This window comes from Methyloradius palustris (genome assembly GCF_019703875.1).
Classification (GTDB): Bacteria; Pseudomonadota; Gammaproteobacteria; order Burkholderiales; family Methylophilaceae; genus Methyloradius; species Methyloradius palustris.
In genome coordinates, this window is sequence record NZ_AP024110.1 from 115343 (window position 1) to 228985 (window position 113643).

A 113643-nucleotide genomic window follows, 5' to 3' on the forward strand; every position below is an offset into this window, starting at 1 on the left:
TCAACGTAATGCTACACAGACTCAGAAGACGTTGACTGAGATTAAAGAGTCATTACTAGGATATACCGCAATAAATGGACGTCTGCCTTGCCCAGCAGATAATACTTCAGCGGGTCTGGAGAATCCTCTTGGAGGTGGTGCTTGTGTAACCCCTTATGCTGGTTTTGTGCCAGGTGTTACGCTTGGCATCACTCCAACTGATACTCAAGGTTTTGCAATAGATGGCTGGGGAAACCGTATACATTACGCAGTTACTACTTCAAATTCTAATGCTTATACGACAGTGAATGGCTTGAAAGCTATAGGTTTTACGATAGCCTCCCCCAACCTTTATGTATGTAGTGCTAATGGAGGCTCATCTAATTGTGGGTCAGCAAATTCACTTACCACTTCTGCACCAGCGGTTATCTACTCTATTGGTAAAAATGGTCTTACGGGGGGTACAGGTATAGACGAATCACAAAACCCAAATCCAAATAGTGCGGATAACAATGCCGTATTTGTTAGTCATGATATAACGGCAAGCGGAGCACCCAACGGGGAATTCGATGATATGGTCGTTTGGTTATCAAATAGTGTATTAATTAATCGCATGCTTTCTGCTGGTCAGTTACCTTAATAAACCTCACATGAACGACAATCAACTTCTGCGTTACAGCCGTCATATCCTTTTGCCGCAAGTTGGGTATGAAGGGCAAGATAAGCTCGTTAACAGTCATGCATTGGTTGTTGGCGCTGGTGGTTTGGGTGCGCCAGTGGCCTTGTATATGGCGGCTGGCGGTGTAGGCACATTGACCATCTGTGATTTTGATACGGTTGATCTGACTAACCTGCAACGCCAGATTATTCATACAACTCAAACAGTCGGCATCAATAAGGCGCTTTCAGCGCAGAAAACACTGCATGCCATTAACCCAGAAGTGCTGGTCAATACGGTGACTGAAAAATCTACTGAGGCTTCAATGATGGCGTTGGTTGCGCAGGCTGATGTTGTGATTGATTGTTCCGATAATTTTAAAACTCGCTATACACTCAATAAGCTGTGCGTGGAGTTGAAAAAGCCACTCGTATCTGGCGCCGCGATTGGTTTTGAAGGCCAAGTGACAGTGTTCGATATGCGCCATGGCGATAGCCCTTGCTATCACTGTTTATTCCCCGATACAGGCTCAGACCAAGAGATGCGCTGTGCAGATAATGGCGTATTTGCGCCGCTGGTCGGCATGATAGGCACCACCCAGGCCGCAGAGGCAATGAAATTACTGATGGATATTGGCGAAAGCTTGCAGGGGCGTTTGCTGTTGCTGGATGTATTGGCAATGGAGTGGCGCACTATCAGGCTGAGTAAAGACCCAGCCTGCACGGTTTGTTCTAACTAACTACTTGCCACCAACCAGCGCCTTCACCGCACTCACTACATCTCCTGGCAGCAATATAATCTTGGCGTTGTTCGAGTCAGATACTTTTTGCAGCGCTTGAATATAGCGGTCGCCCAGTAAAAAAGTGGCTGAACTGTTGTTTTCTTTCACGGCTTCGGCAATTAGGCGGATAGATTCTGCTGAGGCTTTTGCCGCAATCTCTTGCGCTTCAGCGTCTTTGCGGGCGGCTTCCAGTCGGGCTTCAGCATTCAGAATCAGCGATTGTTTTTCACCTTCGGCACATGTGACTACGGCTACACGTTCGCGCTCGGCCGAGGCTTGTTGTTCCATGGCATGTTGCATGTTTTGCGAAGGTTTGATGTCTTGAATCTCGACTGATTTAACGGTCAAGCCCCAGTCCAGCGCTTCATCGGCGATGGCTACTTTCAACTCGGCCTTGATGCGGTCGCGCGAGGTGAGCGCCTGGTTCAGATCCATGCCGCCAATAATCGAGCGCAGGCTGGTTTGCACCATGTTACGCATGGCGACTTGAAAATTCTCAATGCCATACACCGAGCGCTCAATATTGCTGACCTTGATGAACGCAATGGCATTGGCCAATATCACGGCGTTATCTCGGGTAATGACTTCTTGTTGCGGCACATCCAGGATAATGTCTTTAGTGGTCACGCGGTAACTTACGCGATCTATCCATGGGAAAATCAGGTTAAGCCCGGGCCTGAGTACCGAGTGGAATTTGCCAAGCCGCTCAACGACCCATTCTTCACCTTGCGGCACGATACGTATACCCAGCCAGATGGCAACAACAACGGGGATGAGTAAAACAATCATAAATTCGGTCATGGTTTTTCCTTATTAAATGCGTAACTTAATTGGCGCGCTTTACGCGCAGGCTATTGCCTTCAATGGCAGTGATTAGGGCTTCTGCACCGGGCTCAATTTCTTCATCAGACACTACAGGCCAGCTACGGCTACCCATCACGCCTTGTGCAAACTCAATCTGCCCAGACTGTTTGGCACTGACTTTTTGCGTGATTGTTCCCACGCGACCAATTTCTTCACCCTGCGATTGACCTATGCGAGAATCCGTTGATGTTTTTTTGTAGTTGAGCTTCCATACAGTGAGAGAAGCCAACGAGATCAGCGCAAACAAAAAGAACTGCAACGCAACTGGCGTAGAAGGAAAGATAGCCATCATCAAAGCAATGACCAGCGCAGCCACGCCAAACCATAAAATGTAAAAAGTACCAGTGGCCATCTCAATGGCGAGCAAGATCAACCCTAATATGCCCCATGTCCATAACGTATTCATTCGGCTTTGCCCCTTGTTGCTTCTTATTAATACAGTATTCAGATAATACCTAAGTTGATGGGGAACCGATACCCAAATGCCTGCTCATAAAAACACATAACCCGATATTTTCTGATGACCGCACCTGTTCAAATTGTATGGTTCAAACGTGATCTGCGTGTGACAGATCATGCGCCACTGGCACAAGCTTGCTTAGCTGGGCCAGTGCTGCCGATATTCGCCTGGGAGCCAACTGTGTGGGTTGGCGATGATTATGTGGCACAGCATCAGGCGTTTGCGCGTGAGTGTTTACAAGAGCTACGTCAACAATTAGCAACCTTGGGTTTAACCCTGATTGAATGGCCACTGGGCATTATCGATGCCTTGCAGGACATCCGCCAACGTCAGCAAATTGCTGGGCTTTGGAGCCATGAAGAAACAGGCAATGGTGCTACGTTTGACATAGATCGCTTAGTGGCTAGCTGGTGTAAAGCTCACCAAGTGAATTGGCATGAAATCCCCCAGCATGGCGTGGTGCGTAGGCTAAAAAATCGGAATGTGTGGAATGCCAATTGGGAGCGCCAGATGCAGCAAGCTGTAGCTATGCTGCCAACGAATATCAATGCTGGCCCCGTCATACAAATCTCGCAAATAGGACAGCCAATAGCGGCAGGAACAGATAAACCAAACAGGCAACACGGCGGCACAGTTGCTGCGTCAAAGTTATTTGAAGGCTTTTTACAAGGCCGCGCTGCGAATTATCGGCGTGGTATGTCCAGCCCGCTTACTGCCACCAAAAACTGCTCACGCTTATCACCTTATCTCGCTTGGGGCGTGCTTAGTATGCGGGAGGTGGTGCAAGCAACAAGGGCTAGGCGAGTTGAACTAAAAGAAATGAACGATCCCGAAACCAAAGGTCTGGCAGCAGGGCTGGTAGGCTTTGAAAGTCGCCTGCACTGGCATTGCCACTTTATTCAAAAGCTGGAAAGTGAGCCTGAAATGGAGTTTCAGCATCTGCACCCTGCCTATGCAGGCCTGCGTGATGAAGCGATGGCGGATGTTGAATCACAACGCAGGCTGCAGGCGTGGGTGAGCGGCGAAACAGGTTGGCCATTGGTCGATGCCTGCATGGCTATGCTACGAAAAACAGGCTGGCTTAATTTCCGTATGCGCGCCATGCTGATGAGCACTGCATCGTATTTGCTATGGTTGCACTGGCGTGAGCCAGGCTTGCATCTGGCGCGGGAGTTTTTGGATTACGAACCAGGCATTCATTGGACGCAAACCCAGATGCAGTCTGGCACCACGGGCATCAATACTTTACGTATGTATAACCCGATTAAACAGGCGATGGATCAAGACCCCACTGGCCGTTTTGTGCGGCAGTGGTTACCACAATTAGCCAACGTACCTGATACCTGGATATTTCAGCCTTGGCTTATGCCACCTGCGCTGCAACTCAAAACTGGCTGTGTGATTGATCGCGATTATCCATCGCCAGTCGTTGATATTGAAACTGCCATGCGCGAGGCGCGTGCAAGATTATCCGTAGTGCGCCGCTCACCTGAAGCACAAAGCCAGATTAAACAAATCGTCAAAAAACATGCGTCGCGCAAAGGCATGCCCGGCAGTACCCGTGATGCAAAAGGTAAAGAGCAAACCAAGAAAAAAACGAAAACTCCACAACTGTCACTTTTTTGATGCAGACATTATTAAGCGTTATGAACTCAAACAAACCAGCAGAGAAACTTAACTTAGCTTGTGACCTTACTGATCGCTATCAGCGTATCCGTGAGTATTTCCCCAAAGTTGCAGGTGCAGAGTTATCAACAGAATGGCGCGGTGGCCGTGTAGAAGCCATGCGACGCCTAGCGACGGTCAATGGTGATAACTATGGCAAAACCCGTAATTTTTTAGAGGGTGATGTCACCAGGCTCTCACCCTATTTACGCCATGGCTGCATCACATTGAAAGAGGCGTTTGAATCGGTAAGAGCGCGCTTTGGCAAGCGAGCAGAAAAACTATTATTTGAATTTGCCTGGCGCGATTATTGGCATCAGGTTTGGTATCTCAAAGGCGATGCAATCTTGTCCGATATGGAGCCTGCCAAGGTTGCACTAGGCCGTGGCGCATTGCCAGAAGACATTAAAAATGCACAAACTGGCTTGCCATGTATGGATGGTTTTATCAATGATTTACTAGATACGGGTTACGTGCATAACCATGCCCGCATGTGGTTTGCCGCCTATGCCGTGCACTGGCGCAAGGTAGATTGGCGTGCCGCGGCAGATTGGTATTACGCGCATTTGCTTGATGGTGATAAAGCCTCTAACAGCCTTTCGTGGCAGTGGGTGGCTTGTACTTTCGGTTCAAAACCGTATTTTTTCAATAAAGAAAACTTGGCTAAATACAGCAATGAGAGCTACTGCAAAAGCTGTACAGCCAAGTGCCCTTTTGATAACACTTACGAAGTACTGAGCGAAGAGCTATTTGATAGCACCAACACGCCACCCGCTAAAACTTACAAAATAGCGCCATTGGCAAAAGTTGAAACGATGCAAGGCGTTAATACTATTGTGCTGGTACATGACGAGATGCTTTCTCCAGCCCATCCATTACTGCGCCGCATGGATAAAAAGATATTCGTATTTGATCCCGCTTTGCACGGCGACTGGGCGCTGCACAGATTGCAGTTTGTGGCCGATTGCTTGATTGAGATGGAAGATGTCGAAGTCTGGTTTGGCGATACACGTCAGGTTTTAAATCAGTTGGGCGCTGGTCAAGTCATCACACAAGCTACACCTAACCCAACTATTCATGTGCTTTTAGGGGCATATAAAGTGGACTATTTAGCAGAAGAGCCACTGACCGACATCAAACTTACATCCAGTGACTTGCGACGTTTCTCAAAATACTGGCAAAAAATGGGGCCTGCCATTCTTAATCCATGATGCCAAACTGATGACGCCCAGCGACTAAAAAACGGCTTACTAAAAACAGCATGTAGTCAGTGCGTGATTGTATCGGCAGCCTTGTGCTATTACACTGGCTGTTCTTCTCGGGGGAGGTGGTTCATGAATATCATATTCTGGTTAGTGCTGTTGGTCGCTGTGGTCTATATCATCATGCTCTATAACGGCTTGGTCAGCCTTAAAAACAATGTCTCAAAAGCCTGGGCCAATATTGATGTGCTGCTAAAACAGCGGCATGACGAACTGCCAAAACTAGTCGATACCTGCAAGCAATACATGAAGTATGAGCAGGAAACTCTGGATAAAGTCATCAAGGCGCGTTCACAAGTTTCTTCCGCCCGCGAATCGCAAGATGTAAGAGCCTTGGGTGCTGCAGAAGGCGCTTTACGCAGTGGTTTGGGCAGTTTGTTTGCCTTGGCAGAATCGTATCCTGATCTCAAAGCCAACGAGCAGTTTGTGCAATTGCAGTCACGTATTAGCAGCCTTGAGAATGCGCTGGCGGATCGCCGCGAGTTCTATAACGAGAGCGTGAACGTCAATAATGTGCGTGTAGAGCAGTTTCCAGACTTAGTGGTTGCGCGCATGTTCAACTTCAAAACTTTTGACCTTTTGAGTTTTGATGCCAGTGAATTGACCGACGTTGATATCGGTCAGCGTTTTAGCAGCTAGCAATCACTTCGGCTTGCAAGATGTTTAGCGGCATACGTGGATATTACGTTGAAGGGCTGACTGCGAGCAGTCATTTTGGCCTGTTTTATATTGCGATACATTCCAAAGAGCGCATGGTCTGGGTTGGTTGCTTGGCTTTAATGGCAGTCATCAGTTTTTTTGCTTGGGTTTCTAACTATCGTCGTTCTCGTCTGGTTTCTGATACTCCTATTTCTCGCATCGCAAGTGCAGCGCAAGGCTATGTTGAGTTGTCAGGTCGTGCCAGTGTCGATAGAGATAACCTGATTGCCAGTCCGCTCAGCGGTACTTCTTGCATCTGGTACCGCTATTGGGTCTATACCAAAAATAGTAAAGACGGGTGGGTACAATCAGATCATGGTGTGAGCTCCAGTACCTTTGAAATCAATGATGGTTCGGGTAAGTGCCAGATTGACCCAGACAATGCTGAAGTCATCGGGCCTGACCGCAAGACTACCTATGATGGCGGCTATAAAAACGTTGAAGAGCTGTTATACGGCGGGGGCATTATTTACGCGCTGGGCGAATTCACGACAGTGGGCGGTGCCAATTCCACGCTGGATTTAAAGCAGGATGTCAGCGAGTTATTAGCGAGCTGGAAACAAAATCCTGTTGCGCTCAAACAGCGTTTTGATCTCGATAAGAATGGCGAAATTGATATGCGTGAGTGGGAGTTAGCACGCAGGGAAGCCGTGAAAGAAGTCACCATGCAACATCGCGAAATCCGCAGCCAAAGTGGCGTAAACGTCATACGTGCGCCACGTGATGGCCGTGTATTCATACTTTCCAGTCTCTCACCAGATAAACTCAAGTCACGTTTCCTGCTCTGGGGTGCGTTGCATTTATCTATTTTGATTGCTGCCGCAACGGCTTCTTTCTGGCTTTGGCAGGGGCATTATGTGCAAGGTTTGTTGAATTAGTTAGTCTTAATAAATAAGCCGTTTACGCAGCATGCTCAAATGCTTAGCAATGCTGGCTGTGATAAAATCTTGCTCCTATGAGCACAGACCAAACTACCGAAAACACGTCAGCCAATTCAGCGCTGGCGAAATCTTTTGACCCTAAAGAAATTGAAAACCGCTGGTATCAATTTTGGGAAAGCCAAGGCTATTACGCCGCTGGTTTAGATACCCAAAAGCAAGATAACTTCTGCATTCTGCTACCCCCGCCCAATGTCACTGGCACGCTACACATGGGGCACGGTTTCAACCAGACCCTAATGGATGCGCTGACGCGTTACCACCGTATGCGTGGGGATAACACACTGTGGCAACCTGGTACAGACCATGCAGGTATTGCAACGCAGATTGTTGTTGAGCGCCAGTTGGATGCACAAGGTGTTTCAAGACATGACCTTGGTCGCGAGAAATTCCTGGAAAAAGTTTGGGAATGGAAAGAATACTCTGGCGGCACTATCACCAAGCAGATGCGCCGCCTCGGCACCTCGCCTGACTGGTCACGTGAGCGCTTCACGATGGATCCTGCGCTAAACAAAACTGTTACCGAAACCTTTGTACGTTTATATAACGAAGGCCTGATCTATCGCGGCAAGCGTCTGGTGAACTGGGACGTGAAATTGGGTACAGCCGTTTCTGATCTCGAAGTGGTGCAGGAAGAAGAAGATGGCTTTATGTGGCACATCAACTATCCATTAGCGGATGGTTCAGGCCACCTGACTGTTGCCACGACTCGCCCAGAAACCATGCTGGGTGACGTGGCTGTGATGGTGCACCCTGAAGATGAGCGTTATGCACATCTAATTGGCAAGAACGTAAAACTGCCGCTTTGCGACCGCGAAATCCCGATTATTGCCGATGATTATGTAGATCGTGAATTTGGTACTGGTGTGGTTAAGGTAACACCAGCACATGACTTTAATGACTATGCGGTAGGACAAAGACACAAGCTGCCATTGATTAGTGTGTTAACGCTAGCGGGCAATGTTGTCGGCGGCACGAACGCAGATGTATTGCAGCGCGAGATGGAACTTGCAAAGTATGAAGCGGATGGAGATATTGGCCGCCTAATTGAAGAGCCACTTCCCGGTAAAGAAGCTTGGGAGCTTGTTCCCGCAAAGTATTGGGGTTTGGATCGCTTCGATGCGCGCAAACAAATTGTTATTGACCTCGAAGCCCAAGGCTATTTAGTCAAAACCGATAAACACAAACTCAAGGTTCCACGCGGTGATCGCACAGGTGTGGTTATCGAGCCCATGCTCACAGACCAGTGGTTTGTTGCTATGAGCAAGCCTGATGCTGATGGCAAGAGCATCACGCAAAAAGCGCTGGATGTAGTGGCTGATGGCCAAATCAAATTCTATCCAGAAAATTGGGTGAACACTTACAACCAATGGCTGAACAATATTCAGGATTGGTGTATCTCTCGTCAGCTTTGGTGGGGGCATCAAATCCCTGCTTGGTATGGCGATGCTGGCCAAATTTATGTTGCGCACGATGAAGCTGAAGCCAAAGCTTTGGCCGCTAAAGATGGCTATACAGGTAATCTCAAACGCGATGATGACGTACTGGATACTTGGTATTCATCTGCACTATGGCCATTCTCTACGCTCGATTGGACTGGCGATGAAGCCAAAGATGCAGCTAATGTTGCCCTGCAGCAGTACCTTCCTTCCAGCGTGCTGGTGACTGGTTTTGACATCATTTTCTTCTGGGTGGCGCGTATGGTGATGATGACCACGCACATCACTGGCAAGATTCCGTTCAAGCATGTGTATGTGCACGGTCTGATTCGTGATGCTGAAGGCCAGAAGATGAGCAAATCCAAGGGCAATGTCTTGGACCCGATTGATTTGATCGACGGCATCGGCCTGGATGAACTGATCAAGAAACGCACGACTGGCTTGATGAACCCCAAGCAGGCCGAACAGATTGAGAAGCGTACGCGCAAGGAATTCCCGGAAGGTATTTCTGCATTTGGTACTGATGCTCTGCGTTTTACTTTTGCCTCTTTAGCTTCGCCTGGCCGCGATATCAAGTTTGATCTGCAGCGCTGCGAAGGCTACCGTAACTTCTGCAATAAGCTGTGGAATGCCACACGCTTTGTGCTGATGAATTGCGAAGGTGATGATAATGGCTTCAAGGATTGCGCTACCGAGCCAGAAGGATTTTTGACCTTCTCGCAGGCAGATCGTTGGATCGTCAGCATCTTGCAAAAAGCAGAAGCAGACATTGAGAAAGCCTTTGCCGATTATCGCTTTGATATCGTCGCGCAGGTCATCTACAAATTCGTTTGGGATGAATATTGCGATTGGTATCTTGAGCTAGCCAAGGTACAGATGCAAACGGGCTCTGATGGCGAAAAACGCGCCACACGCCGTACCTTGTTGCGTGTGCTTGAAACCATCTTGCGCCTGGCTCACCCCGTAATGCCATTTATTACGGAAGAAATCTGGCAGACCATTGCGCCTATGGCTGACAAGTCAGGGCCAAGCATTATGTTGCAGCCTTACCCGAAAGCCGAACCTAAAAAAATCGATGAGAATGCAGAGGCGTGGGTTGCGTTGCTTAAGCAATCAGTTGATGCATGCCGTAGCCTGCGTGGCGAAATGAATGTTTCGCCTGCGACCAGAGTGCCATTGATTGCGGCAGGAGAGGCAGAAAAACTAAAGGTCTATGCCCCTTATATCAAGGCTCTGGCCAAGTTGGCAGAGGTCGAGATTGTGGCTGAATTGCCAGATGCTGATGCGCCTGTAGCGCTGGCAGGTGATTTCAAGCTCATGCTCAAGATCGAGATTGATGTGGCAGCAGAAAAAGAGCGTTTGGGTAAAGAGATCACGCGTTTGCAAGGTGAAATTGCCAAGGCGCAGGCCAAGCTTGGTAACGAAGGGTTTGTTGCCCGCGCACCAGCCGCCGTGGTGGAGCAGGAAAAACAGCGTCTTTCTGAATTCAGCGCCATTTTAATGAAGTTGCAACATCAATTTAATAAACTAACTTAATTATTATTAGAGATTAATTAATGAGTAGCTCAACTTCAATTTACTTGCTTCGTACCATGCAGCAACATCATGTGGCACTGAGTCGAATGGCAGATCAGAAGGCAAATATTGTCATTGCTGGCAGTGTGGCAGTGCTACTTTTTTCCATGGGGCGTATTGATGCTGGTGAGTACTCAGCATGGATATTCGCATTAGCAACCACAGCACTAGCCTCTGCTACATTGGCGATTATTGCCGTTAAGCCCAGTATTAGCCTAATTAAAAAACCAGTCCAACAAACAAATCCATTGTTTTTTGGCCATTTTGCGCAAATGCCTGAAGATGAATACGTGGCTGAGATAATGGGCTTGCTGGAAAAGGACGAATCTATTTATAAAGCGATGATTCAAGATACCTATCAGCTAGGCCATACACTTTATTACAAGAAATATAACTATATTGGTTACAGTTACAATGTTTTTCTATTCGGCATTACTCTCACTGCAGGCCTAGCTTTACTTCGATTCTTGTAACTGGAGTGAATCAGTAGCGCCTTATCCTAGTTAGCTAATCCGTTTGCGAATGTGGAATACAAACTCTTTTTTCGGGGTGGCTTCTACTTCGGCAAACTCTACGATTTCGTGTCCAGTCTGGCGGCAGAAAGCCTGAAAATCCTTTACTGAGCCAGGGTCAGTCGCAGTTACTTTTAGCACCTGCCCACCTTCAATTTCGGCTAAGCTTTTTTTGCAGCGCAATATCGGCAACGGGCAATTCAAGCCGCGTGCATCCAGTTCTTTATTAAATTCCATGCTTCAGTGATTATTTTTCAGGTTGTTATTTTGGTACGAAAGAATAGCCTGCGCGACCCCAAGCCAGAATGCCGCCTTGCAAGTTGTACACGTTTTTGTAGCCTTTGCTGGCGAGAAATGCAGAAGCTTGGCCAGAGCGAATGCCGCTATGACAGTAAAAAACCAAGGATTTTTGTTTATCCAGCACATCGTGTTTGACAGGAATCATCGCGAGTTGAATATGCAGGGCACCTGGGATAATGCCTCTAGCGACTTCATCATCGTTACGGACATCCACCAGCGTGAGTGGCTCGTTGGCCATCATTTCAAACAAGGTAGTAGTGTCAATTTCTTTGTAGCCAGTCATAAGTCGTGCCTATCAGGATAAATTTTGTGCATTAGCCAATAAATATACTTTGAATACATCGTGGTTTCAACGCAATAATTGATTTAACGTTCAAGCTCCGTAAAGGATGACGTTAAGATAAGAGTAGTGCAGATAAGCGGGAATTTGAATGGTGGCCAGGGGCAGAATCGAACTGCCGACACGCGGATTTTCAATCCGCTGCTCTACCGACTGAGCTACCTGGCCGTTTGCTAAACTTTACTTAAATGTGCTGAAGGGTTATCAGACCAGTATTGTTTGTGCGGCTACCGCTAAATTAGCACTTGGTAGCCAACGCAAGAGCGGTATTATATCAAACTTTGTTCTCCCGTGTCATGGCTTAATCGCTTATGTATTCAAGCGATTGCTGCAGATGCGGCTAATTAATCCATTTTAGATTAAAGAAATCCTGATGATACAAACCCAAATACAACCGATATCCACAGCGCTAGCATCGGCGTTGCTGAACAAAATTAACAATAAAACCAAACCATTAGGTTCACTTGGCCGCCTGGAGAAATTGGCTTTACAGGTTGGCCTGATTCAAGACACTTTAACCCCTGAACTGAATAAACCAGTGATGATGGTATTTGCGGGTGACCACGGCATTGTGCAGGCTGGCGTTAGCCCTTTTCCACAAGAAGTCACGCAGCAGATGGTATTCAATTTTCTGTCTGGCGGCGCAGCGATCAATATATTTTCCCAGACCAATGCCATGCAAGTTCGGGTGATTGATGCAGGCGTTAACCATCATTTTGGAATGGTGCCAGGTTTGATTGATGCCAAGATTGGCATGGGTACGCAAAACTTTTTGACCACACCAGCCATGACACAAGCGCAATGCGAGCAAGCGCTCACAGTGGGTATCAGCCTTGCCCACAAAGAGTTTGAATCATGTAGTAACGTGATGGGCTTCGGTGAAATGGGCATCGGTAACACCTCTTCAGCATCCGCATTGATGGCGGTGTTGTGTGAGTTGCCTCCAGAGCAATGTGTGGGGCGTGGTACAGGCTTGGATGACGCTGGCTTGCAGAAAAAGATTGACGTGATTAAAGCAGCAGTCGCCCAGCACAAGTTGGATGCCAAAGATGCATGCCAAGTGTTAGCGACTTTTGGCGGCTTTGAAATCGCGATGATGGTAGGGGCAATGCTTGGTGCAGCTGAGAAAAAATGCGTGTTACTGATTGATGGATTTATTGCCACATCTGCCTTGCTGGTAGCCTCAAAAATGCAACCAGAAGTTCTGGAATACTGTGTTTTTGCACATTGCTCTAATGAATCTGGCCACAGATTATTACTGCACTACCTGAAGGCGGAACCTTTGCTTGACCTAGGTTTGCGTTTGGGTGAGGGTACAGGCGCGGCTTTGGCTTACCCCTTGGTGAAAGCTGCAGTGAATTTCTTGAATGAGATGGCTTCATTTGAGTCCGCCAATGTGAGCCAAGCTGAATAAATATAGATGATAAAAGAGTGGCGATTATTGTTGCTGGCGATTGGGTTTTTCACCCGTATTCCCATGCCCGCGCATCCAGATTTTAAAGAGACAGACCTCAATGCCTCAGTGAAATATTTTCCACTGATCGGCTGGCTGGTGGGTGGTTTTGGAGCATTGATTTACTGGCTTGCTTTGCATATATTCCCGCTAGAAATTGCCATCTTGTTAAGCATGATTGCCACTATTTACCTGACAGGATCATTTCATGAAGATGGCCTGACGGACGCAGTAGATGGCTTAGGTGGAGGTTGGGAGAAAGAGCAAGTACTCACCATAATGCAGGATTCACGCATAGGCACATACGGCGCAGTGGCATTGATACTCGCCTTGTTTTTAAAGTTTGAAACGTTGATTCACTTACCAGTCTTGGTGCTACCTTGCGTGATGGTTGCGGCGCAGAGCATCAGCCGTTTGGCAGGTGTGTTCGTGATTGCAACGCAGCAATATGTGCGCACTAACGGAAAATCCAAGCCATTGGCGACCAAGCTGAATGGCTTGGAATTATGCATTGCGATTCTGTTCGGCTTATTGCCTCTGCTGCTTTTAACTTGGCAAGCGGTAGTATGCGGAGTATTTGCCGTGTTTTTGATCTGGTGTTGGTTTAGCCTCAAGCTCAAAAAACGTCTCGGCGGATATACGGGCGATTGTTTAGGCGCCATGCAGCAATTGACGGAAATCGCTTTTTATCTGGCAGTATTAGCCTGGAGTGGCCAATCGTGGAAATTTATCTAGTTCGTCATACCACGCCTGAGGTCGCCACTGGTATCTGCTACGGACAAACTGACCTCGATGTAGCTGCAAGCTTTGAAGAAGAGAGCAAGCGCTTGCATGAGAAGTTACAGCATATTGCTAACCCAATGATTTACAGCAGCCCATTGCAACGCTGTTTAAAACTTGCAACTGTCACTGCTAAAGCGCTGGGCCATAACACAATCAATCAGGATGACCGCCTCAAAGAGCTGCATTTTGGAGACTGGGAAATGCAGGCCTGGAATGATATCCCGCAAGGGTTGATTGATGTATGGGCCGAAGACCATGTGATGCAAACACCGCCCAATGGCGAGTCGTTTCATCAACTATTTTTACGCGTAAAAGCCTTTCTTGAAGAAATCTCTGCAGGCAAGGCTGGCTCTGGCGAGCCAGTGATTTTGTTCACCCATGCAGGCGTTATCCGCGCATTCACGGGATATGCGCTAGGTTTACCCCTCATCAATGCCTTTAGGCTGCACATCGATTATGCTAGTGTTACCAAAATCATCATTGATGACAAAGTCATGCGTATTGGCTTTGTTAACAGGTAAATGAGCGAAACCACCCAAAGTAAAACAGCGTCGTACTCTAAAACACCCAGCAAACACGCTAAGCCTGCTGCAGGGCTTGTTGTCGCCAAAACAAACGCCAAATCAATTCAACAACACAACGCACTTGGTGCAGAGCTGCTGGCAACTGGCGATTTTAAATCAGCACTTACCAGCTTTAACCAAGCCATTGCCATCGATGCGAATGATCTGGAAGCCTACATAGGCGCTGGCCGCGCACTGACTGTACTTAAAAATTATGACTACGCGATTGCGCATCTTCAATACGCAGTTGAACTGAAGCCAGATGACGCTGCAGCGCATCACTTTCTAGCCGTCGCCTTACAAAAGGCCAGACAGTTTGATGCCGCTATATTGAGTTATCAGCGATCCATAGAACTCAAGCCTGAAGACATAGCTTCTTACCTGAACTTGGCTAACACCTTGGCTGAGGCTGATCGCCATCAAGATGCGTTGGACATCTATGATGGCGTGATTGCGCATAAGCCCGACGATGCAATGGCCTACAACAATCGTGGCAATTTGTACCTCGACTGCAAATACGTCGATGAAGCGCTGGCGGACTATGACAAAGCCTTGGCAATTGCGCCCAATGAGATGAAATTCATCTGGAACAAGGCGCTATTGAAGCTGTTGATGGGCGATTTTGAAACGGGCTGGCAGCTATATGAATATGGCTTTAAGACTGAGGGATTTGCCCGTGGCGTGAGAAAGCAATGTCCCCAGCCAGCGTGGTTGGGCGATTTCTCAATTGAAGGAAAACGCATCGTGCTTTATGCGGAGCAGGGTTATGGCGATGTGATGCAGTTCGTGCGTTATGCGCCTATGGTGGCGGCACTGGGTGCTGAAGTGATTTTGGAAGTGCCTAAGCCATTGGTCAAACTGATTGAGGCTATGAAGGGTGATTTTAAGGTGATTGCGCAAAGCTCAGTTTTTACTGAATTTGATGCGCATTGCCCACTCATGAGCTTGCCCTTGGTATTCAAAACACGCCTTGAAACAGTGCCTGCGGATGTGCCTTACCTGTTTGCAGATCAAGAGAAAACAGCTGATTTTGCGTTGGCAGATAAGCAGAAATTACAAGTAGGCTTAGTCTGGTCTGGCTCTACCACGCACAATAACGACCATAGACGCAGTATTCCCTTGGCGACTTTGCGGCCCTTGCTGGATTTGCCTGTGAGTTTTCATAACCTGCAAAAAGAGATTAGAGCGAATGATCAAGTTGTACTTAACCTACTGCCCCAAATCAAATCCTACACTGAGCGCTTGCAAGACTTCACTGATACGGCTGCACTGATTGCGCAACTAGACTTGGTGATTACGGTAGATACCTCAGTGGCTCATCTGGCAGGTGCCATGGGCAAGCCTGTATGGATATTATTGCCGTATGTGCCAGATTATCGTTGGTTGCTGAATACTGAAAGTTCCCCTTGGTATCCAACTGCAAGATTGTTCAGGCAAAAAACTGTCGGTGATTGGGGTACTGTATTGACCGAGTTAATTGCTGCCCTGCAAGTCTTTGATAATAAAACCTCATTCATATAAAGAATGCACTATGAAAAATAAATCAGCTAAACGCAGTGCTAATAAAACGCCAGCCTCATCATCTTTGTTAGGGAAAATGCTGGGCACGCAAGGCCTTGCTGCTAGCTCACAAAGACAGATAGATGCAAATACTGCAGCACAACTACTGCAGCAGGCGATTGATTTTCAGCAGGCAAACAAATTTGATCAGGCACTGGCCATTTATCATGAATTATTAGCAGCACACCCTAACGATTACCGTGTATTGACGCTGGTTTCTACTGTGCATTTGCACTTGAAAGCTTTTGAGCAATGCCTGACATACACCACAAAATCCATCGCTATCAACCCGAACCAGGCAGATGCACACGATATCGCCGGTGATGCTTATACCTATCTCAACCGGTTTGAGGAATCTGCAGCGAGTTATGAAAAGTCCATTGCCCTCAAGCCAGATAATGCCGAAGCTCACTACAATTGCGCCAATGCTTTAAAGCTGGCAAAGCTTGATGATCAGGCATTAGTCCATTACCAGCTAGTGATTGCCTTAAAGCCTGACTATGCAGAAGCGCATCACAACCTAGGCGTCATACTTTGGCAAAAGAAACAGTTAAATGAGGCATTGTTATGCTTCAACAAAGCCATTGAATTGATGCCTAAATACGCGAATGCGTACATGAATTGCGGCAACGTGCTGGCCGATTTGAACAAGCATGAGTTTGCCGTTGCCCATTACAACTATGCGATAGAGCTGAACCCTAACCATGCGATTACCTATAACAATCGGGGCGCTGCTCATAACAAACTGAAAGCGTATGATTTTGCGATGGAGGATTATGCGCGGGCCATTGAATTAGACCCCAACTATGGAGCGGCCTACATTAATCAAGGTAATACTTTGCTTGCCCTTGGCCGTCGTGATGATGCCTTAGCCTCTTACAACAAGGCCATGCAAATCGATCCAAATAATTCACAAAGTTATACCAACCGCGGCAATCTCTACCTTGATAGCCAACAATTTGATCTAGCAATCGCCGATTACGATCATGCCAGCGAATTAGCTCCCGACAATGCTACTTGTTTATGGAACAAGGCCATTATCAAGATATTACTTGGCGAATATGAGGAAGGCTGGCACTTGTATGAATATGGTTGGGATGCTGAAGGCCCACCACGTGGCCACAGAAAACCCTATAGCCAACCTAGTCTGGTAGGGAATGATCCCAAAGCGGCGCATATAGCCAAAGAAGCCTTAGCAGGTAAGCGCGTGATGCTCCACGCTGAACAAGGTCTGGGTGATGCAATTCAGTTTGCCCGCTATGCCCCAATGGTAGAAGCGCTGGGCGCCAAGATCATTCTTAACGTGCACAAGCCCTTACTTGGCTTGATGCGTACCTTGTCACCAGATTATCAGCTCATTGAAAAAGAGCAGGAGTATGCCGAATTTGACTATCACTGCGCGCTGATGAGCTTACCTTTTTATTTCAAGACAACTGTGGATACCGTGCCTGCGGCAGTGCCTTATCTGGCAGTAGATCAATCTAAAAAAGCAGGCCTGAAACTGGCTGAAAAGAAAGGGCTGCGTGTCGGCCTCGTCTGGTCAGGTTCAACCACTCATACCAAAGACTATAAACGCAGCGTACCGCTTGCCAAACTAGCCCCCTTGATGGAATTGCCGATTGAATTCCACAGCATGCAAAAAGAAATTCGGCCAAATGACCAAGCAACGCTGGATGCAGGGATGCCAATACAACTGCATATCAGCGAGTTGAATGATTTTACTGATACAGCAGCGCTGATTGATGAAATGGATGTGGTGATTTCAGTCGATACTTCAGTAGCCCACTTGGCAGGTGCAATCGGTAAGCCAGTTTGGATTTTATTGCCAGTCGTACCAGATTATCGATGGCTGCTAGATCGTGAGGATACCCCTTGGTATCCCACTGCTAAACTCTTCAGGCAAAAAACAATTGGAGATTGGGATAGCGTGATTGCTGAGCTTGTAGATGCTTTGAAGACATTTCATGTTCAATGAAAGTCATCTTCGCGCTGATGTCTGATAGATAAAATCGTCACAGTTTCTTTATCTTCAATTTCAAACATTGCAACGTAGCCATTAGCGCCAAATGGGATGATCAGCTCTCGTAAGAAAGGGTTGCTAGGCTCGGCTTTGCGACAAGATAAGGCGAATGTTTTTAGTAGGTGCATCGCTTGTTCAATCGTTAATATTGCGCGCTCTGCTGTTGCTGTATCTTGATCCAGCCAAAAATCGAATAATCGCTCGATATCATCTTTGGCCTGCTGGGTGTAACGAACCGCGTAACTCATTTAGGTGTTATCAGTGAGTTTAGCAGCCAGTTTTGACTTCAATTCTGTGATGACTTCATCATCGCTGTAGTAAATCCCCGTTTTTTTAGCTTCATCGCTTGAAGCTAAACCACGAGCAATGAATTCTTGCTGGAATTTTCTGCGCTCTATATTGGTTTTGAGAGACTGTTCAACAAAGCTGGAAAGCGTCTCGCCTTGCTGCAATACGTTTTCTGCTGCATGCCTGAGTTCTGGCGAAACTCTTAATGATGGGATTGTGGCTGTTTTCATAAACACTCCTTTGCATTACATATGCGATGCATTATGGATGGTTTCTGTTGAATCAGCAAATTTGTCTATTTAAGCTTCAAGGGCAACCCTGCCGCCACAAAAATCACTTCCTCGCATAATGCTGCAATCGCCTGATTCAGCCTGCCAGCTTCATCCTGAAATTGACGATTGATTTCTCCCAGTGGCACAATGCCCATCCCAACTTCATTGCTGACGAATATGATTTTTCCAGGCAGTGTGGGTAATACTGTTAGCAACGCGGCACGTTCAGCTTGCCAATCTACGCCTTCTGGAGGGGCGCATTCAGGGCAGATACATTGTGCAAGCCACAAAGTCAGGCAATCTACAATCAGGCAATGGTCTGGCGAGGCTTCAGCCTGTAAAGTGGTCGCGAGTTGATGCGGTACTTCCACAGTCTTCCAATGCTTAGCACGGCGGCTCTTGTGATGCGCTACCCGTTCGCCGAATTCGCTATCATAGACTTGTGCTGTGGCGATATAAGTCACTGTCAGGTCACTCTCGCTCGCTATTTTCTCGGCATAAGCACTTTTGCCAGAGCGCGCGCCACCTAATATCAAGCTTGTCGTCATATGAAGCTCTTCATTTAAATTCCAGTCGGGGTTTAGCCCCAGTGTTTGCCATGGGCTTGCTTGACGCCCCATTGTTGAATAATGGTTTGCAACTGTTTAAGTCCATGTGTGATTATAGAAGGCCCAGGTTGCAGAATATCTGCCGATTTTATTTCTCGTACAAAACCGTTTTTTACCGCTGGTATCACATTCCAGCCAGGCCTTGCCATTACTTGCTCAGGCTGGAATTTTTTGCCACACCAAGAGCCTATAATGATGTCTGGCATGTGCTCAATTACTTGGTCTGAGTCAGCAATAATGCGTTCTTTGGCCGATGTTTGCATTGATAAATCGGCAAAGCAATCTTCGCCACCAGCAATTTTGATGAGGTCAGCCACCCAACGGATGCCGCTGATTAATGGGTCATTCCATTCTTCAAAATATACTTTTGGCTTAGCCGGCAGGTACAGCGCAGTTTCTTCAACACGTTCGATAGTTATTTGCAGTTCTTTGACTAATGCGGAAGCTTTTTCTGGCACGCCGATTAGCCCTCCAAGCGTAGTGACCATGCGTAAAATATCATCGACTGAGCGCTGGTTAAACACATGTACTTCAACACCAGCTTTAATCAGGGCGGCGGCTATATCGGCTTGTAAGTCAGAAAAGCCTAATACCAAGTCTGGTTTTAAATCGAGAATCTTATCAATCTTGGCGCTGGTAAACGCGGATACTTTGGGCTTCTCGCGTCGAGCTATTGCTGGCCTTGTTGTAAAGCCAGAAATGCCGACAATGCGCGCTTGCTCGCCCAAGAGATACAAAACCTCTGTGGTCTCGGTCGTCATGCAGACGATGCGTTGCGCATATTGATGAGTGCTAGTCAAAATACTTCCTCAACTTATTTCAGGGCGAATCATTACCAATAAAAAAGCCGCACAACATGGCTGTGCGGCTTTTTTGGTCTTAATTTAGGTTAAGCCTGAACAGATTTTCCAACCTGAATCAAGCGGAAAGCCTTAACTGCCAGCCAGAAAGCTGCCATGTACATCAGGGTGAAACCAACATAGGTCGGCAGATAGTTCCAACCATACTGCAAGGTTTCTAGTACGCCGTTGTTAGGGAAGCGGCCAGAGAACAAGTAGTAAGCCTGGGTTGAAATAACGAATGCAACTACGGTAGTGATCACGCTAGTCAATACATATGGCTTAACAGCAAAAGCATCTGCCCTTGAGGCTAGCCACAGACCACCCAGCCACATCGCACCATAAGCTGGAATCAAACCCCAGTAACCGTTAGTCAGGCAAAAGCCTTGCATTGGGTCAAGCGCAGCAGCACCAAAATCAATCACGGTCGCCAACACAAAAAATGCCGCAAACCACCATGCACGCTTGAGATAAAGCCCGCCTAGCAGAAACAAGGCAAGACTGGCGTCAGGCAACGATACTGCTGTTAGCACATGGCTACCACGCGTTAGCAGCATGAAAAACGCAATTAATGCAGCGATTGCGATTGGTTTATAGCTAATCATTAGATTTTTTTGTGTTGAGTTCACTTAGATTTCCTTCTGTCTTGCTGAATATTAAACAATGATAACATCTTGCGACCTGATTTTTCAGGCCGCAATCCTTAAAAGTCCGCTTTCATGCCAACTCTCCAAGTGCGCACAAAATCAATAGGGTAGATAAAATTATCAGCGACTTGTATTGAGTTTTCATGCTCAAACAGATTATTTATTGCAGTGAAAAAATTAACATTTTTATATTGATAATTTAAAGCAATATTTGTTGTTTGATAGCTATTTTGTTTTTGGCTTAAATTATTCTGGAAGTCATTATATGCATAAGCATCTGAACGCCATGTTTGATTTAGATTTAAGCTAGCGTGATCAAGAAATTTATAGTTCAAATTTGCAACTACGCTATGTTTTGGCACTCCTGGTAAATTCTTATTACTAATATTTGTGCCGTCTGTTTCAACTTCGCTGTCAATAATTGCACGCGTATAATTGTAAATAATTGAGGCACCTAGATTCTCGGAGATTTTAAGGCTGTCTTGTAGTTCAATGCCATATTTGTGTGATTTATCAATATTAGTGTTGACCCCAAAAGGACCTACACTATGATCAAGATAAATTTCATCATGCAACCAACTATAGAAAGCTGTAGCCTTAAATTTATTGTTTGATAGGACTTGATTTAAGCCAATATTAAATGTTTTAGCCTCTTGAGGTTTTATGAATCCACTGAATATCGTTTTGGATGTAGCGGTATCAAAAACGAAAGATCGATCAATGTCAGGGCTTTCAAAGCTTTTATTGTAGTTAGAAAAAATACTTAACGTAGAACCAAGTCGATAATTTGCGCCAATATCCCATGCATTTAGATTATTGTCTCCACTGGCTGAAGTGTCGCCAACTGGATTATTTGCATATGTAACGTCTTCTCTTCTTGCGCCAGCAGATAAGGTAAGTGCATCTATTTTGTAATCACCTTGTGCAAAAAAAGCCTGATTCTCTTTAGTGGTTACATCGGTTGTCGAAGAACGTTTACCATCAAAATTCTGGAAACCAACAATCAAGCTCTTGAAGTCATCACAATAGTTGATGGAGATATCGTTTGATTGATAGCGATAGTTGCTGGTGGAAGGAAAGTCAGAAATATAGGAAGACAATTTTGTTTCGTCATAATGAGTAGCATTAATTCTGATGTTATTCGTAATGTCATATTCAACGCCTACTCGCCACTGGTCACTATTCAAGTTTTGGTGTGTATATGGATTAACACCACCGTTTTGTGAGGGGTCTGTTTTAAATTGCGCCAAACTTAAGGCATTTACATATCGAATATCGTTCCGTGAACTGGTACCTTCAACATTGAAACGTAGATTGTCTAATGGCTTAATTTTAAGTTTTACATTCTGCGTATCGCTAGTGAACTCATCTTTATTACCAGTCACATCTTTTTGACTAAATCCATCATAGGAGTCATGGGCCGCATTTGCAGATAGATCAAAATACTTTTCTGAAATGCCAGCATTGATGTAATGATTCTGTTGACCATAGTTTCCACCAGAAACACTCGCTGTGACGCCAGTTTTATTTTTTGTATAGATTTGAATAGCGCCAGCCGTTGCCCCATCGCCGTAGATAACAGAACCACTACCTTTACTGATCTCAATACGATCAATATTACCAAGTGGGATAGCAGCAAGCAGTTGCGGTATTCCATCAATATTATTTAAGCGTTGACCATCTACGGTAATAACAACATTCTGGGATCCATTCTCACCGCCATAACCGCGAAGATTGATTGATGGAGTCGCTTTATTACCAAAACTTGACAGTACATTGAGTGATGTTTGCTGGGCTAAATAGTCATAAAGTGTTGCTGCGCCAGAAGCTTGAATATCTTTAGCTGTATGAATCTCTGAAGCGTAAGTTGTCTCAGTATCTCTGCGCTCAAAACGATTGGCGCTGACCAATACATCATCCGAAGTAAGATCAACATCTGCAGCAAAGGTATTGGACGTAAAGAGGAGGCCGACAAGGCCTGCAATGGTGGTTTTTTTCATTATATTCCCTTAATAACATGCGACCCCGCATGTTTTAATGATTGATTTGTAAGGGAAATAACACGAGATATTGATAAAACGAAACGAGCGCGGGCAAGACTTTGCCATGCAATAACGTCCCGAAAACCGTCACCCCGCGGTATTCCCAAGCTTATATTGTTAGGCCGGTCTCCGGGCTCATACGTCTTGTTAATTCACCTTCCCATGATTTTCATCACAGTGGTATGTCGAATTAACCACACGTAATTACCGTTGCGGGGGCAGCACAGGAATTAATTTGAATGCTTAGATATGACTCGAGATCAAATGTCACCTGTTTCCCAGTTTCACTTAATCGCAGCAACTTGCTAAAACTGCGATGTCAGCACCTGACAACATGGTTCAATTATATGTTACAGAAGGCAAAATCGGCAAAGCTTAATTTTTGATAAGGTGTTGTAATACTTTCAAAAATCGCTGTTAACAGTTGACCACACAAGGTTTTTCAAATTATAGTGACATCATGGAAACAGATTTAAACGTGCTTGAAGCCAAATTGACGCAGCTCATTGAGCTATGTCAGTCACTGCGTGCAGAGAACTTGCAATTGAGGCAAGAGCTTGCCCAAGGGCGTGATGACACTAAACAGTTAAAGAGCCAGATGACGGAAGCCAGTGCCAGACTTGAGGCCTTGATTGAGCGTTTGCCACAAACCGTTGTTGAAGGTGTGTTATGAGTCAGCCTACAGGTGTTGATGTCAATATCATGGGCCGCGAATTCAGGGTGGCTTGCACTGAAGATGAACGTGAAGGATTGGAAAACTCAGTCAAGTATCTTGATAAAAAGATGCGCGACATTCGCGATACTGGCAAGGTGATTGGCATAGAGCGCATCGCTATCATGGCGGCATTGAATCTTGCACATGAGTTGTTAACAACTCGCACTGGTGGCTTTGACGTTGGTGATTTCAAGCGTAGAATTGACGGCATGCAAGAACAGATTGATAGTGCATTAGCCGAGCAAAATAAGCTTTTTTAGCTGTAAAAGTAATTTTCACAAGCCTGTTATATTGCCCGACTATATTTAAAGCAATCTAATACCTGTTTTCGCTGATGAGTTGAATTGAAACTCACAGCATCAGTTTGTTCCCTGCGGTGTTGCTTGGATTATATATTCCTTGAACTAGTTTTTGCATAGGTTGCGGTTCGCTTAGTTGCTGTTGTGCGCGCTCCATTTGCGGGTGTACCTGATGTGACTTCAACTGTGACCACTTGAGCCTTTTTGGTTCAGGATGCTGGTCTAGGCAGCATTTGTGGGGAACTCCTATTTTTATCTCAGAGCGTGATATTTAAGGTCAGCCAGGCTGACAATCTTAAGCGCCTGTTCATGCGTGGCCTCTAGTACAACGGGTGGTGCGTAGCCAGCTTCTGCCGCTTCATTCCAGCGTGCAGCACATAAACACCAGCGATCACCAGGTTTTAGGCCATCAAAGTTGTACTCTGGTCTGGGCGTGCTGAGGTCATTGCCTTGCGCTTTGGAATACACCAAAAACTCCTCAGTCACTTCAGCGCATACCGTATGGCTGCCTGTATCTTCTGCGCCAGTGTCGCAGCAACCATTGCGGGTAAATCCAGTCAGTGGCTTGATGCTGCAAGCCTGTAACTCTGTACCTAATACATTGCGTGCCATTTTTAGCTCTCTTTTATTGTGTAATGCTTAAGCTGAGTGATCAGCTTGTTTGGGTAATTGCGTGTGCTTCCAGCTTTCGGTCTTTCAGTTGCCAGCTACGGGTGTGGAATTTAGCGACGCTGCTACGGTGCGCAATGCTCAATACACTGCTGTTTGGTAGCTCTTGCACAAGTAAGCTATATAACAATTCTTCCATATCTTCATCTACCGCGCTGGTGGCTTCATCCAGAAATACCACATCAGGTTTAATCAGCAATAAGCGGATGAAAGCCAGACGCTGTTGCTCGCCAGTGGACAAGCGTTGCCCCCAGTTTTCTGCATCATTCAACTTGTCGCAGAGATGTTCAAGTTTGAATAGGGTCAGATATTTAACCATCGCTTCATCCGAAAATTTTTCGGCGGCTGAAGGGTAGGCAATTGCATCACGCAATATACCGATGGGCAAATAAGTACGTTGCGGCAGAAAAAGTAGATTGGCTTGCCGTGGAATCTCTATGTTGCCAGTTCCATAAGGCCAAATACCGGCAATCGCGCGAAACAGGGTGGATTTACCTGCGCCAGATGGCCCACTTAACAGTACACGCTGGCCTTGTTCAAGCTGCAGATTTACAGTATCCAGTAAGTTTGGCTCTGCACTTGAGCTTGTTGGTAAATGCAGGCTCACATCATTGAGCTTTATCCCTGATCCAGAAGTGCGGTTAATCGAGAGACTTGCATTCAGTGCCTGATTCTCAGCATTCACGATACTTGCATGAAAGCTAGCAAGCCGATTAACACTGGCTTTCCACGTTGCTAGCGTGGTAAAGGCACTGACAAACCAAGAAAGTGCATCTTGCACCTGACCAAAAGCCGAACTGATTTGGGTTAAACCCCCTAGGGTGATCGCGCCTGAAAAATAACGAGGTGCGCCAACCAACATAGGGAAAATAATCGCGAACTGGGCATAGAACGTAGAAGCTACATTTAAACGTTTTGTCGTTTTCATGATTTGCCACCAGTTCACTCGAATTCTTTCAAAACGGGATTCGAGATGTACTTTCTCCTGTGCTTCGCCTTCATACAGCGCAATCGCTTCTGAGTATTCACGCACGCGCACTAGGCCAAAACGGAAATCAGCTTCATAACGCTGTTGGTTATAGTTTTGTTGGATGAGTGGTTTGCCTGCTTTCCATACTAACCATGAACCAACAGCAGCGTAAGCGACTGCGAACCAGACCATATAGCCGGGAATCACCATCTGATGACCAAACATCAAGAATGATAATGGCCCGCTCACTGCCCAAAGTATGCCCACAAAAGTGACTAGGCTAACCACACTTGAAAGTAGGTCTAGAGATAGCGCCAGCGTACCAGTCGTTAGCTGGCTCAGGTCTTCTGCAATTCTTTGGTCGGGATTGTCTGAAGATTGGGTTTGTTCAATACGGTAATAAGATTGATGTGCCAGCCATTTGCCCAAATACTGTTTTGTCATCCATGCTCGCCAACGCATCTCGAGTGCCTGACGCAGATAAATCCTGTAAATGGCGACAGCGATGAATATGAATGCCAGATATGAAAAGCGCCACAGTTGTTCTTTGAATGCTATGTAATTTTTGGTTTCCAGCGCGTTGTAAAAATCACGGTTCCACGTATTGAACAATACGTTGATGTAAACCGCACCTAGTGTCAGGGTAATAATCGCGAATAGCAGGCCACGCGCTCGCCACTTCTCATCAGATACCCAATAAGGCTTAATTAGCGCCCAGGTATCACGCCAGCGTGGCTTTGATTCGTGATTTTGATTTTCTGATACGTCATTGGCTTCTAGTGTGGGTGATGTTGTACTCATAGATTCAATCAGTGTTTAGGTCTAAAAATAATCAATTGCAACTTGTAAGGTTTTGTAATGCCTATCTATTTAAATAAACCAATTATCACGTAACGCGTTCATAGGGGTATGCAAGTTATTTGGAGCAGTACCATGAGATTTAATTCCGTCGCCGTTTTAACGTTGGCCTTAATTTTTTCCACAATAGCACAAGCGCAGGATGATTACGCGCAACCACCCATGCCGCCGCAGAGTGGCGACACTAACCCAAGCCAGCAGCCACCCCAGCCTCAATTTAGCCAGCAGGAGCTAGACCAGATGTTAGCACCGATCGCCCTGTATCCAGATGCCTTGCTCTCACAGGTATTGATGGCTTCAACTTATCCGCTGGAAGTGGTGCAGGCAGCACGCTGGTCACGCGCCAACCCTGATTTAAAAGGCGACCAAGCAGTTAAAGCGGCGCAGCAGAATAATTGGGATCCAAGCGTGATTTCGCTGACAGCATTTCCTCAAATCTTGGGTATGCTGGATGAAAAACTGGAGTGGACTGAGCGACTTGGTGATGCATTCCTTGAGCAACAACCCCAAGTTATGGACACCGTGCAGGGCTTGCGCCAAAAGGCGATGGCCGCTGGCAATTTGCAATCTAACGACCAAGTACAAGTAAATCAACAAGCGCAACAGGGTCAGACCGTCATTGTCATCCAGCAAGCTGCGCCGCAAGTGGTCTATGTGCCGTATTACAACCCTACTGTTGTCTATGGCCCATGGTGGTGGGATGCATACCCTCCCGTGTATTGGAATCCATGGCCTGGTTACTATCGCCGGCCTGGGTATAACTCTGGCTTTTATGTGGGTGTAGGAATTAGCGTAGGCGGCGGTTTCTTCTTCGGCAATTTTGACTGGCATCAACGCCATGTCAATGTCGTGAACGTCAATAATTACTACTATAGAAACTACTACAACAATCACCCACGCCCACCAGTTGGCGCTAATCCACGGCCTTATCCTGACCGTGGTGCTTGGCAGCATGACCCCGATCACAGGCGCGGTGTGCCTTACCCAAACTCTGCGTTACAGCAACAGTTTTCACGCCCAGGCAATGATGCAAGGCCACCGCGTAATAACAGAGATGACTTTCAGCAAAACCGTGACGGCAATCACCAAAATTCAGGTGGTAATCCTACCAACCATTCGCCTGACAATCGTAATAGATCCAACCCAGCAGGGCAGCCAACAAATGGCAATCCTGATCACTCGCCAGATTATCGGCAGAATGTAAATTTACCTGATGGAAGGCCACAGGGCCAAAACCCTGGACGCCAGAATGATGACAGTCGTTCGCCAAGAAACCAGCCGCAAATGTCTAACCCAGAAAGTATGTCGCCACCAAGCGGCCGCGATAAGGGCGCTGATATAGGGTCAGGCCAACAAGCAAGGCCACAGATTGAGCGTGCTGCGCCGCAAGCCGTTCAGCAACCACGTCCAGAAACGGCACCCAGAGTACAGCAAAGAAGCACTGAGGCAAGACAGCCTCGGCCAGAAATGCAAAGATCAGAGCCTCAAAGGCAGCAACAACATATTGAGATGCCGCGAGCAGAGCAGCCGCGCAATGAGGCGCCTAGGCCACAACAGCAACAAAGACACGAAGGCGGTGGCCACCCACAGGGCGGTGGCGATAAGCAACGTTAGATCGTTAATATTGGGGAGTTGCAATAGATGCGTCACCCACCGCGCATCTATAAATTAGATATCAGCCTAGCTTGCGGTCAGATTCGTTAATCAGTACATCATTGATGCTGGCGTAGCGAAACTGCATCAGGCCGTTTTCTGCAAACTCCCAGTTTTCGTTGCCATACGATCTGTACCACTGGCCTTTATCGTCATGCCATTCGTATTCAAAGCGCACGGCGATGCGGTTTTCAAGAAAGCACCAGAGTTCTTTCTTAAGCCGATATTCATGCTCTTTAGCCCATTTGGCTTTTAAAAACTCTTTAATGGCAGGGCGGCCTGTAATGAATTCCGAACGGTTGCGCCAGTGTGAATCAACGGTATAAGCCAGCGATACCCGTTCAGGGTCCTTACTGTTCCAGGCATCTTCAGCCGCTTGTACTTTTTGCTTGGCTGTTTCTAGGGTAAACGGTGGTAATGGTGGTTTGGTTTCCATGCAGTGTGACCTTTCAAGTGAGCCGAAACATATTGATAGACTAATATGTCTGTCAGATGATGCAAAGCATTCTTCAGTAATATAATTGCTGAATGTTTACAGAATAAGTTGATAGAAAGAAACACATGCGATATTGGTTAATGAAGTCTGAGCCTGGTGATGTCTCGATTGATGATTTGGCAGCGATGCCGAATCAAACAGTGGATTGGTACGGGGTACGTAATTACCAAGCCCGTAATTTCATGCGCGACCAGATGAAAGTCGGCGATGGCGTTTTGTTCTACCATTCAAACTGTGATGTTCCTGGCATTGCTGGTATTGCAGAAGTTAGCAAGCTGGCCTACCCAGACCGATTACAATTTATTGCAGGCCATAAATACTATGACCCCAAAGCCACACCAGAAAGCCCGCGCTGGTTTAATGTAGATGTGAAGCTGGTGCGTAAAACGCGGTTACTGAGTCTTAAAGAAATGCGCGAGATACCAGAGCTAGTAAGTTTGCGCATTTTGCAGCGCGGCAACCGTTTATCAATTACCCCCGTTGATCCGCGTGAGTGGGAGTTTATTCTTAAGCTTTTGTAAGTAGGAATCTGAGTATTTAGATGATCACACACTATTCTTTGGAGGAGGCTATCGGCCAAAAGCTGACGTTGATAGGGAGTCTTAAATAAACGCTCTGTTTAACACTGCTGTTAATCAGCTTTGAAGACTCTCAGACTGTTTAGCAGCTAGGGTTTCATAGAGTGGCAAGCTAAATATTCTGGAGATAATCGCCGCAATCAATGCAACCAGCATCAAGCTGATTACCATCTGGTGGCCATCCACCATTTCCATGACGATAATAAATGAGGTCAGTGGCGCTTGTGTCACGGCAGCTAAAAAACCAGCCATGCAGAGTGTGCTGATTTCAGCGATATGTTGTTGACCAAAGAATGGCAGTAAATCACTGCCTATGCCTGCGCCTATAGAGAGTGATGGTGCAAAAATTCCGCCAGGCACTCCACTAAAGTAGGTAAAGATTGTCGCTAGGTATTTTATCGGCGCATATTGCCATGATTCCATGACAGAGCCATCAAGAATGTTCTGGGTATAGATATAGCCAGAACCGTGAGCATGTCCATCACTGATCAATCCTAACAGGGCAACCATCAGGCCGCAAAAACCAGCCCACCTTACTGGATGCATGCTGCGGAAATTACCAACTCGTCCATCTAATTTCGATGATGATTCAATCAATGTCCGGCTGAACAATCCACCTGTGACACCACAGACTAAGCCACAGACCAACAGTGGAATGAAAATGTGCCGATCTACGTTGTTGACCACGATGTTGCCAAAATAAATGTAATTTCCTTGAAGTGAGACTGATACCAAGCCAGACAGAACAATCGCGCTGATTACAACGCCATTTGTTTTTTGTTCAAAACGGCGACCAAGCTCTTCGATTGCAAATACAATCCCAGCTAAAGGTGTGTTAAATGCTGCCGAAATGCCTGCTGCTCCACCGGCTAGTATTAAATGTTTAGGGTGGATAGAAAAATTCTTAGGCAAGAAACGTCGGAATGCATACATCACGCTGGCAGCCACCTGAACAGACGGCCCCTCTCTGCCAGCTGAAAAACCTGAAGCCAAAGCTCCCAAGCCTAAAACAATCTTAGCTGCGGCTAATTTTAGAGACAGGAGTTTGGATATGGTTTCTTCTGATGTTTCATCTTTAAGTGCAGCTATTGTCTGGGGGATTCCGCTACCGGCTGCCCCGGCAAACCAGCGTCTAGTAAAAAAGACGATTGCTATTCCACCTAATGGAGTCAGTAAAATGGGTGCCCACCAGTAAGCGATTTCAATACGGAAGAACCAAGATATGACATGTTCAGTTGCCTGTGCAAAAATTACAACAACTAGTCCTGCAACTGCAGCAGCAATCCATACAATTAATCTTCCTCGCCATGCATCAAAATCTGCAAGTTTTACTGATTTAATTTTATCTATAATCTGATTGAGTAACTGCATATCATTGGGCTTGGGTATCATTGGCTAAAGAATGAGTGTCGCACAATTTATATTGATATCAATTATAGAAAATTGAATATTTTAATAATTGCTTATAGTCTCAATTATAATGGCTTTGATTCTTACCTTACAATTCAAATTAATGGCCACTATGGGTCGCTAGAGGGCATTAATCCCGATATAAATAAACCAGCCTTGAGCTGGCTTATTTATATCGGGATTAATGTGTTATCTCTTCTAGAAAATAAGCACTTGGTAGTTTTCTGAAGTGAACTGTCGATAGCTCATAAATGGACCACTATCGGCAAGTAATCTGATACCACAAGATTGCACAGCATCTGTCTGCCCAAATGCATTTGCACAAAACCCACATGCACCATCAATCTTATCTTTAACAGCTTCAAATAGGCCGTGCGCTGGATGATCTGCTTTAACTAACTGAGTAAGCCACTTGGTGGCCGTTCCACTAAAGACAATATGAACTTCGTCTCCAGACTCTTTACACTCTCCAGCAGCAGCTAATGCATTAACTACGCGACCTAGACCTTCGTTTGTCTCGGTGTCGGCTAATACGACAATCGCTATTTTATTACCCATGGTATCTATCCCTTTTCAATCTAGTGCGAATTGCACAACTACATTTTGTTGGAATAATCGATACTAATGGTAGTATTAAGTATCAATTAATTACCTTTTGGTATCAATAATGACCGATCGTTTAGCTGGGTTCTTTAATCAACATCAATTAAGTGCTCGTATGTTCTTCTCTGGTACTTTATGCAAAGACATTGATTTTGATGAAAGCATGGGAGGTGGTTTTTTACACCTGATTCAGAAGGGAAAATTAACGGTTAACTCTTCAGAGCACGGTAGTATTTTGATAGATCAGCCCAGCTTATTGCTCTACCCTAGGCCAGCTAAACATCAATTTGTATTTGATGGGGAGGTAGATCTTACTTGCGCAATCATTGATCTAGATGGAGGCTCTAAGAACGTATTAGCCAATGCATTACCAAGAGTAATGTTAATGCCTCTTGATTTGATGCCATCTCTAGCCAATACATTAGGATTGTTATTTGCGGAGGCTGAGCAAGACTATTGTGGACGTCAAGCAGCCATAGATCGGCTTTTTGAATATCTACTAATTCAACTATTACGATATATCTTAGATCATCATAAAACCGATATTGGCCTGCTAGCAGGATTGAATGACGCACGCTTAGCTAGAGCCATCAGTGCCATGCATGATGCCCCAGGTAATAATTGGTCACTTGAGTTGCTTGCAGAAAAAGCCGGCATGTCCCGTGCAAGATTTGCAGTCCATTTTAGAGACACTGTTGGGACGACGCCAGTTAATCATCTGACACAATGCAGGCTTGCTTTAGCGCAGACGCTACTTAGAAAAGGAAAGCCCGTGGGGTTGGTAGCAAACGAAGTTGGGTATAGCAATTCCGCTGCACTCACTAGACTTTTTAAAGTGCAAGTTGGGCATTCACCAAAGGCTTGGCTAAAACTCAATCCATAGGCAATACGGCATCTCTGCATGACCGCTTTGGGTTGTTAGCCGCCACCTGAAAGTCAGTAAATTTCTGAGGGTTCAGACTCTTATCTAAGTCGTTTGGCTCAAACCAAATTGGCTTTCAAGCACGTTAGATATATCTTCTTTTGCAATAAACTGCTTTTCAACTTTGCCATCGGTGATAGTTTTGAGGGTAGTGCCAAACAATATTTTTCGGCCTTCGGGGTTGTGCAGTACAACTAGGAGTTTTTGCACAAAGATAGCATCTGGGTGGGTTGAGTTCATGTAGTTTGCTGGCGCAAAATCAATCCATTCTTGTGGTGAGAAATCAAAGGCGAATTGCGGCGCCCAAGCATCATCCACCCATGCTTGTAGCAGGTATTCATGCTCGGTTGGCTTGCTTAGCATAAAGCTATCGTGATCCTGTTTAACGGCTTGGTCGAGCACATCCAGTTGTATCGGCGCTCTTAATCCGTAGCTGCCAAAGCCTAAATCACATAACCAGCGCTCGCCCGACATATTGACCACCACAGCCATATGCGTCCTTGGTCTTTTGGTGGGATAAAACATGGGTCTGGCGGCTACGAATTGATAGGGAATGCCAAGCGCTTGCAGCGCCATGGCAAAAATGCCGTTCACTTCGTAGCAGTAGCCACCACGATGATGTTTGACGATTTTTTCGACGATGTCTTCAGGGACTAGAGAAACGATTTTGCCAGCTTGCACATCCAGATTTTCAAATGGTGTAGTGAACAACTGGCAGCGCATGATCTCGGCCACAGTGGCTATATCGGCCTTGGGCTGTGATGTATAGCCTATGCGCTTAAAGTAATCTGCTAATACAAAGTTGCTTGCAATCATGGCTCATCCTAGAAAGAGCTTATAGGCAGGGTTTTCACTTTCATCCCAGTATGGATAGTTGAGATTTTCCAGAAACTGTTTGAATTCATCTTGCTCGTTTGGTGGCACTTGTACGCCCACCAGTACACGACCAAAGTCTGCTCCATGATTGCGGTAATGGAACAGACTGATATTCCAGTCGTGCCCCATGTGGTCCAGGAAATTCATCAGTGCACCTGGTTTTTCTGGGAATTCAAAGCGATACACGCATTCGTGCTCGGCCTGCGGCGCATGACCGCCGACTAGGTGGCGCAAGTGCAGTTTGGCGACTTCGTTTTCGCTCAAATCCAGCGTTGGTAAGCCGTGTGCTTTTAACAATTCAACCAATTCGCCAGATTCTTTCGGGTCTTGAATCGCAATGCCGACATAGATATGGGCGGCAGTAGCATCAGAATAACGGTAGTTGAATTCCGTAATGCTGCGATCACCAATCAAATGGCAGAAAGTCTTGAATGAGCCTGGTTTCTCAGGAATTGATACGGCTAAAACAGCCTCGCGTTTTTCACCGATTTCTGCGCGCTCAGCGACAAAGCGCAGACGATCAAAATTCATATTGGCGCCAGAAGCAATGCCAATCAATGTCTTGCCCTGCATCTTATGCAGTTTCACATATTCTTTCAGGCCAGCGGTGGCAAGCGCGCCAGCAGGCTCAAGAATCGAACGCGTATCTTCAAATACGTCTTTAATGGCAGCGCAGATGGCATCGTTATCTACCAAGATCATTTCATCCACATACTCTTGGCTCAGGCGAAATGTCTCTTCACCAACTTGTTTGACGGCTGCACCATCAGCAAATAGGCCGACTTGATCCAGCATCACGCGCTCACCTTTTTGCAAGGAAAGAGTCATTGCATTCGCGTCAGTTGCTTCTACGCCAATCACCTTGATTTCAGGCCGTACTGCTTTCACATAAGCAGCAATACCAGCAATCAGGCCACCGCCGCCCACGCAACAAAAGATGGCTTCTATGGGTTCTGGATGTGCATCCAGTATTTCTTTTGCGATTGTGCCTTGGCCAGCAATCACGTCTGGGTCGTCGAAGGGGTGGACGAAGCTCAGTTTTTCTTGTTGCTCCAGCTTTAATGCATGGGCATAGGCATCGGAATATGAGTCACCGAACAACACTACCTCGCCACCACGACTTTTTACCGCATTGATCTTGATCATAGGCGTAGTGGTTGGCATCACAATCACTGCGCGACAACCTATTTTTTGAGCGGCCAGTGCTACGCCTTGCGCATGGTTGCCTGCAGAAGCAGTTATTACGCCGCATTTAAGCGACTCTGCTGGCAGGTTAATCATCTTGTTATAAGCGCCGCGCAACTTGAATGAAAATACAGGCTGCATATCTTCGCGTTTCAGTAAAATTCGGTTGCCTAAACGTGCAGACAGATTAGCTTGAAACTCCAACGGAGTTTTGATCGCGACATCATAGACGCGCGCGTTGCGGATTTTTTCCAGGTAGGCGTTTTTCATTAGCGGGTAGGGCGTGTATGATTCAAGGTTATAGTGGTTTAAAGCATTAATAACAAGGTGCTTTACAATTACATAAGTGCGTAATTATAAAGAAAACACATCATTAAAGATTTAATTGTTTAACAACCAATTTAAATACCGTTAAAAAATCAGGATAAAAGTAAATGGCAACGCAAGACGAATTAAAACAACAAGTAGCAGCGGCAGCGGTTAGTTATGTAAAAGGCGGCATTATTGGCGTGGGTACTGGCTCTACAGCCAATTTCTTTATTGATGAACTGGCGAAAGTTAAATCCAAGATTGATGGCGCAGTAGCGAGTTCAGAAGCAACCGCAAAGCGTTTGAAAGCGCATGGCATTGAGGTGTTTGATCTCAATAGCGTAGATGGTATGGAAATCTATGTGGATGGTGCGGATGAAGTGACTGAGCATCTACACATGCTCAAGGGCGGTGGTGGTGCGTTAACCCGCGAAAAAATCGTAGCGGCCTGTGCCAAGAAATTTATCTGTATCGCCGATGCCAGCAAGCTGGTGCCTGTGATGGGCAAGTTTCCTCTGCCAGTCGAAGTCATCCCGATGGCGCGCAGCTATGTGGCTCGAGAATTGGTCAAGCTCGGCGGTCAGCCAAAGTTGCGTGATTTCACTACCGATAACGGCAATGTGATTCTGGACGTGTTTGGTTTGCAAATCTTGAATCCAGTTGAACTGGAAGCCAAAATCAACCAGATCGTTGGTGTTGTCACTAATGGATTGTTTGCCGCGCGCCCAGCCAATGTATTATTGTTGGCAACCGCTGAAGGCGTTAAAACTTACGAGAAATAGGGCTATCTGACTGCTTTAGTTTCCAAAGCGTGCTGGCAAAGCAGAATTAGACACAAAAATGTCATATTGAACGGCTACACTGTGGGGATTAAGTCATTTCTACACGCGCTTAAAATATATACAAGGAACGCACGATGCAATTTGAACATACGTACAAGCAATATGATGCTGAGCTCGAGTCAGTGCGCGCAAAAGTGCTGCAAATGGGCGGCCTGGTGGAGCAACAAATCGTTAATGCGCTTGATGCGCTAGTGAACGCCAATAGCAACCTTGCCGAGAGCGTAATGGCGAATGACAGCCGAGTTAACGATTTGGAAATCCAGATTGACGAAGACTGCAGCCACATTATTGCCCGTCGCCAGCCTGCAGCAGGTGATTTGCGCATGATTATGATGATGGTGAAAACCATTACTGACTTGGAGCGTATTGGTGATGAAGCGACCAAGATTGCCCGTGTCGCACAAAAGATTTCTGAGTCAGACCGTATGTACACCCCACGTTTTAATGAAATCAAGTCCATGGTAGGTTTGGTACGCGAAATGTTGCGTACTGCGCTCGATGCTTTTGCCCGCCTTGATGTGACTAAAACGGTTGAAGTTGCACGTCAGGATGAACAGGTGGATGAGCAATTCCGCGCTGCCATGCGTCAGTTAATTACCTTCATGCTGGAAGATCCACGTACGATCTCAATGTCACTTGAAGTGCTTTTTGTGGCTAAAGCGATCGAACGTATTGGTGACCACGCCAAAAACATTGCTGAATATGTGGTGTATATGGTTAAAGGCAAAGATGTGCGCCATATTTCCCTGGAAGAAATGGAACGCGAGACTTTGCAGTCTTAATTAAGTAAAGTTTAAGTAGTTCATATACGCCAGTTAACAAGCTTAAATCAAGCCTCTGTTCGCTGGCGTAATCGTTATAACGTTACAATTTAGAGATGCGCAGTTCATCATACTGCGGTAATCTTCATTCTTAATTCATACTCGTATAAAGGTTGGTCTTGGCCACACAAAAACCAATCCTGTCAGAAATTGCCGCTGTAGATTTAGGCTCCAATAGCTTTAGATTGCAACTTGCCCGCGTAGTCGATGGACAACTGATATTCCATGATTCTTTGCGTGAACCAGTGCGTCTTGGCGCTGGTTTGGGCAAAGATAAACGCTTGGATGCAGATGCTCAACGTCGCGCAATTGATTGCCTCAAGCGCTTTGGTGAACGTCTGCGCGGCTTGCCACCGCAAGCTGTAAGAGCTGTTGCAACCAATACTTTCCGCGTCGCAAAAAACTCGGCTGAATTACTGGCTGAGGCAGAGGCTGCCTTGGGTTTCCCTATTGAAATCATTGCTGGTCGCGAAGAAGCACGCATGATTTTTGTGGGCGTTAGTCATAGCTTGCCTGCCGCAACCCATAAACGCCTGGTGATTGACATTGGTGGTGGTTCTACCGAATTTATCATTGGCCAGGGTCTTGAGCCGATAGAGATGGAAAGCCTATACATGGGCTGTGTCAGCTACAGCCTCAGGTTTTTTCCGGATGGAAAAATTACTGAAGATAGCTTGGTTAAGGCACAATTAGCGGCCGCTTCTGAAATCCAGAATATCCGTAAAAACTTCTCTACATTGTCTTGGCATGAAGCGGTTGGTTCTTCAGGTACCGCGCGTTCCTTGGGCGAAATCATGCGCTTGCAAGGCGTGACAGATGGCGCGATTACGCATGCAGGCTTATTGCATTTACGGGATTTGTTGTTAAAAGGCAAAGACAGCAAAAAACTGCAATTGCAAGGCTTAAGCCCAGACCGCGCTGCGGTGTTGCCAGGCGGCCTGTGCATTATGCTGGCAGCGTTTGAAGCATTAAACATTGATCATATGACCACGGCGAGCAGCGCCTTGCGTGAGGGCGTGCTATACGAGTTGCTGGGTCGTATGCATCACCAGGATACACGTGAAGAAACCGTCAATAGCTTCATGCGGCGCTATCATGTTGATCAAGATCAAGTGACGCGTGTGCAGAAGCTTGCTTTAGCCTTGCTTGATCAGGTTGATGATAATCTCAGCATGAACAAAGAAACCGCCGAGCATTACCTGATTTGGGCAGTCAAGCTGCATGAAATCGGCATATCCATTGCCCACAGTGGTTATCATAAGCATTCAGCCTATATTGTTGAAAATGCAGATATGCCTGGCTTCTCCAAAATGGAGCAACTGACTTTGGGTTTACTGGTGCGGGCACAGCGGCGTTCTTTAACCAAAATTACATTGCCGCCGCTAGATGATGATCGTTGCCTTCTAATTATGGTATTGCGACTGGCGATATTGTTTCACCGCAATCGCCTTGATGATAGCCATCCGGCGCTTGAGTTGATGCGTGACAACACTGGTTTTTCGTTAGCGCTTGAATCAGGCTGGTTGAAAGATAATCCGCTTACTGAAGCCGAGTTAAGCAACGAAGTGGCTTATTGGAAAGATGTCTCGATTCCGCTGCTCATCAGCGAATAATCTCTATTAGTTTTATCTGAGAGCTTCAGATCTAAATCTCTTGCGGTAAATTCTGGCCATGCTCACTAGTTAAAAACTCTTGTGCATTAAACGCTGAACCACGTCTTGCCAGTCTCGGTTTGTATGTGCCGTCAGGCAACATCTCCCAGGCGCTGGTATTGTCTTTCAGGTAAGGCTCTAAACCATCTTTAAACACACGCTTCTTAAGCTTGGCATCCAGGATAGGGAAGCATACTTCAATGCGGCGGAAGAAGTTGCGATACATCCAGTCCGCACTTGCCAGATAGGTGTTTTCTTGCCCATTGTTGTAAAAATAGAAAATGCGGCTGTGTTCCAGAAAGCGGCCCACAATCGAACGTACGCGGATATTCTCAGAAATGCCTGGCATGCCCGGTTTTAAGGCGCAAACGCCGCGTACGATAAGTTCAATCTCTACACCAGCCGTTGAAGCATCATATAGTGCCCGAATGATGTCGGCATCTAGCAAGGCATTCATCTTGGCGATGATGCGTGCTTTTTTACCTGATTTTGCAATCTCGGTTTCGTGATGAATCGCTTTGATCAACTGGCTGTGCAAGGTAAAAGGCGATTGCCACAGATGGCGCAGTTTGCTGGCTTTGCCCAAGCCTGTGAGTTGGGCAAATACATCATTCACGTCTTCACAGATTTCTTCATGGCAAGTAAGTAAGCCAAAATCGGTATATAGGCGCGCTGTACGCTGGTGGTAATTGCCAGTGGAAAGGTGCACATAGCGGCGCAGTTTGTCGTCCTCACGGCGCACTACCATGGCCATTTTGGCGTGGGTTTTATGGCCGACAACGCCGTAGATGACATGTGCGCCAGCATTTTCAAGTTGGGCTGCCCAGTTGATATTAGCTTCTTCATCAAAGCGGGCGAGCAGTTCAACGACTACCGTGACTTCTTTACCACGCTTGGCCGCTTCAATCAGGGATTTCATCAATGTTGAATCAGCGCTGGTGCGGTAAAACGTTTGCTTGATAGCTAATACGTTAGGGTCATCCGCAGCTTGCTGGATGAACTCAATTACAGGATTAAATGATTGGAAAGGATGATGCAGCAACACATCGCCTTTGCGGATCACCTTGAAAATATCTGTTTCTTTATTGAATTCTTTGGGTGTGCTTGGCGAATAACGCGGGAACTTCAGTGTGGGTTTATCCACTGAATCTGGAATCTGCATCAAACGCACTAAATTCACGATGCCGTTAACTTGATACAAGTCATCCTGACCAAGCCCAAATTGGCCTAGCAAGAAAGCCGACATTTCAGCGGGGCAACTATCGGCGACTTCCAGCCGTACGCCATCACCATACTGCCTGTGCGAAAGTTCGCCCTGCAAAGCCTGGCGTAAATCTTTGGTTTCTTCATCGTCCAGCGTCAAATCACTGTCACGCGTTACGCGGAACTGGTAACAACCCTTCACTTGCATACCGCTGAATAGTTCGTTGACGTGGGCATGCAATATAGATGAAAGGAAAACGAAGCCATGTTCGCAACCAGCAATATCGTTGGGTAGCTTAATAAAACGCGGCAAGGCGCGCGGTGCCTGCACAATCGCTACACCTGAGTTACGACCAAAAGCATCTTTGCCTTCTAGCTCTACAGCAAAGTTAAGGCTCTTATTCAGAACGCGTGGGAAGGGGTGCGAAGGATCAAGCCCAATTGGGGTGAGGATAGGCATCAGCTCACGAAAGAAGAAGCCACGTATCCATTCACGTTGGGCATCATTCCAGAATCCACGGCGCCAAAAGCGTATGCCTTGCTCGGCTAGCCCTGGCAATACGATGTCATTCAGTATCTGATATTGGTGTTCAACCAGTTGATGGGCTTCTACGCTAACCCTAGCAAATACCTGCTTGGGTAACATGCCATCTGCGCCAACGTGCAGGTTGTTGTATTTGATCTGTTCTTTGAGCCCAGCCACGCGAACCTCGAAGAACTCGTCCATATTACTGCTGAAAATTGAGAGAAACTTCAGGCGCTCGAGTAAGGGTACTCGAGCATCTTCAGCTTGTGCTAGCACGCGTTTATTAAAGGCAAGTATGCCTAATTCACGATTGATAAAGTGGTCTGGGTTCAATTTAGGCTGCGACAAATCAAAACCTTACTTTATGTGTTTTATATGACAGTAAGATGACTAATGTGAATATTTAATGATGTTACTGTGCATGTTTTTATGGTTTTGGTGGAACATAGCCAGAAGCTGAATCCGCACCATCGCCAAAAAAGTAGGCTTCGGTTTGTTGTGCCAGATACTTACGTGCTTGCGGGTCGGCCAAGCTAAGGCGGTTTTCATTCACCAGCATGGTTTGCTGCTTGATCCAGCCAGCCCAGGCTTCTTTAGAGACGTTTTCGAAAATGCGTTTACCGAGATCGCCAGGATACGGAGGAAAATCCAGGCCATCGGCCTCTTTGTTTAATTTAATGCAATGAACAGTACGTGCCATGATGATCTTTAGGGATGAAAAATGAAGACCTCTATCATAGCGCAAGCAGAAGCCTGATGCGATAGCAGACGCGCTATCGCATCAGGGACAGCGTTACTTAAAAATCACCACGCATCCCGACCAGAATGGATCGCCCGCCCATAGGCGCAATATCCTTGAGGAATGAGCTATGGTCGCGAATATCTTCATCCAGCAGGTTGTTTGCCTTGGCAAACGCCTCAAGATGAAAAGCTGCAGGAATCACATAAGTCAGCATGGCATTGACAGAGGTGTAGCCGTCAGTAGCCAGCTCAAATGTATCCGTGCGGTTCTGGCTGAATGCGTGCAAAACATCCAGTCGTGCGCCGAAGCGATTCAATTGATAGTTAAGCCCTGTGCCGATCTTGAGTGGCGCGATACGCGGCAAAGGTGTGCCAGTATCGCTATTGGTGGCACGTACATAATCACCACGTAGCTTTAGATCAAGGTCGCCATGGCCTTCATACACCCTGAATTTAGCCTCGGATTCAAAGCCGTTGAATGTGGCTCGTACTCCAATCACTTGGGCTTCAGGCACGATTTGTTCACCTGAAATGTCAGCAATTCCATCATTATTAAGGTCTTGTGGGTTGATTTCCCCATCGGCTCCACGAGTATTGGCTGTATTTTCCAGGCTCAAAAAGTTACTAAACTTGGTATAAAACGCGCCGATACTGAAAGAATTCTTTTCGGTTTTCCAACGTAGTTGTGCATCAATCCCGTTTGACTTTTCCTTGTTCAAGTCTGGGTTGCCAACCTCATATTGCCCTGTCGCAAAGTGTGGTCCGTTGGCAAATAGCTCGTTATAAGACGGCGCTCGCTCGGTATGGGCAAGATTACCTGCTAAAGACCAATGGGTATTGAGCGCATACAAAGTGCCAAATGCCGCACTGAATGGGTCAAAGCTTTTGGTTTGCGCGCTACCAAAACGCGGCGTGCCGGGGTTGTTGGGGTCATCTGGGCCACCGCCGTCAGAACTCACCTTGGCATGCTCAAGTCGCCCGCCAAGGCTGAATTTGAGCGTATCAATCGGTAGCTCTTCGTAGAGATATACTGCCTTGCTGTTGGTATTGGTTTTTGGGATAAAGGCTTCATCGCCCAGCGCCTGGAAATTGGTGTTCTGGAATTGCACGCCAACTACGCCAGTGATATTGCCGATTTTGGCGTGTTCGGCCTCTAGCGAGCCCTGCAAACCTTTATTCTTGAATGTCGTCCCTATTTGGCCATCTTCAATTTCTTGATGCTGGTAATTGGTATTGCCCAAGCGCAATTTTACGCGGCTGATGACTGGCCCCAGATCATGGAATTCAGAGGCAAAATCCCAGCGTTGGCTTTCCATATCCAAGCGTACAGCAGGCTCTGCCACCGAGCCATAGTTGCTGTTAAATGTGGAATATGAAAACCCTGCGTAGCCTTTGTCAAAGGTCAGGGATGCACCAAGTGCACCGCCATCACCCTCAGATGAGCTATTTTGCAAGGTACCTTTGCGTAAGTCGATAGGGTCACCCTGAGCGGCTTGTTGGGCGCGTAAACGGTCTGAAGCCTGGTAGCCAGGAATGCGTAAATCATCGCTATCGCGCTTGTAAACGTCAGCATGAATGGCAAATAAACCATTGCCTGCATCTACCACTACCGCGCCATTTTTCTCATTATCGGCACCGCCGTAACGGGCTTCTGCACGACCTGTGACACCGTCGAGTGATTCTGTTGGAATGCGGTGATCAATAGCGTTGACCACCCCACCCACGGCGCTGCCGCCATATAACAGTGCTGCAGGTCCGCGTACTACATCAATTTGCTCAATGACTAAAGGATCAAGTGCTACGGCATGATCAAAGCTCAGGCTTGAAGCATCTAATACACCAATGCCGTTTTGCATGATTTTTACACGGTCGCCATCCAGACCACGAATTATCGGTCTTGATGCGCCAGGTCCGTAATAGGTGGAGCTTACGCCTGGAATAGACTTGAGGGTTTCGCCAAGTGTGCTTTCGCGTTGCAATGAAAGCTCGCGGCCATTGAGTACAGCAACTGGCACAACCAGTTCATCAGACGATACGCCTAGCGGATTGCCTGTGACAGGTACGGCGGGTAAATCAAGATTGAGCGCAGAGGCGTCGCTAGTATTGTCTTGCGCGAAACTTGTTGAAATCAGTCCTGGGGAAATAAACATGACAGAAAGCGCAATAAACATTTTTTTACGCGCAAGTATTACCTTGCTTGCAAAGCCTAGCGGGTTCGCAGGGATATTTGAAGCATGCATGATGATGTTCTCGCTTAAAAAATAAAACATGGCCTGCGTGTGAAAATTCACGCGCAGGGTTAGAGATGTTTACTTAAGCGAGAACTGGCGGTGCGCGGGCTGCGTAGGAGAGAAGGAGTGGCTTGAGATAACTATTGTGTTGTTCGGCTTGCTGAATTTCAAAGCTGTTATCGAATAACACCACAGTAAAATTAGTTGCATGTACTGTATGTGCCAGCGCGCCATAGCTTAAACATTTTGCACAAAAAGGTGTATCTGGAGCATTGTCTTGAGGAGTTTTTTGAGTAGCAGAAATTTGGCTGGTGGTCTCAGAAGCATAGACAATGTCTGCTCTCGCTAAATCAGTAGTGAAGTGCGAAATTTCGTGCGTCAAAGCCCCTAGCTGTGCGATGCCGAACAGCAGAATGAGCGAAAACGGGAGTAAGAAACGACGAAACATGGACTGGATTCTAGCAGAGTAATTCAGGAAAACACAAAAAACAAAAGCCGCATCTTTTGCAAAGATGCGGCTTTTTAGTTCTTAAACAGACGTATATCCACCGGCTTTATTGGCCGCAGTAAAATCTAAGCCTTAAAGTTTGCAGCAACAAAATCCCAGTTCACAATACTCCAGAATTCTTCTGCATATTTAGCACGTGCATTGCGATAATCCACGTAGTAAGCGTGTTCCCATACGTCGATGGTTAGCAATGGTGTTTGACCGCTAGTCAAAGGCGTAGCTGCGTTGCTGGTGCTTTCAAGGCTCAATGAACCGTCCTTGTTTTTTACCAACCAAGCCCAGCCAGAGCCGAATGTGGTGATGGCTTTTTGTGTGAATTGTTTCTTGAACTCATCAAATGAACCAAATGCTTTGTCAATCGCTGCAGCTAGTTCACCAGTAGGTGCGCCGCCGCCATTAGGTTTGAAGCCATTCCAGTAAAACGTATGGTTCCACACTTGGGCTGCATTGTTGAAAATGCCACCAGAAGCTTTCAGTACGATTTCTTCCAATGTTGAGTTTTCAAACTCAGTGCCTTTGATCAGGTTGTTCAGGTTGGTCACATAAGTCTGATGATGTTTGCCGTAGTGGTAATCAATGGTTTCAACTGAGATTACAGGAGCCAAAGCATCTTTTGCATAAGGTAAAGCTGGTAGGGTATGTTCCATGATGTATCCTTAATAAGTATTAAAATGTGCTGCAAAATTCGGGACAAATGATTCTGCCACAGAGATAATGAATCTCGCTTAGTGAGAATCATTATCAATATCTGGCTAATAAAAAGCCGAGTTTATTTTTTCTTGGCGCGTGGATGCGCTGCATCATAAACTTTAGCCAGATGCTGAAAATCAAGATGCGTATAAACCTGAGTCGTGCTGATATTGGCATGGCCTAGCATTTCTTGCACTGCACGCAAATCGCCGGTAGATTGAAGTACGTGCGTGGCAAAACTATGTCGCAACATATGTGGATGCACATCACTGTTAATCCCTTGTTTAATGGCCCATTCTTTGAGGCGGTATTGCACTGCCCGCCCACTGATGCGTTTACCCAGCTTGCTAACAAAAAGCGCCTGCGGGTCTTTGCCTTGAAACTGTTGACGTATCAGCAACCAGCGTTCTAGTGCTGTAATCGCATGGCTGCCCACTGGTACCATGCGGGTTTTATTGCCTTTACCGGTGACGGTGGCGATGCCTGATTTCAGGTCAACATCCTCAAGATTCAATCCAACCAGTTCGGCCAGCCGTAAGCCTGACGAATAAAATAATTCAAGAATCGCATGGTCGCGTACCGCCAATGTTCCTTCACTATCATCAATGCTGACCAGTTTGACAGCCTGATCTGTTGACAGGGCTTGTGGAAGCATTTTGGCAGATTTCGGTGCGCGCATGCCGATACACGGATTGGACGGCATGTCTGATTTCAGGTTGAGATAGTCAAAAAACCCACGCCAGGCAGATAAAGTGCGGGCAATACTTTTGCCGTTGAGGCCTTGCCCATGGAGTGTGGCAACAAAACGGCGGATATGCTGAGGCTGCAATTTTACCAGCGCTACCGAATCAGCCAGCTTTAACAATGTTTTGATGTCGCGTGCGTAGTTCTCGCGGGTCAATATACTCAATCCGCGCTCATGCGCGAGATAATCAAGATAGCTATCAAGTAGCTCGGCCAATGTTATGCCATTTCAACCATATAAATCTTATGCATCTGACTCAATATATGAGAGCAGGCCAGCGCTCACTAATTCGCCGATACGATTCAAATACAACATGCCCATTTCAGGGTAAAACCGTTTTTCATCTTCTGACGCCATGGCGAGCAAACCAAATACTTTTTCGCCGCGTAGCGCGATGAGTGCAAACGATTTTGGCGCGGCATCTTCGCCAAACCAGCTGTCAAGCTCAAGCCCGGGACGACTTCCGCAGTAAGGAGCTACCAAGCTTTCTGTCCATGCTTTGAGCTCATGATCTACACCAGAGAAAATGACATCGTCACTGTGCGCACTATCTTGTGGCACTGCCCACAGGCGAAGGCCGGCGTGAGGTACCTGAAAATCATCATGTAAAGCGTGAATTAGCAGTTGCGTGAATATCTCAAAGTTTTGTGCAGCTAGCAGGCCTAAACTTAAGCGATGTACTTTATCGCTAATAGCATCATTTTCCTCACCATATCGCAGAAATTCAGCCATTTTTGCTTCAAGTACGCGGATTTTGTCGCGCTGTGCAAGCTGTTGGCGTTCCGCTAATGAAACAGTGCCGCCGCCATGCGTGCTTGGTAGATACATGTTGATGAGCAATTCAGGATGGCGCTCAAAAAACTTGGGATTTGCGCGCAAAAAAGCGGTAATGTCGTCTTCAGATAATTGGTTATTTGGTTCCATTATGCTTCCTCAATTGATGGTTCTTATAATGACGCTTTATCGTTCAATGTGTCTATTGTTTATATGACAGCGGTTTGTGTGGCAACAGTTTGTGTATCGATGCGGCTTAGATCTAATTCACCGTCGAACACTGGTTCCGCAGGGCCTGTCATCATTACATCACTGTTATTGCCGTTCCATACAATATTCAATTCACCGCCACGCATGGACACATTGACGGGTGAATTCAGTAAGCCAAGCTTAATGCCCGCAACCACTGCCGCGCAGGCGCCGCTTCCACAGGCTAAGGTTTCTCCACTGCCACGCTCAAACACACGCAAGCGAATATGGTGGTCATCTATTATTTGCATAAACCCAGCATTCACATGTTCTGGGAAACGTGGATGAGCCTCGATTAATGGACCTTGTAGAGCCACTGGAGCTGATCCCGTGTTGGCTACAATCTGCACTGCATGTGGGTTGCCCATAGAGACTGCCGAAATATTGATCTCCTCACCTCCTACATCCAGGCTATAAGTTTCAGCAGGCGCATCAGCAATAAATGGAATTTGATCAGGGTTAAAGCGCGGTGGCCCCATATTGACAGTCACTTGGCCATTATTTTCGAGCGTAAGCGTGATGATGCCGCGCATGGTTTCGACGCGGATCTCATTTTTCTCGGTGAGATGTTTATCATGTACAAACCGCACAAAACAACGAGCACCATTGCCACATTGCTCCACTTCGCTACCGTCTGCATTAAAGATACGGTAGCGAAAATCTACATTGGGTAGCGTTGATTTTTCTACGAGTAGAAGCTGATCACAACCAATACCAAAGTGCCTGTCTGCAATCGCTCGAATTTGATTGGCGCTCAGACTAACAACACTTGAGTAAGCATCAATCACGACAAAGTCGTTGCCGATGCCGTGCATTTTGGTGAATTTAATGTTCATGCAGATTGGGTTGCCAAGCTAAGTATTAATGACATTAGCATATTGTAAGGGAATGCCTGACTTGCTGATAGCCAAGAAGTATTGGTGCTTGGACTAAAGTTTTTTAAAGCGGTTGTAACTCCATAAATATTGCGTTGGGCAACGGCGTATCAGGCTTTCTATACCCTTGTTTATTTCTTCTGGCGAGCCCGTGGTTTCAAGCGGCTCGAAATGAATTACATAGCCTCGGCCCCAAGAAAGTCGTTCGCCATAAGCTAGCATGACGGTCGCTCCTGTTGCTTCTAGTAGTTTCCCGATTAAGGTCATGGTGTAGGCGGGGCGATCAAAGAAATTGGCCCAGACCCCTTCACCAAATTTAGGTACCTGGTCTGGCAATATGCCAATGGCCTCACCTTTTTTCAGGCACTTTAAAAGTGTGCGCACACCAGTCAGGTTAGTAGGAGTTTGCCGCATCATGCCGCGATTTCTGCCTTCTGAAACAATCGGCTCAAACCATGCTTGGCGTGAAGGTCTGTAGAGCACAGTGACTGGATGGAATTGCGCGTAGTGGAGTGCCGTAATCTCAAAACAGCCTAAATGTGGCGTAAGAAAAATAATGCCTTTGCCTCGAGCTAGCGCAGCTTCAACATGATCCCAGCCATGGCTGGCTTTCACCAGGCCTTGTGCTTTAGCCAAGGGTTTAAACCAGATAGCAAATGTTTCTAATATGGCTTTCCCAGACTCTCTGGCGTTGTGGCGTATAAAGGCATTCAGTGATTTTTCGGCCTCGGGAATATGCGCAGTTGAAAGATTGTCTTTAACGCGCGCGGCAAATTTTTTATTACCGAAATAGAACAAATAGCCCAACAAGCACCCCAAGCCATGAACAACCACTAAAGGCGGATAGGAAAACAGGCGCAAAAAAATCTTAAGCATGATTTTCTTTTTGATTACAGATGAATTTGTTATTCTAACTGTCTTTCTCTTCAACCCATCAACAACAAGTTACTCACAATCCTATGAATGAATATCTATTTACTTCTGAATCCGTCTCAGAAGGACACCCAGACAAAGTTGCCGATCAAGTTTCAGACAGTATTCTTGATGCTATTTTGGAGCAAGACCCTACAGCCAGAGTTGCAGCAGAAACCCTCACCAATACTGGTTTGGTAGTGCTAGCAGGTGAAATTACTACGACGGCCAATGTTGATTACATCAAAGTTGCGCGCGAAACCATCAAGCGTATTGGCTATGATAATACCGACTACGGTATCGATTACCGTGGTTGCGCAGTGCTGGTGGCATACGACAAGCAATCACCAGACATTGCGCAGGGTGTTGATAACGCAGACGATGATCCGCTAGACCAAGGCGCTGGTGACCAAGGCTTGATGTTTGGCTACGCTTGCGATGAAACGCCACAGTTGATGCCTTTGCCTATCTGGTTGGCACACCGCCTGATGGAGCGCCAATCTCAATTACGTAAAGATGGCCGTTTACCTTGGCTACGCCCAGATGCGAAAAGTCAGGTCACAATTAAATACGTGGATGGCAAGCCATCCGCGATTGATACCGTACTGATTTCCACTCAGCACGCGCCAGAAATGTCGCTGGAAAACATACGTGAAGCGGTAATTGAAGAGATCATCAAGCCGATATTGCCTAAAGAACTAATCAAGGGTGAAATCAAATTCTTGGTAAATCCTACTGGCCGTTTCGTGATTGGTGGCCCACAAGGCGATTGCGGCCTGACAGGCCGCAAGATTATCGTGGATACCTATGGCGGCGCTGCCCCTCATGGTGGTGGTGCGTTCTCGGGCAAAGACCCTTCAAAAGTTGATCGCTCAGCCGCTTACGCTGGTCGCTATGTGGCCAAGAACATTGTAGCTGCTGGTTTGGCCTCTCGTTGCCTGGTACAGGTTTCGTATGCGATTGGCGTGGCACGTCCAACCAGTGTGATGGTTGAGACTTATGGCACGGGTAAAGTTTCTAACGAAATTTTGACACAATTGGTGCTTGAGCATTTTGATTTGCGCCCTAAAGGCATCGTTAAAATGCTCGATTTATTACGTCCGATCTACACTAAAACCGCGGCCTACGGCCACTTTGGGCGCGATGAGCCTGAATTTACTTGGGAAGCTGTAGATAAAGCTGCATTGTTAAAAGCAGCTTTATGATTGGTACATTAATTGCTGGTTATTTAAGAAATTAAAAAGATAACCAGCAATCATGTTAAAGCAAATCCCACTCGATAAAATCAGGCTAGGAATGTTCATTCAGGAATTGCAAGGAACCTGGATGAACCATCCGTTCTGGCGCAAATCCTTCAAGCTGGACAATATTGACGACTTAAAGAAGATCGTGGCCAGTAGTCTCTCTGGCGTGGTGATTGATACCGATAAGGGTTTAGACGTACTTGAGCAAGCTGAGCCAAAACCAGTAAGTGAGACTGCTATCAAGGCAGAGATTGCCCCTGATGCGCCGCTAAGCGTACCCACTACCAAAATAACAAGAGTAACCGCCGCAGAAGAGCGTGAGCGAGCTGCAAAAATTATCAAATCCTCAAAGTCCGCAGTCTCATCTATGTTTAAAGAGATTCGTATGGGGCGGGCAATTAATACAGAAGGCGCGATGTCTCTGGTTGAAGAGATTGCAAATTCAGTATCACGCAACGAAGGGGCGCTCATCAGCTTAGTACGCCTAAAAGATCAAGACGATTACACTTATATGCATTCAGTCGCAGTCTGTGCATTGATGGTAGCGCTGGCAAAGGAGCTTAATTTATCCGAAGCTGAAACTAGGCAGGCTGGCCTTGCAGGCTTGGTGCACGACATAGGTAAAGTGGCTGTTTCTTTAGATATATTAAACAAGCCTGGCAAGCTGACAGACGAAGAATTTGATAAAGTCAAATTGCACCCAGTGCGTGGACATGAGTATTTATTGAAAAGTGTGGGTATTGATGAAGTCGCACTGGACGTATGTTTGCATCACCATGAAAAAGTAGATGGTTCAGGTTATCCTCATAAACTTGCAGGTGACAAAATTAGCCTTTTTGCAAAAATGGGTGCTGTTTGTGATGTCTATGATGCGATTACTTCAAACCGTCCCTACAAAGAAGGCTGGGAGCCAGGGGTTTCTTTGCAGCGCATGGCGCAATGGAGCAAAACGCATTTTGATGATGTCGTGTTCAAAGCTTTTGTGAAAAGCGTCGGCATTTACCCAATTGGCTCTATGGTGTTGATGAAATCAGGCCGTTTAGGGGTGGTAGCAGATCAGAGCCCTAAATCGTTACTCACTCCAATTGTTAAAGTCTTTTTCTCGACCAGATCCAAAATGCGTATTCCCGTAGAAATTTTGGATTTATCGAAACCTTCTGCTCATGATGAAATCATAAAACATGATGACCCTGCGGCTTGGGGCATTAAAGATATAAACGATGTTTGGACACAATAGGCATTACATCAAGTATTGACGTTTTTTGGCATGCAAATTTGCCGTAAAACAAGTTTTGCGTATAATACTTTTCTTTCCGAGGAGCGTTGCGAGTCAATTTAATTTGATCCCAGGCTCGGACAATGTATCAAACCGCGCTCATCTTACTAACCCGTGCCGGACACGTGATGTGGGTGAGCAGCGTCAAATGACTTTCTGTCAGACTCTCTTAGCCTTATCCCTTCCGGCCACACATTCTAGGATTTGAAAATGAATACTGTGGCTGATATTAAAGATTATGTAATTGCCGATATAAACCTTGCCGCTTTTGGCCGTAAGGAAATTGCCATTGCCGAAACCGAAATGCCAGGCTTAATGGCGATTCGCGAAGAGTACGCAGCCATCAAGCCTTTGAAGGGTGCGCGTATTACTGGCTCTCTTCATATGACGATTCAAACAGCGGTGCTGATTGAAACCCTTAACGATTTGGGAGCTGAAGTCCGCTGGGCTTCATGTAATATTTTCTCTACACAAGACCATGCTGCCGCTGCTATTGCCGCTGGCGGCACACCAGTGTTTGCCGTCAAAGGCGAAACATTGGAGCAGTATTGGGATTACACCCACCGCATTTTTGAATGGGCGGATGGCGGCTACACCAATATGATTCTGGATGATGGTGGCGATGCAACCCTGTTGCTGCATCTGGGTACCAATGCAGAAAAAGATGTTAGCTTGCTGAGTAACCCAACCAGTGAAGAAGAAATTTGCCTGTTCAACAGCATCAAGGCCAAGCTCGCTGTTGATCCAACATGGTACTCAACGCGCTTGAAGCATATTCGTGGTGTGACTGAAGAGACCACGACTGGCGTGCATCGCTTGTATCAAATGCATAAAGAAGGCCGTTTGGCTTTCCCAGCCATTAACGTTAACGACTCAGTCACCAAATCAAAATTCGACAACTTGTATGGTTGCCGTGAATCGTTAGTGGATGCGATCAAGCGTGCTACCGATGTGATGATTGCCGGTAAAGTGGCCGTAGTCGCTGGTTACGGCGATGTAGGCAAGGGTTCTGCCCAAGCGCTTCGCGCTCTTTCTGCTCAAGTTTGGGTAACGGAAGTTGATCCAATCTGTGCATTACAAGCTGCGATGGAAGGCTATCGTGTGGTGACCATGGATTATGCTGCTGAACATGCTGATATTTTTGTGACCGCAACAGGTAATTACCATGTCATTAGCCACGAACACATGGCAAAAATGAAAGATCAGGCAATTGTTTGTAATATTGGTCACTTTGATAACGAGATTGATGTTGCGTCACTGGAAAAATATGAGTGGGACGAAATCAAGCCACAGGTAGATCATGTGATTTTCCCAGATGGCAAAAAGATTATCCTGCTAGCAAAAGGCCGTTTAGTGAATCTTGGCTGTGGTACTGGCCATCCAAGCTATGTGATGAGTTCTTCTTTCGCCAACCAAACGATTGCGCAAATCGAGTTATTCAGTCATCCAGAGCAATATCCAGTAGGCGTTTATACATTGCCTAAGCATCTGGACGAAAAAGTGGCAGTATTACAACTCAAAAAGTTGAATGCGCAACTTTCAACCTTGACTGATCAGCAAGCCGCTTATATTGGCGTATCAAAAAATGGTCCATTTAAGGCTGATAGCTATAGGTATTAATTGATTCAGGCGGCTCAGGCAAGATTTGTCTGAGCCATATTTAACTGTTACATAAAAGAGGAATCACGATGAAACTACTGATAGTCTGGCTTTTAAATGCACTGGCCTTAATTGCGGTCACTTATCTTGTTCCCTCAATTCATGTATCAGGGCTCACTGGCGCATTGATTGCTGCCGCTGTGATTGGTGTGGTCAATATGCTGATTAAGCCCATTCTGATTTTGCTGACATTGCCTGTGACGATAGTGACCTTGGGTTTATTCATTCTGGTAATTAATGGCCTGCTGTTTTATTTTGTTGGCCACATACTCCAAAGTTTTGAAGTGCAGACTTTAATGGCTGGCATTATCGGCGCCATCCTTTACAGCATTATTTCGTGGGCACTAACAGCTCTGATTCTTGGTACTAAAGACTAGACAAACAGACTAGCAGCCAAGCCAATTTAACTATTGAAGCATCGTATTACATGACACAGCCTATTATCAGTTTTGAGTTTTTTCCGCCTAAGACGGTGGAAGGTATCGCTAAACTTCGTGAAACTCGTAAGCAGTTGGCTTTGCTGAATCCCAAGTTTTTCTCTGTCACTTTTGGTGCTGGCGGCTCTACGCGTGATCGCACCAAAGATACGGTATTTGAGATTCAGGGAGAAGGCTACGAAGCAGCCCCCCACATCTCAGGTATCTCATCTACTAAAGCTGAAATATCGGCTTTGCTGGATACATATCGTAGTAATGGTATTAAGCGCTTGGTGGTATTGCGGGGTGACTTGCCTTCAGGTGAAGCCAGCGCAGGGGATTTTCGCTATGCCAACGAGCTGGTTCAATTTATTCGCCAGACCAGTGGCGATGCGTTCCAGATTGAAGTGGCTGCTTATCCAGAGTTTCATCCTGATGCACGCTCGGCAGCGAGTGATTTGCAGCATTTTAAAAATAAGGTGGATGCGGGTGCAAACGCTGCGATTACTCAGTATTTTTACAATCCAGATGCTTACTTCAGATTCATGGATCAATGCCAAGCTCTAGGCATTGATATTCCAATAGTGCCAGGCGTCATGCCCATTTATAACTTTACCCAGTTATCGCGTTTTTCAGATGTATGTGGCGCAGATATCCCTCGCTGGTTGCGTTTGAGACTTCAGGATTACGGGGATGATTTACCTTCACTACGTGCATTTGGCGTGGACGTAGTTGCAGAGCTTTGCCAAGAACTATTGGCTGGCGGTGCGCCCGGCTTGCATTTCTACACACTGAATCAAGCCGGTATCATTTCGCAAATTGCCAGCCAGTTAGACCTTACTAAGCTTTAATTGGCTAAGCATTAATGCAGAATCGGCTTGGTATCGCTAAATACCGCGTCTTCTACAAATAAATAGTCTTTAGCTTTGCCTTGGTTCCATAAAGCCATCAACACAATCCAGCGCGTTTCTTCAAGCCTTACTTCTGGTTGCGCTAATGCCATGGCGCGATCTATCACTAATTCACGCTGAATCGCATTAAGCACATTGGCTTGCTCAAGAAACATGATGAAGCTCAGGCTTTCTTGGCTGATTTTTTTGGTTTCTGCTTCTGCAAAAATTCTAAAGCTGGTGCTTGAGTCGGTTGAGGCAATACCAGAGTCATTCGTCATGGACTCAAGTGAAGTAAACCAGTCAAATGCACCATGAATGTCTTCTTGCTCAAAGCCTGCTGCGGAAAGTTCTTTTTCAAGAGTTTGTTGGTCGGGACGGATATTCGCTTCAAAGTAATTTTCAAACAGATACACCAAAACTTCGAACATATTTCCCCTAATCTGGGCACATCAAAATCAATATGATAAGCAAACGACTGGCCTTGAAAGTAGGTGGCTGATCATTGCTATTCAATTTGAATTTAGCAGCACCCCTTTAAAGTTGACCTGAATGGAATCAGGCAATTCGCTGGTAGCGACTACCCGGGAGAGTAGCCACTTTATTCTCTAACTCCAGTACTAACAGCATGGCTGAAAGCTGTTCACTCGTCAAGCCACTACGTTCAATCAGAGTTTCAATATTGATAGGGTCGAACCCCATGTGAGTCAGGATAGGATTATCAGTGATTTCAGGCGGAGTTTCTGATTCATCTATGGTTTCTAATCCTGTGAATGGTTGCAGTTCAGACACAATATCATGCACATGATCCACCAGTTTCGCGCCTTGCTTAATCAGCGAATGGCAGCCTTTGGATACTGGAGAATGGATTGAGCCTGGAATGGCAAATACTTCGCGCCCCTGTTCTGTGGCAAGGCGAGCGGTAATCAATGACCCACTCTGGATGTTGGCCTCAACGACTAAACATCCCAGACTTAAACCACTGATAATACGATTACGTCGTGGGAAGTTTTGTGGGCGAGACGGGGTGTTAAGTCCAAATTCTGAAATAATGAGCCCGCGTTGTGCAATCTGATGCGCTAGATCACGATGTTTGGCTGGATACACGATATCAAGCCCAGTGCCGACAACGGCGATGGTGTTACCCGAACCTTTTAGTGCGCCAATATGCGCAGAGCCATCTATGCCCAATGCCATGCCACTGACGATACAAAAGCCTAATTCACTTAATGCACACGCAAAATCTTCAGCATTTTTGGCGCCTTGCGGAGAGGCATTGCGGCTGCCAACGATCGCAACAGAAGGCATGTTGAGTAAATCAAGATTGCCTTTTGCGTAGAGCAGCGGCGGTGGGTCAGCAATTTCGAGCAGTAGTTTCGGATAGGTCTTATCGGCTAGCGTGATGAGATGGTTATCCTCAATGGCTAACCAATCTAAGGTTGACTGTATTGCTTGATTATCAGGGCCTTGCGCGATTAGCTTGGCAATCGCTTCTGATGCAACTTCTTTAAGTTGACTGATTGGCGCACTGTAAATTGAACTAGGTGTTCCAAAAGTGCTGAGCAATTTGCATAGGGTTTGCCCACCCAATCCATTGATTAAACTTAAGCTAATCCATAGCGCAATTTCGTCGTCATGCGCAGTTGAGGCAGTTGCCATGCGGTCATCTAAAGTAATGGGATTATGGTGTTTTTACCACATCGAGTACGTTCACGGGTTGGCTTGCCTGCATGATGAGCCCATAAGAAACACGCTCGAAAGTGCGGAATATCATTAATAAACCAATACGTTCGTCAGGAAGCCTCACCAAGTCAGGGTTGGCTTTCTCTTTTTCATCATTAGTGAGTGTGGCAGTTTTGGTTTTGTTTTCTGTGTCTGCAGGTTTTAGTGCAGGCATATTAAACTTTTCGTTGGTTGTTTTCTTGTTTGGGTCTTTGCTAACATATTTACCAGCACGATTGATGGCTAAAACATGACCTACTTCCAGACCGTCTTTTGTACCTCTGTTAATTGAAATCACGCGATTTAGGCCAGCTTCTCCGAAGCCGCCATAAATGTTCATGACTACGCCTTCAATGTTGCTATCTGGTGCTCTTGGCACAAATCGATCGAGTAATTTGTCATCTACCTTAATCAGCTTATCGTCCTTGTGCATCTCTTCTTTTGTGCGGACGATTTCTACAGACGTTGGCTCACCAAATTTAGTAACACGTGCATCGCCAAGATAAATTGCCTCAATACCCAAGGTTTCAGATGTGATTGGATCTACCAGTATTTTACCTGGACGATAAACATGCCAGAAAAGCCCATCCTCACTCTTGATTTCTGTCGTGTAGACTTTACTGCCGTTTGCATACACCACACGATTTTCAGGGCCAGCAATGATTCTTGGATTATTCTGGAAGTCACCTTGATCAATCATCAGCGGTTGCGTAAGAAATGGAGCAATGACGTTTGGAGCTATAGTTTTTATAGCTTCCTTTTCTAATGGCTCTTCAACTACCCCTGGGTTCAGCGTAACGGTTTCACGTAACACACTTAATTGCGGCTGACCGCTACTCATATCAAGTACGACTACATCGCCTGGATAAATCAGATTAGGGTTCTTGATCTCTGCTTTGTTCATCTTCCAGACTTTTGGCCATTGCCAAGGGTCTTTCAGGAATTTTGCTGAAATATCCCAAAGTGTATCGCCTTTGACTACGACATAGCGTTCTGGATGGTTCGCCTGCAGTTGTACTTCATCTGCTGTTGCCTTGGTTATTAGGCAGCATGTCAGGCAGCAAAATACGAGCAGGGTTATAATGTGTCGGAACATTTTAAGAACCTTTAGTCAGGTGGCGAATACAATATCCGCGAAGTTGCATTAAATTTATCATGTAATTCATTCAAGAATCAAGCTTTTATGGCAATTTTAAATATCCTAAACTATCCAGACCCACGACTTTATACGGTGGCTAAGCCAGTCAAAGAAGTCGATGCAACGATCAGGCGCCTGATCGTTGATATGGCTGAGACGATGTATGACGCGCCAGGTATAGGCCTCGCCGCGACTCAGGTAGATGTACATCAGCAGATTATCGTGATTGATACCAGTCAAGATAAGCGTGATCTGAAAGTATTTATCAATCCGAGAATCGTGACCAGTTGCGGCACCAAAGACTATGAAGAAGGCTGTTTATCCGTACCTGGCGTCTATGAAATGGTGACGCGTGCAGAAAGCATTACCGTCGAAGCGCTTGGGCGCGATGGCAAACCTTTTACTATTGAGGCTGAAGGTTTGCTGGCAGTGTGTATCCAGCACGAAATGGATCACTTGCTGGGTAAGGTATTTGTTGAATATTTATCTCCACTCAAGCTGGCGCGCATCAAAAGTAAATTAAAAAAACGTCAGCGTGGCCGTTGAGATGGCCGCACTCAAGATTATTTTTGCGGGTACGCCCGAATTTGCGGTACCAGCCTTAGCTGCATTGATTGAGGCTGGGCATCATATTGCTATGGTACTGACACAACCTGATCGGCCTGCGGGGCGAGGTATGAAGCTCAAAGCGAGCCCAGTCAAAACCCTCGCCTTGCAGCATCATATCCCTGTGTTTCAGCCTGAAACGCTCAAAGACCCTGCCGTGCAGGCGCAAATTGCAGAAGTACATGCAGATGTCATGATAGTCGCTGCCTATGGATTGATTATTCCCACTCCAGTTTTGGAGATGCCTAAGCTGGGCTGTTTCAATATCCATGCTTCATTATTGCCACGCTGGCGCGGAGCAGCGCCTATTCAGCGATCATTGCTTGCGGGGGATGCTGAAACGGGGGTGACTATCATGGAGGTTGTGCCAGCGCTTGATGCAGGCGCCATGATCTCGCATGCAAGTTTACCGATCACAGAGCGGGATACCGCGCAAACGCTACACGACGGCCTTTCCACTTTAGGCGCTGCATTGATGGTGCAGGCTATGCAAACGCTTGCGCAACAAGGCAAGCTGGAATCTACACCCCAGGATGAATCGCTGGTAACGTATGCCGCCAAGCTACAAAAAGCTGAAGCGGATATTGATTGGTCAGAAAGTGCGTCAGCCTTATCTCGAAAGATCCGTGCGTTTAATCCTTTCCCCGTTGCTCAAACCAAATTGAACGGTGAGGTATGCCGTTTGTGGATGGCAACCGAAGCTCAAAGCCAGACTCCAGTCAAAGCGCTAGCAGGTGAAGTGGTGGCTATTGGCGACTATATTGTTGTTGCATGCGGCGAGGGCTTGATCAATATTGAAGAATTACAAATGCCAGGCGGCAAGCGTTTGTCAGCTAAAGACTTTATTCGAGGCCATGCCATTAGCGTAGGCCAAAGATTTGGCGATTGAATTTTTGCGAATTGCCATCATCTAAACCGTTGAATCAATATGTTCAGCCATGGAGTGAGGACTTAAAAGATGTTAGGTAACTGGTTTAAAACCACCATTTTAATGGCAGGTATTGTCGTACTGTTTGGCGCAGTAGGTGCATCGCTGGGCGGTGCAAATGGTATGTTGATCGCGCTCGTTATTGCGGGTGCCATGAATATCTACGCTTACTGGTTTTCCGATGCCGCTGTATTGAAGATGTATAACGCGATGCAGGTGGATGAAAACTCAGCACCCCAGTTCTATCGAATGGTGCGCGAACTGGCGCAAAATGCGCAATTGCCCATGCCCAAGGTCTATATCATAGACGAGCCGCAACCCAATGCTTTTGCTACAGGCCGTGACCCTGAGCATGCTGCAGTTGCAGCGACTACTGGCATTATGAGTATATTGTCTGAACGTGAGCTGCGCGGTGTGATGGCACATGAGCTTGCTCATGTGAAACATCGCGATACCCTGATTTCCACCATATCGGCAACGATGGCGGGCGCGATTTCCTCCATTGCGCAATTTGGGCTGCTATTTTCAGGCGGCCATCGTGACCGCAATGTGCATCCGCTGGTTGCTCTGCTCATCATGGTGTTAGCACCGCTGGCAGCGATGTTGATACAAATGGCCATCTCTCGTGCACGTGAGTTCGAGGCGGATAAAGGCGGCGCCGAGATTTCGCGTGATCCCAAATCCTTGGCCAGCGCCTTACAGAAAATCCATAATTATGCGCATCAAATTCCTATGAATACTGCAGAGCAACATCCTGAAACTGCGCAGATGATGATTATTAATCCATTATCTGGTGGTGGCATGCAGAGCCTGTTTAGCACCCACCCACAAACTGAGGAACGTGTGGCTCGCCTCATGGCCATGGCTTACTAGGTGCAAGTCGCGCAAAGCCTGGCTGCCAATGTTGTTTCACATGTGCTAGCGGGTAAAAACCTGACTGTTGCTCTTGATGAAAGCTTTCGTCAGAACCAGGAGATTACACCGCAGCAACGTGCTGTCACTCAAGACTTAAGCTATGGCACGCTGCGTTTTTATGGCGAGCTACGTGCGTTGCTTAATGAGTTATTGGAAACGCCCTTGCAAGACCAGTATTTGCGGTGTTTGCTGCTCGTCGCCATTTATCAGATTAACCATGATCAGGCCGCGCTGCATACCATTGTCGATCAAGCTGTGAATGCTGCTATCAAAGCCAGAAAGTCTTGGGCAAAAGGTTTGGTAAACGGCGTATTGCGCAATTATTTACGTCAGCGCGAAGCGTTGCAGCAAAAGATTACAGCAGATGAAACTGCGCGGTATTCTTATCCGCAATGGTGGATTAACAAACTTAAGAAGCAATATCCAGAAGATTGGGAAGCCATATTAATGGCTGGAAACCAACACCCTCCCATGACTTTGCGCGTCAATCAGCGTAAAACAAATATCATTGATTACAGTAATCTTCTGTCGCAGTTGGGTATTGAAGCTCAAGTCTTAGATGCTCAGGCCCTTATTCTACAAAAGCCAACTTCTGTAGAAAGAATCCCTAGTTTTGCAACTGGTGAAGTTTCAGTGCAAGACTTTGGCGCGCATCAAGCAGCAAAGTTACTGGATATAAAAGATGGCATGCATGTGCTTGATGCTTGCTGCGCGCCAGGTGGCAAAACAGGCCATATTCTGGAACTGGCTACGGTGAATCTATTGGCCATTGATAGTGACCAAATACGCTTGCAGCGTACACAGAGTAATTTGACCAGGCTAGGCTTGCAGGCCGAGTTAAAGGTAGGCGATGCTGCTGTACCAGATACCTGGTGGGATGGCACACCATTTGACCGTATTCTGGCGGATGTGCCTTGCACCGCTTCAGGCATTGTCAGGCGACATGTGGACATCAAATGGTTACGGCGCGAAGCGGATATTGCTTCATTCAGTAAACAGCAAGCGCAGATACTGCCAGCACTGTGGCGGCTACTGGCAAAGGGTGGTAAATTGCTTTATGTGACTTGCTCAATTTTTAATGAAGAAAATCAAGTACAAATTGACCGCTTTCTGGAGAAGCATGCCGATGCAAAACAATTACCTCTCGATTTCGCATCTAGTCAATCTGCAACGACTCAGCAAAATGTTGATGCATCTGAAACTCACTTGTCTGAGCACAATATAAAATCCCATCATGGTCAATTATTCCCCTGCGCGCAACATGATGGCTTTTTTTATGCCCTTTTACAAAAAATATAAAGCTGCGTTAATCCTAAGAAAAATGGCCTTGATTGGCCTTTTTGTATCTATAGCTGTAGCTGCCTGGGCTAATCCAAACACCCTGCAAATCATCAGTGCCGAGTTGGTGCCTGTAGAAGAGAGCTACGCAGTCAACGCGCAGCTCGAGATGAATTTTAATACAGAGGTTGAAGATGCCTTGAACAAAGGCATTCCACTGACATTCTTGGTGGAGTTTCAGCTATATATCCCACACCGTTACTGGTTCGACGATGAAGTGGTGACTACCACTAACCAAATCACCTTGAGTTACCACGCATTATCGCGGCAATACCTGATTAATCAGGGTAATCATCAGCAGACTTTTGCGACGATTCTTGAAGCTAAAGAGGAATTTACGCATATTCACGATTGGTTGGTGTTTGAAAAAGCCTTGCTGAAAAAAGATAAAAACTACCGTGCACGACTGATGGTGAAGCTAGATCAATCGAAATTACCTAAGCCCTTGCAGGTGGAAGCTATGAGTTCAGAAAACTGGAAAATGGTGTCTGAGCGATTTATGTGGACGCCAACTTTTGCCCTTTAATGGCAGCGCTTATTTAAAGCAGATGAATCAACAATCCTTGATTAAAAGGCAGTTGTCATGCGCTTAAGATACATCGTATTTGTCAGCGCGATTCTTGCAGTGATTCTGCTGTATTTGCTATCGCATGCCAGTGCCAATTCGGCAGCGTCTGGTAATTATTATACGACGCTACTTGTTCTGAATATTGGTTTGGCAGCTGCGCTGATCTTGCTGATTGGGGTGCAACTCACTCGTTTATATAAGCAAATCAGCCAGAAGGTGATGGGCAGCCGTCTCACCTTGCGACTATTGAGCGCATTGGCTTTGATGGCGATTATTCCAGGCTTGTTGGTGTATGCCGTATCTGTGAACTTTCTGACACGTTCGATTGAGTCGTGGTTTAACGTCAAGGTTGAGAAAGCGCTGGAAGGTGGCTTGCGCCTCGGTCAGAGTGCGCTTGATATTATGCTGGCTGATATTGAGCAGAAAAGTGAAAGTATGGCGATTAACCTCGCTTTTCAGCCCAGTAATACCCACTTGACGGTGCTGAATGATTTGCGTGAAAAAAGCGGTATTCAAGATGCTGTATTGCTGACCTTGCAGGGGCGGATATTAGCTTTCTCCAGTGGTGATCCGTCGAGTTTCTTGCCGGATTTACCTAGCGTTCCCCAGCTCAGGCAAGCACGTCAGCATGTGTATGGCACGATTGAGCCTATCCCTGACAAAGGTCTTTATTTGCGGGTTTTGGCGCCAGTCAATATGCCAGAGTTGGCTGGCGAAACGCGCATATTGCAGTTGTTACAACCTGTACCGAAAGCACTTTCCACAACGGCTGAGTCGGTGCAGGCGGTGTATCAGGATTATCAGGAGCTATCACTGAGTCGTGAGTCACTGAAAGAGGTATTCTCGCTAACGTTGACTCTGGTATTGATGCTGGCGATGTTGTCAGCCGTATCTATCGCTTTTGTGGTGAGCCGTCGGCTTTCAGAGCCGTTAGCCATTTTGGCCAAAGGGACAGAAGCCCTGGCGCGCGGCGATTACACCACGGTTCTGCCATCACATGGCAAGGATGAATTAGGCATACTCGTGCAGTCGTTCAATACCATGACGCGGCAATTGGGGGATGCTACTAGCGCAGCCGAGCGTAATCGTGCACGTGTAGAAGCTGCGCGTGGTTATCTTGCCACCATATTGGCGCATTTGTCGTCAGGTGTCTTGGCCTTGAATGACCGCGCAGAACTGCGTACTTATAATTTGGCAGCATCTAATATTCTGGGCGTCGCCTTGGCAGACTTTGCTGGACAGCCACTTAAACTGCTGGCAGAAAAAGTCCCTGTGCTAGAAGACTTTGCTGTCAGTGTGCTACGACATTTTCACGCGGACGAACTGGGAGAGTGGCAAGAACAAATGGAAGTTGTCACTACACAAGGTAAGCGAACTATCCTGATTCGCGGTACACGCTTGCCTGATTCGGCGGATAGTGGTTTCCTGGTCGTGTTTGATGACATCACCGCCATGGTGCAGGCTCAGCGCGATGCCGCTTGGGGTGAAGTTGCCCGCAGGCTGGCACATGAAATCAAGAACCCACTGACCCCAATTCAGTTATCTGCCGAACGCCTTGAACATAAGCTCACGAGTAAACTCAATGCTGACGATGCTGAAATGCTGCGCCGCGCGACCAATACCATCGTCAGTCAGGTCAGTGCGATGAAGACCATGGTCAATGAATTCAGTGAATACGCCCGTGCGCCTGCTGTGAACCTGACCGAAGTCGATATGAATGCATTGATTCATGACGTGATTGCATTATATGAGCCAGAGTCTATCAAGCTTAAGCTGCAGCTTAAGCGAGGCGCTGCCAAGGTGCTGGGTGATGCCACTATGTTGCGGCAGGTCTTGCATAACTTGCTGCAAAACGCGCAAGATGCACTTACGGGGCGTGAAGATGCGCAAATCATTATCAGCACCTTGATTAAGAACAAAGACTTAATCTTGAATGTTCAAGATAATGGAGAAGGTTTCCCTATTGATATTATCTCCCGCGTTTTTGAGCCCTATATGACGACTAAACGTCATGGTACTGGCTTGGGTTTGGCAATCGTGAAAAAGATCATAGAAGAACACAAGGGTAGTATTAAAATCGAAAATCAGCCTGCAGGTGGCGCAGTTGTGATGGTGGCTTTACCAGCCTTTAGTCCGTCCAAAGCGCTTAAGCAGGTAAAATCGTGAGTAGTATAAGTAATATGGAGTATCAGTAATGACAGCAAGACAAGTGCTCGTAGTAGATGATGAAATCGGTATCCGTGAGTTATTGCACGACATTCTGCAAGACGAAGGCTATCAGGTAAAACTCGCCGAAAACGCAGCTGAAGCGCGCGAATGGCGACAACATGCTCGCCCAGACCTGGTCTTGCTCGATATCTGGATGCCAGATTGTGATGGCATCAGCTTGCTCAAAGAATGGGGTACGGGTGGATTGCTAACCATGCCAGTGGTCATGATGTCTGGCCACGGTACGATTGATACTGCTGTTGAAGCCACACGTATTGGTGCCTTTGATTTTCTTGAAAAACCTATTGCACTGCAAAAGCTGCTAAAAACCGTGAACGCGGCACTAAAGCATGGTGAATTGCTGCCAAAATCTGAAATGAGCTTGTTGAATCTTGGCAAGGACACGGTAATCACCGAGCTTAAGCAGCGTTTAAGCCAAGTAGCTCAAACTAAACTGCCCCTGTTATTGATTGGTGAGAAAGATAGTGGAGCTGAGCTTTGTGCCAGATTCTTACATCAGCCCACAACACCTTGGCTCGTATTGACTGATCATGAAAAATTGGCAGAAGCGCCGATTGACTTGCTGGAGCAATATCAAGATGGCCTGATTTTTCTACCTGAAGTCGCAGTATTGAACAAAACCGAGCAAAAAGGCTTGCTGTTACTTATAAGCAAAGCCGAAAAATTCGGCGTACGTGTTGTTTGCGGTACAGCACAAGCCCTACCGCAGATGGCGGCAGAAGGCATATTTGATGCTCAATTGCTGCAAGTGTTATCAACCACTACGCTCGGTGTACCTAGGCTTGAAGACCATAGAGAAGATATTCCTGATCTTGCGCGCACGTTGGCCTTGCAACTGGCTGAAAGCAACGAGGCCCCTTATCGCGAATTTGATGTGGCTAGCCTGAATGCATTGAGAAACGCAGCATGGCCTGGCAATCTGGTACAACTTGATAGCGTGATACGCAATCTCATGCAAACCAGCTTGGGAGAAAAAATCACGCTGGAAGACGTTAATCGTGTGCTTGAACAGTTTGCTGATGCTCAGCTATCGGCTGATTTTGTGGATGCAAAACAATTAGCCAACAATCTCACCATCAACCTTGATTTGCCTCTACGTGAAGCGCGCGATGCATTCGAGCGCCTTTATTTTGAGCATCATATCTCTAAAGTAGGGAGAAACATGAGTCGTGTGGCTGATAACGTAGCACTCGAACGCACCCACCTTTATCGAAAATTGAAGCAATTGGGCATTAAGATTAAAGCTTAACTCGTTCCTAGATTTCAAGCTCCAAAACAACAGGCGTATGGTCTGAAGGCCGTTCCAGCTTGCGTGGCGCTTTATCAATCCAACTTGCTTTGCAGTTAGCTACCAATTCATTGCTTACTAAAATGTGGTCTATGCGCATGCCTAAATTACGCCTGAAACCTGCCATTCGGTAATCCCACCAGCTAAAACTAGCCTCTGCTTGTTCAAATAACCGGAAGCTGTCAGTCAGGCCTAATCCCAAGAAATCATTAAAAGCCTGGCGTTCTGGAGCACTGACTAACACTTGCCCTTCCCATGCTTTTGGGTCGTGCACGTCACGGTCTTCTGGTGCGATATTGTAATCACCTAACAGAGCAAGCTTTGGGTGTAATGCCAGCTCGGAACGCAGATATTCAGTGAATGCTTTTAGCCAGCCAAGTTTGTACTGGTACTTATCTGATTCAAGGCTTTGTCCATTGGGGATGTAGGCGCAGATGATACGCACACCATTGATGGTAGCGGCGATGACTCGCTTTTGCTCGTCAGCAAAGCCTGGTATAGCAGTACTGACCTCTTGAATGGGATGTTTACTGAGGATTGCCACACCATTATAGGTTTTTTGGCCTGCATGAATGGCGTGATAGCCAGCATCAGCTAAGGCTTGAAAGGGGAATTTACTGTTCTCCTGTTTGGTTTCCTGCAGGCATAGCACATCTACTGCATGTTCGTTTAGCCAATCGAGCACATGCGGCAGGCGCACGTTGAGTGAATTGACGTTCCAGGTGGCAATTAACATGTAGATGTAGACTAATTGGGTGCAGCTTCTGCAGGTACTGGCTTAGCAGGTTTTTTGATTGCGGCTAGAGGATTGTCTTTGGGATAACCAGCTTCATCCAACAAACTAGCCCAGCTTTCTTCAAGAAAGCCACGTTTAGGGATCTTACTGCCTACGACCAAGACAGGTACCTGAAGTGAACCTGTTAGTTTTTGCAAAGCTGCTTTATCTTCGTCGGTATTTTTTAGGGCATAGGGAATGCCACGCTTATCAAGATAGGCTTGTGCCTTTGTGCAAGGTTCACCACACCCAGTAAAGCTATATAGACTCACTGGATTTTTCTCAGCAGCCAATTTGGTGGCGAAAGGCTGTGCATCAGTATCTACAACATTGGCTTTAACATTTTTTGTTTCAATATTTTTTACATCCATCGGTGGTGTATCGCTGTAATGCATATTGCCTTGCGCGTCCTTCCATTTATAGACTTGTGCCTGGCATATGCCTGAAACACTCGCAGCAAGTACTGTCATGCAAAGACTTAAAGTTAGCACTGATGAATGTAAGCTCAAGTTCATTGGATCACCTGTTTAGTTAGTCATGCCATTGTGACGCAGTAGAGCATCAATTGAAGGTTCGCGCCCACGGAATGCAATGAATGAATCCAGCGCTGGACGTGATCCGCCCTGCGCCAGAATCTCTGACCAGAACCGTTGTCCAGTTTCTTGTGATAACACGCCGTTTTCTTCAAACAAGCTGTAGGCGTCGGCGGATAACACTTCAGCCCATTTGTAGCTGTAGTAACCCGCAGCGTAGCCACCTGCGAAAATATGCGAAAAGTTATTAGGAAAGCGATTCCACTTTGGTGGCCGTACCACAGCAACTTCATCGCGTACCTGTTCGATAAGGTCCAAGGCAGTTTCAGGGCCATTCGGGTCAAAATCGCCATGCAAGCGGATATCAAAGAGGGAAAACTCAATCTGGCGCATAGTCTGCATGCCAGCTTGGAAGTTTTTGGCAGCGACCATTTTATCGAATAATTCGCGTGGTAATTGCGCACCAGTTTCTACATGTTTGGTCATGTGGCGCAGCACTTCCCATTCCCAGCAGAAGTTTTCCATGAATTGGCTAGGCAATTCAACGGCATCCCACTCCACTCCCTTGATGCCTGATACGCCGTATTCGTCCACTTTGGTGAGCAAATGATGTAATCCATGACCGAACTCATGGAACATGGTGTTGACTTCATCATGTGTGAATAATGCTGGCTTGCCGCCGACTGGCGGTGAGAAATTGCAGGTGAGAAATGCCACAGGCGTTTCAAGCCCGTCAATTTTCTTGCGGCGTGTAATCGCCTCATCCATCCAGGCACCGCCACGCTTGTTGTTGCGGGCATACAAATCCAGGTAGAACTGGCCGACCAGTTTTCCTTGGTGGTCGGTGATTTCATAAAAACTGGCATCTGCGTGCCAAACAGGCGCTTGCGATTTTTTGACATGTACACCAAAGATGGTTTCCGTCACCTTAAACAAGCCATGCAAGACTTGAGATTCAGGGAAGTACTGTTTTACTTCTTGGTCTGAGAACGCATATTTTTCTTCGCGCAGTTTTTCAGAGGCATAGGCGATATCCCAAGCTTCAAGCTCGCGTAACCCTAGCTTATTAGCGGCATATTCTTTTAACTCTTGCATGTCACGCAGCGCGAAAGGTTTGGCGCGTTTGCCTAAAGTATCCAAAAAGTCTGTGACTTCAGCAGGCTTGCCCGCCATCTTGGTGGACAGCGAAACTTCAGCATAATTATTAAAGCCAAGCAGTTTCGCAGACTCTTGTTTGAGCTTGAGTATGTCTTTAATCAAGCTCGTATTGTCCCACTCTGGTTTGCCAAATTCAGAAGCTCTGGTGGCATAGGCGCGGTAGAGTGTCGCGCGTAGATCACGGTTGTCGGCATACTGTAAAACAGGCATGTAAGAGGGAAAGTGCAATGTGAATTTATAGCCGCTCTTACCTTCTTCTTTCGCTGCGTCAGCTGCGGCTTGTAATACATCGGCAGGAATACCCTGCAAATTGGACGCGTCTTTCAGAATTAACGAGAAATCATTAGTGGTATCGAGTAAATTCTCTTCAAACTTGGCGGACAAGCTTGAGAGTTCTTCTTGAATAACTTTGAAGCGTGCTTTTTCAGCATCTGGCAATTCAGCGCCACCAAGACGAAAATCGCGTAACTCATTCTCGATAATTTTTTTCTGGGCAGTATTTAATTGGCTGTATTCAGGACTACTTTTAAGATCGCGGAATTTTTTGTAAAGGCGTTCATCTTGCGATAAATCGGCATAAAACGCCGTGAGTTTAGACAAGTTATCGTTATAGGCTTCGCGCAGCTCTGGGCTATTCACCACGGAATTCATGTGCGATACCTGTGACCACGCACGTGATAGCTTCTCTTCAAAATCTTCAAGTGGATACGCAAAATTCTGCCAGGTTGGGGCGATGCTTGAAGTGCTTAATGTCTCCAGTAATTCACGACCTTGCGATAGCAAGTAATCGACTGCAGGGGTGACATGCTCTGCTTTGACTCGGTCAAACTTTGGTAACCCTGAAAAATCGAGTAGCGGATTATCTAACAACTGGTTTTCACTCACTTAAAATCCTTAAATTTGATGCGTAGCTTTATAAATATTACTTAGTACAAATGGCGCTTAGTTATTGAGTCCATTAGTTAATAAGTCTTAGCGTGAACGGATATTGATATTGCTCGCCTTTGCTTGCAGCAACTGCAGCTAAAATGCAGAGCACAATATTTGCGATCCAGAGTATGCCTGCGACCAGAAAACCAACTAGAATAAACATCAAGACCCAGCTAATGGCATAAGCAATCAGTAGGGTAATCTGAAAATTCAGCGCCTCACGGGATGCTACTGATATGTAGGCGCTATCGTCTTTTTTCAATAGCCAGATGATCAGACTGGGTACAAAACTAAATAATGCACCGCCAATGTGGGCAAGTACTGCAAGGTTCTTTTCGTCTGGAGTAGGGCTTGCAACAGATTGGTCTATATCAGTCATTTTTACATCCCCTTATTGAAGATTGAGTTTTTGCAGCAATGGTTCAATTTTATCGACGTCCTGATTATTGAGTATTTTGCGTGCAGTACTGGTGATATCGGGTAAATTGCTTTTGAGCACCTGACGTTTAACGCTCAGTATGTTAGATGGATGCATTGAAAACTGGCGCAAGCCAAAGCCTAATAACAGGCGCGTGAGTTTTTCATCCCCAGCCATTTCGCCACAAACTGAAACAGGTTTACCGAGCTTGTTGCCTGCGCGTATGGTCATCTCGATCAGCATCATGATGGCTGGGTGCACAGGGTTATACAGGTGCGAAACTGTGTCATCGGTGCGGTCAATCGCGAGTGAGTATTGAATCAGGTCGTTAGTGCCGATAGAGAGAAAATCCAGTTCCCGCGCAAAGGCCTCAGCACATAAAGCAGCAGCAGGTACTTCTATCATGCCGCCTACTTCTATATCTTCATCAAAAGGTAATTTCTCGGCGCGCAAACTTTGCTTAGCACGTTCAAGTATCTGCAGGCTTTGGCGCAATTCGTTGAGCGATGACAACATGGGTATCAATATCTTGATATTGCCGAAATGTGAGGCCCGTAAAATAGCCCGTAGTTGAGCCATGAAGATTTGCGGTTCTGACAAACACAGTCGAATCGCGCGCAAACCCAATGCTGGATTGGTGCAGGTACGCACCACATCGCTATTCATTTCTTTATCCGCGCCTAAATCCAGCGTACGGATGGTCACTGGCAGGCCTTTCATGTCCTTGGCCACTTTGCGATAAGCGATGAATTGCTCTTCTTCATCGGGCATTTCACGGCGATTCATGAAGAGGAACTCGGTGCGATAAAGCCCTATGCCTGTTGCACCTGCGGCTTTTACCTGTACTACGTCCTCTGGTACTTCAATATTGGCATGCAATTCAATCGCTGTACCGTCCATGGTGACTGCTTTATTGAGCTTGATACGCTTGAGCTTTTGCTCTTCGAGCTCCCATTGCTCTTGACGTAGTTTGTATTCCTCCAGCGTTTCGCTACTTGGGCTGACGATCACAACGCCTTGGCTACCATCAACAATAATCAGCTCGCCGTCACGGATCAATTCGCGTGATTTTTGCAGGGCGACGATGGAGGGGATATTCATGCTGCGCGCGAGAATCGCCGTATGCGAAGTAGCCCCGCCTACATCGGTAATGAATGCAGCGAACTGATGCTGCTTGAACTGGATGGCATCTGCGGGTGAGAGGTCATGTGCTACCAGAATAATCGCGCTTTCCTGGGCCTTGATTGACACTTGGCTGGGGTGGCCAAGCAAGACCTTGATGATACGTTCCACCACTTGCACTACGTCTTGTTTGCGCTCGCGCAGGTATTCGTCTTCGATTTTGTCGAACTGGGCAACAATTTCTTCCATCTGTTGTTTGAGTGCCCACTCCGCATTGCATTGCTCGCGTTTGATGATCTCTTTTGGCGTTTCGGCCAAGCTATGGTCGGCCATGATCATCAAATGCGTGCTGACAAATGCGCTAAGCTCTGCGGGGCCGCTAGAAGGCAGTTCTTTGCGTATGGTTTCAAGATCGTGCTTGACGACTTTAAAGGCTTTTTCCAGGCGTTTTATTTCGTCTGCGATCAGATTGTTCGGTACTTCGTACTGCACTACTTCAATCAATGCATTTGAAACTAGGTGCGCCTGACCAATGGCAATCCCGCGCGAGACGCCGACGCCATGCATGGTAAAGCTGACTTTAAAGGCTGGTTTCATAGATTATTGATGATTCAAATTAATCATTAGTATTATTCTGGCTCACCGAATCGGTTATTGATGAGCGCTACCAAAGCATCCATCGCAGGCCGTTCTTCTTTGCCATCTGTCTCAAGCAGGATTTTGCTGCCTTTACTGGCTGCCAACATCATCACACCCATGATGCTTTTTGCATTGACACGTCTGTTGTTGCGTTCTATCCAGATTTCACAGCTATCAAACTGACTTGCTGTCTGGGTAAGCTTGGTAGAAGCACGTGCGTGCAAGCCTAATTTATTGATGATTTCTATTTCTTGCTTGATCATGATTGCTTACATGCTTCCTCTGTAAAATGAAAAACACCTTCACGTCCGCCACTCAAGGCTTTTTCAACCAGCTTGCCGAGGTCGCCATTACGATAGGTCAATGTGCGCACTAGCATGGGCAAATTCACCCCCGCAACACCTTCTACACGCCCTGGCACCAATAATTTGCCAACGATATTACAGGGCGTGGCGCCATAAATATCAGATAGAATCAACACACCATCGCCCTGATCCAAGTCTTTAACAAGTTGCAGCGCATCAGGCAACACAGTCGCTGGATCATCATGCATGCCTATGCCTACTTGCCCCAGCAGCTCTGGTTTCTTTCCCATCACATGGGTAGCACAGTGAATCAGGCTTTCAGCCAGGTTGCCGTGGGAGATAATCAAAATACCAATCATGATAATTCCTGTTTTATCTTACTTGCTGCAGTTGAAATTGTTACTGCTAAAGTTCTCGATGCCGAATCTGTACTTTATAACTGTTTTTAAAATACTTACCCAACTGCTCTACAAAATACACAGAGCGATGTTGCCCACCCGTGCAACCGATAGCTACCGTAAGATAGCTACGGTTATCACGCACAAAGCATGGTAGCCAGCGCTCTACGTAGCCTTGAATATCGGCATACATGGCAGCCACAGCTTCTTGCTCGGCAAGAAACTTGGCGACAGGTTCATCCTTGCCTGTGAGTGGGCGCAGCACGGGGTCGTAATGTGGATTGGGCAGGCAACGTACATCAAATACAAAGTCAGCGTCTAGTGGAATGCCATGTTTAAAGCCAAACGACGCAAACATTAAAGTCAGTCCACTCTCTTCCATGGAGACAAAATCCTTTACCCAGCTACGCAAGGTATTGGTACTGAGATTGCTGGTGTCCATCCTATGACCCAGCTCAGCTAGTTGGCTTAATAGTTCGCGCTCGTGGGCAATACTTTCAGCCAGCGTTTTTTCTTCGTTACTTAGCGGATGGCGACGACGGGTTTCGCTAAAGCGTTTAACCAGGGTTTCGTTGTTTGAATCCAGAAACAACAGTTGAACATCAATGCCTTGGGCTTTGAGTGCCTGAATATTCTCGGGTAGCGTTTCCAGCGCTGCGGTACGGGTATCAATGCTGATAGCCACGCGGTCATGATGGGCTATACCCAGATGTTGGGAGATTTCGGGTAATAAAGTCGCGGGCAGGTTATCAACGCAGTAGTAGCCGCTGTCTTCCAAGGCTTTCAGTACAATACTTTTGCCTGAACCAGAGAGCCCTGTGACGATGATGAGTTGCATGGTTTATTCAGTCGCCTGTGCTTTGCGCAGGCTGCGATTGATCTCGCGATGTTGCCGCTGCATAAACTGCTTGGTGCCGTTAATACCGCGCAGTAGCAGCATGTGATTACGCACAGCAACTTCTACCAGTACAGCAATGTTGCGGCCTGCGGCGACGGGAATCATGACTTTGGGTATTTTTACGCCGAGTATTTTTTCGTGATGCGATTTGACTTTCAGGCGATCCAGTTTCTCTGGCATCACCAGATCGGCCATCTCAAGCTGGATAATCAAGTCCAGCGGTTTAGTAGGCTTGACAGCGTTATCGCCAAACAAGGCGCGAATATTGAGGATACCTAGCCCGCGTACTTCAAGAAAATCCTGCAACAATGGCGGGCAACGTCCTTCCAGACGGTCGGGCGCGATACGGAAAAAATCAACGATGTCATCTGCCACCAGTCGATGTCCGCGCGAAATGAGCTCAAGCGCTAACTCGCTCTTACCAATGGCTGGGCTACCTTTAATCAATATGCCAAAGCCCTGAACCTCAATAAATACGCCATGTGCACTGGTAGATTCAGCCACGGCCTGTGCCAGGTAATGGCTCAATACGTCCATCAAGCCAGGGCTTTGTAGCGGCGAAGTAAATAGTGGGGTTTGAAATTGATCCGACGCATCGTTCAATTCTTTAGGTGGTTTTTCACCATTGGCAACAACGACTGCAGCTAAATCGGTTGAAAATAAATTTTGAATCGCTTGGTGTAACTCTTTGGATTTCAGGCTGCGCAAGTAATCCATTTCAGCACAGCCCAGCACTTGCACGCGATTGGGATGTACAAAATTCAGATGGCCTATTAAGGCCAGTGAGGGTTTAGTGACAGTTTCGCTGGTCAGCAGGTTATTGCCGCCATCGAGCCCTGATACCCAAGTCAGTTTGAGGTTACGGCGGGTATCGTTATAGAGTTGATTTACACTGATTTCAGCCATGATTGAATCCATCATGGAACATAAATAGAAGATACTGCTCGGCAGCAAGCACAGACAAAACCTGTTGATCTGGTAATGATGGCTTGTTTTGCATGCCGCTTGCGCCTCGCAGTTTTATGGTGTGCAAAAGTTTTATGGAATCACTAAACTTTATTCAGTCGCCTGATGTTTCAGAGCGCCATTGGTTTTGTGGTGATCGCCTTGTTTCTCTTTGTGTTTCAACACTTGGCGATCTAGTTTGTCACTCAGCGTATCAATGGCGTGATACATATTCTCGTCACTGCTTTCGGCGTGCAAATCATTCCCCGGTACGTGCAATGTGGCTTCTACTTTTTGCGCTAGTTTAACTACGCTAAACGTGACTTTCACGTCTATGACATGGTCGAAATGGTTGCTGATGCGCGCGAGTTTGCTCTGGACGTAGTCCCTTAGTGCAGGGGTGATTTCCAGATGATGGCCAGTAAGATGCAGGTTCATGATTGACTCCTTCATTAGTAAAATCACAAATCCTAAATGGATTTGCGCTGGTTAGCCGCGGGTATCGAGAGAGACTCGCGGTATTTTGCAATGGTGCGTCGTGCCACCATAATTCCTTGCTTACTCAAAATATCAGTAATCTGGTTGTCTGATAAGGGTTTTTTCGCATTTTCTTCGCTCACCATTTGCTTGATCAATGCGCGTATCGCAGTGGCAGAGCAAGCGCCGCCAGATTCGGTAGATACATGGCTACCGAAGAAATATTTAAGCTCATACACACCACGTGGTGTAAGCATATATTTTCGTGTGGTGACGCGAGAGACGGTGGATTCATGTAAACCCAGTTCATCAGCGATTTCACGCAAAACCAGCGGGCGCATAGCGACTTCACCATGCTCGAAAAAGTTACGTTGTCTATCTACAATCGCTTGTGAGACCCGCAAAATCGTCGAGAAGCGCTGCTGGATATTCTTGATCATCCATTTCGCTTCTTGCATCTGGCTCATCAGGTATTGGCTGGAGCTGTCACGATTGCGCTTTAAAATACCTGCATAAAGTTGGTTGATACGTAGCCTAGGCACTACTTCATCATTTAACGTGGCGATCCATAAGCCTTTGACTTTTTTGACCAGAATTTCATGCTGAATATAGTGGTCGGAGCCGATTTTTGTAAAATCGCTACCAGGGCGAGGGTTGAGCTGCGTGACCATGAGCTGAACTGCGCGTAATACATCGTCATCGCATTGCAGGGTTTTACGCAGCTTCGCGTAGTCTCTGCTGGCCAGTATGGGTAAGTGTTGGAGTGCTACATTGATCGCCAAGCCCAAATGCGGCGTATCTTCTGGCATTGCTTGCAGTTGTAATGCCAGGCATTCGGCTAGGCTACGGGCGCCTACGCCAGGAGGATCTAAATGCTGGATGTGTTTGAGCGCGGTTTGTAGCTCTAGCAGATCAATTTCGAGCTCATCAGGCAGTAATTCCAGTAGTTCTTCTAATGGCTGTTCAAGATAGCCATCATCATTAATGGTATCAACCAGCAACATGGCGAGCGTTTGATCCCGCTCTGAGAATTGCATCAATTTAAGCTGGCTGATCAGGTGTTCACGTAAGGTAAGAGAGACAGACTCCTGAAAGCTAAAGTCGTTTTCGTCGTCATTGCCTGCGCTGTTGTCTTCCCAACGATTACCGCTGGAAAACTCAAAATAGTCATCGCCGTATTCTTCCTGACGTGCGGGCTCATCAGTGGCTGGAATCGATGTTTCCTGCACCGTGTTGTTTGGCACAAAAGCTTCTGCTTCCAGATCAACAGGCTGGTCAGTATTGGTGGTGCGTTCAAGCAGGGGGTTTTCTTGCAGCAAGGTTTCTAGCTCTTGATTCAACTCTTGAGTTGATAGCTGAAGCAAGCGAATAGACTGCTGCAACTGCGGTGTGAGCGCCAAATGTTGCGAAAATTTAAGTTGTAGGCTTTGTTTCATAATTAATACGCCGCCTGCGCTGATTACAGGCGGAAATCCTTACCGAGATACACTTCTCTGACGCTATCGTTATGAATAATTTCACTGGGTTTGCCAGCCGCAAATACGCGCCCGTCATTCACAATATACGCTCTATCGCAGATGCCGAGGGTTTCGCGTACGTTATGGTCAGTAATCAGTACACCAATATTGCGAGCGCTCAAAAAACGGATGATCTTTTGAATATCCAGCACAGCAATCGGGTCTATGCCGGCAAACGGTTCATCCAGCAAAATAAAGCTGGGATTGGTTGCCAAGCAGCGTGCAATTTCAACACGGCGGCGCTCGCCACCAGATAAACTTACCGCCATATTGTTGCGAATATGCACAATGTGCAGCTCAAGCAGCAATTCTTCCAGCCGCTCAGCCATCACTTGAGGGCTCATTTTTTGCAGCTCTAATATCGCCATGATATTTTCAGCGACTGTCATCTTGCGGAATATTGACGGCTCTTGTGGCAGATATGAAAGGCCGAGCCTGGCGCGCTGATGAATAGGCAAGCGGCTCAGGTCTTTGCCGTCTAGCAAGATACGGCCGTCATCCAGTGAGACCAGCCCCACCATCATGTAAAAACTGGTGGTTTTTCCTGCACCATTGGGCCCGAGCAACCCGACGACTTCACCACTGTTCACATGTAGTGAAATATCCTGCACCACCGTGCGGGATTTATACTTTTTGCGCAGACCTTCTACTACCAATTCACTCATGTATTTGCTAAAACTTTCTCAAAACTTCTTAATTATTCAGGCCTGGTTTTATTCAGTCACAGGTTTTTTGGGTTGTATCACTGCGCGGACTCGGCCGTTAGGCGCAGAGGGCGTAGCCACCTGTGAGCCACCACCTAATACTTCAGCATATTCTGCATTGGCGTCATACATGATGTAATCGCCATGAATCACATCATCGCCGCGCTTCACTGAGGCTTGCGTATAAAGCTGTACTTTATCCATACGGCCATCGTACTCAATGCGTTGACCGTTGCCTTGCATATATTCAGCCTTGCCTTCCATTTTTTGCTTGAAAGTGCTCGGCATGCCTGTCGAAGTGCTGTGCTGAAAGCCATCTTTATCTTCACGCACAATCAGCTTATCGCCACGAATCTCCAACGTGCCCTGGGTCAAAATCACATTGCCCGTGTAGGTGCTGGTTTTCTTTGCATCGTTCACAGTGACTGTATCGGCCTCAATATCAATCGGTTTCTGCCGATCGGCCTTTTCAGCAAAGCTGGCGGATGACGCCAATAAAAATAATGACGCCACTAACAGGGTGGGCGACAGACTAAGGTGTGGCTTGTTCATATTGTCTCCGAATACGGGGCTTGTTTTGAGCAGGTGCTGCCTGATTATTCTGTGCGTTACTATTATTGTTGCTTTTAGCTTTGTTAGTGCTGGGTTTAGTACCAGCTTGTTTAACTTGTGGTTTGGCGACTGCTTTCTTTGTGACCACTACTTTGTTGTCTTGTTTGGCCTCTAGCACTGCTTTGTCTGCAACTGCCTTATCCGCAAGTCCTGGCCTTAAATAATGCACATGTACGTTTTTGAGTAGCTTGAGCGTTTTTTCTTTTTTGTTGTATATCATCCCGGTGCCGCGCAATTCCGTGCTTGGTGATTGCTTGATCACCACAGCCTTATCACTGGTTGCAATCTCGGTTTTAGGAAACACCTTCAAATATTCAGTCGTCACGGTCATATCGCCGCGCTCTTTGTAGCCTTGCCTCAAGACTTTTACGTTGTCCATAAATTCGATTATCTCACCATTGCTTGATACTGTACCGCGTTGGCTTTCAATTTGCGTGTAAGGCTTATCGCTCGAATATTGCGTTAAATGCGGACGCTCTAATTTAGTACTGTCATCATCAGGAAAATGCGTCATTTCCGTGGCCGCCAATATGTACTGTACGCTGCCGTTAATACCTGTTTTTACCGTGTTGAAATTATTCAGCACATAGTCAGGGTCATGCCGTTTACTGCCATCAGGCTTGATCACTGGCGGCTGCACCGTGCGGTCTATCCAGAAGGTGACGAGCGCAAGTAAACCCAGCACGGCTAATGGAAACAGAATCGTGGCGCGGCCAAACATCTCAAGCAAACAACTTTATAACAATCATTACTTCAGGGTTTTCATTTTAGAAACTTAGCCATCTGGCCATCAAACGTACCTTGCGCCTTCATGATCAACTCGCATAACTCCCGCACTGCGCCAAAACCCGCTTCTCGTGTGGTGATGTAGTGCGCATGCTCTTTTACCAATGGCATGGCGTGTGGCACAGTAACGCCCAGACCAGCACGGCGCATCGGTGGCAGGTCAATCACATCATCGCCCATAAAGGCCGATGTTTCGTAACTCAGATTCAGTTTTTTGATGAGGTCGTCAAACGCTTCCAGCTTGTCTTCTACGCCTTGATAGATATATTCAGGTTTGATACCAATATTGGCCGCGCGTTTCATGACAACTTGTGAGGTACGGCCTGTAACGATGCCCATCTGTATGCCGGTATTTTTCAATAGCTTGAGGCCAAGTCCATCTTGCGAATGAAACACCTTGGATTCAAGGCCATCATCGCCCAGCATCAAACCACCATTGGTCATCACACCATCAATATCAAACACAATCAGTTTGATGCGTTTAGCACGTTCTTCTACATTCATTATTTAAACTACTTTCGCGATTAAGAGGTCGTGCATATTGAGTGCGCCAACCAGTATTCCTTCGGCATTGACTACCAGTAACGCAGTAACTTTCTTTTTTTCCATGACTTCTACTGCATCAACTGCCAATTGATCCGGCAAGATGGTCAGCGGTTTCATGCGCATCACGTCATTGACCGTACATTCCGTGATATTCACACCGCTTTCAAAAGCGCGACGTAAATCACCATCGGTAAATACGCCTAGAGGCTTATATTCAGCATCGACGATGGCTGTCATGCCCAAGCCTTTTTGTGACATTTCCAGCAGCGCATCTTTTACCGTTGCCTGAATTGACACGCTAGGCACCGCATCGCCGCTACGCATCACATTTTTAACGAGCACCAGCAGTCGCCTGCCCAATGCACCACCAGGGTGTGAGCGTGCATAGTCATCTGATGAGAAGCCACGTTGATCCAGCAGCACAACTGCCAGAGCATCACCCAAAGCCAAAGCCGCTGTGGTGCTCGCTGTAGGCGATAACCCCAATGGGCAGGCTTCTTGTGAAACATGGGCATCCAGATAAACATCGGACGCTCTTGAGAGCGTGGATTTAGTGTTGCCGGTAATGCTGATCAGGCGTGCACCCATGCGCTTGATGAGTGGCACGATGGTAAGTAATTCATCGGCCTCGCCCGAGTTGGAGATGGCGATGACCACGTCTTCTTTGGTAATCATGCCCAAGTCGCCATGGCTGGCTTCAGCTGGATGCATAAAGAAAGAGGGGGTACCAGTGCTTGCCAGGGTAGCGGCGATTTTATTGCCGATGTGGCCAGATTTTCCCATCCCTGTCACCACAACACGGCCGCGACATTGTAAAATGAGTGCGATTGCGCGATTGAAGTTTTCATCAAGCCTGTGGGCAAGGGCTTCAACCTCACGCGACTCAATCAATAAGACTTCTTTGGCTAGCTCGACAGGCGCTTTCACAGCGCCGATTTTTTGTAATTCTGACGTTTCCATACCTGCCAAGTATAAAAGGGAATGTCTTATGAATAAAGGATAGTTGGACAAATAATTCCGACTTTTACATCAGTCGGCATAATTTTTGCCTAAAACGCACATGCACGATACGCTTCCCGCCATCCTCTTTTTGTTGACCAGCTCAGTATTGGCTGTTGCTTTATTTCGCGCATTCCAGCTGCCGGCCATGCTTGCCTATTTTCTGGTGGGCTTTGCGTTAGGGCCTAAAACTTTCGGTTTATTGCCAGATACTGAAGCCAATCGTTCACTTGCTGAGTTTGGCATAGTGTTTCTCATGTTTAGCATAGGCTTGGAATTCAGCTTGCCGCAGCTTTATGCCATGCGCAAAACCGTGCTCGGTTTAGGTGGTACGCAAGTTGCCATTACCTTGTTGGCGGTTGCATTAGTTTGCAATTTTATTGGTTTGAGCTGGCCAGCGGCTTTTGTCATTGGCGGCGCATTGGCGATGTCATCTACTGCCATCGTCTCAAAAATGCTGGTAGAAGGGCTGGAGCTTAACTCTCGTCATGGCAGGCTTGCTATCGGCGTCTTGTTATTTCAGGATCTCGCCGTTGTGCCACTGTTGGTGCTGATCCCCGCACTTGCCAACCATACTGGCACACTAGGTAATATTCTTGGCGTTTCCCTGCTTAAAGCTAGTGTGATGCTTGTGTTGTTATTTTCCGTCGGTAAATTCCTGATCAACCCGTGGTTCAATCTGGTCGCACGCCAGCGCTCGCATGAGCTGTTTGTGATGAACGTATTGATGGTTACCTTGATGCTGGCTTATGCCACCAAAGTGGCTGGCTTGTCTTACGCACTAGGCGCATTTATCGCAGGCATGTTGATCTCGGAAACCCGCTATCGTTACCAGGTGGAATCCGATATTGCACCGTTCCGCGATATTTTGCTGGGCCTGTTCTTTATCACTGTTGGCATGCTGCTCGATTTGCACGCTTTGATGTCTAATATTGGCTGGGTATTTGTCGTGTTGGTGGCATTTGTTATCTTCAAGGCTTTGCTGGTGGCAGTCCTGAGTCGCTTTTTTGGTGCCGAGGCTGGTGTCGCCATACGTACTGGCGTTACGCTGGCACAAGCGGGTGAATTCAGTTTCGTCATTCTGGCGCTTGGCGCGGATAACGATGTGCTCGGCGGCCAAGCATTTAACGTGATTCTGGCAGCCTCGTTACTCTCTATGGTCATCGCGCCATTTATCATTAAATACAACGAGCGCATTGGCGAAAAGTTCTCACGCAGTTATGTCAAAAATCGAGAGCAGCAGATCAATAATATCGAAGCGGCAGGTAAGGACTTTAGTGACCATGTGATCATTTGCGGGTTTGGCCGCAGTGGGCAATATCTCGCACGCTTTTTAAGCGAAGAAAATATCCCGTTCATCGCGCTAGATGTCGACCCAGCGCGTGTGCGCGAAGCGGGGGCCGCAGGTGAAAACGTGATCTATGGCGATGCTGGCCGCCGCGTGGTGCTGGATGCCGCAGGCGCAGCCCGCGCCAAGGCCTTGATTATCAGTTATAACGATGCGCCTTCTGCCATGAAGATTCTGCATCTGGTGCAAGATAATTACCCTGGATTGCCCGTCATTGTGCGCACGGTAGATGATTCCAATATGGAAGAACTGCGTGCCGCGGGCGCAACAGAAGTTGTGCCAGAGTTGCTTGAAGGTAGCTTGATGCTGGCTTCTCATGCGCTAGTGCTGCTCGATGTGCCACTTAATCGCGTGGTTAAACGCATTCGTAAGTTTCGCGAAGAGCGCTACAAAATGTTCCAAGGCTTTTTCCACGGTATGTCTGATATTGACCAGGAAGCCACTGAAAAAGCTAGCCAGCCACGGTTGTATTCCGTGCCGATTCCCGCATCGGCTTATTGTGTTGGCAAGCGCCTGAAAGATATTGATTTCTCCAAATTCACGGTGGAGGTCAAATTCATTCGCCGCCAGACATTCAAGCCCTTTGTGCCTGAGCCGGATTTTGTTTTTGCCGAAGATGATGTGGTGGTATTACTGGGCTCGCAAGATAGTCTGGTCAGCGCCGAAAAAGCCTTGCTCAGCCGCAGCCGCGGTTTGAAATCAAGCGCGGCCTGATTCACTCAATGACATCTCAGCATGTAGTGGTCGTAGGGGGTGGTATTGTTGGTTGTATGACCGCCATGGAGCTGGTGGCGCGCGGCTGTAAAGTCACCATTGTGGAGCGCAACCAAATCGCCAGCCAGACCTCTGGAGAATCTTCATGGGCGGGTGCAGGTATTCTGTTTCCATTGCTGCCGTGGATGTATTCAGATCATGTGAATGCCCTCACTATGTATGGCGCGCATGCTTATACTGAAATATGCCAGCGATTACAGCAAGAAACTGGTATTGATTCCCATCTCGAACCTTCAGGCATGTTGCTGCTTCCCAATTTTGACGTCCCTGCGGCGTTGGCCTGGTGTGACAAAAACCAGCTCCCTTTTCAGCCAGTGAAAGCCAGTGCTTTTGATGTGCAATCACTGAGCGGTGAAGAGGCTTTGTGGTTGCCCACTGTTGCACAGATACGGCCGCCTTATCTTATGTTGGCATTGCGCGCATGGCTCGAGCAAAACAGCGTCACGCTGCTCGAGCATACTGAGTTAGTGCCTCTAAAAGCCACGTCAGAGCTTAACGAATGGCAAACACTGAACGGTGAAACACTCAAAGCCGATCAGTTTATTGTCACTTCGGGAGCCTGGAGTTTTGATCTGCTCAAAGACACCACCGAAAAACTCAAGATCAAACCCATGCGTGGCCAGATTTTGCTTTATCAGCCTAAAAAGAATCTGGAACAAATCGTGTATCGAGAAGGTTTCTATATGGTGCCGCGGCGTGATGGCTATTTGCTGGCAGGCAGTACGCTGGAAGATGTTGGCTTTGATGCCACGACTACTGAAGTTGTACGCGATGAAATCACTGCAAAGGCCGAAGCCATTATGCCGGCACTTAAAGGCATGCCTATCATCAAGCACTGGAGCGGCTTGCGGCCTGGTACTCCAGATAATCTACCGACGATTTCAGCGCATCCACAGATTAAAAACCTTTACCTGAATACAGGCCATTTTCGCTACGGGCTTACCATGGCGCCAGCCAGTGCTAAGCTGGTGGCGGCGTTGGTGTGTGGGGAGAAGCCTTGGCTTGATCCGGAGCCATTTGCACTGTCTGTGTAAATATCCTGATGAAAAGTATCTACTTTTACATAACCATCGCTTTTATATCCTCAATCCTTTGCGTGCAGTTCCTTGATATACCCTTGGCTATTTGGATAGCCAATAACTTAGGGATTTATGCGCCGCATCTAAAGACCTCTAGCATCCCAGATGCTTTATTTTTTATTGTGGTCATATTTTCTCTTTTTAGCTGGGCGTCTTACTTTTTTTTAAAACGACGGAATATCCACGATAAACGTACCTTGTTTTTTAAGCTGACAGGCACGCTACTTCCTCTATCTTTTGCGCTAAAGATTCTTCTGAAATGGATATTTGGTCGAGTGGACACGCGCGTATGGTTGGCATATCCAAATCATCATTATGATTTTCATTGGTTTGCAGGCATCGGCAGTTTTCAAGGATTTCCATCCGGTCATATGCTGGTATTTACGCCACTCTTAATGGCCTTATGGCAGTTTTACCCACGCTATCGTTTCTATTATGTTTTGCTAGGGGTCATTTTGAGCTTGGGGCTGATTGCCACCGAATATCATTTTCTGGGCGATGTACTTGCTGGCGCTTTGATAGGTGCAGTTTTGTACAAGCTAGTATTGGCAAGGCTTAGTAATTCAGAATTAGTAAGAAATGAACCATGAATGAGCTTACGATAGTCGAGATTGAGGCCTTGGATGGGGCCACGATACTTGAATTCGGTACGGACTGGTGTGGATACTGCAAAGCAGCACAGCCATTGATCGCATCTGCCTTAGCAGAACGCCAAGATGTGCGACACATTAAAATTGAAGATGGCAAAGGGCGCAGGCTGGGGCGCTTGTTCAAGGTGAAGTTATGGCCAACCTTGGTTTTTCTTAAAAATGGTCAGGAAGTAGGGCGATTGATAAGACCTGATAGTGCAGTTTTAATCTCTGAGGCGCTTGATAAAATATAAAGCCGAGGAAGCTTAATTAAATCGCAGCTTTCCAACTGCCAGACTTCCCACCCTGTTTCTCCAGCAACTTAATCTCAGTTATCACCATTCCTCTATCCACTGCCTTGCACATATCGTAAATCGTGAGTAGCGCCACGCTGGTGGCAGTGAGCGCTTCCATTTCAACGCCAGTGCGTCCTACCGTTTCGGCGGTGACAGTGCATTTCACGGTGCTGTTGGGTTCGTCTATGTTGAACTCAACACCTACTTTAGTGAGGCTAATGGGGTGACAGAGAGGGATTAAATCTGAGGTACGTTTTGAGCCTTGGATAGCGGCGACTCTGGCGATGCCGAGCACATCTCCCTTTTTGGCATCACCTTTAAGTATCAGTTGCAGTGTTTCGGGCTGCATTTTGATAAACCCTATTGCGACTGCAATGCGATGCGTTTCGGATTTTTCGCCTACATCCACCATGTGGGCTTGGCCGCTGCTGTCAAAATGGGTGAGTGTACTCATGTTGCTTTCCTTTTATTTCTATACCAATTAAGCAGTCCAGCCAATTGATTAGGTGAACTTGAATCTTGAGGTTGTTATCATAGCAACGATGAACGCACCGCATCACATCATCTATCGCCTGTTTTTAGGCGCCTGGCTATTTTTAGCGCCGATTGGTTGCCTGTTGCCGCTGGCCGTGGCTGATGTTTCCTCCGATTTACCAGATTTGGGCGATGTATCCGCCACCGTATTATCGCCGTTGCAAGAAGAAAAGATTGGCGACCAGATCATGCGTAGCGTGATGTCCAGTGATGATGTCGTGTCAGATTCTGAAATCAATGATTACGTAACTGATCTTGGTTACAAGCTTGTGAGTAACGGGCCAGATAGAAGCCAGAATTTCAAATTCTTCGTGGTGGAAGATAATTCGATTAATGCCTTTGCCATGCCTGGTGCGGTCATTGGTGTGCATACAGGCCTGATTTTGGCGGCGGAGAATGAATCGCAAGTGGCGGGCGTGCTTGGTCATGAGATCGGCCACGTGGTGCAGCGCCACATGGCGCGTATGCTCGCGCAGCAAAAGACTGATTCGATACTTAACATGGCTAGCATTGCAGGCGCTTTACTGTTGGCACTGGCGAACCCTCAACTCTCGGCAGGGGCTTTAACCTCCGCTACGGCCAATTCCGTACAAAAGCAGATTAACTTCACCCGTGAGAATGAACGTGAGGCCGATCGTGTGGGTTTGCAGATCATGGCGGACTCAGGTTTTGATCCGCATGGCATGACGGATTTTTTTCAGATTCTGCAAAAAGGTACACGCTTTGTAGAAGGCACAGCGCCTGCATTTTTGCGTACTCACCCATTAAGCACTGAACGCATTGCCGATGTGCAGGGGCGGGTGGACCAGATGGCAAGTTTTCGCATGGTGCAGGACAACCCAGATTTTTATTACGTACGCGTCAAACTGCTGGCGAACCGCAACTCACCTGGGCAAGCAGTAGAGTTATTTAAAAATAGCATCGCCGAAAAAAAATACAACAATGAAGCCGCGCAGCATTATGGGCTGGCGATTGCGCTGATGCGAAAGAATGATCTGGATGGTGCAACTAAAGAACTGACGTGGCTACGAGCGAATATGCCGCGCCATCCAATGTTTGAGACCTTGGCCGCTAATATTCTCGTGGCGCGAAACCAGCCAGCACAAGCAGCCAAGCAATATGCGGATGCTTTGGCCATGTTCCCTACGCACCGAGCCTTGATTTACGGCTATGCCGAACATTATTTGGCGATCAATCAAACAGACAATGCGCTCAAACTGATTAAGGAAAAACAATCGTTTTATCCAGATGATCCTTATTTTTATGAGCTAATGTCGCGCGCCTATACCATGCAGGGCAAAGACATGTTGCGACATCAAACTCAGGGCGAGGCCTATGTGCGACGCTATGATATTCCCAAGGCGATTGAGCAGATGGATTTAGCCAGCAAAGCCAAGGATGGGGATTTTTACCAGCAGTCGATAGTCGAAGCTAGACTAAAAGAATTAAAACTCAAGCTGGATGAGCCGAAAAAATCGGGCTGGTTTAGTTAACGGTATTGAAGGGTAACGTATGCAACGTAGAAGTTTTATCCAGCTAATCTCTTTATTCGCAGCGAGCCTGTTGTTGCCAATTCAAGCTTTCGCAGCGGTTTGGAATAAAGCGGCTTTTGAGGCAACCAAGGCAGAAAATACCATCCAGGGTTTGGGTGTTCCCGCACAAATACCTAGCAGTAAAGACATTGAAGTGATTGCGCCCGATCGTGCTGAAAATGGCGCTGTGGTGCAGATTGAAATCACCAGTCGCATCCCGAATACTGAATCCATCGCGATTGTGGTTGAGCATAATCCGACGCCGCTAATTGCCACTTTCAATTTTACAAACGGCGCACTGCCTTACGTGGTCACGCGCATCAAAATGGCTGAAACCTCTGATGTGCAGGCCATCATCAAGGTCGGTAGCCAATATTTCACCGCCAAGAAACGAGTGGAAGTCTTAGAGAATGGGTGCGGCTAACATGGCAGATGACATCAAAATGCGCGCCCAACTCAAGGGCGATATGGTGGAAGTTAAAGTGCTTATCGGCCACCCGATGGAAACAGGTCGCCGCAAGAATGAAGCGGGTGAAGTGATCTCCGCGCATTTCGTACAACTTGTCACTGTGACACTCAATGGCAAATCTGTGTTGGAAGCGCAATGGGGGACAGGGATTTCCAAGAATCCGTATCTGACTTTTCATCTAGTAGGAGCAAAGGTTGGGGATATTGTGGCAGTGACTTGGCACGACAACCTTGGCCAGTCATCAAGTCAGCAGATTGCGGTCACGCAGGGCTAGTGTGCGCTGACAGTTTTGGCTCGACTACGCCTGCCCAGATAGATATGTAGCGGTAGAATCACGAAGCTTAGAATACCAATAATGATATGAGTCCACCTCACATAATCGTGCATTTCTTCGCTGCCGTAATAGAGCAAAAATGCCGTGAGTATCAGCGCGGAAAATACTGAAATTAAGGTAATCCCGCTGATCCGATTGCGCTGCATTTTCCAACCCATAATAAGGTGTTGGACGGCGATAGAGCCAAAAATCATGGTGGCGATAAAAGAGCCAGCACCATGCAAAATCAAGCTCCAGCGCTGAAAGTCATTCGGCTCAGCCTGCAGAATGTCATGAGATACAAACCACAATAAACCACTTACTGATACCCAAAGGCAACCGATATAAACAGTTTTTAAATGCCAGTTTGCAAGCAAGATACCCGACCCACTCGCAGATTTTTTCGCTCTTGGGATGTTGGATTTTGGATGGGTAGTATGTTTGATGTGGCTGACTTGCTTCATATGTTTCTTTTATAAAATCAGGCTGTGAGCCTTATATTTTCGCATATATGCGGATGACTGATGCCCTGAAAATGCAAGTGCTTTGGTCAGACCGTCGGCCAGCATGCAACTTGGGGCAATCACAGAGTAACTGTGCATTGTTAGCAATGAAGCTTGAGTCTTGGATTTCGCATTGATGAGTGCTGATGTTGTCAGTTGACCAACTTTGCGTGTAGAGAAATAAGTCGCAGACGTGGCAATAGCACCGTTTTGCAACTCACCGACTTTAACTAACTGTGCAGGGTTTTCAGGTTTTCTTAGAAAAATTGGGCTGGCAATCTCGCCATATACGCGTAGGTCACCGCCCGCATTCACGCTGGCACTTTTTGCCCCATGTTTTTTCAGTATCTCGATAGCTTTGTCCACTGCAAAACCTTTGGCAATGCCCCCTAAATCGATGCCCAGGTGCTTGGTAAAACGCACTCGGTGAAAAGGTTTTAAATCAATATCTACAGAACTACCATTGCGCGTTTTTCCTAAAGATTTACTTGTTAGATGCCCTGAGCGTTTCAGTGCTGGTGCAATAGTGCAATCAAAGTGCCCGCGAGTTTTCTGATGGAGTTTCACTGCAGTTTGCAGTACTTCAAATAGCCAGGGGTGCACCTGTAGTGCTCGGCCAAAGGCATGACGATTCAACCTTGAGAGCTGGCTGCGCTGATCATGCACGCTCATGAGCTGTTGTACTTTGCAGACGGCTAAGAACGCTGCATTGATGCCTAGTTGCAGTTTATCTTCAGATAAACCACTCGCCTCTATTTCGACATATGTGCCCAGCAGGGGGCGAACACGCTTCATTTGAGAGGTTTTAATACCAAATCGTACATCACCATCACGCGTTTTACGCCATCAGTGATGTGCTTGCAGGAGAGCGTGGCGCCGCTCACATTTTTGATGTCTTTATTCAATTTAATTTCGGAATCTGCGGTTTTCCCTACAAATTGTTGACGCCAGGATTCATCGCGTACTTCATAACCATATGATTCGTTGTATTCCATGACTTCAACTTGCCGCACTGTGCCATTGGCATTGATTCCAACTGCATATTTGATGAACTCATGTTTACCGATGACTTCATCAATCACGAAATAACTGCCGTCGGGCGTACGCCAGATACGGTCTGTTTTAAAGGCTTCGTGAACTGATGATTTATCTTGCATGATGCTACGTTGCGCATCGGTGAGTTGAATGCTGACAGGTGTAAGTTTGCTATCAGCAAATATGGCTTTTTGTGCCTGTTCAGGGCTCAAATAAATATTGGCATAAGCCGAGGGCGCAATAATTGCCGCGACGGGCATGAATGCATAAGGAGACCATTTCATAAGTGCTTGCCTGTTTATTTCTGGGGTGTGGTTTAAAAGATACAGTTTAAATAATTGAATTGACTCAGCTCGCAAATGCGAACTATTATCATTGCTACTTAACGCAATAATATTGGATACGAAAATGGCTTTTTTAGCAAATACAAAAGTAAAGCTGGCCTCGCTTCTGGCCGCTTTATTGATTTTCTCAACACCGTTTGCATATGCGGGTGAAGGCGTATTTGGCTGGGTTTACACTTTAGATATTCAACCCAAAGGTAAGTGGGAGTTTGAACAGAAGGTTGACCGCTCAGTTGGTCAGGCATCGGGAAGTTATGCGCTGGATCAATTTCGCTCAGAAATTGAATATGGCCTAACCGATGACATCCAGATTGCTGCTTACGTGAACATGTTTAATGTGCATGCAAATCGCAACTATATCAATCCAGATTTTTGCCCTAATGTGAATCCATGTACCGCAGGTTTCGGTGTGCCTGGTAGCTACAACGACACCGCTCAAGGTTACAACAGCTTTGGTGGCGTTGATGGGTATTCTGGGGAGATTATCTGGAGAATAACCAACCCTCTTACATCACCTGTTGGCGTTGGTATTTATTTCGAGCCAACAATCGGTAAACTGCAGGACAGTATTGAAGCGCGTTTAATGCTGCAATCCAATTTTCTTGATGACAAACTAATCCTTGCTGGTAATTTGAGTTTTGAGGCAGAAAAAGAGCATTACACCCCAGGTGAAGACGAAATCATTCGCCAGTCGCACACGGATATACTTTATGGCGCCAGCTATCGCTTTGCACCTAACTGGTCAGGCGGTCTTGAAGGTCGCTTGCACAATGACTTTTATGGTTATCACTTAGATGAACATATTCAGTTTGCGAATTTTATTGGCCCTAACGTTCATTACGCAGCTAAGGATTTCTGGGTAACAGCTGCTTGGCGTTACCAAATTCATGGTGTATGTATGGGTGCTGGTACAGGTGATTGCAACAGCGTTTATGACAAGGTGTCAGATGACCATGGCCGCAACCAGTTTATTGTCAGGGTAGGTGTTCCGTTTTAATTTGATTTAAACGTGATTCAGCAAAAAGGCGAACTCAATGAGTTCGCCTTTTTTGTTTCTACGTCTTGCCTTAACTTTTAGACGCCATATCAATAGCGAGCGCTTCAGCTATTTTGATGCCATCAACTGCTGCAGATAATATCCCACCTGCATAGCCTGCACCTTCGCCAGTTGGATACAAACCTCTGGTATTCACGCTTTGCAAATCGTCGTCATTGCGCTTGATACGGATGGGCGATGATGTTCTCGTTTCTACACCTGTCAGCACGCCATCGGGTAAATCAAAGCCTTTAATCTGTTTGCCAAAAGCAGGTAGCGCTTCGCGAATGGCGGTGATGGCATATTCAGGCAGCACGGTGCTCAAGTCAGTTAAATGAACACCTGGCGTGTAAGAGGGTTGCACTGAGCCAAACTCAGTAGAGGGTTTGGCGGCGATGAAGTCGCCTATGAGTTGTCCGGGGGCTTTGTAATTGCTGCCTCCTAGCTTATAGGCTTGCGATTCCCAATGACGTTGCAGAGCCATGCCTGCAAGCGGGTCGCCCGGGTAATCTTGTTCTGGTGATATGCCGACGACGATGCCAGCATTGGCATTGCGTTCGTTGCGTGAATACTGGCTCATGCCGTTAGTCACCACGCGGCCTTCTTCAGACGCCGCGGCCACTACCGTGCCGCCAGGACACATACAAAAGCTATAAACGCTGCGTCCGTTTTGGGCGTGGTGTACCAGCTTGTAATCAGCCGCACCCAGAATAGGGTTTGCCGCATTCTGCCCATAACGTGCATGGTCGATGAGTGATTGTGGATGTTCAATGCGAAAGCCGATAGAGAAAGGCTTGGCTTCGATATAGATGCCACGTTTGTGGATCATCTCAAACGTATCACGCGCGCTGTGGCCAACCGCGAGCACCAAGTGGTTGGTCTCTATACGTTCGCCATTCGCCAGCACAACGCCTTGTACCTGATTATTTTCAACCTCAATATCGTCTACACGGCTCTGGAAGCGAATCTCACCGCCCAGCGCAGTAATGGTGTTGCGCATCTGTTCCACCATGCCGACCAGCCTGAACGTGCCGATATGCGGATGGCTGACATATAAAATCTCTTCAGGCGCACCAGCTTTTACAAATTCATTGAGTACCTTGCGGCCATAATGCTTAGGGTCTTTGATCTGGCTATAGAGCTTGCCGTCTGAGAATGTGCCTGCGCCACCTTCGCCAAACTGCACGTTCGATTCAGGGTTAAGTACGCTCTTGCGCCATAATCCCCAAGTGTCTTTAGTGCGCTCACGGACTTCCTTGCCGCGCTCCAGCACAATTGGTTTAAAGCCAGATTGCGCCAATATGAGTGCAGCAAAAATACCTGCAGGGCCAAAGCCAATAACGACAGGGCGTTTGGATATGTTGAGTGGTGCTTGTGCCACAAAGTGATAGCCGATGTCAGGTGCAGGTTTTACGTGGGGGTCTCTTTTAAATTTGGCCAAGACCTTGGCCTCGTTTTTGACTTCAATATCCAGGGTATAAACGAACAAAATGGCGTGTGATTTTCGTGCATCTACGCCACGCTTGAATATCTCAAAACGCACAAGCTCTTCTTCAGCAATACCTAATTTCTTGAAGATTGCAGCTTTAATTTCGCTGGGTGTATGCGCAATATCCTTGGCGTGTTCGAGCGGGAGTTTTATTTCGGTAAGTCTTAGCATTTATATTTCGAGCGGTAACTGTAGTAATTTTTTGAGCATGGGCACAGTGACTGGTTTCTTGGTGGTCAGTGACCATACATCAAGCGCATTCAGGGTAGCCATCAGGTTGGGTAAATCACGACGCAAATAACGCAGGCAATAGTCGATGACTTCATCTGGCAGATGCATGCCACGCTCTTTTGCGTGGGTTCTCAAAGCCTGTGCTTTTTCGTCATCTGTGAGTGGGTGTAATTGGTAGGTCAGGCCCCAAGCCAAGCGTGTTGCCAAATCATCGCGCAGCCCCATTTGCGTCGGTGCGGCAATCCCGCTGGCAATCAGCAGGCCGCCAGACTCGCGTAGCTGGTTATAGCTATTAAACAAGGAGATTTGGGCTTCATCCGAAAGCTGATGCACATTATCAGCACACACCAGATTTAAACCAGCAACACGTGCCAATTCAGTTGCGCTGGATAGTAAATGTGTTTTACCACTACCGGCAGCACCCCACAGGTAAATGAAGCGTTGCGAACCGCCATTGATAGCGGCCTTAAGGCTGTGCAGAGCCTCTGCATTGCGGCCAATAACAAAGTTATCCAGACTTGGCAGCGCAGGTGGCTGAATATCAAGTAGCAATTGCTTCATGAGCGTGGTTCTGAAAAGTGCGCGGGTCAGCGTTTAAAGGCTAGTTCTTTAGGTAGGCATCGCTTGCCACATATTTTTTCTTGGCATGACGCACTAGAACGGCGATGGCGGCACCCACTGGCAAGGCTAGCAATATGCCGCTAAATCCGAATAACTCACCACCAGCCAGCAAGGCGAAAATCACTACCACTGGGTGCAAGCCGATGCGATCACCCACTAACCATGGAGTTAGCAACATACTTTCTATGGCCTGGCCGATAGCAAATACCGCAGCGACAGGCACCAAATCCCCTAGGTTATTGAATTGCAATATGGCTGCCAACATAGCCAGCAGGATGCCCGTGGTAGGGCCAAGATAAGGTACAAAGCCCAGCAGGCCAGCAATCAGGCCAATCGGAATGGCAAGCTCCAGACCAGCAAAACCAAGGCCTGCAGCATAAAAGATACCCATCAATATCATCACAGAAAGCTGGCCACGCAAAAATTCAGCCAGTACAGCATCAATCTCCATGCTGATTTCCAGCGTTTTAGCCAGATGACGACGCGGCAAGAGTACCGCGATGCGTTCAATGAGTTGATGCCAATCACGCAACAGGTAAAACAACACAACGGGAATCAGCAGTAGATTCACCATCCAGCCAATGAAGGCCAGGCCATGCGTGCTAATAATGAGTAAGGCGCGACTTGCATAGTCTGTGGCGGATTTCCAGTTTTTGGTGAAGACCTCCTGCACTTTGCCAGAGTCAATTTCCAGGCCAATGCCAAAGTGTTGGAACAACCAGGGGTCAAGCTGTGTGCGTAAGGTATTGATGTAATTAGGGAGCTTTTGGATGACGAGAAATAGCTCTTTTTGCAACATAGGTACGATGACGAGTATGACGCCAATAAGCCCAGTGAGCAGTAGCAGCATGACGAGCATGGTTGCAACAGTGCGGCCTATCGTCAGCTTGCCAAGTTTGAATGCGCTTATGCGATCTACCAGCGGATTGCAAATGTAGGCAAAAATCGCTGCAATCAGAAATGGCGAGATAATCGGCAAAAGTCGATAAGCAATGAATAAAGCGAGTGCTACCAGCAGAATAATGCGGTAATCAGGTAATACGTTTTCTCGTTTGGCTGTCATTTCGGTTAAAATTCCATAATTCGGCAGTAATATTTTTAATAGCAATATTTTATAGTGGAAAGCGAGAACGCACTTGAATTCTGACAACTCACCAGCCAAAACCTCAATGAGCTACCGCGATGCTGGTGTCGATATGGAAGCAGGCGATGCACTGGTAGAACAGATCAAGCCATACGCGAAGCGTACCATGCGCCCAGAGGTTTTGGGTGGAATTGGCGGTTTTGGTTCTTTGTTTGAAGTGCCTAAAAAATTCAAAAACCCAGTGCTGGTATCAGGTACCGATGGTGTTGGCACCAAACTCAAGCTGGCTTTTCAACTGAACAAACACGATACCGTAGGCATCGATCTGGTCGCTATGAGCGTCAACGATATTCTGGTACAAGGCGCTGAACCGTTGTTTTTTCTGGATTATTTTGCATGCGGCAAACTGGAAGTCGGCACCGCTGCCCAAGTGATTAAAGGTATTGCCGCTGGCTGTGAACAGGCTGGCTGTGCCTTAGTCGGTGGTGAGACTGCCGAGATGCCGGGCATGTATCCAGCAGGCGAATATGACCTTGCAGGGTTTGCAGTGGGTGCAGTGGATAAAGAAGCGATCATCAATGGCACAACAATCAGTGAAGGCGATGTCGTGTTGGGCTTGGCTTCAAGCGGCGCCCATTCAAATGGCTATTCGCTGATTCGTAAATTGATAGAGCAATCAGCCATCAGTTGGGATAGTGACTTTCACGGCAAGCCATTCCGCGATGTGGTGATGGCCCCAACGCGGATCTATGTAAAACCGCTATTAAAACTGCTCGCAACCTTGCCCGTAAAAGGCATGGCGCATATTACTGGCGGCGGCATTACTGAAAACATTCCACGTGTGTTACCAGAGGGATTAACGGCTGAAATCAAGAAAAGCAGCTGGCAATTGCCAGCCTTGTTTAGCTGGTTGCAGGCACAAGGCAATGTGACGGATGACGAAATGTATCGCACGTTCAACTGTGGCATCGGCATGGCAGTCATCGTCTCTGCCGAGCATGCGGCACAAGCGCAGGCTTTGCTAAGTGCTGAAGGTGAGCAGGTATTTACTATCGGTCATATTCGTCGTAGTGGTGCTGGCGAGCATGCAACGGTTGTCATTTAATTTCGCGTGTCTCTAAATATCATTAGTCGTGCGTTAAAGTATCCTCAAGCATTAAGGAGCATATGAAAATGCCAAGCATCATGCGGTTAAACAACAGCTTTAAAGCGCTTATATGGGTGCTTATCTCTAGCTTTGGATTGGCTGGCGTGGCTCAAGCCGCACCGCCGACCAAAATAAGTTTAGAGTACATGGCAACACGCGATGGCAAGCCATTCGCTAATGTGACGGAAAGTTATAAACAAGAAGATGGCCGCTACAAAATAGAGAGCGTGACGTCAGGCATTGGTGTATTTGCCTTGCTGGGTAAGCGTGTGATGACTAGTGAAGGTGAAGTGACTACGCAAGGGTTAAAACCTAGTCATTTTGAGTTGCGCCAGGGCGATAACCCTAAAAAGGCGTTGATCTCTGATTTCGACTGGTCTGCCAGCACTTTGAATTTGCAAATCAAAGGTGAGGCAAGCAGCTCTCCACTTGATAAAGGTGCGCAAGATTTAGCCAGTTTCCCCTATCAATTCATGTTCAGCCCACCCAAGGCGGATGATTTCTATCTTGCCGTCAATAGTGGTCGCAAGCTGGGTAACAATCATTACAAAGTGACAGAGCGCGGTGCCGTAATCGAGATTGATGGCAAAAAGTATAAAGCGCTGCATTTGGTAGATGCTAGCGAAGATGCGAAAGATGGTAAAGAGTTGTGGCTGGGCGTAGCGCAATACAATCTACCGATAAAACTTGTATTGAAAGATGAAACTGGCGCAACAATCGAGCAAACCCTTACCAGCATTCATGCTGAGTAATACATTTGCAAAACTGCGCAGATTTGGCTCGTGGCGTTATGTAGTCGCGCTGGTATTATCGGTTTTATTGCATTTTGTGCTGATTGCTGGTGCTAGTTGGCATTTTCCCGTCTCTGATACTGATGACGATACTATTGAAGTAGCATTGGTGCCGCAGCAGTTAGTAGAAAAGCCTGCAGTGAAACCAGTAGCTGTGAAGCCTAAAGCCCAAAGTAGCAAAGTGCCCAAGCCAACTCCGCCAACAGAAGCAGCGCCTGAAAATAAGGTGGCAGATCAAGTAGCAGTCAATGCTGTGGATGGAATAACGAAACAGGCTGAACCTACAGAAGCTAGCGACGCAAGCACCGAAGCATTACCCGATCAGATTGCGGGACAGCCAGAACCTTTAAACGAAGCCGCCGCATGGACGCCAAAAAGTAATTTTCTAGAGATGGAATATGATGTATTCCGTGGCGTTGGCGGCATGAAAATCGGTGTTACACGGGTTAATTACAAGTCAGGCGCTGATGGTAGTTATAGCTTGAAAAGCGAGACCGAAGCAAAAGGTCTGGCTACGTTGATTTTGTCGGACAATCTGGTGCAAGTGAGTGAAGGCTTAGTGACAGATAAAGGTTTGCAGCCTGCAGAATTCAGTTATCAGTTTGCGCGCAAATCACGCCAGGCCAAATTTGATTGGCAATCTGCCTTGTTAACACAGCAAACCAATAAAGAAGAAACAACGGTGCCTTTGCCAGCAGGCACACAAGATATACTGAGTTTTATGTTCCAGTTTATGTTTGTACCGCCATTGCAAGAGATGGAATTAAATATCACCAATGGCAGAAAGCTGAACCATTACAACTATGGTTTTGAGGGTGAAGAAACCATCAACAGCAAGCTGGGCGATATACGCACCCTGCATATTTCACGCACTGGCCAGGAAGACGCAAAAGATGATCTCTGGCTGGCGATAGATAAAGAGTATCTCCCGATTAAAATACGTAAAACAGAAAAGGATGGCAGTGTGATCGAGCAGATTGTGACTCGTATCAATACTGATATAACTCAATGAGCACCATTAAACCAACGAATGTCATTAACCCTAATTTATTGCGCCTTGCCAGCATGGCACTGGCCGATGTACTTACAGGAACTGGCCCTGCAGATGCCAAGTTAGGATGGTTCTTTAAACAGAATCGCGAACTGGGTACTAAAGACCGCGCCTTTGTGGCTGAATCAGTTTATGGCGTATTGCGTCGTAAATCATTCCTGGCATTTGTGTCAGATGGCGAAGACCCGCGCAAATTGCTGCTTGCCTGGCTGCTACGTGTGCAAGGCATGAGCATGCGTGATTTGGATGAAAGCCTGAACAAGCAACAAAAGGAGTGGGCGCAAGAGATCAAGGCTAAAACCCCTGATCCAGCCAATGCTGCCATGCAGGCTGATATGCCAGAATGGTTATGGGAAACACTCACCAAACAATATGGTGAAGCAGAAGCGCTGGTGATTGCCCGCAGCATGCATTTGCCAGCACCACTCGATCTGCGCGCCAATTTGGTGAAAGCCACGCGTGAAGATGTCGTCGCCAAGTTTGCCTCAGAAAATACAGAAGTCGCCCTCACGCCGTATTCACCAAATGGTCTGCGTATGGCAGAAAAAGTGACCATCAGTCGCCATAAATTATTTACCGACGGCAAGATAGAAGTGCAGGACGAAGGCAGCCAATTGCTGGCGCAACTGGTAGCGCCGCGCCGTGGTGAAATGATTGCCGATTTCTGTGCTGGTGCTGGTGGTAAAAGTCTGGCGATTGGTGCACTGATGCGCAACACAGGCCGCATTTATGCATTCGACGTTTCTGAAAAGCGTTTGCAGAACTTGGGTGTTCGCCTTAAACGTTCGGGCTTATCTAACTTACATAGCCAACTGATTACAAGCGAGCAAGACCCAAAGCTGAAGCGCCTAAATGGTAAATTTGACCGCGTATTGGTCGATGCACCTTGCAGCGGCCTAGGTACTTTAAGACGCAACCCCGATTTGAAATGGCGCCAAACGCCACAAGACATTATTGAACTGACAGCTAAACAGACCAGAATTCTGACGCGTGCTGCCAAGCTGGTAAAAGCGGGCGGGCGCCTGATTTATGCCACCTGTAGTTTGTTGCAGGAAGAAAACGAACAGATTGCTGAGGCATTTTTGGTTGCGAATGTTGATTACAAGCTAGTGCCTGCCAACGAAATATTAGCCCAACAGCAAATTGAGCTAGATACTGGCAAATACCTCAAGCTATTGCCGCATTTGCACCAGACAGATGGTTTTTTTGCCGCGGTGTTTGAGCGTACTGCTTAATTTTCAATATCACTTCTCAGGTTCAGTGATGGCGATATGTTTTGCTTTTGCCACATCAACGCGCAATAGTTGCGCCAACTCAGCGTAATCATCTGGCAAGGCGGCGTCTTGCCAGCCATTGGCTGAATGGCGGGCAAGATTAGCCGCCAGTGATACGCTTTTTACCTGTTGGTCTTTGCTGCTGGTGTCGTCCATCAGTTTGGAAAGCAGAGGTGGTAAGTTGCAGGAATCAATCAGTAATAACTGCAGCTCTGCTAGCCTGAAACCAAATACATCCTCTTGTACTTTGGCTGAGCGCAAGGTTTTATCCGCATGTTGCAGCTCAAAAATCTTCATCATGTTGTCTGGCGCAAAACACCACATCAATATCTCGACCAGATCATGTAAAAGTGCGGCGATGCGTGTTTCTTCCACACGCAAGTCGCGCAATAATATGCCCCATTCAAACGCATAATGTGCAGCCCGATTAGAGCGATGAATCAGCCTTAATAAGTGGGTAAGCGCGGGCAGGTTGTGTTTAAGCGTATCTTGCACAACGGGCTGTGTAGGCAGGTCTCTAAAAAATGAGTTCATCCCCATCATCATGATGGCCTGCTCGACCAGCACCAGATCTTGCAACTGGTGTTTATTCTTATGCGTTTGCATGTGGCGCAATACGCGGAACGCCATCATTGGGTCATGGTTGACGACAGATGCAATGGCACGCGCGGTTAGATTGTCTTCGTCCAGTTTAAGCCGATCCATCTCACGTGCCGTGTGTTTAAGCACAGGAATCTCGGCGCTACTTAAAAACGTGACCCAAGTGTTTAAATCGTGAGGGGCTAATTTCTGTGGTTCAGATGACATGTTCAAAACCTTTAAGCGTGTATTGCCAGAGGTGGTCTTAATCTACTTGTTAATATATCAATATCGGCACTATTCAGCACATTCTTAATCATTCCCTGACATTTACCATCACAGTTGAGCTAGGTTACACTCATTGGCAGGGTGATACTTTAGCCACATGACATTTAATCAAAGCGAGCATTAGCACTATGAAATTTCCGTCACTCAATAGCCAAATTCTACTTGGGGCGATTCTCGGCATAGCGATTGGTATCTACTTTCATGCGCTAGGGCAAGATAGTGAGCCTGCCCAAGCTGGCCTGTATGTCAGCGGCCTGGTTGGTGGTGTGTTTGTTGATCTATTGAAAATGGTATTGGTACCGCTGGTATTCAGCTCAATTACTGTAGGTATTGCCAATCTGCAAAAGCATCATCAAGCACAACGTGTTTGGAAGATTACGCTAGCGTTTTTCCTGTTTTCGATGACGGTTGCCATTATTGTTGGCTTGTCGGCGGCCAATATTTTTAAGCCAGGTGCAGGCTTGCATCTTGGTTTGTTCGCTGATGCCATGCAGGCTTTCGAAGCCAAGCAGATGAGTCTGGGCGAATTTTTCGCCCATTTTCTGCATGGCTTATTCGTGAATCCAGTAAGTGCCATGGCACAGGGCAATATTTTGCCTGTTGTTGTTTTTGCCTTGTTTGTTGGTGTGGCGATTGTGGTCGGCGGCGAACGCTATCGGAACATTCTTAATCTATTGCAAGAACTGTTTGAGCTGACGATGCGTATCGTTAGCTGGATTATGCTTCTATCACCATTCGGTATCATGGCCTTGCTCATCAAGCTGGTGGCAACGCAGGATGTGGCTTTGTTGGGCAGTGTAGGCAAGTTTATTGCGGTGATTATCGGCACAACTTTGCTGCATGGCGTGGTGATCCTGCCACTGATTTTGTACCTCATCACTAAAATGACCCCGCTAACATTCTGGAAAGGCGCACGCGATGCGCTGATTACCGCTTTTGCTACCAGTTCCAGTTCGGCCACCATGCCAGTGACTTTACGCTGCGTGGAAGAGCAACTTAAAGTGCCACGCGAAATCGCCAGCTTTGTCATTCCTTTCGGCGCTACCGTCAATATGGACGGCACGGCACTTTATGAAGCCGCTGCAGCGCTCTTTATCGCTAATCTGGCTGGCGTAGAACTCAATCTGGTTCAGCAAATGATTGTATTTTTCACTGCCATGATCGCTGCTATGGGTGCGCCCGGCATCCCAAGTGCTGGCATGGTCACTATGGTCATGGTGTTGCAATCTGTTGGATTACCCGCCGAAGCCATCGCCATCTTGCTGCCTATAGATCGGCTACTAGACACCGTGAGAACTGCGGTGAATGTAGAGGGTGATATGGTTGGGAGCATTGTGGTGCATAAGCTGGTGGGGCGAGCCTAGCTTAATATCTTGGGCTCAATATTCTGGAAAATTTAGAAGGGTTTTGTAGTGTTGAAATTTACTTTTCGCTGGGCTGTCAGTGAAGAAGCGATTGCCGTTTCTAATATGATCAACGACTCATATCGTGGTGAACAGAGCAAGCTGGGTTGGACAACCGAAGCACATTTGCTTGATGGTTTAAGAACCACTCCTCAAGAAATTCTTGACCTGATTAATCGGGTAGATTCAATCATCCTGCTTTGCCACTGCGAGTCAGAACTGGTGGGGTCTGTGCATCTGGAAAAACATGCAGACACTGCTTATTTGGGAATGTTTGTAGTTCGTCCAACGCTGCAGGCACAAGGCATAGGCAAGCAGTTACTCCAAGCTGCAGAGTCCGAAGCTAAAGTGCAATGGGGTGCCACAAAAAGTGCTATCTCTGTGATTTCTGCGAGAGACGAATTGCTCCAGTTTTATGAGCGACGAGGCTACATTAGAACGGGGGAATTAAATAATTTCCCAGTAAACCCTGCTATGTGGCAACCCAAAATACAAAACCTGCAACTGGCATTATTGGAAAAGCAGTTGCGATAATTGTTTAAACTTGACGGTTTTATTCAGATTCAAGTACATTCACATTCTCATGAAAAACAGCAACCACGTCTCCGCTTCTGCGATGATTGTCCGCAATGTGCTATGGCTAGCCCATAGTCACTGCGGTTGCTGTTTGTCCTGATTTTTGCAACCGCGGGCTCCCCGCGGTGCTTCATTGATTTGCCGCATTGAGCCCGATTTTAAGGCTCTAAATATGGCGACTAAAACTCCCGAACAAAACACAAAAAATCATCAAGCGCGACATCTACTCATTGGCACGTTGATGGTGCTGGTCGCAGCCGTTGCGCTATCTTCGAAAGCGATTATCGTCAAGCTGGCCTATGTGTATCCAGTTGATGCGACCACGCTGATTGCTTTGCGTCTGGCTTTTTCTGCACCTTTCTTTGTTGCGCTGGCAGTGTGGGCAAGGCTTTCTGAATCGACTCCCGCTATCAGTAAACATGATGCTTGGGCGATTGTGATTTTGGGTGTGGTCGGTGGTTATGCGCCCATGTGGCTGGATTTTTCTGGCTTGGTCTATGTTACGGCTGGCTTGGAGCGCATTATCCTGTTTCTCTACCCGACCATGGTGGTCGTGATTTCTGCTGTGCTGTTCAAGCAGCGCATCGGTCGCCGTGAAATATTTGCACTGGTCGCAAGCTATATCGGCGTGGGTTTGGCCGTTGGCCATGACTTTACTTTGCTCAAGTCGGGCGTGGGAGATACCTTGCTGGGTGCTAGTCTGGTATTCGCGAGTTCGCTCGTCTATGCAGGCTATCTTGTGTATAGCGGCCGTATCATTCCGCGTATCGGGCCAGCTTCGTTCACCGCCTATAATATGCTCGCCGCGACCGTGGCCAGCGGTGTTCACTTTGCGCTTAGTCAGGATGTTAGTGTCTTGTTTCATCTTCCCGCACAAGTGTATTGGCTCAGTTTGCTCATGGCAGTAGTGGCAACGGTACTACCCGCGATTTTACTGAGTGTGGGCATACACCGTATCGGTAGCAGTAAGGCTTCATTGGTGAGTTCGGTGGGACCAGTTTCGACCATTCTGCTGGCTTATGTGTTTCTCGGCGAGGGCATTACCTGGTTACAAATAGCGGGTACCTTGCTGGTACTGATCGGGGTGCTGGCAATTACGGTGAATGCAAAGAAAGCAGTGGAGGTAGAAGCTGAGGTTATTTAGTATCTACCTGCGACCAGTCAAAATAAGGCCCTGGGTCAGTTTTTCGGCTTGGGGCAATGTCCGAATGACCAACGATGTCTTCAATCGGGTAGGCCTGTTTGATCGCAGTAACCAGTTTGTTGACTGCCACATATTGTGGACTTTCAAACGCCTCAAAATCGCTACCTTCTAGCTCAATGCCTATTGAAAAATCATTACAACGTTCTTGCCCTTGCCAGTTAGAGGCGCCTGCATGCCATGCGCGCTGAGTACAAGGAACAAACTGAATAACGCTGCCATCACGCCGAATGAAGAAGTGTGATGAAACCTTTAGTTGATGAATCTCGGCGTAATAGGGGTGGGCATCAGGGTCAAGCTGGTTGGTGAATAACTCGATTACGCCATTACTGCCATATTCATTGGGTGGCAGACTTATATTGTGGATCACGATAAGCTTAATATCATGGCCAGCAGGGCGCGCATCCTGATTGGGTGAGTGGATGAAACTGACATTACTAGCTAAGCCATCTTGGTCAATTTGCAGATTATTCATGCGTAAACTTGCCTACCATCATCAAAACTCCGCTAAAATTCGCCCATTCAAATATCAATCAGGCAGTGCTCATTATGGTGTTTCTCGAACTTTTTTTCATGCTGGTAGTGATTCTAATCGCTGCCGAAGTCTTTACCAATGCGCTTGAGCATTTAGGTGAAAAGCTCAAAATATCAGAAGGTGTCACGGGCTCGCTGTTTGCCGCAGTTGGCACTGCATTGCCGGAGACGTCTGTGCCGCTTTTGGCGCTGTTGGCTGGCACTAATAACGCACATACCAATGAGGAAATCGGCGTCGGGGCCATATTAGGTGCGCCCCTAATGTTGGCGACATTATCGATCTCGTTGCTAGCTTTTGCAGTGCTCAAGAAACGTGGCTTTAAAGGTACGTTTATCCCTGAAAACACTGGCCTGATTCGTGACCTCAATTTTTTCATCATCGCTTTCGTGTTTGCTGCGATTGCCTTGTTTATTCCGCATGAGATCAAAGCCGTGCGCTATGGCATAGGTTTTTGTATGGTCATGATCTATTTTATTTACATCATGCTTACCTTGCGTGCTTCAAGTGCGCTGGTAGAAGAAGGCCATGCGACCGAGGCAGAAAGCCCGATGTTTATTTGCCGTATCGGGCTACCGAACAACATGGCTGTCGTACTTTTGCAGCTATTTCTAGGCTTGGCTTTACTGATTGCAGGTGCTAAAGGCTTCATTTCTGGCATAGACGAAGCCGCGCAGATCATCGGTTTGTCAGCATTGGTATTGTCGCTATTGATTATTCCAATCGCGACCGAATTGCCTGAAAAAGTAAACAGCATACTTTGGATACGCAAAGGTAAAGATACGCTGGCTTTCGGCAATATTACTGGTGCGCTAGTGTTTCAAGGCACATTGTTACCAGCCATCGGCATCATGCTGACACCATGGGCACCTCGCCTTGAAGTGCTCTCTGGTGTAGTGATTACTTTGCTCGGTGTGATCTGGTTACGTGTGATGGCAGGGCGTGGACAATTGAAAGTTTGGCATGTTTGGGTGAATGGATTGCTGTACCTGACCTATCTGGCAATCGTTTTATCTTAAGTCTAGTATTTTGTCTTAATCTTGGTCTTTACTCAGGCCAAGCTTAGATAAACGGTAACGCAATGTCCTAAAACTCACGCCCAATAGTTTTGCGGCAGCCGTTTTATTTTGACCAGTTTTTTCCAGTGCGTTAATAATCGCCTGCTTTTCTATGGTTTCAAGATAATCGGGCAGGGCAATATCAGGCAGGCCATCTGGATTGGCCTCTAAGCCTGTGCTTTTTGATTTTTCTGGTTTGGGTAGAGATAGATCGCTCACACTGATTTTATTGTGGGTACAAAGCGTTAATGCACGTTCCAGAATGTTCTCAAGTTCACGCACATTCCCTGGGAATTTATACTGGCTCAGTGCTTGTAATGCTTGAGAGTCAAAGCTTGGAATGATTACATTTAGCGCTTTACAGCGTTTTTCCAGAAGATGGCTCGCAATCAAAGGGATGTCTTCAGCGATTTCAGTTAAGGCAGGCATTATCAGCTCAATCACATTGAGTCGATAATATAAATCTTGCCTGAATAAACCATTATCCATGGCTGCCTGCATATTTTGGCTAGTCGCCGTAATCAGTCGCACATCGATGGTGTCTTCATCACTGCTACCAAGTTTAGTGATTTTCTTGTCCTGTATCGCGCGTAACAATTTAACTTGCGTGACTAGCGGTATCTCCGTGACTTCATCGATAAATAGTGTGCCGCCGTTGGCTTCATGGAATAGCCCAGTTTTTTCTTGCTCAGACTCTTTCTTGCAGCCAAAAAGTAGCGCTTCTATGGCATCTGTATCAACAGCACTGCAATTAAGGCTGATAAATGGCGCATGTTCACGTGTGCTATTCATGTGTATGAGTTCAGCAGCGAGTGCCTTGCCAGTACCTACAGCACCCTTGATATGGACAGGGGCCTGGCTACGACTCAGTTTTTCTATGGTGGTGCGAATATGCTGGATTTTCGCTGAATTTCCCAGCAATGTGAGTTCGCTACTGTTGCTAGGTTCAGACTTGCTTAGGCGCAATGCCGCTTGCACCAGTGGCCGTAATTGCTGAAGCGAGATTGGTTTGGTCAGGTAATCAAATGCACCCGCTTTTAGTGCAGATACTGCATTGTCAGCACTGCCGTAAGCGGTAATGACGGCAACTGGTAGTCCAGCATAATGCTGGTTTATATGACGTACGAGATCAAGCCCATTGCCATCTGGTAGCCGCATATCGGTTAAACAGAGTGCATAGCTATTTCTCTTCAGCAGATATTTGGCATCGTCCAGATCACTCGCGCTATCAGCATGAATACCCATGCGTTGCAATGTGAGCACAATCAGCTCACGCAAGTCGGTTTCGTCGTCAACAACTAGGCAGCTGGGTTTAATGGTCATTTTTCAACTCTATACTGAACAGACTGCCAGGTGAAGAGGGCTGGTATTGGATAGATGCCGCATTAGCCTCACACAACTCGCGTGCGATATAAAGTCCCAAGCCTGTCCCTGTCGTTTCAGTGGTGAAAAATGGTTCAAAAAGATGGGCGATAGCTTCTTTTGAAACCCCAGGGCCATCATCAATAATTTCGAGCCGCATATTTTTTGTATATCTTTTTTTGTTAAGTGTTAATGAAAGACAGCTCTTGGTTTGTGAGCTATGCCGCCAGCCATTGCGGCATAGATTCCACAATATCTGGTGTAAATGTCGGCGGTCAAACAGGATGCTGGTGGAAATTCCATTCATCTCAAGTTTAAAATAATCAGGGGCTATTTTTTCAATCTGGCAAAACTGGTCATGAAACTCTTGCAGGAAATCATCAAGCTGAATGGTCTCCTGCCTTGTGCGGTCGCGGCGATTGAGTTCAAGAACATCGCTCACAATATGGTCAAGCCTGCGCACATTATCTGCGATGATCTCTAGCAGCCTTTTTGTGGCTGGGTCTTGCTGTTCTTCTTCCTGCATCAACTGGTTGGCATGACTGATGGCACTGAGCGGGTTGCGTATTTCATGCGCAATATTGGCAGTTAGCCGTCCGAGTGCAGCCAGTTTCAGTTGTTGTGCCTGTACTTCTATCTGGCTCCAGTCCTGAATAAAAATTACTGCACCTTCATGGCGGTCATCGCCAACTGGCATAAAACGTAATTTCAATTCACGGCCTGCGGTGCTGATTTTCATGGCATCTGGGTCAGTAATATCTTCCTTTTCCATCCATAATCGTAAGCGCTGATTAAGTTCAGGAGCACAGTCTTCCAGGCTATCTGCGAGCCAAGTATCAGCGTTGATACCGAGCAACTCTTTAGCGTGCTGGTTACGATGGCGTATCTTGAATCCCTGATCTACTACCAGAATACCATCTTCGATTTCTTGGGTGATGAGCTTATTAATCTGCGCCAAGTTCTCAAGATCTATGCCACGCTGCGAGGCCAGCGCCTCGCTCAGGTTGGCACGCTTTGCAAGGCTGTGGGCCAGCCATGCCGTGGCAAAACAGCTTAAACTCAGCATCACGGCATGTGAGTAGTCATCATAATGCTCAGTCCAACTGATCATCTGGTAACTTTGTTCCAGCAGCAGTGCAATCGTGGCGATAGAAGCATAAAACAACGCAAGACGCCCTTGGCTAATTAAGCTTGCAGCCGCGATGGCTACAATCAGTAGCAGCCCCAACCCGCTTTTAATGCCGCCTGAGGCAAACATCAGCACCACAATGAACAGGATGTCTGTCATTACATGCAGAGATAACTGCAGATTGAAATCAGGCCATTTGATAGTGGTCAGACCGATGGTGATGAAGCTGACGAACAAGTAGCCGTACGCAAATTCAAAGAAAAGCTTACGGTCGTAATTATCGAGCCAGAACGCTTCTGAAATCACTTGGTAAGCAACGATAAGCAGCAGAGCAATCAGCAGGCGGTAGATGTTGAAAAGCCCCATGGATCGCCAATAGGTAATCATCTGATTCGGGCTACGTTCAGGAATGGGATTATTAATACTGAGTGTCCATGACATCATGGTTTGCGGAGTTTGCTATGTTCTACACTGCAATAGTATTTGCCCTGCTCAGAAACGCTATCACTCGTAGGTGAATGTACTCCGCATTCTGAACATTGCACCATGCTTTCTGGTTTCACAGGTTTTTTTACTTCGCTATCCACATTACGTGAGTAGCTTTTCAGGATAGATATGACAATCCATACAGCCAAGGCAAGAAATAGAATTTTCAGCATGAATCTGGCAACCTGATTTTAAATAGTAATCTCTGATTGTAACTAAAACTGCATGGCTAAAGTGCTGGGGAGTAAAAAATCAAACCTGCTATACTCCTGTAAAATCAAAGTCATTCACTATGCACGACATTAAACTATTTGCGATATTGATCTCTCAACTCTGTTGTTTAGAGATTTCTCCAGAACACATCCAACCACGACATCAATACAATCACTAGTGCATGGCTACTGCAGAAGAACTTTCAGAATTTCTTGCCCAGGTTGAGCGTCGCGCATTCAAGCAGACAGCTTATGCGGTGCGGGATGATCATGTCGCGATGGATATTGTGCAAGACTCCATGCTCAAGCTCGCAGAGAAATATGCAAAACAGCCAGCAAGCGAATACCCCATGCTGTTTCAGCGTATTTTGCAGAATACGATGCGTGATTACTGGCGGCGGCAAAAAGTCCGTAATCTGTGGACTACGTTGCTTTCTTCTTTTAGTGGCGGTGAAGATGAAGGTGACGAGCGTGATCCGTTGGAAACATTGCAGTCTGACGACGAGCAGCATCAGCCACAAGCACAGTTGGAGAGCCGCCAAACCATCACACTAATAGAGCAAGCCATAAAAACATTACCCACACGTCAACGAGAAGCTTTTATGATGCGTTATTGGGAAGAGCTAGACGTGGCAGAAACAGCAAAAGCCATGGGCTGTTCACAAGGTAGCGTAAAAACGCACTGTTCACGCGCGGTGCATGCACTAGCCAAAATCATGGAGTCACAGGGGTTTAGCAAGCAAGAGCTTGGAAAGTTCGGGGGCGAGCGATGAATCAAGAACACGATACTGCAAAACAGATTATTCATCTGTTGAATGACAATCTGGCATCTATGGATGCTGCAACTGTTAACAAGCTAGCGCAAGCACGTCAGCGCGCGGTTTCAGCGCATGCTTTGTCTACGCAATCTTTAACAGACCTCCAACAAGGTGGTGTATTGCGTCTTTTTGGTAGCTACTTTCATCATCCAGCGTTTTCAGCCGCTCTGTTATGCTGTTTAGTGCTATTAACCGTGCTTACGGTGCAGCAATTTTCAGCGCCTTCTAATGAGCAGGATATAGAACAAAGTGATGGATTTTTGCTCGCATCTGATTTGCCACCGGAGGCTTATGTCGATAGAGGTTTTGATCAATGGTTAGAAAAAACCTCTTTTTAGCTTTTGCATTCTCAATTTGTTTTTTTTCTGGTTTTGCCCATGCAAAGGGCAATGTGACCAATGATCCAAGTTGGAATCGACTCACCGAAGATCAACGTAAAGTCTTGAGTCCGTTGTCGTCCGAGTGGGATACCTTGCGTCCATGGCAGCGCGAAAAAATGCTGGATATTGCGCACGATTACCCCAAGATGAATGCCGAACAGCAGGAACGCGTGCAGCGCAGGCTCAATAAATGGAGCCGCATGACGCCATATGAACGCGAAAATGCACGCAAAAAATATCAGGCAATGAAAGAATTGCCGCCCGAGAAAAAAGAAGCACTCAAGCAAAAATGGCACGAATATGAAAACCTGCCAGAAGAGCAACGTGACCAATTAAGGCAAAGCCATCAAGATGCCCATCCACCACAAAAGTCAGCCCAATAGCTTTAAGTCTTCAATTACGTTTGGCTGAGAAGATCAAGTTGAAACTAAAATCGTCACCAGGTTGGCTTAGAGTTATCGCAAGCATGTTTTATGATTCTTTACTGCTACTGGCGATTTTCTTTACGGTCACTTTTCCATTTATCCTGATTTTTGGTAATGCCACTCAAGCACCACAGCGTTACTATTTTCAGGTATATCTATGGCTAATCGCCGGAGCATATTTCATTTGGTGTTGGTATCGCGGTGGGCAATCACCCGCCATGAAGGTGTGGCGTATTAAAGTGGTCAATCAGCAGGGGTCGCCAATTAACTTGGCACAATCCGTTAGGCGCTACGTGCTGGCGAGTTTTGGATTGATTCTTTGTGGTGCAGGATTTCTCTGGGCATTTTTTGACCGTGAAGGTTTGTTCATGCATGACCGGTTGACTGGGTCACGTTTGATCCTGATTGAAAAGCCCGCTAGTAAGTAGTTTTGACAGCTTAACTAGCTGCGTTCAACCCAGAACAACATCATTAAGCCTGCTATCAGGTAAATCAAAGTAGGCACTACAGCGCTCAATAAGGCGGACCAGTCGTTCAAAAGGCCCAAGTGAACGAACACGCGGTTCAGCACTTGGTAGCTGATGCCTAGCATAATCCCCGAAAATATCTTGGCACTGGCCCCGCCACTACGCTGCTGTACAAAACCAAACGGCAAAGCTAGTACTACCATTACTAAACAGGCAATTGGATAGACCATCTTCGCCCAAAGCGCGACTTCGTGACGTGATGTTTTTTGCTTGTTTGCACTCAGGTGATGGATGTACGAATACAGATTCCATGCCGACATTTTTTCAGGCACCACCAATAATACATTCAGCAACTCAGGCCTGATTAGTGATTGCCAGCGCGCCTCTGGGAAAAAGTTAGAAACGACTTTTTCATGCTCAAAATTGATTTGCGACACTTCTTTCAGGCTCCACTGTTGGTCTTCAAAACGGCCACTTTTGGCGGTGCTAATGGTGCGCAGGTGAAACTCCGGGTCGAATTCATAGATATGGATATTAAGTAAGCTGGCGTCAGGTAATACATCTTCAACATTGACGAAACTGTTGCCGTCCTTTACCCAAAGACCTGATCTGAAATCCTGGGCAACTACGCTGTCTGTTGCCTGAATGCGTAATCGTTGTGCAGTTTTTTCGCTATATGGCGTGACTAGTTCACCAACAATAAACGTGACTAATGCAAAGATGAGGCCTATGCGTAGTAGCGAAAAAGTAAGAGATGCTAGTGAAATACCACTCACACGCAGAATGATGAGTTCAGAGTGGCGGGCAAGCTGGCTAAGCGCGTACATGGTGCCTACCAGCACTGCCACAGGCACTACTTCATACACGTGGCCGGGAATGCTCAGCAACACAAACAGCATTACCTTGCTGATTCCGTATGTGCCTTTCCCCACATTTTCCAACTCTTGGATGAGGTCAAAAAATGAGAACATTGCCAGCAATGCAATCATGATCAGCATGATGCTGGAGATGATCTCTTGCGATAAATAACGGTTAATCAGTTTCATGAGTGTTTAGGTTGATAAGCTGTCATGCTTTAGGCGCGCCAGCGCTTGGGTATAGTCAGCGACGGTATGATGGGTAGCATGAATAGGCGGCGATAAAACAGGTATACCGTCAGTAATAAAAACACTGCATGTACAGGCCATAACCCTACCGTAGGGTTTAATTTCCCCTGTGCAAGCCAGGCCTGCATAATGCTCAGCAGGTTGCTGTAAATAATATAAATCAATATGGCCATCATCAAGTTGGCAGACCTACCTGAACGTGGGTCAACAAAACTGAGAGGGATTGCCAATAACACCAGTAAGAAGGATGAAATGGGAATCGCCAGCCGCCATTGCAATTCGGCATTGTTCTCTGGAGTGCGGTTACTCAGCAACTCAAGGCTTTCTACGGCCTGCGGACTAATTGGCGTTTGTTGCACTTCAACAGGTTCTATGCGAATCGCATAACGCTCAAACTCAGTGGTAGTAAATTCTGCTGTGCTGGGTTTACCTTCATAGCGACGCCCACTTTGCATGACCAGAAAATTATCGCCATTGGCTTCGGTTTCTCTATGCCCCAAGTTAGCCACGACTATGCCTAGACGCTGGTGCTGCATGGTTTGCACGAAGATATTTTTGACTACATTGCCTAGCTGGTCAAAGCTTTCAATAAAGAATACGCGGTCAGCGGTGCCTGACTCCTTGAACACGCCTGGGCTAATAGAGGATAACTCGTCACGGCTTTTAAGTTCGTCTTTGAAGTCCTGGCTTTTATGCGTGGCCCAGGGCATGACAAACAGGCTCAGCACGGTAATCACGATAATTACTGGTAAGGAAAAAGTGAGTACTGGTTTTACCCAGGAAGAGATGCCGACACCAGAACTGAACCACACCACCATTTCGCTATCACGATGCCAACGTGTTAGGGTCAGTAATACCGCTAAAAATAGGGTCAATGAAAGCAGCATGGGCAGGAACTTCAAGAGGCTAAAGCCTAACAAAGTATTGATGGCATCACTCGCAAGGCTGCCTTTGGCAGCAATGCCGATGTAATAAGCAATGCGCTGTGCGATAACGATACCAACCAGTATCAGAAACGCACCGATTGCGGTGGTCATGAGCTCTTGTATGAGTGAGCGTTTAAAAAGCATAGAGATTTATCTGAAAATTTATTTCTTAAGTATCGTTGGTTAACAAGTTTGATTTAGCGTGAAAACTGGGGATAATCATGAACAGTCAAAATAACAAACTAGATAATCAATAAAATAATTGTATCAGGACGTTAATGCAGGTTTAGCCCAAAGGAATCAAGCAATGGAATTTAGCATAAAAAACGGTAATCCGGAAAAACAACGTAGCGATGCTATCGTGATTGGCGTGTTTGAGTCAGGCAAGCTCTCGGCTGCCGCAACTGCAGTTGATGAAGCTTCTGATGGATACATCAAGGCGATTGTTGCCACTGGCGATATGGAAGGCAAATTGGGCAGTACATTGTTGCTGCATAAAGTGCCGGGCACAGCTGCTAGCCGTGTTCTGCTGGTTGGCTTGGGTAAAGAAAAAGAGTTCAAAGAGCGTGAGTATCGTCAAGCCGTGCGAGCCTCAATCAAAGGCTTGGCAACCAGTGGCGGCAGCAATGTGACAACCTATATTGCCGAGCTTGCAGTGAAAAAACACGGTGCTGACTGGAGAGTCGCGCAACTGGTTGAAGTAGTACAAGATGCTCTATACAAGTTTGACCAAACCAAAGGTAAGGCTGACAAAGAGAGCAAGGCTAAAAATGCCAAAGCCATCAAAAAACTTGTCATCAATATACCCTTAGCTGATACAAAAAAAGCCGAACAAGGCCTTAAACAAGGATTAGCGCTTGCATCAGGCGTTAGCTTTACCAAGGATCTTGGCAATCTGGCTCCTAATTACTGCACGCCAACCTATCTTGCCGAGCAAGCCTTGGCGCTGGGTAAAGCCTACAAAATGCAAGTTGAGGTGTTGGATAGACCTGAGCTTGAAAAGCTCGGTATGGGCTCATTCCTGGGTGTTGCGCAAGGCAGCGTAGAGCCACCAAAGTTTATTGTATTGCAACATAACAAAGGCAAAAAAGGCCAAAAACCTGTAGTGCTGGTGGGCAAGGGTATTACTTTTGATACAGGTGGAATCTCACTCAAGCCAGGCGCTGATATGGATGAGATGAAATACGATATGTGCGGTGCCGCCAGTGTGTTGGGTACATTTAAAGCCATCGCTGAAATGGGCTTGCCACTGAATGTGGTTGGTCTTATCCCGACCTGTGAAAATATGCCAGACGCTGAAGCAATTAAGCCTGGTGACATACTTACCAGCATGTCTGGCCAAACGATTGAAGTGTTGAATACCGATGCTGAAGGCCGCCTGATTTTATGTGATGCGCTGACCTATGCAGAACGTTTTGATCCAGCCGCAGTAGTGGATATCGCCACACTGACTGGTGCATGCGTCATTGCCTTGGGCCACCATGCCAGCGGGCTTTTCAGCAACAAAGACGCGCTTGCTGCGGAGTTGCTGGAAGCCGGTGAACTCGCTCTGGACCGTGCATGGCACATGCCGATGTGGGATGATTACCAAAGCCAGCTGGATAGCAATTTTGCCGACATCGCCAATATTGGTGGGCGTGCTGGCGGTAGTATTACCGCCGCTTGCTTTCTTTCACGTTTTACCAAGAAATACGATTGGGCACATTTGGATATCGCAGGTACTGCCTGGAAATCAGGCAAGGAAAAAGGCGGTACAGGTCGCCCGGTGCCCTTGCTTACGAAGTTTCTGATAGGCCGTGCAGAAAAAGCGTAATGCATAAAATATTCAAAATGGAAGTAATTGGGCTATGACACGCATTGAATTCTTTTTTAATGTGGAGCATAAACTGCAGAAAGTCGCTGATTTCAGTGAAAAAGCGATAGCTAAAGGTAGGCGGCTCATGATCCTGAGCGAGAGTGCTGACTCTACTGCAGCGATTGAAAAATATCTCTGGACGTATTCAGCCTTGAGCTTCTTACCAAGTTGCAGGGCAGACCACCCACTGGCCACAGATACGCCAGTGATTATTGATCACCAGGTAGTGAATGACCCCAGCATTCAGTTGTTGCATGATGATGTATTGATTAACATGCAGTGCAGTCAGCCACCATTTTTTAGTCGCTTTCGCAGGCTGATTGAGATTGTTGGCATAGATGAAGAGGATAAGGCGCAAGCACGCTTACGCTTTAAGTTTTATCGCGATAGAGGTTATGAAATCAGAACATTTGACGCCAGTGGAGCCGCCCTTTGAGTAATCAGCCTACACAAGATAAAAACACGCTGGCGCAAGTGCTGGGCAAAATTAATGCACTATCGCAAAAGAAGACGGCTGCAGCCTTGCCCGTTGTGTCGCCTCTAGAGATAGAGAAGCCACAGGCAGCAATCCCTGTGCTTACTGAGGTATATTCAGGTGATATTGTGCATGGGTATCAGGCTGTTGAAGCTATTCCAGTGTTGTCCATCTATGAGTCTGATGCAGAAAGTTTGAGCCCGGAAGATTTCAGTTCCTTTAGCTCAAACAAAAAAATGCGCGAACAACTGATTAAAAAAATCATGGCAGAAATGCAGCCTATGATTGATTCGGCAGTTAAAGAAGCATTGATTCATGAGCTAGCAATCGCTGAAGTCAGGTTATTAAGCACGCTTGAAAAAGATTTGAATGCGCTATTGCGTTTGCGACTAGAGTCTCTCGTCAAGCCATAAAGCGGCTTGGCAACTAGTTTAGCCGCCTAAGCGCTATTCACCCAAGATCTTTTGATACGCCTCTGCATCTAATAAATCATTGATTTCGTTTGGGCTGCTTGGCGTTAGCTTGAATATCCAGGCTTCATAAGTGTTTTCGTTGATCAGCTCTGGCGTGCCTTGCAGTTCTTCGTTGATGGCGATCACTGCTCCACTAACAGGGGCATGCAAATCTGAGCCAGTTTTTACCGACTCTACTAGACCACAAGGTTTACCTGCACTCAATTCAGTGCCTACAGCAGGCGCTTCTACATAGACGATATCGCCTAACAAATCTTGTGCATAATCGGTGATGCCAGCTAGATAAGTGCCATCGTCTTGTGCCTTAACCCATAGGTGTTCGGCGGTATATTTTAGTTCAGCGGGTATTTTCATTGGGTTGCCAGTAATTGTTAAGTGCAAAGTCAAATTAAGGTAAACGATATTTTACATAAATCGTTGTGTTTATAATGTGTAGCTTGAAAGTGTGTCATTTTTAAGAATGTTTAAGACTTTGCCTAAAGTAATCAACGTATCTTAATGACAAATTGGAATATTTTGGATAGTATCTATTGGAAATAGTCGGGGAAGTTGATTGCTATGCTAAGAAATCTTGTTGGAAATATCATTGTTTTATCAACCATGTTGATACTGGCTTTACCTGCTAGTACCTTTGCAGCAGTGACTGCCACAGAAGCTGGCAGCAAGAAAGCCAGCAAACAAACCGCAGCCACTAAAAAAGTCGCCAAGAAAACCAGCAAGACTAATCTCGCAAGCAATACCCCAGCACAGCAAAAAACCAGGCAGTTAAAGTCTAATCAAAAACTGAGTTCTAGCCGCATTATTCGCACTATTCAGGCTGATCGTAAATATCAGGTGCAAAACGTTACCTACCACCCTGACTCTACTCATTCTGGCTTCAGCCGCGGTGGCATTGACCACAATAGCGTAGTGCGCGAAAGTGTGTTTGAAGATCAGCCTGGCAGCATGCCTAAGCTTGCTTCTTCCAAGGCTTTAATCGTCAATCAAGAAACCGGCGAGATTCTTTATGCCAAAAATATAGATCAGCAAACACCGATCGCATCAGTTACTAAACTGATGACGGCGATGGTGATGCTGGATGCCAATCTGCCGATGGATGAATATCTCACCATCAATGAGTCAGATATTGATTTATTAAAAGGCACAAGTTCACGTTTGCGCATGGGCACAGTGCTTAGCCGTGCCGAACTGTTGCAATTGGCCATCATGTCTTCTGAAAATCGTGCTGCCAGTGCGTTGGGGCGCAATTATCCAGGTGGTGTGAACGCGTTCGTCAATGCCATGAATGTGAAGGCGCACATGCTGGGCATGACACATTCACATTTTGCTGACCCGACAGGCCTGAATAGCGATAACTACTCAACGGCTGAAGATTTGGTGCGTATGGTGCGTGCTGCTTATCAATATCCGCAAATCAGGCAAGTGAGCACTACCGCCTCACAACAAGTTGCCATCAACGGTCTGCGTAATCCAATGAACTTCATGAATACCAATGTGCTGGTGCGCAATAGTGACTGGGTAATTGGCTTATCAAAAACTGGCTATATTTCGGAAGCGGGTCGTTGCTTGGTGATGCAGGCAGAGATAGGTGGTCAGCCTATGATTATTGTTCTGCTTGATTCAGAAGGTAAAAACTCAAGAATCGGCGATGCACAACGTATCCGTAAATGGATAGAGAGCAGCAGTGGGATGAAACCAAGATTCGGCTAATCGATCTATACCCAATAAAAAAGCGGCCTAGGCCGCTTTTTTATTGGGTCAAAGATACGTTTAAGCTACAGCAGCTATTTTCTTGGATGCAGCTTTCTTAGCTGCTGTCGGTTTTTTCGCTGCCACTTTTTTAGCAGGGGCTGATTTACTGGCAACTTTTTTCGCCCCAGCTCTTGAGCGCGTCTTTTTGCTTGGGTTTTCTGCTTCTTTTGCCGCTTTGGCGCTTAGCAGTTCTAAAGCCTCTTCCAGCGTAATGCTCTCAGGCTCTACACTTTTCGGCAGGGTAGCACGCAGTTTCAAGTGCTGCACATATGGGCCAAACTTACCCGAATAAATCGCAATATCGCCATCTTCAGTTGGGTGTTTGCCCAACTCTCTTATTGGCGCTGGGCCAGTATTGGCTTGTGCAAGCAGCTCTACTGCGCGTGCCTGGTCAATATCAAATACGCTATCTGTGCGCGGAATCGATTTGAACTTGCCATCATGATTCACATAAGGGCCAAAGCGACCGATGTTAGCCACGATTTTCTTGTTGGTCTCAGGGTGCTGGCCCAAATCGCGTGGCAGGGCAATCAGCTTGCTGGCGACTTCCAGATTGACGTCAGCCAAGGCAATATCCTTGGGGATGCTGACGCGTTTAGGTTTCTTCTTTGCATCTTCTTCAGGCAAGCCCAATTGCAAATACGGGCCATAAGGGCCAACCAACAGCAGTATGTCTTTGCCGCTTTCGGTATCTACGCCAATCTTGACTGGCTCACTACCCATTGCTGCGCCATCACCGTTCATGCTGCGCTTGTAGTCACACTTGGGCGTGTCGTTGTAACCTGTGCAGCCTATAAAGCTACCATAGCGGCTCAACTGCTTGGAAAGTGGCTTGCCGCATTTCGGGCAGGCTTCGTCTATTAGTTCGGTACCTGGGCGCTCAACATCTTTCTTGGCAACAATCTGCGTATTAAAGCCTTGCCAGAAAGCATCAAGCACCGGCAGCCATTCGCGCGCACCTTCGGCGATGTCATCCAGCTCGTTTTCCAGGTTGGCAGTAAAATCATAGTCCACGTATTTAGTGAAATGTTCTGTCAGAAATTTATTCACCACGCGGCCTACATCGGTCGGCGTGAAGCGCTTTTTATCCAGCAACACATATTCCCGATCTTGCAGGGTGGAGATAATGCTGGCATAGGTAGAAGGGCGGCCAATGCCGTACTCTTCCAGCACCTTGACCAGGCTGGCTTCTGAATAACGCGGTGGCGGTTCGGTAAAGTGCTGGTCGCCAAAGATCTTGTTTACGTCAAGAATTTCGCCAGTTTCCAGCACTGGCAATTTGCTTTCGCCTTCTTCTTCAGCGTCGTCCACACTTTCCATGTAAACAGCGATAAAGCCAGGGAATATCATGGTCTGGCCGGTGGCACGGAACAGGTTGGCTTCGCTACCTATGGCTAAGTCAACGCTCACTGCATCGAATCGTGCAGGCGCCATCTGGCAAGCTAGCGCGCGTTTCCAGATCATCTCGTACAGCTTGAATTGTTCTGGTGTCAGCACATGGCTCAAGCTAGCTGGCGAGCGCGTGATGTCGGTTGGGCGTATCGCTTCATGCGCTTCTTGCGCATTCTTTGCCTTGGTTTTGTACATGATGGGTGCTTTAGGCAGGTACTCACCATCAAAATTCTTTTTGATGTAATCGCGTATCTGCATCACCGCTTCAGTCGCAATGCTGAAAGAGTCGGTACGCATATAGGTAATCAAGCCGACTGCACCGCCGCCTAC

Annotated in this window: 118 protein-coding genes, 1 tRNA gene and 2 riboswitches (2 of these 121 only partly in view); of the genes, 57 read left to right on the plus strand and 62 right to left on the minus strand. The window is 46.8% G+C overall.

All coding sequences use genetic code 11. The features are described 5' to 3' along the window. Both ZMTM_RS00560 and ZMTM_RS00565 read left to right on the plus strand, forming a co-directional pair. Positions 1–619: the 3' portion of a prepilin-type N-terminal cleavage/methylation domain-containing protein gene (locus ZMTM_RS00560; protein ID WP_221764422.1), read on the plus strand. Its footprint begins 134 nt before the window's first position; only the last 619 of its 753 coding nucleotides appear in the window; the start codon falls outside the window, past its left edge; it ends in the stop codon at positions 617–619. A 10-nt stretch (positions 620–629) separates the two neighbouring features. Next, positions 630–1376: a HesA/MoeB/ThiF family protein gene (locus ZMTM_RS00565; protein ID WP_221764423.1), complete on the plus strand. Its 747-nt coding sequence runs from the start codon at positions 630–632 to the stop codon at positions 1374–1376. Here the strand turns inward: ZMTM_RS00565 and ZMTM_RS00570 are convergent, their stop codons facing one another. Together ZMTM_RS00570 and ZMTM_RS00575 are read right to left on the minus strand one after the other, a co-directional pair. Next, entirely contained in the window at positions 1377–2219 is an 843-nt protein-coding gene (locus ZMTM_RS00570) for an SPFH domain-containing protein (RefSeq protein ID WP_221764424.1), read from the minus strand. A 25-nt stretch (positions 2220–2244) separates the two neighbouring features. Beyond that, a complete protein-coding gene (locus tag ZMTM_RS00575) occupies positions 2245–2688 on the minus strand; it encodes an NfeD family protein (protein ID WP_221764425.1) in 444 nt (147 codons plus the stop codon). A gap of 114 nt (positions 2689–2802) precedes the next feature. On the opposite strand from ZMTM_RS00575, the gene ZMTM_RS00580 reads away from it, so the two are divergent. The 6 genes from ZMTM_RS00580 to ZMTM_RS00605 all read left to right on the plus strand — a co-directional run bounded on the left by ZMTM_RS00580 (position 2803) and on the right by ZMTM_RS00605 (position 10793). Then, entirely contained in the window at positions 2803–4368 is a 1566-nt protein-coding gene (locus tag ZMTM_RS00580) for a cryptochrome/deoxyribodipyrimidine photo-lyase family protein (RefSeq protein WP_221764426.1), read from the plus strand. A 20-nt stretch (positions 4369–4388) separates the two neighbouring features. Beyond that, positions 4389–5618: an FAD-binding domain-containing protein gene (locus tag ZMTM_RS00585; RefSeq protein WP_221764427.1), complete on the plus strand. Its 1230-nt coding sequence runs from the start codon at positions 4389–4391 to the stop codon at positions 5616–5618. A gap of 123 nt (positions 5619–5741) precedes the next feature. Beyond that, complete coding sequence (locus tag ZMTM_RS00590; protein ID WP_221764428.1) at positions 5742–6308, plus strand: LemA family protein; 567 nt, start codon at positions 5742–5744, stop codon at positions 6306–6308. Between the two features lie 20 nt (positions 6309–6328). Continuing rightward, positions 6329–7246: a hypothetical protein gene (locus ZMTM_RS00595; RefSeq protein WP_221764429.1), complete on the plus strand. Its 918-nt coding sequence runs from the start codon at positions 6329–6331 to the stop codon at positions 7244–7246. A gap of 77 nt (positions 7247–7323) precedes the next feature. Continuing rightward, on the plus strand, positions 7324–10281 hold the full coding sequence (locus tag ZMTM_RS00600) for a valine--tRNA ligase (protein WP_221764430.1): 2958 nt from the start codon (positions 7324–7326) through the stop codon (positions 10279–10281). A 20-nt stretch (positions 10282–10301) separates the two neighbouring features. Further along, a complete protein-coding gene (locus ZMTM_RS00605; RefSeq protein WP_221764431.1) occupies positions 10302–10793 on the plus strand; it encodes a Pycsar system effector family protein in 492 nt (163 codons plus the stop codon). 30 nt (positions 10794–10823) lie between these two features. Here ZMTM_RS00605 and ZMTM_RS00610 read toward each other — a convergent pair whose 3' ends face one another. The 3 genes from ZMTM_RS00610 to ZMTM_RS00620 all read right to left on the minus strand — a co-directional run bounded on the left by ZMTM_RS00610 (position 10824) and on the right by ZMTM_RS00620 (position 11640). After that, positions 10824–11069: a sulfurtransferase TusA family protein gene (locus ZMTM_RS00610; protein ID WP_221764432.1), complete on the minus strand. Its 246-nt coding sequence runs from the start codon at positions 11067–11069 to the stop codon at positions 10824–10826. Between the two features lie 25 nt (positions 11070–11094). Next, a complete protein-coding gene (locus ZMTM_RS00615) occupies positions 11095–11415 on the minus strand; it encodes a rhodanese-like domain-containing protein (protein ID WP_221764433.1) in 321 nt (106 codons plus the stop codon). 149 nt (positions 11416–11564) lie between these two features. After that, positions 11565–11640 (minus strand) — tRNA-Phe (locus ZMTM_RS00620). A 205-nt stretch (positions 11641–11845) separates the two neighbouring features. On the opposite strand from ZMTM_RS00620, the gene cobT reads away from it, so the two are divergent. The 5 genes from cobT to ZMTM_RS00645 are packed head-to-tail and all read left to right on the plus strand — an operon-like array spanning position 11846 to position 17806. Beyond that, a complete protein-coding gene (cobT, locus tag ZMTM_RS00625) occupies positions 11846–12886 on the plus strand; it encodes a nicotinate-nucleotide--dimethylbenzimidazole phosphoribosyltransferase (protein ID WP_221764434.1) in 1041 nt (346 codons plus the stop codon). Positions 12887–12892: 6 nt separating this feature from the next. After that, complete coding sequence (locus tag ZMTM_RS00630) at positions 12893–13660, plus strand: adenosylcobinamide-GDP ribazoletransferase (RefSeq protein WP_221764435.1); 768 nt, start codon at positions 12893–12895, stop codon at positions 13658–13660. Then, entirely contained in the window at positions 13645–14229 is a 585-nt protein-coding gene (gene cobC, locus ZMTM_RS00635; protein WP_221764436.1) for an alpha-ribazole phosphatase, read from the plus strand. The genes ZMTM_RS00630 and cobC overlap by 16 nt, the downstream gene beginning before the upstream one ends. Beyond that, on the plus strand, positions 14230–15792 hold the full coding sequence (locus ZMTM_RS00640) for a tetratricopeptide repeat protein (RefSeq protein WP_221764437.1): 1563 nt from the start codon (positions 14230–14232) through the stop codon (positions 15790–15792). A 10-nt stretch (positions 15793–15802) separates the two neighbouring features. Further along, entirely contained in the window at positions 15803–17806 is a 2004-nt protein-coding gene (locus tag ZMTM_RS00645; protein WP_221764438.1) for a tetratricopeptide repeat protein, read from the plus strand. Here the strand turns inward: ZMTM_RS00645 and ZMTM_RS00650 are convergent. The 6 genes from ZMTM_RS00650 to ZMTM_RS00675 all read right to left on the minus strand — a co-directional run bounded on the left by ZMTM_RS00650 (position 17800) and on the right by ZMTM_RS00675 (position 22505). Then, positions 17800–18099, minus strand: coding sequence for a type II toxin-antitoxin system RelE/ParE family toxin (locus ZMTM_RS00650; RefSeq protein ID WP_221764439.1), 300 nt, complete (start codon positions 18097–18099; stop codon positions 17800–17802). The two genes, ZMTM_RS00645 and ZMTM_RS00650, sit on opposite strands and share 7 nt — an antisense overlap. Further along, complete coding sequence (locus tag ZMTM_RS00655) at positions 18100–18369, minus strand: YlcI/YnfO family protein (RefSeq protein WP_221764440.1); 270 nt, start codon at positions 18367–18369, stop codon at positions 18100–18102. 65 nt (positions 18370–18434) lie between these two features. After that, a complete protein-coding gene (cobU, locus tag ZMTM_RS00660; protein ID WP_221764441.1) occupies positions 18435–18959 on the minus strand; it encodes a bifunctional adenosylcobinamide kinase/adenosylcobinamide-phosphate guanylyltransferase in 525 nt (174 codons plus the stop codon). Positions 18960–18991: 32 nt separating this feature from the next. Beyond that, positions 18992–19780 (minus strand): ABC transporter substrate-binding protein, encoded by a 789-nt coding sequence (locus ZMTM_RS00665; protein ID WP_221765512.1) that lies wholly within the window; start codon positions 19778–19780, stop codon positions 18992–18994. 128 nt (positions 19781–19908) lie between these two features. Then, positions 19909–20487: a hypothetical protein gene (locus ZMTM_RS00670; RefSeq protein ID WP_225907047.1), complete on the minus strand. Its 579-nt coding sequence runs from the start codon at positions 20485–20487 to the stop codon at positions 19909–19911. A 74-nt stretch (positions 20488–20561) separates the two neighbouring features. Beyond that, entirely contained in the window at positions 20562–22505 is a 1944-nt protein-coding gene (locus tag ZMTM_RS00675; protein ID WP_221764442.1) for a TonB-dependent receptor, read from the minus strand. A 145-nt stretch (positions 22506–22650) separates the two neighbouring features. Continuing rightward, a riboswitch (cobalamin riboswitch) is annotated at positions 22651–22892 on the minus strand. Between the two features lie 115 nt (positions 22893–23007). Here ZMTM_RS00675 and ZMTM_RS00680 point away from each other — a divergent pair. After that, positions 23008–23220, plus strand: coding sequence for a hypothetical protein (locus tag ZMTM_RS00680; RefSeq protein ID WP_221764443.1), 213 nt, complete (start codon positions 23008–23010; stop codon positions 23218–23220). Next, the gene (locus ZMTM_RS00685) at positions 23217–23522 is read left to right on the plus strand and encodes a cell division protein ZapA (protein ID WP_221764444.1); all 306 of its coding nucleotides are present in this window, start codon (positions 23217–23219) and stop codon (positions 23520–23522) included. The genes ZMTM_RS00680 and ZMTM_RS00685 overlap by 4 nt, the downstream gene beginning before the upstream one ends. A gap of 291 nt (positions 23523–23813) precedes the next feature. On the opposite strand, the gene ZMTM_RS00690 is transcribed toward ZMTM_RS00685, so the two are convergent. Both ZMTM_RS00690 and ZMTM_RS00695 read right to left on the minus strand, forming a co-directional pair. Then, positions 23814–24173 (minus strand): DUF2237 family protein, encoded by a 360-nt coding sequence (locus tag ZMTM_RS00690; RefSeq protein WP_221764445.1) that lies wholly within the window; start codon positions 24171–24173, stop codon positions 23814–23816. Between the two features lie 40 nt (positions 24174–24213). Further along, positions 24214–26001: an ABC transporter ATP-binding protein/permease gene (locus tag ZMTM_RS00695; protein ID WP_221764446.1), complete on the minus strand. Its 1788-nt coding sequence runs from the start codon at positions 25999–26001 to the stop codon at positions 24214–24216. 132 nt (positions 26002–26133) lie between these two features. On the opposite strand from ZMTM_RS00695, the gene ZMTM_RS00700 reads away from it, so the two are divergent. Further along, positions 26134–27672, plus strand: a complete 1539-nt coding sequence (locus tag ZMTM_RS00700) for a DUF3300 domain-containing protein (RefSeq protein ID WP_221764447.1) — start codon at positions 26134–26136, stop codon at positions 27670–27672. Positions 27673–27733: 61 nt separating this feature from the next. Here the strand turns inward: ZMTM_RS00700 and ZMTM_RS00705 are convergent, their stop codons facing one another. Beyond that, on the minus strand, positions 27734–28147 hold the full coding sequence (locus ZMTM_RS00705; protein WP_221764448.1) for a nuclear transport factor 2 family protein: 414 nt from the start codon (positions 28145–28147) through the stop codon (positions 27734–27736). Between the two features lie 125 nt (positions 28148–28272). Between ZMTM_RS00705 and ZMTM_RS00710 the strand changes: the two genes are divergently transcribed. Beyond that, positions 28273–28728 carry an EVE domain-containing protein gene (locus tag ZMTM_RS00710; RefSeq protein WP_221764449.1) on the plus strand — a complete coding sequence of 152 codons (456 nt, stop codon included), beginning with the start codon at positions 28273–28275 and terminating at the stop codon, positions 28726–28728. Between the two features lie 114 nt (positions 28729–28842). Here ZMTM_RS00710 and ZMTM_RS00715 read toward each other — a convergent pair whose 3' ends face one another. Together ZMTM_RS00715 and ZMTM_RS00720 are read right to left on the minus strand one after the other, a co-directional pair. Further along, positions 28843–30156, minus strand: a complete 1314-nt coding sequence (locus ZMTM_RS00715; RefSeq protein WP_221764450.1) for a chloride channel protein — start codon at positions 30154–30156, stop codon at positions 28843–28845. Between the two features lie 237 nt (positions 30157–30393). Beyond that, positions 30394–30753: a hypothetical protein gene (locus tag ZMTM_RS00720; RefSeq protein WP_221764451.1), complete on the minus strand. Its 360-nt coding sequence runs from the start codon at positions 30751–30753 to the stop codon at positions 30394–30396. 109 nt (positions 30754–30862) lie between these two features. Between ZMTM_RS00720 and ZMTM_RS00725 the strand changes: the two genes are divergently transcribed. Further along, positions 30863–31681, plus strand: coding sequence for an AraC family transcriptional regulator (locus ZMTM_RS00725; protein ID WP_221764452.1), 819 nt, complete (start codon positions 30863–30865; stop codon positions 31679–31681). Between the two features lie 84 nt (positions 31682–31765). Here the strand turns inward: ZMTM_RS00725 and ZMTM_RS00730 are convergent, their stop codons facing one another. Further along, positions 31766–32536 (minus strand): arylamine N-acetyltransferase family protein, encoded by a 771-nt coding sequence (locus ZMTM_RS00730; protein WP_221764453.1) that lies wholly within the window; start codon positions 32534–32536, stop codon positions 31766–31768. 3 nt (positions 32537–32539) lie between these two features. Then, the gene (ilvA, locus tag ZMTM_RS00735; protein WP_221764454.1) at positions 32540–34051 is read right to left on the minus strand and encodes a threonine ammonia-lyase, biosynthetic; all 1512 of its coding nucleotides are present in this window, start codon (positions 34049–34051) and stop codon (positions 32540–32542) included. Positions 34052–34215: 164 nt separating this feature from the next. On the opposite strand from ilvA, the gene rpiA reads away from it, so the two are divergent. The 3 genes from rpiA to ppx all read left to right on the plus strand — a co-directional run bounded on the left by rpiA (position 34216) and on the right by ppx (position 37366). Beyond that, a complete protein-coding gene (gene rpiA, locus ZMTM_RS00740) occupies positions 34216–34872 on the plus strand; it encodes a ribose-5-phosphate isomerase RpiA (protein WP_221764455.1) in 657 nt (218 codons plus the stop codon). A 134-nt stretch (positions 34873–35006) separates the two neighbouring features. Further along, on the plus strand, positions 35007–35714 hold the full coding sequence (gene phoU, locus ZMTM_RS00745) for a phosphate signaling complex protein PhoU (protein ID WP_221764456.1): 708 nt from the start codon (positions 35007–35009) through the stop codon (positions 35712–35714). A 158-nt stretch (positions 35715–35872) separates the two neighbouring features. Continuing rightward, on the plus strand, positions 35873–37366 hold the full coding sequence (gene ppx / locus ZMTM_RS00750) for an exopolyphosphatase (RefSeq protein WP_221764457.1): 1494 nt from the start codon (positions 35873–35875) through the stop codon (positions 37364–37366). Positions 37367–37397: 31 nt separating this feature from the next. Here ppx and ppk1 read toward each other — a convergent pair whose 3' ends face one another. The 9 genes from ppk1 to ZMTM_RS00795 all read right to left on the minus strand — a co-directional run bounded on the left by ppk1 (position 37398) and on the right by ZMTM_RS00795 (position 46823). Further along, positions 37398–39482, minus strand: a complete 2085-nt coding sequence (gene ppk1, locus ZMTM_RS00755; protein ID WP_221764458.1) for a polyphosphate kinase 1 — start codon at positions 39480–39482, stop codon at positions 37398–37400. A gap of 79 nt (positions 39483–39561) precedes the next feature. Next, positions 39562–39834 carry an oxidative damage protection protein gene (locus ZMTM_RS00760; protein ID WP_221764459.1) on the minus strand — a complete coding sequence of 91 codons (273 nt, stop codon included), beginning with the start codon at positions 39832–39834 and terminating at the stop codon, positions 39562–39564. Between the two features lie 97 nt (positions 39835–39931). Next, the gene (locus ZMTM_RS00765; RefSeq protein ID WP_404804699.1) at positions 39932–42025 is read right to left on the minus strand and encodes a TonB-dependent receptor; all 2094 of its coding nucleotides are present in this window, start codon (positions 42023–42025) and stop codon (positions 39932–39934) included. A 163-nt stretch (positions 42026–42188) separates the two neighbouring features. Further along, the gene (locus ZMTM_RS00770; RefSeq protein ID WP_221764460.1) at positions 42189–42554 is read right to left on the minus strand and encodes a hypothetical protein; all 366 of its coding nucleotides are present in this window, start codon (positions 42552–42554) and stop codon (positions 42189–42191) included. Positions 42555–42679: 125 nt separating this feature from the next. Beyond that, positions 42680–43261: a superoxide dismutase gene (locus tag ZMTM_RS00775; protein ID WP_221764461.1), complete on the minus strand. Its 582-nt coding sequence runs from the start codon at positions 43259–43261 to the stop codon at positions 42680–42682. Between the two features lie 122 nt (positions 43262–43383). Next, the gene (gene xerC, locus ZMTM_RS00780) at positions 43384–44265 is read right to left on the minus strand and encodes a tyrosine recombinase XerC (RefSeq protein WP_221764462.1); all 882 of its coding nucleotides are present in this window, start codon (positions 44263–44265) and stop codon (positions 43384–43386) included. A 27-nt stretch (positions 44266–44292) separates the two neighbouring features. Then, entirely contained in the window at positions 44293–44973 is a 681-nt protein-coding gene (locus ZMTM_RS00785) for a DUF484 family protein (protein WP_221764463.1), read from the minus strand. Positions 44974–45032: 59 nt separating this feature from the next. After that, positions 45033–45908, minus strand: a complete 876-nt coding sequence (gene dapF, locus ZMTM_RS00790) for a diaminopimelate epimerase (protein ID WP_221764464.1) — start codon at positions 45906–45908, stop codon at positions 45033–45035. A 93-nt stretch (positions 45909–46001) separates the two neighbouring features. Continuing rightward, a complete protein-coding gene (locus ZMTM_RS00795; RefSeq protein ID WP_221764465.1) occupies positions 46002–46823 on the minus strand; it encodes a lysophospholipid acyltransferase family protein in 822 nt (273 codons plus the stop codon). A gap of 83 nt (positions 46824–46906) precedes the next feature. Between ZMTM_RS00795 and metK the strand changes: the two genes are divergently transcribed. The 5 genes from metK to metF all read left to right on the plus strand — a co-directional run bounded on the left by metK (position 46907) and on the right by metF (position 52305). Next, entirely contained in the window at positions 46907–48064 is a 1158-nt protein-coding gene (gene metK, locus ZMTM_RS00800; protein ID WP_221764466.1) for a methionine adenosyltransferase, read from the plus strand. Between the two features lie 52 nt (positions 48065–48116). After that, on the plus strand, positions 48117–49340 hold the full coding sequence (locus ZMTM_RS00805) for an HD-GYP domain-containing protein (protein WP_221764467.1): 1224 nt from the start codon (positions 48117–48119) through the stop codon (positions 49338–49340). 72 nt (positions 49341–49412) lie between these two features. Then, positions 49413–49487: riboswitch (S-adenosyl-L-homocysteine riboswitch) on the plus strand. 102 nt (positions 49488–49589) lie between these two features. Then, positions 49590–50999: an adenosylhomocysteinase gene (gene ahcY / locus ZMTM_RS00810; protein WP_221764468.1), complete on the plus strand. Its 1410-nt coding sequence runs from the start codon at positions 49590–49592 to the stop codon at positions 50997–50999. Positions 51000–51067: 68 nt separating this feature from the next. Further along, positions 51068–51415: a phage holin family protein gene (locus ZMTM_RS00815; protein ID WP_221764469.1), complete on the plus strand. Its 348-nt coding sequence runs from the start codon at positions 51068–51070 to the stop codon at positions 51413–51415. A gap of 50 nt (positions 51416–51465) precedes the next feature. Continuing rightward, complete coding sequence (metF, locus tag ZMTM_RS00820; RefSeq protein ID WP_221764470.1) at positions 51466–52305, plus strand: methylenetetrahydrofolate reductase [NAD(P)H]; 840 nt, start codon at positions 51466–51468, stop codon at positions 52303–52305. Between the two features lie 11 nt (positions 52306–52316). On the opposite strand, the gene ZMTM_RS00825 is transcribed toward metF, so the two are convergent. The 3 genes from ZMTM_RS00825 to ZMTM_RS00835 all read right to left on the minus strand — a co-directional run bounded on the left by ZMTM_RS00825 (position 52317) and on the right by ZMTM_RS00835 (position 55162). Continuing rightward, positions 52317–52775, minus strand: a complete 459-nt coding sequence (locus ZMTM_RS00825; RefSeq protein ID WP_221764471.1) for a DUF494 domain-containing protein — start codon at positions 52773–52775, stop codon at positions 52317–52319. A gap of 127 nt (positions 52776–52902) precedes the next feature. Continuing rightward, positions 52903–54003, minus strand: coding sequence for a DNA-processing protein DprA (dprA, locus tag ZMTM_RS00830; RefSeq protein WP_221764472.1), 1101 nt, complete (start codon positions 54001–54003; stop codon positions 52903–52905). 22 nt (positions 54004–54025) lie between these two features. After that, on the minus strand, positions 54026–55162 hold the full coding sequence (locus tag ZMTM_RS00835) for a LysM peptidoglycan-binding domain-containing protein (RefSeq protein WP_221764473.1): 1137 nt from the start codon (positions 55160–55162) through the stop codon (positions 54026–54028). An 87-nt stretch (positions 55163–55249) separates the two neighbouring features. Between ZMTM_RS00835 and def the strand changes: the two genes are divergently transcribed. From def to ZMTM_RS00870, 7 genes are all read left to right on the plus strand, one after another. Next, positions 55250–55750: a peptide deformylase gene (gene def, locus ZMTM_RS00840; protein WP_221764474.1), complete on the plus strand. Its 501-nt coding sequence runs from the start codon at positions 55250–55252 to the stop codon at positions 55748–55750. A 1-nt stretch (position 55751) separates the two neighbouring features. Beyond that, positions 55752–56699: a methionyl-tRNA formyltransferase gene (gene fmt, locus ZMTM_RS00845; RefSeq protein ID WP_221765515.1), complete on the plus strand. Its 948-nt coding sequence runs from the start codon at positions 55752–55754 to the stop codon at positions 56697–56699. Positions 56700–56768: 69 nt separating this feature from the next. Further along, the gene (htpX, locus tag ZMTM_RS00850) at positions 56769–57611 is read left to right on the plus strand and encodes a zinc metalloprotease HtpX (protein ID WP_221764475.1); all 843 of its coding nucleotides are present in this window, start codon (positions 56769–56771) and stop codon (positions 57609–57611) included. After that, positions 57612–58952: a 16S rRNA (cytosine(967)-C(5))-methyltransferase RsmB gene (gene rsmB, locus ZMTM_RS00855; RefSeq protein ID WP_221764476.1), complete on the plus strand. Its 1341-nt coding sequence runs from the start codon at positions 57612–57614 to the stop codon at positions 58950–58952. It abuts the gene before it with no gap. Then, positions 58930–59517 carry a DUF4390 domain-containing protein gene (locus ZMTM_RS00860; RefSeq protein ID WP_225907049.1) on the plus strand — a complete coding sequence of 196 codons (588 nt, stop codon included), beginning with the start codon at positions 58930–58932 and terminating at the stop codon, positions 59515–59517. Before rsmB ends, ZMTM_RS00860 begins: the two co-directional genes overlap by 23 nt. A 57-nt stretch (positions 59518–59574) precedes the next feature. Next, on the plus strand, positions 59575–61725 hold the full coding sequence (locus ZMTM_RS00865) for a sensor histidine kinase (RefSeq protein WP_221764477.1): 2151 nt from the start codon (positions 59575–59577) through the stop codon (positions 61723–61725). Positions 61726–61753: 28 nt separating this feature from the next. Beyond that, positions 61754–63037 carry a sigma-54-dependent transcriptional regulator gene (locus ZMTM_RS00870; protein ID WP_221764478.1) on the plus strand — a complete coding sequence of 428 codons (1284 nt, stop codon included), beginning with the start codon at positions 61754–61756 and terminating at the stop codon, positions 63035–63037. A 7-nt stretch (positions 63038–63044) separates the two neighbouring features. Here the strand turns inward: ZMTM_RS00870 and xth are convergent, their stop codons facing one another. The 16 genes from xth to ZMTM_RS00950 all read right to left on the minus strand — a co-directional run bounded on the left by xth (position 63045) and on the right by ZMTM_RS00950 (position 76799). After that, a complete protein-coding gene (xth, locus tag ZMTM_RS00875) occupies positions 63045–63812 on the minus strand; it encodes an exodeoxyribonuclease III (protein WP_221764479.1) in 768 nt (255 codons plus the stop codon). A gap of 11 nt (positions 63813–63823) precedes the next feature. Further along, entirely contained in the window at positions 63824–64321 is a 498-nt protein-coding gene (locus ZMTM_RS00880) for a glutaredoxin family protein (protein WP_221764480.1), read from the minus strand. A gap of 57 nt (positions 64322–64378) precedes the next feature. Beyond that, positions 64379–66427, minus strand: a complete 2049-nt coding sequence (locus ZMTM_RS00885; protein ID WP_221764481.1) for a M3 family metallopeptidase — start codon at positions 66425–66427, stop codon at positions 64379–64381. Positions 66428–66500: 73 nt separating this feature from the next. Then, entirely contained in the window at positions 66501–66851 is a 351-nt protein-coding gene (locus ZMTM_RS00890) for a DUF4870 domain-containing protein (RefSeq protein ID WP_221764482.1), read from the minus strand. Between the two features lie 12 nt (positions 66852–66863). Next, on the minus strand, positions 66864–68609 hold the full coding sequence (gene ptsP / locus ZMTM_RS00895; RefSeq protein ID WP_221764483.1) for a phosphoenolpyruvate--protein phosphotransferase: 1746 nt from the start codon (positions 68607–68609) through the stop codon (positions 66864–66866). Between the two features lie 32 nt (positions 68610–68641). Next, on the minus strand, positions 68642–68914 hold the full coding sequence (locus ZMTM_RS00900) for an HPr family phosphocarrier protein (protein WP_221764484.1): 273 nt from the start codon (positions 68912–68914) through the stop codon (positions 68642–68644). Beyond that, complete coding sequence (locus tag ZMTM_RS00905) at positions 68911–69315, minus strand: PTS sugar transporter subunit IIA (protein ID WP_221764485.1); 405 nt, start codon at positions 69313–69315, stop codon at positions 68911–68913. The genes ZMTM_RS00900 and ZMTM_RS00905 overlap by 4 nt, the downstream gene beginning before the upstream one ends. A 46-nt stretch (positions 69316–69361) precedes the next feature. Further along, on the minus strand, positions 69362–70192 hold the full coding sequence (rapZ, locus tag ZMTM_RS00910; RefSeq protein ID WP_221764486.1) for an RNase adapter RapZ: 831 nt from the start codon (positions 70190–70192) through the stop codon (positions 69362–69364). Positions 70193–70195: 3 nt separating this feature from the next. Beyond that, positions 70196–71158: an HPr(Ser) kinase/phosphatase gene (gene hprK, locus ZMTM_RS00915; RefSeq protein ID WP_221764487.1), complete on the minus strand. Its 963-nt coding sequence runs from the start codon at positions 71156–71158 to the stop codon at positions 70196–70198. 150 nt (positions 71159–71308) lie between these two features. Continuing rightward, positions 71309–71635 carry a ribosome hibernation-promoting factor, HPF/YfiA family gene (gene hpf, locus ZMTM_RS00920; protein ID WP_221764488.1) on the minus strand — a complete coding sequence of 109 codons (327 nt, stop codon included), beginning with the start codon at positions 71633–71635 and terminating at the stop codon, positions 71309–71311. Positions 71636–71667: 32 nt separating this feature from the next. Beyond that, a complete protein-coding gene (locus ZMTM_RS00925; protein WP_221764489.1) occupies positions 71668–73110 on the minus strand; it encodes an RNA polymerase factor sigma-54 in 1443 nt (480 codons plus the stop codon). Positions 73111–73133: 23 nt separating this feature from the next. Then, positions 73134–73856 carry an LPS export ABC transporter ATP-binding protein gene (gene lptB / locus ZMTM_RS00930; RefSeq protein WP_221764490.1) on the minus strand — a complete coding sequence of 241 codons (723 nt, stop codon included), beginning with the start codon at positions 73854–73856 and terminating at the stop codon, positions 73134–73136. Positions 73857–73904: 48 nt separating this feature from the next. Further along, positions 73905–74447 (minus strand): lipopolysaccharide transport periplasmic protein LptA, encoded by a 543-nt coding sequence (gene lptA, locus ZMTM_RS00935; protein ID WP_221764491.1) that lies wholly within the window; start codon positions 74445–74447, stop codon positions 73905–73907. Next, a complete protein-coding gene (gene lptC / locus ZMTM_RS00940; protein ID WP_225907122.1) occupies positions 74428–75228 on the minus strand; it encodes an LPS export ABC transporter periplasmic protein LptC in 801 nt (266 codons plus the stop codon). Before lptC ends, lptA begins: the two co-directional genes overlap by 20 nt. Before the next feature lie 41 nt (positions 75229–75269). Continuing rightward, positions 75270–75797 (minus strand): KdsC family phosphatase, encoded by a 528-nt coding sequence (locus tag ZMTM_RS00945; protein ID WP_221764493.1) that lies wholly within the window; start codon positions 75795–75797, stop codon positions 75270–75272. Between the two features lie 3 nt (positions 75798–75800). Next, positions 75801–76799, minus strand: a complete 999-nt coding sequence (locus ZMTM_RS00950) for a KpsF/GutQ family sugar-phosphate isomerase (protein WP_221764494.1) — start codon at positions 76797–76799, stop codon at positions 75801–75803. A gap of 100 nt (positions 76800–76899) precedes the next feature. Here ZMTM_RS00950 and ZMTM_RS00955 point away from each other — a divergent pair, with 100 nt between their 5' ends. From ZMTM_RS00955 to ZMTM_RS00970, 4 genes are read left to right on the plus strand one after another with little or no spacing between them, the layout of a single operon-like run. Beyond that, a complete protein-coding gene (locus ZMTM_RS00955; protein ID WP_221765517.1) occupies positions 76900–78900 on the plus strand; it encodes a cation:proton antiporter domain-containing protein in 2001 nt (666 codons plus the stop codon). Positions 78901–78908: 8 nt separating this feature from the next. Then, positions 78909–79994: an NAD(P)/FAD-dependent oxidoreductase gene (locus tag ZMTM_RS00960; RefSeq protein WP_221764495.1), complete on the plus strand. Its 1086-nt coding sequence runs from the start codon at positions 78909–78911 to the stop codon at positions 79992–79994. An 8-nt stretch (positions 79995–80002) separates the two neighbouring features. Next, a complete protein-coding gene (locus tag ZMTM_RS00965; protein WP_221764496.1) occupies positions 80003–80629 on the plus strand; it encodes a phosphatase PAP2 family protein in 627 nt (208 codons plus the stop codon). Next, entirely contained in the window at positions 80626–80922 is a 297-nt protein-coding gene (locus ZMTM_RS00970; protein ID WP_221764497.1) for a thioredoxin family protein, read from the plus strand. Before ZMTM_RS00965 ends, ZMTM_RS00970 begins: the two co-directional genes overlap by 4 nt. 16 nt (positions 80923–80938) lie before the next feature. Here ZMTM_RS00970 and moaC read toward each other — a convergent pair whose 3' ends face one another. Further along, a complete protein-coding gene (gene moaC, locus ZMTM_RS00975) occupies positions 80939–81418 on the minus strand; it encodes a cyclic pyranopterin monophosphate synthase MoaC (protein WP_221764498.1) in 480 nt (159 codons plus the stop codon). An 88-nt stretch (positions 81419–81506) separates the two neighbouring features. Here moaC and ZMTM_RS00980 point away from each other — a divergent pair, with 88 nt between their 5' ends. Genes ZMTM_RS00980 through soxZ form a run of 3 tightly spaced genes read left to right on the plus strand, consistent with a single transcriptional unit; the run spans position 81507 to position 83773 of the window. Continuing rightward, positions 81507–82991, plus strand: coding sequence for a beta-barrel assembly-enhancing protease (locus ZMTM_RS00980; protein ID WP_221764499.1), 1485 nt, complete (start codon positions 81507–81509; stop codon positions 82989–82991). A 19-nt stretch (positions 82992–83010) separates the two neighbouring features. After that, positions 83011–83454 (plus strand): thiosulfate oxidation carrier protein SoxY, encoded by a 444-nt coding sequence (soxY, locus tag ZMTM_RS00985; protein WP_221764500.1) that lies wholly within the window; start codon positions 83011–83013, stop codon positions 83452–83454. A gap of 1 nt (position 83455) precedes the next feature. Further along, positions 83456–83773 (plus strand): thiosulfate oxidation carrier complex protein SoxZ, encoded by a 318-nt coding sequence (gene soxZ, locus ZMTM_RS00990; RefSeq protein ID WP_221764501.1) that lies wholly within the window; start codon positions 83456–83458, stop codon positions 83771–83773. Here soxZ and ZMTM_RS00995 read toward each other — a convergent pair. The 3 genes from ZMTM_RS00995 to ZMTM_RS01005 are packed head-to-tail and all read right to left on the minus strand — an operon-like array spanning position 83770 to position 85634. Further along, positions 83770–84276: a hypothetical protein gene (locus tag ZMTM_RS00995; RefSeq protein WP_221764502.1), complete on the minus strand. Its 507-nt coding sequence runs from the start codon at positions 84274–84276 to the stop codon at positions 83770–83772. The genes soxZ and ZMTM_RS00995 overlap by 4 nt on opposite strands. 9 nt (positions 84277–84285) lie before the next feature. Then, positions 84286–85110, minus strand: coding sequence for an FAD:protein FMN transferase (locus ZMTM_RS01000; protein ID WP_221764503.1), 825 nt, complete (start codon positions 85108–85110; stop codon positions 84286–84288). Beyond that, positions 85107–85634 carry an FMN-binding protein gene (locus ZMTM_RS01005; RefSeq protein WP_221764504.1) on the minus strand — a complete coding sequence of 176 codons (528 nt, stop codon included), beginning with the start codon at positions 85632–85634 and terminating at the stop codon, positions 85107–85109. Before ZMTM_RS01005 ends, ZMTM_RS01000 begins: the two co-directional genes overlap by 4 nt. 124 nt (positions 85635–85758) lie before the next feature. Here ZMTM_RS01005 and ZMTM_RS01010 point away from each other — a divergent pair, with 124 nt between their 5' ends. Then, positions 85759–86691, plus strand: a complete 933-nt coding sequence (locus ZMTM_RS01010; RefSeq protein WP_221764505.1) for a DUF6662 family protein — start codon at positions 85759–85761, stop codon at positions 86689–86691. A gap of 70 nt (positions 86692–86761) precedes the next feature. On the opposite strand, the gene ZMTM_RS01015 is transcribed toward ZMTM_RS01010, so the two are convergent. From ZMTM_RS01015 to ZMTM_RS01025, 3 genes are read right to left on the minus strand one after another with little or no spacing between them, the layout of a single operon-like run. Beyond that, complete coding sequence (locus ZMTM_RS01015; protein ID WP_221764506.1) at positions 86762–88390, minus strand: NAD(P)/FAD-dependent oxidoreductase; 1629 nt, start codon at positions 88388–88390, stop codon at positions 86762–86764. Then, positions 88391–89011: an HdaA/DnaA family protein gene (locus ZMTM_RS01020; RefSeq protein ID WP_221764507.1), complete on the minus strand. Its 621-nt coding sequence runs from the start codon at positions 89009–89011 to the stop codon at positions 88391–88393. 40 nt (positions 89012–89051) lie between these two features. Further along, complete coding sequence (locus ZMTM_RS01025; RefSeq protein WP_221764508.1) at positions 89052–90134, minus strand: AI-2E family transporter; 1083 nt, start codon at positions 90132–90134, stop codon at positions 89052–89054. A 106-nt stretch (positions 90135–90240) separates the two neighbouring features. Here ZMTM_RS01025 and purM point away from each other — a divergent pair, with 106 nt between their 5' ends. From purM to ZMTM_RS01045, 4 genes are all read left to right on the plus strand, one after another. Next, on the plus strand, positions 90241–91260 hold the full coding sequence (gene purM / locus ZMTM_RS01030; RefSeq protein ID WP_221765518.1) for a phosphoribosylformylglycinamidine cyclo-ligase: 1020 nt from the start codon (positions 90241–90243) through the stop codon (positions 91258–91260). Positions 91261–91322: 62 nt separating this feature from the next. After that, complete coding sequence (locus ZMTM_RS01035; RefSeq protein WP_225907050.1) at positions 91323–92054, plus strand: DUF3108 domain-containing protein; 732 nt, start codon at positions 91323–91325, stop codon at positions 92052–92054. Beyond that, positions 92002–93105 carry a DUF3108 domain-containing protein gene (locus ZMTM_RS01040; RefSeq protein WP_221764509.1) on the plus strand — a complete coding sequence of 368 codons (1104 nt, stop codon included), beginning with the start codon at positions 92002–92004 and terminating at the stop codon, positions 93103–93105. Before ZMTM_RS01035 ends, ZMTM_RS01040 begins: the two co-directional genes overlap by 53 nt. Continuing rightward, positions 93102–94379: an RsmB/NOP family class I SAM-dependent RNA methyltransferase gene (locus ZMTM_RS01045; RefSeq protein ID WP_225907051.1), complete on the plus strand. Its 1278-nt coding sequence runs from the start codon at positions 93102–93104 to the stop codon at positions 94377–94379. The genes ZMTM_RS01040 and ZMTM_RS01045 overlap by 4 nt, the downstream gene beginning before the upstream one ends. 9 nt (positions 94380–94388) lie before the next feature. Here ZMTM_RS01045 and ZMTM_RS01050 read toward each other — a convergent pair whose 3' ends face one another. Further along, a complete protein-coding gene (locus ZMTM_RS01050) occupies positions 94389–95225 on the minus strand; it encodes an HDOD domain-containing protein (protein WP_221764510.1) in 837 nt (278 codons plus the stop codon). 188 nt (positions 95226–95413) lie between these two features. Between ZMTM_RS01050 and ZMTM_RS01055 the strand changes: the two genes are divergently transcribed. From ZMTM_RS01055 to ZMTM_RS01065, 3 genes are all read left to right on the plus strand, one after another. Next, positions 95414–96649, plus strand: coding sequence for a dicarboxylate/amino acid:cation symporter (locus ZMTM_RS01055; protein ID WP_221764511.1), 1236 nt, complete (start codon positions 95414–95416; stop codon positions 96647–96649). A 48-nt stretch (positions 96650–96697) separates the two neighbouring features. Continuing rightward, the gene (locus tag ZMTM_RS01060) at positions 96698–97222 is read left to right on the plus strand and encodes a GNAT family N-acetyltransferase (RefSeq protein WP_225907052.1); all 525 of its coding nucleotides are present in this window, start codon (positions 96698–96700) and stop codon (positions 97220–97222) included. A gap of 214 nt (positions 97223–97436) precedes the next feature. After that, positions 97437–98408, plus strand: coding sequence for a DMT family transporter (locus ZMTM_RS01065; RefSeq protein ID WP_221764512.1), 972 nt, complete (start codon positions 97437–97439; stop codon positions 98406–98408). Here the strand turns inward: ZMTM_RS01065 and ampD are convergent. Then, complete coding sequence (ampD, locus tag ZMTM_RS01070; RefSeq protein WP_221764513.1) at positions 98401–98940, minus strand: 1,6-anhydro-N-acetylmuramyl-L-alanine amidase AmpD; 540 nt, start codon at positions 98938–98940, stop codon at positions 98401–98403. The genes ZMTM_RS01065 and ampD overlap by 8 nt on opposite strands. A gap of 74 nt (positions 98941–99014) precedes the next feature. Between ampD and ZMTM_RS01075 the strand changes: the two genes are divergently transcribed. After that, positions 99015–100016, plus strand: coding sequence for a sodium:calcium antiporter (locus ZMTM_RS01075; RefSeq protein ID WP_221765522.1), 1002 nt, complete (start codon positions 99015–99017; stop codon positions 100014–100016). A gap of 15 nt (positions 100017–100031) precedes the next feature. Here ZMTM_RS01075 and ZMTM_RS01080 read toward each other — a convergent pair whose 3' ends face one another. From ZMTM_RS01080 to ZMTM_RS01090, 3 genes are read right to left on the minus strand one after another with little or no spacing between them, the layout of a single operon-like run. After that, entirely contained in the window at positions 100032–101378 is a 1347-nt protein-coding gene (locus tag ZMTM_RS01080; protein ID WP_221764514.1) for a sigma-54-dependent transcriptional regulator, read from the minus strand. Continuing rightward, positions 101368–102990, minus strand: coding sequence for a sensor histidine kinase (locus ZMTM_RS01085; RefSeq protein WP_225907053.1), 1623 nt, complete (start codon positions 102988–102990; stop codon positions 101368–101370). The genes ZMTM_RS01080 and ZMTM_RS01085 overlap by 11 nt, the downstream gene beginning before the upstream one ends. After that, positions 102987–103205 carry a PP0621 family protein gene (locus tag ZMTM_RS01090; RefSeq protein WP_221764515.1) on the minus strand — a complete coding sequence of 73 codons (219 nt, stop codon included), beginning with the start codon at positions 103203–103205 and terminating at the stop codon, positions 102987–102989. Before ZMTM_RS01090 ends, ZMTM_RS01085 begins: the two co-directional genes overlap by 4 nt. A 221-nt stretch (positions 103206–103426) precedes the next feature. Here ZMTM_RS01090 and ZMTM_RS01095 point away from each other — a divergent pair, with 221 nt between their 5' ends. From ZMTM_RS01095 to ZMTM_RS01110, 4 genes are read left to right on the plus strand one after another with little or no spacing between them, the layout of a single operon-like run. Further along, positions 103427–104017, plus strand: coding sequence for an RNA polymerase sigma factor (locus ZMTM_RS01095; RefSeq protein ID WP_221764516.1), 591 nt, complete (start codon positions 103427–103429; stop codon positions 104015–104017). Further along, on the plus strand, positions 104014–104400 hold the full coding sequence (locus ZMTM_RS01100; RefSeq protein WP_221764517.1) for a DUF3619 family protein: 387 nt from the start codon (positions 104014–104016) through the stop codon (positions 104398–104400). Before ZMTM_RS01095 ends, ZMTM_RS01100 begins: the two co-directional genes overlap by 4 nt. Positions 104401–104453: 53 nt before the next feature. After that, a complete protein-coding gene (locus tag ZMTM_RS01105) occupies positions 104454–104825 on the plus strand; it encodes a DUF3106 domain-containing protein (protein WP_404804678.1) in 372 nt (123 codons plus the stop codon). A gap of 38 nt (positions 104826–104863) precedes the next feature. Beyond that, positions 104864–105295 (plus strand): RDD family protein, encoded by a 432-nt coding sequence (locus ZMTM_RS01110; RefSeq protein WP_221764519.1) that lies wholly within the window; start codon positions 104864–104866, stop codon positions 105293–105295. 14 nt (positions 105296–105309) lie between these two features. Here ZMTM_RS01110 and lptG read toward each other — a convergent pair whose 3' ends face one another. Continuing rightward, on the minus strand, positions 105310–106380 hold the full coding sequence (gene lptG, locus ZMTM_RS01115) for an LPS export ABC transporter permease LptG (RefSeq protein WP_221764520.1): 1071 nt from the start codon (positions 106378–106380) through the stop codon (positions 105310–105312). A 29-nt stretch (positions 106381–106409) separates the two neighbouring features. Then, on the minus strand, positions 106410–107510 hold the full coding sequence (gene lptF, locus ZMTM_RS01120; RefSeq protein WP_221764521.1) for an LPS export ABC transporter permease LptF: 1101 nt from the start codon (positions 107508–107510) through the stop codon (positions 106410–106412). A 163-nt stretch (positions 107511–107673) separates the two neighbouring features. On the opposite strand from lptF, the gene ZMTM_RS01125 reads away from it, so the two are divergent. The 3 genes from ZMTM_RS01125 to ZMTM_RS01135 are packed head-to-tail and all read left to right on the plus strand — an operon-like array spanning position 107674 to position 110109. Then, on the plus strand, positions 107674–109179 hold the full coding sequence (locus tag ZMTM_RS01125) for a leucyl aminopeptidase (protein WP_221764522.1): 1506 nt from the start codon (positions 107674–107676) through the stop codon (positions 109177–109179). A 34-nt stretch (positions 109180–109213) separates the two neighbouring features. Beyond that, the gene (locus ZMTM_RS01130) at positions 109214–109657 is read left to right on the plus strand and encodes a DNA polymerase III subunit chi (protein ID WP_221764523.1); all 444 of its coding nucleotides are present in this window, start codon (positions 109214–109216) and stop codon (positions 109655–109657) included. Continuing rightward, positions 109654–110109: a hypothetical protein gene (locus ZMTM_RS01135; protein ID WP_221764524.1), complete on the plus strand. Its 456-nt coding sequence runs from the start codon at positions 109654–109656 to the stop codon at positions 110107–110109. The genes ZMTM_RS01130 and ZMTM_RS01135 overlap by 4 nt, the downstream gene beginning before the upstream one ends. Positions 110110–110142: 33 nt before the next feature. Here the strand turns inward: ZMTM_RS01135 and gcvH are convergent, their stop codons facing one another. Continuing rightward, entirely contained in the window at positions 110143–110523 is a 381-nt protein-coding gene (gene gcvH / locus ZMTM_RS01140; RefSeq protein WP_221764525.1) for a glycine cleavage system protein GcvH, read from the minus strand. Between the two features lie 204 nt (positions 110524–110727). Here gcvH and pbpG point away from each other — a divergent pair, with 204 nt between their 5' ends. After that, positions 110728–111879, plus strand: a complete 1152-nt coding sequence (pbpG, locus tag ZMTM_RS01145; protein WP_225907054.1) for a D-alanyl-D-alanine endopeptidase — start codon at positions 110728–110730, stop codon at positions 111877–111879. A 60-nt stretch (positions 111880–111939) separates the two neighbouring features. Here pbpG and topA read toward each other — a convergent pair whose 3' ends face one another. Further along, positions 111940–113643, minus strand: the 3' portion of a protein-coding gene (gene topA / locus ZMTM_RS01150; RefSeq protein ID WP_221764526.1) for a type I DNA topoisomerase. It continues 885 nt past the right edge of the window; only the last 1704 of its 2589 coding nucleotides appear in the window; its start codon lies off the right edge, out of view — the gene reads right to left on this strand; the stop codon is at positions 111940–111942.

Excerpts from the sequence above, each read along its gene's own strand:
- ZMTM_RS00580 (WP_221764426.1), top strand. The coding sequence starts at position 2,803 with ATGACCGCACCTGTTCAAATTGTATGGTTCAAACGTGATCTGCGTGTG.
- ZMTM_RS00965 (WP_221764496.1), top strand. The coding sequence starts at position 80,003 with ATGAAAAGTATCTACTTTTACATAACCATCGCTTTTATATCCTCAATC.
- ZMTM_RS01080 (WP_221764514.1), bottom strand. The coding sequence starts at position 101,378 with ATGACCATTAAACCCAGCTGCCTAGTTGTTGACGACGAAACCGACTTG.
- def (WP_221764474.1), top strand. The coding sequence starts at position 55,250 with ATGGCAATTTTAAATATCCTAAACTATCCAGACCCACGACTTTATACG.
- rapZ (WP_221764486.1), bottom strand. The coding sequence starts at position 70,192 with ATGCAACTCATCATCGTCACAGGGCTCTCTGGTTCAGGCAAAAGTATT.
- lptF (WP_221764521.1), bottom strand. The coding sequence starts at position 107,510 with ATGCTTTTTAAACGCTCACTCATACAAGAGCTCATGACCACCGCAATC.
- ZMTM_RS01005 (WP_221764504.1), bottom strand. The coding sequence starts at position 85,634 with ATGAAATGGTCTCCTTATGCATTCATGCCCGTCGCGGCAATTATTGCG.
- ZMTM_RS00630 (WP_221764435.1), top strand. The coding sequence starts at position 12,893 with ATGATAAAAGAGTGGCGATTATTGTTGCTGGCGATTGGGTTTTTCACC.
- ZMTM_RS00905 (WP_221764485.1), bottom strand. The coding sequence starts at position 69,315 with ATGATTGGTATTTTGATTATCTCCCACGGCAACCTGGCTGAAAGCCTG.
- ZMTM_RS01090 (WP_221764515.1), bottom strand. The coding sequence starts at position 103,205 with ATGCTGAAAATTCTATTTCTTGCCTTGGCTGTATGGATTGTCATATCT.
- ZMTM_RS00655 (WP_221764440.1), bottom strand. The coding sequence starts at position 18,369 with ATGAAAACAGCCACAATCCCATCATTAAGAGTTTCGCCAGAACTCAGG.
- ZMTM_RS01100 (WP_221764517.1), top strand. The coding sequence starts at position 104,014 with ATGAATCAAGAACACGATACTGCAAAACAGATTATTCATCTGTTGAAT.
- ZMTM_RS00825 (WP_221764471.1), bottom strand. The coding sequence starts at position 52,775 with ATGTTCGAAGTTTTGGTGTATCTGTTTGAAAATTACTTTGAAGCGAAT.
- lptC (WP_225907122.1), bottom strand. The coding sequence starts at position 75,228 with ATGTTTGGCCGCGCCACGATTCTGTTTCCATTAGCCGTGCTGGGTTTA.
- ZMTM_RS00955 (WP_221765517.1), top strand. The coding sequence starts at position 76,900 with ATGCACGATACGCTTCCCGCCATCCTCTTTTTGTTGACCAGCTCAGTA.
- ZMTM_RS01000 (WP_221764503.1), bottom strand. The coding sequence starts at position 85,110 with ATGAAGCGTGTTCGCCCCCTGCTGGGCACATATGTCGAAATAGAGGCG.
- ZMTM_RS00615 (WP_221764433.1), bottom strand. The coding sequence starts at position 11,415 with ATGACTGGCTACAAAGAAATTGACACTACTACCTTGTTTGAAATGATG.
- hpf (WP_221764488.1), bottom strand. The coding sequence starts at position 71,635 with ATGAACCTGCATCTTACTGGCCATCATCTGGAAATCACCCCTGCACTA.
- ZMTM_RS00645 (WP_221764438.1), top strand. The coding sequence starts at position 15,803 with ATGAAAAATAAATCAGCTAAACGCAGTGCTAATAAAACGCCAGCCTCA.
- fmt (WP_221765515.1), top strand. The coding sequence starts at position 55,752 with ATGGCCGCACTCAAGATTATTTTTGCGGGTACGCCCGAATTTGCGGTA.
- ZMTM_RS00995 (WP_221764502.1), bottom strand. The coding sequence starts at position 84,276 with ATGAAGCAAGTCAGCCACATCAAACATACTACCCATCCAAAATCCAAC.
- ZMTM_RS00970 (WP_221764497.1), top strand. The coding sequence starts at position 80,626 with ATGAATGAGCTTACGATAGTCGAGATTGAGGCCTTGGATGGGGCCACG.
- ZMTM_RS01055 (WP_221764511.1), top strand. The coding sequence starts at position 95,414 with ATGAAATTTCCGTCACTCAATAGCCAAATTCTACTTGGGGCGATTCTC.
- ZMTM_RS00980 (WP_221764499.1), top strand. The coding sequence starts at position 81,507 with ATGAACGCACCGCATCACATCATCTATCGCCTGTTTTTAGGCGCCTGG.
- ZMTM_RS00680 (WP_221764443.1), top strand. The coding sequence starts at position 23,008 with ATGGAAACAGATTTAAACGTGCTTGAAGCCAAATTGACGCAGCTCATT.
- ZMTM_RS00815 (WP_221764469.1), top strand. The coding sequence starts at position 51,068 with ATGAAACTACTGATAGTCTGGCTTTTAAATGCACTGGCCTTAATTGCG.
- lptB (WP_221764490.1), bottom strand. The coding sequence starts at position 73,856 with ATGAGTGAATTGGTAGTAGAAGGTCTGCGCAAAAAGTATAAATCCCGC.
- moaC (WP_221764498.1), bottom strand. The coding sequence starts at position 81,418 with ATGAGTACACTCACCCATTTTGACAGCAGCGGCCAAGCCCACATGGTG.
- ZMTM_RS00585 (WP_221764427.1), top strand. The coding sequence starts at position 4,389 with ATGAACTCAAACAAACCAGCAGAGAAACTTAACTTAGCTTGTGACCTT.
- hprK (WP_221764487.1), bottom strand. The coding sequence starts at position 71,158 with ATGGCTGAAATCAGTGTAAATCAACTCTATAACGATACCCGCCGTAAC.
- ZMTM_RS01125 (WP_221764522.1), top strand. The coding sequence starts at position 107,674 with ATGGAATTTAGCATAAAAAACGGTAATCCGGAAAAACAACGTAGCGAT.
- ZMTM_RS00795 (WP_221764465.1), bottom strand. The coding sequence starts at position 46,823 with ATGCTTAAGATTTTTTTGCGCCTGTTTTCCTATCCGCCTTTAGTGGTT.
- ZMTM_RS01045 (WP_225907051.1), top strand. The coding sequence starts at position 93,102 with ATGAGCACCATTAAACCAACGAATGTCATTAACCCTAATTTATTGCGC.
- ZMTM_RS00600 (WP_221764430.1), top strand. The coding sequence starts at position 7,324 with ATGAGCACAGACCAAACTACCGAAAACACGTCAGCCAATTCAGCGCTG.
- purM (WP_221765518.1), top strand. The coding sequence starts at position 90,241 with ATGAGCTACCGCGATGCTGGTGTCGATATGGAAGCAGGCGATGCACTG.
- ZMTM_RS01095 (WP_221764516.1), top strand. The coding sequence starts at position 103,427 with ATGGCTACTGCAGAAGAACTTTCAGAATTTCTTGCCCAGGTTGAGCGT.
- ZMTM_RS00570 (WP_221764424.1), bottom strand. The coding sequence starts at position 2,219 with ATGACCGAATTTATGATTGTTTTACTCATCCCCGTTGTTGTTGCCATC.
- ZMTM_RS00610 (WP_221764432.1), bottom strand. The coding sequence starts at position 11,069 with ATGGAATTTAATAAAGAACTGGATGCACGCGGCTTGAATTGCCCGTTG.
- gcvH (WP_221764525.1), bottom strand. The coding sequence starts at position 110,523 with ATGAAAATACCCGCTGAACTAAAATATACCGCCGAACACCTATGGGTT.
- ZMTM_RS01075 (WP_221765522.1), top strand. The coding sequence starts at position 99,015 with ATGGTGTTTCTCGAACTTTTTTTCATGCTGGTAGTGATTCTAATCGCT.
- ZMTM_RS00960 (WP_221764495.1), top strand. The coding sequence starts at position 78,909 with ATGACATCTCAGCATGTAGTGGTCGTAGGGGGTGGTATTGTTGGTTGT.
- ZMTM_RS01130 (WP_221764523.1), top strand. The coding sequence starts at position 109,214 with ATGACACGCATTGAATTCTTTTTTAATGTGGAGCATAAACTGCAGAAA.
- lptA (WP_221764491.1), bottom strand. The coding sequence starts at position 74,447 with ATGAACAAGCCACACCTTAGTCTGTCGCCCACCCTGTTAGTGGCGTCA.
- metK (WP_221764466.1), top strand. The coding sequence starts at position 46,907 with ATGAATGAATATCTATTTACTTCTGAATCCGTCTCAGAAGGACACCCA.
- ampD (WP_221764513.1), bottom strand. The coding sequence starts at position 98,940 with ATGAATAATCTGCAAATTGACCAAGATGGCTTAGCTAGTAATGTCAGT.
- ZMTM_RS00710 (WP_221764449.1), top strand. The coding sequence starts at position 28,273 with ATGCGATATTGGTTAATGAAGTCTGAGCCTGGTGATGTCTCGATTGAT.
- ZMTM_RS00595 (WP_221764429.1), top strand. The coding sequence starts at position 6,329 with ATGTTTAGCGGCATACGTGGATATTACGTTGAAGGGCTGACTGCGAGC.
- ZMTM_RS00640 (WP_221764437.1), top strand. The coding sequence starts at position 14,230 with ATGAGCGAAACCACCCAAAGTAAAACAGCGTCGTACTCTAAAACACCC.
- xth (WP_221764479.1), bottom strand. The coding sequence starts at position 63,812 with ATGTTAATTGCCACCTGGAACGTCAATTCACTCAACGTGCGCCTGCCG.
- ZMTM_RS00770 (WP_221764460.1), bottom strand. The coding sequence starts at position 42,554 with ATGTTTCGTCGTTTCTTACTCCCGTTTTCGCTCATTCTGCTGTTCGGC.
- ZMTM_RS01025 (WP_221764508.1), bottom strand. The coding sequence starts at position 90,134 with ATGACAGCCAAACGAGAAAACGTATTACCTGATTACCGCATTATTCTG.
- pbpG (WP_225907054.1), top strand. The coding sequence starts at position 110,728 with ATGCTAAGAAATCTTGTTGGAAATATCATTGTTTTATCAACCATGTTG.
- ZMTM_RS00605 (WP_221764431.1), top strand. The coding sequence starts at position 10,302 with ATGAGTAGCTCAACTTCAATTTACTTGCTTCGTACCATGCAGCAACAT.
- ZMTM_RS00665 (WP_221765512.1), bottom strand. The coding sequence starts at position 19,780 with ATGACGACCGAGACCACAGAGGTTTTGTATCTCTTGGGCGAGCAAGCG.
- ZMTM_RS00945 (WP_221764493.1), bottom strand. The coding sequence starts at position 75,797 with ATGAATGTAGAAGAACGTGCTAAACGCATCAAACTGATTGTGTTTGAT.
- ahcY (WP_221764468.1), top strand. The coding sequence starts at position 49,590 with ATGAATACTGTGGCTGATATTAAAGATTATGTAATTGCCGATATAAAC.
- htpX (WP_221764475.1), top strand. The coding sequence starts at position 56,769 with ATGTTAGGTAACTGGTTTAAAACCACCATTTTAATGGCAGGTATTGTC.
- rpiA (WP_221764455.1), top strand. The coding sequence starts at position 34,216 with ATGGCAACGCAAGACGAATTAAAACAACAAGTAGCAGCGGCAGCGGTT.
- cobT (WP_221764434.1), top strand. The coding sequence starts at position 11,846 with ATGATACAAACCCAAATACAACCGATATCCACAGCGCTAGCATCGGCG.
- ZMTM_RS00675 (WP_221764442.1), bottom strand. The coding sequence starts at position 22,505 with ATGAAAAAAACCACCATTGCAGGCCTTGTCGGCCTCCTCTTTACGTCC.
- ZMTM_RS00650 (WP_221764439.1), bottom strand. The coding sequence starts at position 18,099 with ATGAGTTACGCGGTTCGTTACACCCAGCAGGCCAAAGATGATATCGAG.
- ZMTM_RS00715 (WP_221764450.1), bottom strand. The coding sequence starts at position 30,156 with ATGCAGTTACTCAATCAGATTATAGATAAAATTAAATCAGTAAAACTT.
- cobU (WP_221764441.1), bottom strand. The coding sequence starts at position 18,959 with ATGACGACAAGCTTGATATTAGGTGGCGCGCGCTCTGGCAAAAGTGCT.
- ZMTM_RS00890 (WP_221764482.1), bottom strand. The coding sequence starts at position 66,851 with ATGACTGATATAGACCAATCTGTTGCAAGCCCTACTCCAGACGAAAAG.
- ZMTM_RS00925 (WP_221764489.1), bottom strand. The coding sequence starts at position 73,110 with ATGAAACAAAGCCTACAACTTAAATTTTCGCAACATTTGGCGCTCACA.
- ZMTM_RS01050 (WP_221764510.1), bottom strand. The coding sequence starts at position 95,225 with ATGTCATCTGAACCACAGAAATTAGCCCCTCACGATTTAAACACTTGG.
- ZMTM_RS01065 (WP_221764512.1), top strand. The coding sequence starts at position 97,437 with ATGGCGACTAAAACTCCCGAACAAAACACAAAAAATCATCAAGCGCGA.
- ZMTM_RS00590 (WP_221764428.1), top strand. The coding sequence starts at position 5,742 with ATGAATATCATATTCTGGTTAGTGCTGTTGGTCGCTGTGGTCTATATC.
- dprA (WP_221764472.1), bottom strand. The coding sequence starts at position 54,003 with ATGGCAACTGCCTCAACTGCGCATGACGACGAAATTGCGCTATGGATT.
- ZMTM_RS00775 (WP_221764461.1), bottom strand. The coding sequence starts at position 43,261 with ATGGAACATACCCTACCAGCTTTACCTTATGCAAAAGATGCTTTGGCT.
- ZMTM_RS00695 (WP_221764446.1), bottom strand. The coding sequence starts at position 26,001 with ATGAGTACAACATCACCCACACTAGAAGCCAATGACGTATCAGAAAAT.
- ZMTM_RS00805 (WP_221764467.1), top strand. The coding sequence starts at position 48,117 with ATGTTAAAGCAAATCCCACTCGATAAAATCAGGCTAGGAATGTTCATT.
- ZMTM_RS00685 (WP_221764444.1), top strand. The coding sequence starts at position 23,217 with ATGAGTCAGCCTACAGGTGTTGATGTCAATATCATGGGCCGCGAATTC.
- ZMTM_RS01085 (WP_225907053.1), bottom strand. The coding sequence starts at position 102,990 with ATGATGTCATGGACACTCAGTATTAATAATCCCATTCCTGAACGTAGC.
- ZMTM_RS00705 (WP_221764448.1), bottom strand. The coding sequence starts at position 28,147 with ATGGAAACCAAACCACCATTACCACCGTTTACCCTAGAAACAGCCAAG.
- metF (WP_221764470.1), top strand. The coding sequence starts at position 51,466 with ATGACACAGCCTATTATCAGTTTTGAGTTTTTTCCGCCTAAGACGGTG.
- dapF (WP_221764464.1), bottom strand. The coding sequence starts at position 45,908 with ATGAACATTAAATTCACCAAAATGCACGGCATCGGCAACGACTTTGTC.
- ZMTM_RS00870 (WP_221764478.1), top strand. The coding sequence starts at position 61,754 with ATGACAGCAAGACAAGTGCTCGTAGTAGATGATGAAATCGGTATCCGT.
- ZMTM_RS00860 (WP_225907049.1), top strand. The coding sequence starts at position 58,930 with ATGCCCTTTTACAAAAAATATAAAGCTGCGTTAATCCTAAGAAAAATG.
- ZMTM_RS01035 (WP_225907050.1), top strand. The coding sequence starts at position 91,323 with ATGAAAATGCCAAGCATCATGCGGTTAAACAACAGCTTTAAAGCGCTT.
- ZMTM_RS01020 (WP_221764507.1), bottom strand. The coding sequence starts at position 89,011 with ATGAAGCAATTGCTACTTGATATTCAGCCACCTGCGCTGCCAAGTCTG.
- ptsP (WP_221764483.1), bottom strand. The coding sequence starts at position 68,609 with ATGAAACCAGCCTTTAAAGTCAGCTTTACCATGCATGGCGTCGGCGTC.
- ZMTM_RS00725 (WP_221764452.1), top strand. The coding sequence starts at position 30,863 with ATGACCGATCGTTTAGCTGGGTTCTTTAATCAACATCAATTAAGTGCT.
- ZMTM_RS00880 (WP_221764480.1), bottom strand. The coding sequence starts at position 64,321 with ATGACAGTACTTGCTGCGAGTGTTTCAGGCATATGCCAGGCACAAGTC.
- ZMTM_RS01040 (WP_221764509.1), top strand. The coding sequence starts at position 92,002 with ATGAAACTGGCGCAACAATCGAGCAAACCCTTACCAGCATTCATGCTG.
- phoU (WP_221764456.1), top strand. The coding sequence starts at position 35,007 with ATGCAATTTGAACATACGTACAAGCAATATGATGCTGAGCTCGAGTCA.
- soxY (WP_221764500.1), top strand. The coding sequence starts at position 83,011 with ATGCAACGTAGAAGTTTTATCCAGCTAATCTCTTTATTCGCAGCGAGC.
- lptG (WP_221764520.1), bottom strand. The coding sequence starts at position 106,380 with ATGAAACTGATTAACCGTTATTTATCGCAAGAGATCATCTCCAGCATC.
- ilvA (WP_221764454.1), bottom strand. The coding sequence starts at position 34,051 with ATGAAAAACGCCTACCTGGAAAAAATCCGCAACGCGCGCGTCTATGAT.
- ZMTM_RS00730 (WP_221764453.1), bottom strand. The coding sequence starts at position 32,536 with ATGATTGCAAGCAACTTTGTATTAGCAGATTACTTTAAGCGCATAGGC.
- soxZ (WP_221764501.1), top strand. The coding sequence starts at position 83,456 with ATGGCAGATGACATCAAAATGCGCGCCCAACTCAAGGGCGATATGGTG.
- ZMTM_RS00765 (WP_404804699.1), bottom strand. The coding sequence starts at position 42,025 with ATGTTTATTTCCCCAGGACTGATTTCAACAAGTTTCGCGCAAGACAAT.
- ZMTM_RS00835 (WP_221764473.1), bottom strand. The coding sequence starts at position 55,162 with ATGTTCCGACACATTATAACCCTGCTCGTATTTTGCTGCCTGACATGC.
- ZMTM_RS00900 (WP_221764484.1), bottom strand. The coding sequence starts at position 68,914 with ATGATCAAGCAAGAAATAGAAATCATCAATAAATTAGGCTTGCACGCA.
- ZMTM_RS00690 (WP_221764445.1), bottom strand. The coding sequence starts at position 24,173 with ATGGCACGCAATGTATTAGGTACAGAGTTACAGGCTTGCAGCATCAAG.
- ZMTM_RS01015 (WP_221764506.1), bottom strand. The coding sequence starts at position 88,390 with ATGCTAAGACTTACCGAAATAAAACTCCCGCTCGAACACGCCAAGGAT.
- ZMTM_RS00700 (WP_221764447.1), top strand. The coding sequence starts at position 26,134 with ATGAGATTTAATTCCGTCGCCGTTTTAACGTTGGCCTTAATTTTTTCC.
- ZMTM_RS00950 (WP_221764494.1), bottom strand. The coding sequence starts at position 76,799 with ATGGAAACGTCAGAATTACAAAAAATCGGCGCTGTGAAAGCGCCTGTC.
- ZMTM_RS00575 (WP_221764425.1), bottom strand. The coding sequence starts at position 2,688 with ATGAATACGTTATGGACATGGGGCATATTAGGGTTGATCTTGCTCGCC.
- ZMTM_RS00565 (WP_221764423.1), top strand. The coding sequence starts at position 630 with ATGAACGACAATCAACTTCTGCGTTACAGCCGTCATATCCTTTTGCCG.
- ZMTM_RS00720 (WP_221764451.1), bottom strand. The coding sequence starts at position 30,753 with ATGGGTAATAAAATAGCGATTGTCGTATTAGCCGACACCGAGACAAAC.
- ZMTM_RS01010 (WP_221764505.1), top strand. The coding sequence starts at position 85,759 with ATGGCTTTTTTAGCAAATACAAAAGTAAAGCTGGCCTCGCTTCTGGCC.
- ZMTM_RS00865 (WP_221764477.1), top strand. The coding sequence starts at position 59,575 with ATGCGCTTAAGATACATCGTATTTGTCAGCGCGATTCTTGCAGTGATT.
- ZMTM_RS00760 (WP_221764459.1), bottom strand. The coding sequence starts at position 39,834 with ATGGCACGTACTGTTCATTGCATTAAATTAAACAAAGAGGCCGATGGC.
- ZMTM_RS00785 (WP_221764463.1), bottom strand. The coding sequence starts at position 44,973 with ATGGAACCAAATAACCAATTATCTGAAGACGACATTACCGCTTTTTTG.